Origin of the sequence: Acinetobacter sp. ABJ_C4_1 (genome assembly GCF_044538495.1) — a bacterium.
GTDB classification, from domain to species: domain Bacteria; phylum Pseudomonadota; class Gammaproteobacteria; order Pseudomonadales; family Moraxellaceae; genus Acinetobacter; species Acinetobacter nosocomialis_A.
In genome coordinates, this window is sequence record NZ_JBIUCQ010000015.1 from 1 (window position 1) to 98,294 (window position 98,294).

Consider the following 98,294-nt stretch of genomic DNA (forward strand, 5'->3'; position numbering starts at 1 on the left):
GGTTAGCATTATTTAATTTCATGAAAAAATAGGTTTTTTAACTGATTATTTCGCTTTATAAATATATTTTTTTAATGTTGGCATTTTTATTGCTTAATTATTCTTATCTTTAATACAACATTTGATTTAATAACTTATAGATGATGATTCAAACCGTCTTGCCCTTTTATGGTGTTTTTTTCACATGAAAAATGCACCAAATAGACACTTCTTTTTATTTTGCACTGTATTTGTGCATGAGGTGGTGTAATGAGGTTTTGGGCTTCGGTACTCACCTTACTCATTCTATGTGGATGTTCTTCATCTGAGCAAAATAGAAAAACTCAAGAAAACTTAGCAGCCCATTCGATATGTGTTTTTGATAGTACAAATACAAAAGTTTGTGTAGCCAAACCAGCCCAAAGAATAGTTTCTCTATTTGAGTCGGGTTTAGATGGCTTATATATGTTGGGGCAAGGTCATAAAGTGATTGGCATACCAGCCGAAGTATACATTCAACCTTTATTATTTAATACCTATTCAAAAATAGATCAACGCATTGCTAATAAACAGCTTGCAGCACCTTCGCAAGGAGCCAATGCAACCAATATTGAAAGTCTCGTGTTGCTAAAACCAAATCTAGTGATTTTAGGAAGCGGGCAGACTCAAACGATTGAACTGTTACGGCAGTTTGGCATCGCTGTATATGTCATGGAGTCAGGCACCTATAAACAGGTGAAAGAAGAACTTTCTGAAATTGCTATTCTGAGCGGCGCCCAAAAGCGAGCTCAGGAAATTTTAAATTTCTCTGATAAAATTGTGGCAGAAGTCGCAGCCAAAACGGCCCGTCAGCCAAATAAACAATCGATTTACTATGCTTGGTCTGGTGGACGAATTTTTTCTACCTCTGGACGAGAGTCGATTACCAATGATTTTATTGAACTCGCTGGTGCTTACAACATTGTTCAGACCGATGCTAACCAGCCTAATGTAAATCCCGAGACTCTCATTGAATGGAACCCTGACAATATTGTGCTTTGGAATACCAATCCTAAATTGATGTATGAACGAAAAGAATTACAGGGTTTAAGCGCTGTACAAAACCGAAAGGTATTTAATTTGAGTCCTGCATTTATATATAACCCGCACACCATCAAAATCATTATTACGGCGATTTATCTAAATCACAGTATTTATCCTGAACAGTCTGATTTACCAGTAAGTACTTTACAACAGCGTATTTTAACCAAGTTGTATGGTGAGCAGCTTGCTAAAGCGTTGGTGCAATGAATATGGAAAAGCTGAAATATTACTGGTTTTACCCGTTACCTTTCATCATGATTTTTATCTCATTGCTTATTGGGCCAACTCAAACATTGAGTGCATGGGATTATTTGCTTTGGGGTGTACAAGCAGTTTTTGGTACACCTTATTTTGATGCAGAACAATTTAGACTGATGCAAAACATTCTCGTAAATGTCAGATTACCCAGAATTTTACTGACTTTTATGGTGGGAGCTGCATTAGCAACCGCGGGTAATGGCTTGCAGGCATTGTTTCGTAATCCTTTAGTTGACTCATATGTACTCGGTATTTCATCTGGTGCGGCGTTTGGTGCAGCTTTGGCACTGTCTTTAAATTGGCTTTCACCAAACCTATCAGCCTTTATTTTTGGCGTGTGCGCCGTTGGCTTAACGTATTTATTTGCACATCAAAAACATGAAAGCCAGACATCTTTAGTCATGGTAATTTTATCGGGCATGATTGTTTCGGGGCTGTTTTTGGCAGGTCTTACGGTTATTCAATACTTAAGTGATCCATTTAAATTACAAGCGATTGTGCAATGGACGATGGGCAACTTACATCAGGCTTCTTGGCAAAAAGTTCAATACGCCGTGCTACCGATTTGTGTTGGACTTGCCGGGTTATTTGCGATGCGTTGGCGCTTAAACTTAATGGCACTCGGTGCCGAAGAAGCGCAGGCGGTTGGTGTTAACCCAAGGTGGGAACAGCTTCTTTTAATTGTACTGGTGACTGTATGTACGTCAACTTCTGTGGCAGCGGCGGGCATTATTAGTTTATATGGACTCTTTATGCCGCATATTGTGAGAATGTTGGTTGGGCCAGATCACCGCTACAGTATTCCTGCCAATATGATTTTGGGCGGCAGTTTTCTACTCATGATTGATAACTTTTCTCGGGTTTTACTGACGTTTGAAATACCGATTGGTATTTTTACCATGCTACTTGGTGCACCATTTTTCTTATTATTAATGAAAACACAGAGGACTCATTGGGCATGATTCAAATTGATCAGTTAAATTATGCCTATGGGCATAAACAGGTTCTCAAAAACATCCATCTGGAGTTTCCTGAAAATCAATTTTCCGTCATTTTAGGGCGTAATGGTTGTGGTAAATCTACACTTTTTAAATTGATGGCGGGCCTAGAACCTGTAAAAGATGGGTTGATTCGTTACTCTGGAAAACCACTATCGGACTTTAAAGGGAAAGATCGGGCAGCCTTACTCGGCTTTTTACCGCAGTTTCATAAAACCGTATTCCCATTTTTGGTTAAAGATGTGGTGATTACGGGACGTGCCGCTTTTAGCAGATATAGGCCTTCAAAATCAGACTGGGAGCGTGTAGATCAAGCTTTACTTGATTTAGACATCGAGCATTTGCGTGACCGTCCTTATACCGAACTATCGGGAGGTGAACGGCAATTGGTTATGATTGCGCGTATTTTAGTACAAGCACCGAAAGTCATTTTGCTTGATGAGCCAACCAATCATCTCGATGTTTATTATCAGTCTTATTTAATGAAAAAATTGCGTCAGTTGTCGCGGCAAAATTTTACGGTGATTGCGATTATGCATGATCCCAACTTGGCTTTTTTATTTGCAGATCATTTGTTTTTTATGCGCCAACACGAAGTCGTTAAGCCTGAGTCAAAAACACGAATAACCGATCCGAAGTTTTTAAAAAGTGTCTATGATGTTGAGTTCCATGAAGCCATGATTCAAGACAAAACCATTGTTATCCCTGATCATTCTTGGCTATAAATATGACTTTTCATTATCATCTAGCAGACAAATCAGACTATGCATCTGCGGTAGAGTTTGCACTTTATACAAGACATTTATTATTTCCAGAAATCTATCATGGGCAAGTTCCCAAAGATTTAAAAAATTTTGGGCAATATTATGTTAATGATCCATTAGGTTGCTTTATTACGGTAAAAGATAAAAACCGTATTATTGGCACTATTGCATATCGGGCGTATGACCATCGTTTTGATTTAAATTTACCATCTAATACAGTGGAAGTGGTTAAGTTGTTTGTATTGCCTGAATACCGCCGTAATGGTATCGCAACTCAGCTATGTGACATGTTGTTTAGCCATGCAAAAAACAATGAAATTACGACTTTGTATTTGCACACTCATCCATTTTTGCCAGCGGCTGAAAAGTTTTGGCGTCTACAAGGCTTTGATGTCATTAACCGTGAGTGGATCGAGACCTATGACACCATTCACATGAGTAAATCTTTATAGCGCTTTATTATGCGTATGAAATCTTTTTTGAAAATGGGTAGGTGGATAACCCATAATTTTACTGAACATTGCGCTAAAAGCTGCCGAGTGTTCATAGCCCAAACTAAAGGCAATTTCCGTAATTGAGATATTTTCTTTTAACGCATTTAAAGCATAAATAATGCAGACTCGATTACGCCAAGCTTGAAAGGACATGCCAGTTTCAGACTTAAACCAACGATGAAAAGTCCGCTCACTTTTATTGTGGTCATGTGCCCAATTTTTAGGGCTGCTATGAATATCAGGATGCTGCATAAACTCAGCACACTGTTTTGATAGTAACGTGTTGTGAGGCAATGGAATAAATAGAGGTAGGGCTGGTGCAGCTTCTAATTCATATAACAATAAATCGATAACAGCGCCGTCACGGCCTGAGCGCGAGTAATCAATGGATAACTTATTTGCCTGAATGAGCAATTGATGTAACAAAGGCGAGACTTGTATAACCTCGCAATAGTTTGCTTGTCTTGGGGCATTACTCACTTCTATATATAAACTATAGGTACTGACTTTAGATAGCCATACGCGATGTGGTTTGCCTGCGGGTATCCATACACCACTGTACGGTAAAACGAGCCATTGTCCATCTTCAGTTTCAACTTTCATAAGCCCTTCGGGTGCATATAAGAACTGAGCACGGCGATGGCTATGCGTATCTAACAAAGTATCAGCAGGATAGTCTGATCCTAATGCCAGAACCGCTTGAGGTAGATGGTCTACCTCGTTAATTAGAATATTACGCATATACTTTTGTCTGAAATAAATAAAAAGATGGCTTTTTTACGTTAGTTTGCCATAGAGATATTTTATATCATGCCTCTATAAACGTGAGGAAGATAATCATGCTATATGAGCTATTTTTATTTGGACTACTTTCAGGCATAACCACTTGGTTATTTGGCTTTGGTGGTGGTTTTGTTGCTGTACCTTTGCTTTATACAGTCATTATTCAAAAGTACAGTAACGAAAGTATGGTTGGGATACATGCGATGCAAATCGCCGTAGCTACATCAGCTTTTGTGATGCTGTGTTCGGCAAGTTTTGCAACCTTTCGACACTATCGATCTGGACATATAGATTGGCAAAAAATCCATTTTTTATGGGGTGGTATAGCATTTGGTGGAGTTGTTGGTGCAGTAATGGCCTCATTGTTTAATGGAAATTGGCTTCGCTGGATATTTATGGGTTATGTGTTCATAACCATTCTAGATTGTTATTACCGACCAGGCTTTATGGTGGCATCACTGCAAAAGCAAAACTATGGTCAAAACAGTGAACTCATTAAAGGCGGAATAATTGGTTGGGTTGCAGCACTTTTAGGTGTGGGTGGCAGTGTAATGACAGTTCCTTTGTTGCGGCGGCGGGGTAGTTCTATGGCAGAGGCCGCGGCTATTGCAAACATTCTCACGCTGCCTTTGTCTTTAACTGCAACGCTAACCTATTGTGTATTGTTACTTTGGCAATCTACATGGGCACCCAGTGGATTTATCGGACTAATCTGGTTTGAAGCTGCTTTATTTTTGGTTGCGGGAACATGGATCGGGCTATATTTTTCAGAAAAATTTATCTCAAAACTACCTGATTTATGGCGTGCAAAGTTGTATCCGCTACTTTTAATGTTGGTTTTGCTGGTGATGCTTGTTGGCAGTTAATTATTGATTTAACTTACTACCGTAGCTAGCACCTATAAATCAACATATTACGTATTTATAAATGCTAGCTATGAATAGATGGTTATAGTGCAATTTTACTATAGATTGTCGTTGCTTCTGAGGTAATTGCTGTCATGTGAATCGCGCCGTGAATCATTCCTTCTAACAAATGAAAGTTTACTTGAATACCAGCATCCCACAGTTTTTGAGCATGTCTTTCACCATCATCCCGAACAGGGTCATATTCACAAACAAAAATGGTTGCATTTGGCAGTCCAGCTAAATAGTGAGCGAGTAACGGACTTACAAGTTCATTCTGTTTTTCATTTTCCTCTTGCACATATTGATTCCAGCAATAAACCATTGTGGATGACTCCAAACCATAGCCTTCGGCGTATCGGCTATACGAATTGCTACTCATCGTGGCATCTAAAGCGGGATAGAAAAGAAGTTGATGGCTCACCATAATTTCTGGGTGTTGTTTTGCCTTTAAACATGCGGCGGCAGCTATATTTGCGCCCGCACTATCACCGCCTACAGCCACGCGGTTTTGATCAACTCCAAACCGTGAAGCGTTCTCGTAGATATAACGGAATGCCGTAAAAAAATCATTTAAAGGTGTAGGGAAATTAAATTCTGGCGCCAAACGATAGTCCACAGAAAATACAACCTGTTGAGTAGTTTCTGCTAGTAACCGACAAGTGCGGTCCCATGCATCTAAGCTTCCGAGACACCAACCGCCACCATGTGCAAAAACTAAAGCAGGCCGTTGCTCAACATTTTCGAGCGAATAGGGAACATAAACACGTACTTCAATTTCGGCATCATCTGACACAGCAACATACAAACTTTGTTGATAGCTTGCATCATGCTGAATACCTTGCTGATTAATAATGTCTTTGTTTACTTGCTCCCTTAGTTCTTGTAAAGAGTTTACAGCCTGTGTGGTTGGTCTGGACTTAAGCCAGCTTTCAATTTCAGCAAGTAGAGGCATTGCTTTTTTCCTGCTGTAAAAAATCTAAAATGAGAGAACTAAATGTTTCTGACTGTTCTTCCATAATGAAATGACCGCAGTCTTTTACAATCGCACTGGTTAAATGCGGTGAAACCTTTTTCATCGTTTCATAAGGCGCATTGTCTGTGGCATGTTCAGCGCCTATGGCTAAAACTGGCATGTCTAAACTTTTCGTTTCTCTGATTTTATTTTGACGAATGGTCTCTGGAATAGAGCGGTAATAATTAAAACCCGCCGTTAAACGACCCGGAATTTTATAGGCTTCAATATAAGTTTCAGTTGCCACTTTATCTTTGTGCCACGACCATTTATCAAACATATAATTTAAATAAGTATCTTCGCGGCCCGCGATTAAGGCTTCGGGTAAGTCAAGGGTTTGGTTAAACATGAAGTGCCAAAGAAAAATATTTTCACTCGGCTCAACAAAAATAGGAGGTGCGGGCGCTAAACCAGGAATCACTGCTTCTGTTACAGCAAGACGAGTCACTGACTCAGGAAAGTCAGATGCAAGTGCATAGGCAACCCACATTCCAATATCATGCCCCACAACCGAATAAGTTGGATATTCAAGTTCAGTCATGAGTATCGATAAAATTTTAGCGATACGCCCCGTATCGTAACTTCCATCCAGTGGAGCTGAATTTCCTGTTCCGGGTAAATCAACTGCGATCACTCGATAACCCTGTTTCGCCAGCTCAAGCATGACTTTGTGCCACGCGTACCATGTTTGTGGCCAACCTGGAATTAGTAATACCGCTGGGCCTTCACCTAAGGTGACGTAGTGTAATTTTTTACTCTCGATGTGAATGTAATGATGTTGGAATTCGTTATGTGAGTTTTCATTGAATAATTGAGTTTTCATGTTGATTTCTCTTACACTTCCTTAAATACCCAATAGCTGATTAATTTGAGTCTGATTCACAGGGGCAGCAGCAAAGTCATCAAACACTTTATCGGTGACATGAATAATATTTTGCTTAATGAATTCGGCACCTTCGCGTGCGCCATCATCTTTATTTTTGAGGCAACATTCCCACTCTAATGTGGCCCAGCCTTCGTAGTCGTAATGTGCTAACTTTGAAAAAATTGCTTTAAAGTCAACTTGACCATCACCCGTAGAACGGAATCGACCCGCTCGATTTCCCCAGCTTTGATAGCCGCTATACATTCCTTGGCGACCTGTTGGGTTAAATTCGGCGTCTTTAACATGAAACATGCGAATGAAATCTTTATAGATATCGAGATATTCCACATAGTTCAGTTGCTGTAAAACAAAATGGCTTGGGTCAAAAAGAATATGGCAACGTGGGTGGTTATGAGTCCGCTCTAAAAACATTTCAAATGTAATGCCATCATGCAAATCTTCACCGGGGTGAATTTCATAGCAAAGGTTGACGTCTTGTTCATCACAAGCATTCAAAATCGGAAGCCAACGACGTGCTAATTCATCAAACGCTGTTTCAATAAGCCCTGATGGTCTTTGAGGAAATGGAAATACATAAGGCCATGCTAAAGAGCCTGAAAATGTCCCCATATCTTTAAGACCTAAGCGGGCAGATGCCTGAATTGAAGCGAGTATTTGTTGTTTTGCCCACTCGGTTCTAGCTGCTGAATTACCATGCAAATGAGAGGGGGCAAAGTTATCGCACATTGAGTCATAAGCAGGGTGTACAGCCATTAATTGCCCAAAAATATGAGTCGTTAACTCACTAATTTTTAAGCCATGATTGCTTAAAGTACCTAATATTTCATCGCAATAATCTTGGCTTTCTGCTGCCAAATTGACATCAAATAAACGCTTATCCCAAGCAGGAAGTTGTACCGCTTCAAAGCCTTGGTTTGCTACCCAAGCAGCAATATCTTCTAGACGGTTAAAAGGGAAAACATCATCACTAAATTGAGCAAGATGAATACTTGGGCCTTTGATGGTTTTCATAATAAAACCTAATTAGTTGTCGATCGACAAACAATAGGCTTAATTTTGGATAAAAACAACTTTTTATTTGAAAATCAAAACAAAACGAGAGTATTTTGAATAAATCTCATTGATTTATTTGTGAAAATATTTTTTTCGAATAATAATAAAAAGAGGTACTCAATTTGATAAAGGGTCATTATGGCTGGCAGACCAAGAGAGTTTGATCGAGAAGAAGCCCTCGTAAAAGCGAGAGATTTTTTCTGGCTTCACGGCTATGAAGGCACATCAATGTCAGATTTAGTTGAAGTTTTGGGGATTGCCTCAGCTCGAATTTATAAAGCGTTTGGCTCAAAAGAGGCCTTGTTTAGAGAGGCCGTAAATCACTATGAAAACAACGAAGGTAATTTCGCGCTAAATGCTTTAAAGCAAAAAAATATTAAGGATGCAATAAATCAATTATTTCAAGATGCACTAGCGCTTTACACGCAAACCAACCATTCGTATGGGTGTATGGTTGTGTCGGCAGCGAGTGTGTTAGGTGAAGAAAACCAAGCTGTTTTGGAATGGATGAAAGCACAGCGTATTGCACGGGGCCAAAGTCTGGTCGATCGATTTGTTCAGGCAAAATCAGACGGACAATTGGTGGCAGAGGCGGACCCTAAAATCTTAGGGCAATATTACGCGCTTGTTCTCCATGGGCTATCTGTTCAAGCAAGAGATGGATATTCTAAAGAAGAGTTAGCGACAGTAATCAGCTTTGCTTTACAGAACCTTGATCGATATTTGGCAACCTAATTCAGAAGCATATTAACAAGTCTCTGATTCGGGTTAACCAATCTGTGTAGAGTATGAGGAGACCTAAATGGTTTCCTTTTTTTATTGAAAAATTTATTTCAAAACTACCTGATTTATGGCGGGCAAAGTTATATCCGCTACTTTTAATAATAGTTCTACTCGTCATGCTTTTCGTAAATTAATTTTTTATTTCAATATCTTAAAGAATATTATTCTTAAATAAAAAATCTCTAAATGCTCTAAAACTGCAAATTTTATGTCTTAAATGGCTTTGAAAAAAGTTTAAAAATTAGACTTGCAATATATAGTGGCTTTGTGCCACTATATATTCATCGAAGGTCATCAGACAAAAAGAGGATGATATGGCTATCCAGCTTTTAGATGCGGCAAGAAATGAAATTCCAGTGAAGTTCACGCAGTTTTCTGGTGGCGAGCGTCATGTTCAAATTGATGAGAAAACATTGAATTCACTATCTGGCAACGTATTGGTCCGCGCGCAAATGACCTCAAGTCATGATGTGATGGACTATTTGTTACTTGAAAATATATTGCTAAATCAAGGCTTAACCATTGACTTAGAAATTCCATATTTTCCATACGCCCGTCAGGACCGTATTTGTGCAGTAGGCCAAGCGTTCTCGCTTGATGTGATGACCAAGTTACTTAACATCAATGCAGACAAAAAAGCAGGCAAACAAGGCAAGGTAACTGTTTGGGACTGCCATAGTGAAGTCACTACAGCCTTGCTGGCTGCCAATACTTCTTTTAGTGAAGTTGTAAATGTCAGTTCAGTCGACATCATCGCAAAGAGTGAAGCGCTAAGCACACTGTTAAAAGATGAAAAAACAGTGCTGGTTTGCCCAGACAAAGGCGCAAAAGCACGCACACAAATGGTTGCAGACGCTTTTAATGTTGAGCGAAAACAACCCATCACTGTTGTTCAGTGTGATAAAAAACGTGACCCAGTGACTGGCAAAATTTTAGGTACACATGTACATGCGACTGATTTATCAGGCCTAACAGCGGTGATTACCGATGACATTTGCGACGGCGGTGCAACCTTTATTGGTATTGCCAAAGAACTGCGTCGCCTCAATTGCCATAAGGTCGTTCTATATGTGACCCACGGTATTTTTAGTAAAGGAATAGAGGTTTTTGAAGGACTGCTTGACCAACTATTTACCTCGGACAGCTTTCCACAGCAAGCAACAGACAAAATTTCAGTAATTGCTTTTGCAGCAAAATAAAGAGAATAAAGATGACTATTAAACTTAATCCATTAAACGCTATCGATTTTTATAAAGCGGATCACAGACGTCAGTATCCGGCAGGTACAGAGTACGTGTACGCAAACTTTACGCCGCGTTCATCTCGACTCGCAAAAATGTTGCCTGACTTCGACGATAAAGTTGTGTTCTTTGGACTTCAGGGTTTTATCAAACACTTTTTAATCGATACATGGAATGAAGGCTTTTTTAAGCAACCTAAAGAAAAAGTCGTGGCTGCTTATAAACGCCGTATGGATAGCTCATTAGGTGAAGGTGCTGTACCGGTTGACCACATTGAAGCGTTACATGACTTGGGCTATTTACCATTACGCATTAAAGCTTTGCCAGAAGGTAGCCGCGTCAATATGCGTGTACCCGTGCTTACGGTAATTAATACCGACAAGCGTTTTTTTTGGTTAACGAACTATATCGAAACGGTATTAAGTGCTGAACTTTGGAAAAGCTGCACTACTGCAACGATTGCCTACGAGTACAAACGCTTATTAACGCAATATGCCGTAAAAACTGGTGCACCACTCGATTTTGTACCTGTACAAGGACACGATTTTAGTAGCCGTGGCATGAGTGGAATTTATGATGCAGCTCAGTCTGGTGTAGGCCACTTAACCAGTTTTATTGGAACAGACTCTGTTGCTTCAATCGACTACGCAGAAGAATATTACAATGCCACAGGTGTGATTGGGGTATCTGTACCAGCCACCGAACACAGTGTGATGTGTATGGGCACAGAAAACAGTGAGCTAGAAACATTTAAGCGTTTAATCTGCGAACTTTATCCGTCGGGTGTTGTCAGTATTGTGTCTGATACTTGGGACTTTTGGCGAGTGATTACCGAGTTTACAGTGGCTTTAAAACCTGAAATTTTAGCAAGACAACCTAATGCTTTAGGCTTGGCTAAATTGGTTTTCCGTCCTGACTCTGGTGACCCTGTTAAAATTATTTGTGGTGACCCAGATGCCAAATTTGGCAGCCCAGCGTATAAAGGTGCGGTTGAATGTTTATGGGAAGTGTTTAGCGGTACAACAACTGAGCAAGGCTATAAAGTACTTAATGAGCGTGTCGGTTTAATTTACGGTGACTCGATTACACTAGAACGTGCGCAGCGCATTTTAGAAGGGCTAGAAGCCAAAGGTTTTGCATCAAACAACTTGGTGTTTGGGATCGGTAGCTTTACCTATAACTATTTAACTCGAGATACCTTTGGGTTTGCTGTGAAAGCAACTTGGGGCCAAGTGAATGGTGTAGGCCGAGAGCTGTTCAAAGACCCAATTACTGACTCAGGTGTGAAAAAATCTGCGAAAGGTCTTTTACGCATCGAAGAAAGTGAAAATGGTTTTACCTTGTTTGATAAGCAAACAGCCGAACAAGAACAAGGTGGAGCACTTAAAACAGTCTTTGAAAATGGTAAACTTCAATATGAGTGTACTTTGGATCAAATTCGCGAGCGTTTATCCATCGCATAACTAAGTTTAGATGAGCCGTTGCATGTGTATCGGCTCATCATTTTTATTGAGAGGCTGAACGTGACTATTCAAACTGAACAAGAATTCCTTGCCAGTTATGATCGCCGAGATTATGACGCACCTTTACTCACGGTCGATATGGCTATTTTCTCGGTATTTAATGGTCAATTGCAGGTATTACTGATTAAGCGCCCCAACTTTCCAGCCAAAGGCCAATGGGCTTTACCAGGTGGTTTTGCCGATTTAAAGCATGATCAAGACTTGATGGCCACGGCTTATCGTAAGCTAGTCGAAAAAACAGGGATTGCTTCACCTTACTTGGAACAAGTTGCTTCTGTCGGTAATGCTAAACGTGACCCACGTGGCTGGGCCGTGACGATTTTGTATTTTGCTTTAATTGATTTTAATGCTTATCAACATCAAACTTTGGCTGAGTACAGCGAATGGGTGCCTGTAGCAAAAGCACAAGATTTAGCGTTGGCGTTTGATCATAATGAATTGCTCAGCTTAGCTTTAGAGCGTTTAACCAATAAAACCCGCTATACCGCATTGCCAGCCAGTCTCATGCCCGAGTTATTTACGCTGACCGAGCTACAAACTATTTATGAAATTATTCTTGGGCAATCTTTAGATAAAAAAGCATTTAGACGCCGTATGATAGAAGCGGGTGCAGTTGAAGAAACCAACCACAGTAAAATTGTGGGCAAACGGCCAGCTCAACTCTACCGCTATGCACTCGATTCTTTCGATTTTATATTCCCACGCTCACTCGAATTACCCAGAAATAAAGAGGGTGAAGATGAGTAAAACAATGAGCTTTCTGACTAGCGCATCTTGATGCACTTTGATTTATAATGGCGCGCTTATGATTGATGTCATGTTTTGATCAGCACTTTGCCTATGTCACACGTTTCTCCCTGCTTCCAACAAAATCAGTTTTTTGTGTTGGTGGAATATCTCACTTCACTGCATGAAATTTATCCTGTGAAACATGAGTTTGCAGGATATCCGGCTGCAATGACATTGGCAGATCGTGTACATTCAGATCATGATATCGCGCCGCTTGAAGCCAGCAAAAGTTACCCTGACTCAATCGATAAAGTCTTACACTTTTCAGGTAAGGCTCGAGACATACAAGACTTCGAGCAATTTTTAGAACAAGCTCAAGCAGCTAATATTCAAAACTTGTTATTGCTGACAGGCGATAAACTTAAAGAACACCATAATGGTCGAGATGGACAGCCTCGTAGTCGTTACTTAGAGTCAGTAAACGCCGTAATGGCTGCCAAGCAGCATGGTGGTTTCCGTATTGGGGTTGCTTTTAATCCATTTAAATATGTTGAAGCTGAGCGTGATGCCCAGTACTTAAAACTGCATAAGAAAATTAAAGCAGGTGCTGACTTTATCATTACCCAATTGGGCTATGACATTGAAGCCTTAAAACAAGCCAAATCATTTTTAACAAAACATCATTATTCGCAGCAAATACTGGCTTGTGTCATGCCACTGACTTTAGGTCGTGCCAATTTTATGGTGAAGCATAAAGTCGCGGGTATTGTAATTACTCCCCACATGCTAAAAGTCTTGGCAGATGAAAAACAGGCAGGGCATACCGACCGCGTTTATTTACGCTGCGCTTTGCAAATTTTGATATGTAAACACTTAGGATTTGCAGGAATTCACTTATCTGCCTGCCATAAGCTAGAGGAGCAAATGCTGCTAGAAAGTTACATCGAGCAATACAGACATCTGGAGCTTAAAGCCTTAGAAGAGCTTTGGAATTCACTTTGGCAAGTCAAGACAGGCAAAGAGTTTTCACCTGAAATTGCTTGTTTTTCACGTCAGCCAACATCTAAACAATTAATTAAATATCGTCAGCTACATGTTATGCATGAAGCAATGTTTGGATCAAAAATCGCTAAAGGCGTCGGACGTTTTATTTTCAAAGCATCTTTTTGGGAAAACGCTTTGATCGTCAAACTCTTACTTAAAACAGAAGTGCTGAGTAAACATAGCCTAGTGGGCTGTGAAAGCTGTGGTCAGTGTCGTTTAAGTGATACCTTATATATTTGCCCTGAAACGTGTCCAAAAGGTTTAGCCAATGGGCCTTGTGGCGGTACAACTTTAGACCGCTGTGAATTTGGTGACCGTGAATGTATTCATTCGGTTAAAGCAAGACTTGCAAAAGCAGTTGAACAAACTGAAATATTAAAAGAGAAATTGATTCCAACTGTGCCTCTTGAAACCAGAGGAACCAGTTCTTGGAAAAATTGGTATTTAAGTGTGGAAGCTTAAGATTTAAAACCATACTTGATTCAGTTAATATGCTCAACGGAATTTTACTAACTTAAATTAATGCAAAATCAAAATGATCCAATAAATAATATAGAACAATTAGATGTCGAGGATGAGCAAAAGCAGGAAAACTCTGTGCTTAATTCTGTAAATCCTGATCCAGTTGAAGTAACAGATTTAATTGTAGAAATCGGAAAAGATATAGTTGATTTTGCATCATCTATTTTTGATAACATTGATATCAATTTTTGACTTTAGAGCTCGTCAATAGTCGATTTTTTTGTGTTATAAAAAGATTTCCCATAATAAGGAGATCGAAGTGGAACTTACGCAAATTAAGGCAATAATAGATCGAGAATATGATCTCTTTGTAAATTCACACGAATTTAAGCTGTGTCAGCATGATAAAGAAAAACAAGCTAGATTTTTGGGCCATGTATTAACAATACTGAAATATCCTCATACAAACATCATTATTTTAGGTGGTGGACGATATAAAGTTGTAGGTCATCATGATTTAAATGTTGATATAGATCTATTCCGAGCTCCATCTTTCGTGTCAAAGCAAGCATTTAATACTTGGCTGACTAATATCCTATTCCAACATTTATATTCTTAAAATATATTGTAAATACATATTTTAATTTGTATTATAAATATCAAATACTGCGCTGAAAGTTTTTTTATTTTTTATGACCCGTTTCTTTTTGAAGCGGGTTTTTTATAGCAATTTTTATTAAATGGAAAAATTAAAGTTAAAATATTTACAGGAAAAAATAAAGAAATTTTCACTTCTTTATAAAATAAATGTATATTAAATGTTCAAAAAATAAAAATGGGAATTACTATGAAAAGAATAGCTTTAGGTTTAACTTTGGGTATGACTAGTATGGGTGCTTGGAGTATTTGTCCATATAATTTTGATGTTACCCAAGACCAGATTCTAAAAATTTCAGCAGTCTCTTCTAATCAAGCTAATGTTTTTCCTGTTATTAGTGGACAGAAAGTTAGTTTTAAATTAGTTGAAACCACTAATCCTAGTAAAGGAAAAGGTTACCTTGCTACTAGTAAAGAGTTTGCTAATATTTGGATAGCTGCAATGGCGCCAGCTACTACAGCGAGTTTAACCAATACGTATTCAAAATTATTAACCAAAAATAATTTAAAATTATCAGTTAAGAATAATTTGACTTCACCTAACATACAAACTCCAAGTCAATCAAGCATAAATATCTATGGTGATAAGGCTATACCACAAACCGGTATTCTCGCATTTGAGTTCAGATTTAAACTTATTAATCAGCTTAGTACAGGTCAAGTCGCAACCTTCCCAGTTCCAGTATCAGCTTTTGGCCAAACTCAAAGTGGGGAAACAATTACTTTAGGTGCATTCTATGCTAACAATAATTCTAATAATGTTCTGAGCTCTACAGTCGCAACAAATCTGGATATTCTGAACCCAGCTAATCCCATTTATAAAGAATACATTACCCAGGAAGGCTATCAGCATATAGGTTTTTATATTAATCAGAATAGTCATCAGATTGGATTAATCATTAATGGTGTGAATAAAGGTTACGTTGCTACGCTTCCTTCGAAATTAAAAAATATTGGTTTTTTTATTCCTTTTGAATATGGTTATATAGAGCCTGAATTCCTGAACAAGGAAATTTCAGCCGAATTAATTACGGAACGAAGTAAGTTGCAGTTTTCATATCCATCAGGAGCTACAGATATTTGTGGTGTAGCAGTTTAAGGAAAAGTAAGATCCATATTATCCTGATATTACCTGTGAATATGTCTATGATGAGCTTTTAGATATGGTCAACATGCAAGAAGTTTTATCATTAGTCAATAAAACTTCCAGCCTAGAATATTTAGATAAATTCGAAGGTGAATTTTCGGGAGAATAAATTTGAAGAAGTTGTACATACATTATTTTAGAAGCTTTCATGCGAATTAAAGAAATACCGCAATGATCTATCATTTCAGATGAAAATGAAGAAGATATAATTGATGTATTAACGAATTTTCCAAAGGATAGTTAAGATTGCACTTATAAATATAAATGTGACTTTATGTAATCAGTTTGTTAAATTGTACCGACTTTATAATAATTGGTGAAATTATGACTCAAACAAAATTTTGTTTTGCGTGTGGCCAACAAATTGATATTCGTGCAGAAATTTGTCCTAAATGTGGTGTAAGACAGCATGATGTTAAAACTACAGGTCAAAAAAGTAAGGTAGCTGCTGGTGTTTTTGCTTTACTTCTAGGTGGGTTTGGAGCACATAAATTTTATTTGGGTAAAGTGGGACAAGGTATATTATATTTAATTTTCTGCTGGACATTTATTCCAGCCATTATTGCCTTTATTGAAGGAATACTTTATCTCTGCAGTTCAGATGAAGATTTTGCAAAAAAATATGGGTGATTAAATCGCCAAATTTTTAGATAAAAAACCTTGTAACAACAAGGTTTTTTTATTTTTCCATCGCCACCTTTAGAGGGACTTTTTACGTCTGTAAGGAAGTTATGGCAAATAATAATCGTGTTGAAGTACATGTCGGTGCGAAGACCTTTGAACTAAAAGATGGAATGAAAGATGCTGAAAAAGGCATCTAAAGAGTTTAAAGGGGGAGGTGGCTCACAAATCTTAGAAAATATTACCAGACTTTGCAAAAAACTTAAGAATTATTATTAACTAGCTCACACATATTTCTGTCATTTATCGGATTTAATTAAAATATTTAGATACTTGGTTATACTGAATGTTCAAAATAAAAACAGGATAATACCGTGAAAAAAATTATTTTAGCAACAATAATGGGCTTCAGTGGAGTAAGTAGTGCTTTTGCCGAATGTGCTTATAACTTTGATGCAACATTAACTCAGTTACAATCTTTGGGTAATACTCCTGTTCAGAAGTTCCCAACTATTACAGGAAATAAGTTTTCCTATAAGACTTCTCAGCAAAGTCCTATTTATATGGCTTTTAGTCAAGATTACCTTTCACGATTTTTAGCAGCGAATGATTCATCTGCAATGTTATATACCAGAGGCGATAAAGTAATTCCAACATCTGGCATTATAGCATTTGAATATAAAATTAAAGTTCCTACATTAGGTAATACTGGTTATGTAAATATTTTTCCAGCTCTAGCAGCCGGTATTATGCAGAATGGTAAGGCTGTGAATTTTATAGTTGCGTACCAACATGGACCTACAGCTAATAGCTTTTATATTAAAACTACATCAAATGATAATACGCTAGTTTCCGATACCTTTAGTTTAGCTCCAGAAGTTACTTCTGATGGTTACCAAAAGATTGGTATCTATATCAATCAGAACTCTAATCAAGTTGGTCTAGTTTTTAATGGGGTTAACAAAGGCTATTTTGCAACGTTCCCTTCTAAACTTGATAATCTATATTTTTCATTAACCTCTAATTTTTATGATTTAGCAGCGACTGATACGAATAAAGATGTTTCTGTCGAGTTTCTGTTAGATCAGTCAAAAATTACACAAACTTATCCAACAGGTACCAAAGATATTTGCGGGGTAGCTTTGTAAAAAACTTATATAACTGATAAATTTCTCTCAACACAGCCGCCTTCGGGTGGCTTTTTATTGTCTAAAGTAAAGTGAAATGAACATTGAAGCATATCTTGATGACTTTATTAAACGCGAAGTTGTTTATGTAAATAATCTTGCAGATCGGAGAGGTACAACAAAATATGGTATTGCGAAAGCTGTTGTACATGCAAACAATTATAAAGGAACTATAAGTGATTTGCCTCTAGATGTAGCTAAGTCTATTTATCGGAAGCAATAATCACTATTTTTAAAGGCTTGTTTCTCTATTAATAATAGGTTGAAACTTATTGGTAAGTCTGTTTTTATCTGGAAAATTATAAGCCATTTTACTTGTTATAATGGCTTATTTATTAAACAATCATTACTTTTTGATTTACTCATCCTGTCAGTTTTACTGTTGTTAATTTGAAAAAATATAATATTTATAACTTATATATATCTTATTTGTATAACGATAACATTTTTGATTATTAAATCATTTTAAAATTACATATTATTTTAATTAACAATACTTAAATATTACACAATAAAATTTATTCTTAATATTTTTGCAATAATTTTCTGTGTTGGAAGATTATCTAATTGGAAATTATTTAAAATTAATTTGTTTATTAACAATAATTTATGTTTGTTTTTTAAATAGATTTATTACGAGAAATCTACACCAATCCGAATTACATAATTTTTAAACATAGTTTATATAATATGCTTTATTGACATAAATAGAAAAAATATATGGCAAAGAGGTCAATGATATTTAATTAACTTAAGAATCATAATTTGCACCAAATTTTACGCTGTCACGATTCATTGAATAAAACCAAGTGAAAAGTTACGTAAAAAAGAAACCAATAATTTTATTGGCTTAAATAAAAAATCGAATATTACAAATAAGCGGAATGAATATGGATAACGTAGCTCAGCTAGAAACTGATACTAATTTCCAAAGTCGAAAGAAAATAACTTGGGGTGTTTTTAGTGTCCTGCTGTTATTTTTAGTTGCCGGTATCGTATATTATTTTTTGGTATATCGATTCTATCAATCTACTGATAATGCTTATGTGCAAGCCGATGTGACTTGGGTTATGCCAAAGATTTCTGGCGAAGTGATGGAGTTATTAATTAACGATAATCAGGTGGTAAAAAAAGGGGAAACTTTAGCAGTATTAGATCACCGCGATTATCAAGCTCGTTATGACCAAGCCCGTTCTGTGGTCAGCCTAAAAGAAGCCGCACTGGGCGTACAACAACAAAATGAAAAGTCTGCCAAGTCGTCAATTACGGAAGCAAATAGTGGTGTAGTGGCAGCACAAGCCGACCTATCACGTTTGAAAAAAGAATATGAGCGTTATCAAGACTTATTAAAAGATGGCGTAATTACCCGTCAAAACTTTGAAGGTGTTCAGTCTCAATATTTAACCGCTCAGGCACAACTTAGTAAAGCACAAGCCGCCGTCAATGCAGCAGAAGCTCAGTTAGGCAGTTTACAGGCCAGTCGAGCACAGCTTTTAGCAGATATTCAAAGTGCCAATGCAAACTTAAACCTGTATCAAGTCGATTTGGCTTCATCAAAAGTGGTGAGTCCTGTAAGCGGTAAGATCGGTAGCCTTGCAATTCAAAAAGGCTCACGCGTTTCTCCGCAAACCCGCTTAATGGCCATCATTCCTGAAAATAGTTTGTATGTACAAGCCAATTTCAAAGAAACCCAAATTGAAAAAATGCATGTTGGTCAGAAGGTGAAGTTAAAGCTCGATGCCTATCCGAGCCTGACCTATACCGGAAAAATTGAGAGTTTTTCACCAGCTTCAGGCGCGACTTTCTCACTGATGCCACCAGACAATGCAACAGGCAACTTTAACAAAGTCGTACAGCGTATTCCTGTACGTATTGCCATAGATTCAAGCCCACATATTGATTTGATAAAACCTGGAATGTCGGTGAGTGCCACCGTTGACCTAAGAACTTAATAAAAAATTTTAGGTAATAAGAAAATGAATAAGCATGTTGAAGCCGAGTGGAGGTTTCCCGCAAAAACTGCATGGGCAATTTTTGCTGCCATGATTTTTGGCAACTTCATGGCGATTCTTGATATTCAGATTGTGGCGAGTTCTCTAAACGAAGTTCAAGCTGGTATGAGCGCAAGTCGATATGAAGTCACTTGGGTACAAACGGTTTATTTAATTGCCGAAATTATTGCAATTCCAATGTCGAGTATTGTCTCGCGGGTGCTTTCAACACGGGTGTATTACACCATTTGTGCAATTGGTTTTACGGTGAGTTCTTTACTTTGTGCTTTGTCGTGGAACTTGGAAAGTTTACTGGTGTTCCGTGGCATTCAAGGCTTTATGGGCGGTGGCATGATTCCGACTTCCATGACGGCGTTGTACTTACTGTTCCCCGAACCAAAACGGTCATTGCCTTTGGTCATGTTTGGCATGATCAGTACTTTAGGGCCCGCGATTGGCCCCACCATTGGCGGTTGGCTCACCAATAATTTCTCATGGCACTGGATGTTCCTGATCAATATTATTCCGGGCATTATCATTGCCACGGTCATTTACTCAGGTCCAAATATCGACCGTGCCAATTATTCACTCATCAAAAGCATGGATTGGTTTAGTCTGGTCGGTATGGCGATGTTTTTAGGTGGGCTTGAATATTTCCTCGATGAAGGTGCACGACATGACTGGCTTGCAGACACAGGCGTTCGTATTGCTTTTATGGTCTGCCTGATAGGCGGCATGATTTTCTTCTCTCGAAGTTTTACCCAGCCTAAGCCTTTGCTCGATTTATCGGTATTTAAAAATAAAAACTTTACATTAAGTGCCATTACAACGTTTGTGATTGGTATGGCCCTGTATGGCTTGGGTTACATGATTCCCGTGTTTCTTGGGCAAGTCCGTGAAATGAACAGTAGCCAAATTGGTCACGTCATGATGGTGACAGGCATTGTCATGTTCTGTTTTGCGCCGTTCCTTGCATGGCTTATTCCTAACTTCGATACCCGCAAAACCGTATTTGTTGGAATGGTTCTGGCTGGCTTTGGTGTATGGCTCAATTCGCACCTCAGCATTCACAGCGATTACGACTTTATGTTTTGGCCGCAAATTTACCGCGGTATTGGTCTTATGATCTGCCTAATTGTGGTGTCGCATTTGGCTATGAGCACTTTGCCACTCAGTAAAGTGGCCGATGCCAGCGGTATTTATAACCTGATGCGTAACATTGGCGGTGCGGTTGGACTGGCGCTGATTAACTCATCCTTAGACTGGCTGACCGCCATGCATGTCACACAAATTAATCAGGCGATGACACCGCAAAACTGGATTTTTACAGAGCGACTTGATCAGCTCACGGCGCAATATCAAGAAGTCGGTGCAAATGCTCAGCAAATCGCATTGAGTGTGATTTACCGCGACATTCATTTTCAGGCACTGACATCGAGCTTTAATGACTTATTACGCATGCTCGCAATCATTATGTTTGTGACCGCATTTTTAACCATCTTTATGGACAGGGGGAAGAAAATGAATATGTAAAGTTTTAGCAGTAGAGGGCAGCTTTTAAAGAATGAAAAACAATAGGGCATATCAAAACGTATCCCTTCTTAGAAAAAGAACATTTATACGAGTTTCCAACATCGCCTTATGAGCGAGCGGAACTCACAGATCTGGATGTGGGAGATTAAAGTATTATGATTAATACAACATATAAACTGATTTCAAAATTGAACCTGAAAAACGCAACTTATGGGCAATATTTTGAAAAAGAGCAAATTGATACTGATCGACTAAAAGTGATGTATTCCATTTACGAACAGTATTATGAAAATACCAGATTTTCTATTTTTGTAGACGATTTTAAAAATAAAAGCGGTGCGATCTTAATTTTTGACTCTGAGACAGATGAGATTGTCGGTTTCTCGACTGTGGTGGTTCAGCACTTCTACTTAAACGGTAAAGACTACACCGTGTTGTTTAGCGGTGATACGGTTATTTTGAAGAAGTTTTGGGGCACGCGTAGTCTACAAAGTACCATGCTCAAACTCATGATCAAGTTAAGAGTGAAATATCCATTTAACGAACTCTATTGGCTCCTGATTTCTAAAGGTTATAAGACCTATCTCTTACTCGCCAATAATTACTATGTGTATTACCCAAACATAAAAGATGAAAACCAACATCTTTCGGAAGTGGTTGAGCACTACTGTGAGAAATTCTTTGGGGAATACTACGACCGTGAAGCAGGCTTACTTAACTTCGGTGATGACTATCAGCCACTAAAAGGTGAAGTCGCACCGATTACTGCCGAAATGCGAGAAAAGAACCCAAATATTCATTTCTTTGAACAAAAAAATCCAACTTGGAAAGCAGGCACAGAACTGCCGTGTATTGGTCGTCTAGGCTGGAAAGATATTGCTCGTTTCCCAGTCAAGCTCATGACGAAGCCGACCAGTAAAGGAAAGTTTGAAGCTTGTGTAACCCATAAAACAAAACGTAGAGAGGCTATCCAATGAAATCTAATGAATGGCTGACTCTCGGCTCGCATCTTATTTTAAAAAAATGGTGTGATGCATCTGACCGTAATTTCCAAAAACAGTTTAATGCTTTAGAAACCACACAACGTCAAATTTTGCATTCGATATTACAGACCTCTACCTTTGCCAAAGATAAAAAGGTTCAAAACTATGAGCAGTTTGTAAAAACCTTTCCTGCGACTCGCTATAGCGCATGGCGAGAAGACATTCAGCGTTACCGTGAACAAAAGCTTTCACTGTCGAGCAGTAAGTTGGTTCGTTTCCAGCCGACCAGTGGTTCGAGTGAACAAATCAAGTTTATTCCATACACCAAGCTGTTTTTAGATGAACTTGACCATGCAATTGCGCCGTGGATGGCAAGTTTATACCGTAAGTGTCCAGAGCTGAGTTCGGGTACACATTACTGGTCGGTGTCATGGTTGCCTGAAAGTCAGCGTGAAGTTTTAAAAGATAAAAATCTAAATGATGATAGTGCGCTACTTGGCGTAGGTAAACGTATATTGTCTAAATTTACTCAAGCCGTTCCAAGTAACGTCGCATTTGCAGCGAATGCCGATGATGCACTGTTTGCCACCATTTGCTATTTGGTCGCAAACCGTAACCTAGCCATGATTTCGGTGTGGAGTCCAACGTTTGCGCTGCAATTGCTCGAACGTTTAGAGTTGCTACAACAAGACGTGATTGAGGTTTTACAAAGTGGTTCATGGGGCAACCGTCAGGCTTCATTAAAAGAAGTCACTGCACCGCATAGCCCTGAAAGTGCTCAAGCCCTAATTGACAGTTCAAACGGCGCACAGATCGACTTTAAAAAACTTTGGCCAAAATTAAGCTTAGTGTCGAGTTGGGATACTGCAGGTTCAAAAGCTTGGGCAGAAAAATTAAAAGAGAAATTACCCAGTGTTCAGTTTGAAGGCAAAGGGTTATGGGCAACCGAAGGTGTAGTGACTATTCCCTATAATGACCAATACCCACTGGCATATCAAAGTCATTTTTACGAGTTTGAATACTTAGAGGGTGAGAAACAAGGTCAAATCGTTCCTTCATGGCAGCTTAAACAAGGTGATGTGGTCAGCCCACTGATTACTTCGGGGAATGGCTTGCTACGTTATTGTCTGGATGACTGCTTAAAAGTGACTGGCTTTAAAGAGCAAATTCCGTGTTTTGAGTTTCAAGGCCGCCGTTTTGGTGTGGATCTGGTTGGTGAGAAACTTGCACCTGAAACCGCTCAACAGTTGTTGTCTCAGTTAAATGAAACCGAGTCGAAAGCAATTTCTTTACTCGCGATTGATACCCAACAACAAGTTAAACCATTTTATTGTGTGCTTTTTGAAGGTGAAATTCATCACAGCATTAGCAATGAATATATCGACAGTATTTTACGTCAAAACTTCCATTATGAACTTGCACGAAACTTGGGACAGCTTGACGAGCCGCAAATTCGCCAAGCCAATAATGGCTGGAATGCCTATAAGCAACTGGTCATGTTTGATGGCATTATCGAAGGCAATATCAAGCCTGAGCCACTTAAAAAAGTCACCCTCAATAGTTTGGAACAACTATGAAAGGGATGAAGTCATTAAATACTCGTTTTTTAACACTTCGACACGCCTTATATTTAGGCGTGTTGGTTGTGTCGAATACACATGCCATGACTTTAGACGAGGCGTTGTCTGCCAGTTTAAGACATGAAAGTCAGCTTGAAATCAGCCGTTTAAGCGTAAACAAATCTACTGCTATGCTTGAGCAAGCTAAACAGCGTGATGGACTTAAAGTCAATTTAGTCGGGCAACTGGACTATGAGCGAATAGATACGCCGCCAAAAGTCATGTTTCCAACTGAAGGAAACCGTAAAGGCCGAAGTTTGCAGTTACAGGCTGATTATCCGATTTATACCTCTGGGCGGCATCGTTTGGGTGTAGATATTGCCGAAAGTCAGCTTTCAGCCCAAAACCAAGGCTTGTCAGATCAACGGTCGGAAACCATTTTAAATACCGTAATGGTCTATACCGACGTATTAAAAAAGAAAGCCATTTTAGAACTTAGACAAAAGACTATGGCGAACTTGCAACGGTCTTTATATGAGTCAAAGCGCCGTTTTGATGTAGGCATGATTACCCGTGCAGACTTGGCTCAAGTTTTGGCGCAAGTCGCGCAAGGCCAAGCCGATATTACACAGGCGCAGTCTAACTTGACTGTAAGTGAAGCGCAGTTTTATCAAGTAACTGGTACAACACCTGACAACCTTGTTGCGATTAAACAACTACCTGCTATACCGAATGGGTTAGATGAGATTTTGGCTCAAACCAAAAACCATCCGGCTTTAATGCGCGCTAAATATGAAATGCAAGCCGCAGAGAAACAATATGCTTTAACTAAACGGGAACTCTGGCCAACTGTTATGCTGACCAGCCGTGCCGGAAAGCAAGATGAAGCGAGCTATATTGGCTCTGAAAGTAACAACTATATGGTTGGGGTACAGCTCAATGTACCGCTCTATGACGATGGTTTAAATCGCGCCAATGTCAAAAAAGCGCAGGCCGATATCGATTTAGCTCATCAGAAAATACGAAGCCTTGAACTGGACTTAAATAAGCGTACCCGTACCACCTATGCGCAGCTTCAAACCATCCGACAAAATAAAGATGCATTGGCAAATGCCATAGAGGCAGCGTCTATTGCCTTTGTCTATACACGTAAAGAGTTTGATGTAGGCACCAAAACCACTTTTGATTTGCTTAATACCGAGCAGAAACTACTCGATGCACAAACCCAAAAAACCGTAAATGACCAAGACGAAGTGGTGTTTGTTTATCAACTACTCGACCAAATGGGACGTTTAAATAGCTTGGTTCCTATGCAGACCGCACAACAGGTGAATAATGAATAAAACAAATCCACCACTGGCAGAAAACCTCATTACCCGTGAAGCGACTTTGGCAGATGACCAGGCTTTACGAGACCTAATAGCTGTGCCGATGACCACCAAAGGCATACAAATTAGCTTTCAGCGTGAACCGAGTTATTTTGGAGCGTCTGACATTGTGTATCGGCATAAATTACATGTGGTGATTGAAGACACCGAAAGTCAAAAAAATGTCGCTTGTTATAGCAATGGTTACCGCCCATGTTATGTCGATCGGAACGTTCAAAACTTGCGATACGCTGGCGACTTACGGGTAGATCATAGCTATCGGGGTAAATCACTAGTGAAGGTATTAGCCAAGCATGTAAAACAGACCATGCATGCACCCAACTTTAGCCAAATGATTATTTTTGATGATAACCATGCCGCACGCGCCGCTATACAAACGGGTAAAACGGGAATGCCCGATTATTATGATGAAGGGCTTATAGAGACACTCAGCCTGACGAGTACAGGCATAAAACGAAAAATCACAGCTTTTCTAAAACAGACTTCTAAACAGAGTCATCTTCAAGAGATCCGTACATGTACAGCCGAAGCTGAGCACGTACCAGCCATGAACCAGTTTATTGCCGATATGGCAGAGTTTTACAACTTTATACCTGCCTATGACTTTGAAGAACTTGCCCAAGGACATCAATATTTTTCAGGTATGCAACTCTCAGACTTTTCACTTTACTTTAGGGGTGAAAAACTGGTGGGCATGTTTGGCTTGTGGGATCAGCATAGTATTAAGCAAACCAAGATTCTAAATTATAGTTCGGCTATAGGTGTGCTTAGACCCGTTTATAACTTGCTAACCCCAATGACTAAAGGCATGCGTTTGCCTAAACTGGGTGATTCTATTCAGTACCATGTATTGCATACGCTTATGTGCCATCCCGAAGATTTGGCTTTGCATCATAAAATGCTCGAAGATGCCTATAACCAGTCAAAACAACAGGGCGTTGGTGTCGTGAGTTTTACGCTTTCCCATAAAGACCCGCGTTATCAGTTAAATCAGTTCTATAAAGGTGAACGTTTAACGGGTATGCATGGTTTTATTAGTTATGAGGGCGACCCAAGACCAAATTTTGATAAAAACCTGATTCCATACTTAGAGGTTGGGCGTATTTAACCCTTAGATAGCTTCGCCGTAGGTCATTAATGCGCAAATATTTGCTCATTTTTAGGCAAATTAAATAGATTTGAGCAAATATATGCGCAAAATGGTGAATGTCAGCTAGAGCAAGAGACTTTTTGATGCTAATTTTGATTACGTTACAAAATCAAAATGAATGATTTGGGATTTACTAAAACTGGCTAACTTTTCAGCCCAACCTATCTTGCGCCGTTGAAACAATTAGAATGGTTTGAAGGTAATAATCGACACGTGAGTGATTATTGTCCTTATGTGAGTTATGAGCATTAAAGGCTGCATCATGAAGTTTCACCACTCGAGCAATTGGATTTGAACTACAACGAATTAAATACTCTTTGCGTGTTTCATCTTCTCGTTTAGTTAATGCATCTACAGCATCGCGGATTTCTTTTCCAAATAAACTTTCGATTTTGTCTAGCGTAAGAGGCGTGTCTTCAACACTATCGTGGAGAAGGGCAGTAATAATGTAGATTTCTGAAAATTGATGCTCGATTAATGAATTGACCACACCTTTAATATGGTACTCAAAGTAATCATGAGGGCCATACTTTTGACCTTGATGAGATTCTTTTGACAATTTCTCTGCGAGTTCAACTTGATTTTGAGTCATTTTTTGCTCTTATCACTTTAAGTATATGACGCGGCCTAATTTGTAAGATGGTCGCTTAGGTCATAATTTTATACTGAATAGTGACTCATACGAATACTTCTTAATTAACTATTTTATCTACTGATTCGGTATCGATAAACTTAGAGGTTATTCATTAAATATTGTTTAGCCAATTTCATATTTACATCTTCATTCACGCTATTCTAGTGCTAGGATAATTACCCTTAATGAACTCAATCTCCCATACCCAGTCATAAATGAGCTATTACTGGTTTTGCCTAAGGTTCAGGTTAAATAAAACTATCCCCACCTCATGTGTGGAAACAAGATATCAAGAGAAACAATGGATATTTATCGGTACACAGAAAATCTTTCTTTATTCGTTGAAATAGCAAGATGTGGTTCATTTTCTGCGGTTGCACGCCATCACGGCGTAAACCCGTCATCGATCATACGAAAAATTGATATGCTTGAAGAAGTAATGAAAGCCCCGTTATTTACACGCAGTACACGTGGTCTTCATTTAACTGAAGTGGGCGATGCATTGTTTAATCGTGCGGTGGGAGTGCTTGAAGAACTCAAGGATATGCGAGATGAAATCGTTTCTTTAAATGAAGAAGTGACAGGAACATTACGCATTAGTTGTTTGCCGACATTTGCAAAACTTCATATTTTCCCGTGGCTGCCAGAGTTTAAATCTCGTTATCCCGATGTGAATCTTGTTCTTGATCTGACTGAGCAACTTGAAAATCCATCAATAGAACGCCTTGATGCAGCAATTCGTATTGGTAAATTGAAAAATAGTTCGTTGTATTCGACAAAAATAGCGCACCAGACTTGGGTTGCCTGTGCAAGTCCGCTTTATATTGAGCAATATGGTATGCCTTCTGGCCCAGAGGAACTTTCTGGTCACCATATTTTGGACAAGTACCATGATCCATATGCCGTATCGTGGAGCCGTATCATTGATACCGAGCAGAGAGACCATCGTTTATATATGCGTTGTAATGATTTTGACGCGCTGCGAAAAGCCGCCGTTTCAGGATTAGGGATTGTATTTTTACCTAACTGGGTGGTTGGTGAAGAAATTAAAGCAGGTCGATTGGTCAAAGTATTCGATGACCCACAACAGAAAGTTGATGATATTCATTTTCTGCGTGCACTTCCTAAAATGACGCCTAAACTCGCTGCGTTTTTACAGTTCTTGCGAGATAACCTTATGGCTGCCATTTAATGCTTAAATCTGCTGGCTAATAACTCTCTAACCCATATATTTGGCAAAGAACACGGTATTTTCTTGTGTTCTTTGCCGTTGTTTAACGAAATGGTCAGTAAGATATTCAATTAAATCAGGCAGTATCATTAACCATTTTATTCACATTCTTTTCTCTTACATTGAGCATGAGAACAAAACAAGAAACAATAAAGCCCATTACAGCAATACCAGTCCATCCGTACTGGACACTGATTTCAGCACCTATACGAGTTCCCACAGCACCACCTATAAAATAAGCGCACATAAAAACCGTATTTAAACGACTTCTGCCTTCTGTAGATAAAGCTAAGGCTCTCAGTTGATTTCCAACAAGGCCTGCTCGACCTCCAATATCGAGAAAAACAAGAGCAACGATTAATGCCAGTAGGTAATGAGAAGAAAAGAATACAGAGATAAAGCCCAAAGCTGCGATAACACTTCCTGTTAAAACAATCACTCTAGGGCTATAACGGTCAGCCATTTTCCCAATGTAAGGTGTAGCAAGAATGCCTGCAATGCCAGCAAACCCGAAACTACCCACAACATCACTACTAAAATGATAAGGTGGCCGTGCAAGTAAAAATGCAAGTCCACCCCATAAAGCACTGAACCCGCCAAACATTAATGCACCACATAAACACGATAATCTGAGATCACCTTCTTTTATAAAATAGGTGACAAGCGATTTTAGCAACGCAGGATAGGAAACCTGTGACGCGGTCGGTTTACTGTAGGGTAAAAGCTTAGGAACCATCATGAGCAAAGCAAGGTCTAGTACGGTCGCAACAATGTACATTGACCGCCAACCCAAATAATCTCCGACAAATCCGGATAGAATTCTGCCAAATAAGACACCAGCCATTAATCCGCTCATCACGGTCCCGACTGCTCGTCCTCTTTGCTCGGCAGGTGCGATGAGAGATACCATGGGAATGACAATCTGTGCGCCAATAGCGGTCATTCCAATCACAATATTTAACGCAATTAACTGTTCAATCGTTTGCGTGAAAGAAGCTACCGCCGAGGCAGTAGCATTAACACCCAATAGAATCATAAGCAGCTTTCTGCGTTCAAATCGATCGCCTAATGGCACGAAGAAAACAAGGCCTGCTGCATACGCCAATTGTACAAACATCGCCACAGAACTTGCATACTTTTCATCGACCGCGAAGTCTTTTGCAAAAAGTGCAAGCAAGGGCTGGTTGTAGTAAATATTGGCAACAGCAAAAGCACACAGACAAGCCAGAGCAAAATAACTACTTTGTGTTCTTTTCATAATAAATATCTGCCAAAGATGAACGAATAAAGCCAGTTGTACCCATTAATGAATATACAAATGAGGACGCTTATAAAATGGGTAGGAAGTACATATTTACTTTATGTATTAGGTTCATCTGACGGAATACTCAAATTAGGCATAAGAGTTTTGCACTGAGCGCAAAACTAAAAGAATTTACTCATTTTTATTTATTCATGCTTTGTTGATGTGAACCAAATTAACCCTTAAGTTTTTGAAATTTTAAACTTTAACTTAATGATATAAAAGATGATTGTAAATATTACTTAAGAGTTTCCTTAATTATCTAATTAAATGAAAAATAATAACTATTTAAATAATTTCTAGCCAATTTCACATTGACACCTCAAATATTGGAGATTACCATTTGCGGGCTGGCCACATTGCCAGTCGGTTTTAGCAGACCGTTTGTTTTGGACTACATCAGAGCTATTTCTTCTGAGGAATAGTTTTGCATGTAAATCTCGTTCCCTCCCGTAGCGGTAGGACGGGAGAGGGACACCCTCGGGTGTGCTGGAGTCCAAACCAGTCTGCTAACCCTCTTTCGTTCTGCCACCATAAATCTTATGCTCTGGCAGAACTCCATATATAAGGAGTTGGCTTTGCGCATCCATAATTTCTTGGCAACCTTTGCCAAAAGCTATAACAACACAGCTTAAAACATTTAACGCAGCTTGATCGCCGTAAGGCTTTTCAGGCTTTAGCTCGTTATTACTTAAAACTTCATCAACAACTAAAACTTGAGATGTGCTAGGCACAGTCTTTACGGCTTTGCTACGCTTTTTTTTTCACCTTTAGAAAAGTGGAAGGCTTTTATATCTCATTTATATACAACAAAAATTTAATTTATAACGGTAAAAATATGCAAAATTTAACTCTCCCAACACGTGCATTAAAAGTCGTAAATAAATCAATTGAGCTATTTCACTACAACGGGTTTCATATCGTCGGCGTGGACAGACTTGTGAAAGAGTCGGGTATTCCAAAAATGACGTTTTATACCTACTTTCAATCTAAAGAACGCTTTATTGAAATTTGCCTGATCGTACAAAAAGAACGACTCCAAGAAAAAGTAGTCTCTATGGTCGAATACGACGAATACACCAGTGCAGCCGATAAACTCAAAAAGCTCTATGATTTACACGCAGATATAGACGGGTTGTATTACTTGTTATTTAAAGCCATTTTTGAAACGAAAAATAACTACCCAAACGCGTACACAACCGCCGTGAGATATAGAACATGGCTCACCAATGAAATATATAGCCAGCTTAGAGCACTTAACTCCGATGCTTCTTTTACCGATGCCAAACTCTTTTTATATATGATCGAAGGCGCCGTCATTCAGCGTTTAAGTTCAGATGAAGTTGATGAAAGGGTGTTGGAGGTGTTTTTGAGGTGGATGTCGGCAACTAAGATTTAAGTTGTAGAGCAGATCTTTGATTTTATGATATAACGCAGTTGGATTGCCAACCGCATTTCACTCTGAAGGTTCTGGTTTTACTGTGCATTCTGTTATTAAGATGCACAGTTCATAAAATTAAAACAAATGTTAATAGTAAGTAATTTAACAATAGATTAAACAGACGATTGGCACTAATTTACTCTTAATTTTACATGCTATGTCTATACAATTGAAAATAATAAATATATAAATCATAGTGTTACTATTAGAAACTTCAAATGAGTTTTATTTATTCTGTATAATTTCATTTCCTAAAGCAATTGCTTCATTAAGAATTGCAAAAGTTTCTTGAAAAGCTTCTAGGGTCGAATATTCAGCATTATTCAGTAATCCTTTTGAATTTGTATCAACTAATACAGATTCTAACAATGCATAAAACATAACGATTTTGGAAGCTAAGTTTGCATTGAGCACGCCAATTTTATCAATATTGGATTTATAAACAGGAAAAAGATTTTGTTGTTGTTCAATTGAAGCTAGAACTTTAAAGGTTTTACCAGTTGCTAACTCATGAATGCATTCTTGAAGAAATTCTGAATATCTACGTTTTTCTATTAATTTCAATGTTGCTGTAATCTCGCTAATTATTGCTTTTTTAATTGTTTTAGCATGAATTCTGCTGTCATATCGTTTAAAGAAATACTGAATAAGGAAACTAATTCCTGCTGATAATATTGCTACAGCTATAGCTGTATTTAAGGTTGAATTCACTTTGAAAATTCCAATTTGAGTAGATGAAATTTGGGACAAATTAGTATTTAATTTTAAATATTCATATTATTTTAGATCACTTAGTAGCTTTTGATCTCTTGGTAATATCTAAAATTATCTTATTATGTAAATTTACTACTAGGTCTTTAGCTAAATAAGCTGAGTAAATTTTATAGGCATTTAATATTTCACTTGGTGTTTTATCTGGTATTGCTTCAATTAGAGGAGTGAAATTTTGTAATATGTCTTTATCCAGATTTTCTATGATTTTCTCATATTCCTCACACAATTTTATCGTATTGCTAATTGTTGAAAACATTTGCAAGTGAATTTTAAGCTCTCTTAGAAAAAATGAAATTTCGGTTTGTATTTTACTCGATATAATGAGTAATTGTGTCCTATCTTTAAAATCTAAATCTTGCTGAGAGCAAAGCTTACTAATTTCAATAGATTGTTCTAATGTGGACTTTAAAGTGTTTTGCAAATTAAAGAATGAATTTACTGCATTATTGATGTGTGAATTTTGGGTTTTATGGTCCTCAGTTACTCTCCAACCATTATAAACATATAGTGCTATAAATGCTGCAAAAAAAGCTGCTAAAGCCCCAAGAATTGATCCAAAAGCTGATATCATTTCTGCTTTTTCGGATAGGAAGTTTTTTAATGAAATATAAATAAGCATTGCTATACAGTAGACAATAGTAGTTATAAAGAACCAAAAAGATATTTTCTTGAAAATTTCCATGTAACCAAAACTTGTTTAAATAATAATTATATTTTAATTTTTTGTAATTAGAAATTCATCCCACCTAAATGAATTTCTACTCAATTTATCTCTACTCATTGACTAGTTGCGATTAGGAACAAAACAAGATCCGATACTAATTTTCTTCTTGCCAAATTTACTATAGATACCATCCATAGCTTGCACCAAATATTATTTTCCAGCCTATTATCATATTTAAGTAAAATTTTCTTAAAAAACATATAGTTAAAATTATTTTAAAAGATATGACCATTTGTCAGATTATATATATGTAATGTGTTTAAAAGGATTAAAATTTTAATACATAATGAAAAAAGGAAAAAATTATGAATAACTTTAATCAATCCGCAATATACTTAATACTTAGTTTTAGTTTAATAGGATGTACATCGTTTCAAATCAATAAAGAGCAGCAAGAGACAAGAAAAATGATAAGCGTGGATGAAGCATTGCCTCAAATTGCTGATGGTATAGTTGCGATGAAGAATAGATTGGATGCAGATAATGTAAAAGCTGGTGTTTATGTTGATGATATTGAGTTAGAGATCGCCTTAAATGCTAATGCAACAAAGGATGGGAAATTAACTATAGCAGCAGACCCATTAAGTTTAAAATCTTTATCCAAGAGTGCTCTTTCATTTGATGCTTCTCAAGCAACTAAAGTCGAAGATTTAAGAGGCAGTAAACTAATTATAAAATTCAAGAGTGCTAATCAATATAGTTTAGAATATCTTGACAAATTAAAAGGACTTGTAGATGTAACTGAAAAATCATCTTCTGAAAGCTCAGATAAACCATCTACTAAAAATACTAAGAAAGTAAATAAGAGTAAACTAATTGATAAAAACTCAATAGTGCAGACTGTAAAGAATAAAGCGAATGCTCAGCATGTTCTGTCTCAGCAGATACCAATATCCCCATAATAACTAGATAGGACTAAAAACAATCATATAGATTCATAATCTATATGATTGTTTTTAGATTGAATGGATAATACTAATTAATACAATATATTGGCTTTATGGTTTGGACTTAAAAATTTATCCTATAGCCACCTTATTCGTCAGAAATTTTTAAAATAAATTGTACTTTTAGATACCATTACTCTAGCAGTTTCAACTTTTTAAGCCTTGCCCGAATGGCTCCAGAGCTTCTTTCTAATATCTTAGAGATTTCTTGAACACTTTTTCCTTCTTCCATAAAAGAGTCGATTAATCTCACTTCTTCATCTTCCGTCCAAGCTTGGTATGCATTTGTACCGATAGGAGTTTCCGCTTCTTTATTTTTTTTGATAATAATTTCAGTTGCAGGTTTAAGACCATTAATGATCTCTGCTATTTCACTAAAATAGCCTATATTTTTATGAGAAATCATATATAGATTTTCTTTAGCCCTAGTCATTGCCACATAAGTTAATTTACGTTCAGTATCTTCATCTCTAACAAGCTTTGCTGTAATTCTTGGCATATTTTCTAAACCAATCAAAAACACGTGATCAAATTCCAAGCCTTTTGAAGATTCAAAATTTAGAATTTTAATATTTAATTCTTTTAAATTAAGTGTCTTTTTATCATTGCTTGTAATAATAAACTTATAAGAAATATTGGAGGCATGCTCTTCAAAAGCCTTTTTAAGAAGTACATCTAATTTTTCTTGAGATTCATGTCTAGCGATCAAAATCGCTATAGAGTTTTCAGGATGTCCATTGTTAACAAGATATTTTATCTTTTTAACTATTAGATTAATCGTCTCTTGGAGATTCTGGCTTTGATAGGTGATAGGGAATAAACCTACTTTGCACTCACCTGTATCTGGATCTAATACCCGATCAAAGTCATCCTCAGCAACTAAACTGTCTAGTTTTTTACTGTTCAAGAAATTTCTTGCAGTCACCAGAATCTCTTTAGTATTGCGGTAACAACGCATCAATTCTGTTGGTTTTTTCCCTTGAACTTCAAGACCAAAAGATCTCCAACTAGGTCTTTTTCTATTAAAAATATTCTGTGCTGGATCGTAGCAGAATAAAATACTATTAGTTTCTGGGTTTAAAATTTTTACTAAACTTTGTATCCATTCCTGTGTGAAATCCTGTCCTTCATCAATAAGAATAGCATCGTATTTTTCTAAGAAATTTGTGCTTTCGACATATGAATTTAATATTTCTGCAACTCTTAAATTATATTGGTCTTGCGATTCGTCATCTAATTTTTTTAGATTGGCATTAGTAATTTTCTTAACTAAACCATGAAAAGTTGATATTTCCAAGTTCTCAACATCATTGTCACTCATCATATTTTGGATATGATTGCATAACGTATTGTTAAAACAGACAACTAGAACTTTCCAGTCCGGATAGACAGAGTTTAGATATTTAGCTCGGCACGCTATAACAAGAGATTTCCCACTTCCGGCCACACCTTTTAAAATACGATGCCCAGCACCAATATTCTTGGCAATCATCTCTTGTTGAATATCTAAAGTCATTAACTCCTGAGGTTGAGCATCAAAAAGATCATCATTCTCAAAAGTATTAATACGAATCTCAGGAAAAAGTAAATATCGTAATGTCTTTACTTGAGTATAAGTAAGCGGTTCAAAATAGAAAAACTCTTTAAAATGAAGGTGAATTTTTCGAATCAATTCTTTTCGGCTATCTTTATTTTCAAGATCATATTCAAGTTCATCCTTGAATAAAATCTTGTTTTGCTCGTTTATACCTTCTTCTAATAAGCCTAATGCAACTGCATCGCTACGATAAATATTAGTATAAAAAACACTATGTGTAATAGGAAAAAGGGGGTTGCCTTCATAGAAGCCACTTTTTGCTATTAAAGAATCATTCATTTTACATTTATTACGAAGATTCATAGCAACTGTACGAACCTGAGCTCTAGGGTTTGGAACGGCATGAGCTTTATCTTTACGATAAAACGTTCCTGTAAATTGCGTTGGGTTAACTTCTTTAAAATTACTTTTTGACCAATCTTTTACTTCTATTGCCAGTAAACCATGTGTAGGGAGCCAAAGTATAAAATCAGAATAACGACCCAAAGCCTCTGTTTCGTACCAAACGATAGCATCTTGATCAGCAAACAAGTCTTGTAGAAATTTATAAACTTTTCTTTCGCCTAGCGTGGTGTTGTCTACATTATTTAGCGTAGTAGGCACCATATCAACCATAGCTGTTTTCCTTTAAATTTATTAAATCAGAAATTATTTTTTGAAGTAGGTACGTTTTAATTTTTAGTAATGAATATAGTATTCAGCGAAGATACCTTAGAACTTCTAAACTGCATAAAACTTAAAACAGTAGACAGTTTAAGTTCTCTGATTATCAAGTCCTACTTAAGCGGCCAAATAATACAAGAAGATGTAATAGAAAAGATACCCCATATCTGCATAAAAATGGGGTATAGTTTGCGCGTGGAGTAATAGTTGGAAAGAAAATGAAGTTGAGGAGATCAAAATTTATTATAGGCATATTGATTACAACTTTAATGATCATATGTTTGATTAAATTCAATGCTACGATTAATTTTAATGATAAATATGTACCACTTTTTGTTGGTATTTTAGTGTCGACGACAAGTCTTATTAGTGTATGGATAACAAATTTCTTTAATAATAAACATAATTTAAATCGACAAAAATTTGAAAGTGACCAAAAAGAGCAAGAAAGAATACATAGTATGAGGAAAGAAATCTATCTAAATGCAAGTGATAGAATAATTGAATTAAGCTCTATGATTGGAAATCTTGTAGATCCTGTGGGGAAGGTAGATCAAGCTCAAAAAACTTTTACTGATTTTTTAATAACTATGAATAGATTGAGACTAATTGCGGATATAGACACATCAGAAAAAAGTAGTAGAGTTGTTCGTGCCTTTTTAAATTTTTATATGGATGTTTATTTAGATGCTCATGAAATAATTGATATAAATAATAATATTAACTTAAATCAGGATTTTTTTAATAAATTCACTAAAGATATAGACAGAACCTTAGATTTAATGAGAGTCAATTTTGAATCGGATGAAGTAAATCTAGAAAAATATAAAAAATTAGAAGCTTCTATGGAATACTTTTTTGAACAAAGAAATCAATATCATAAATCTATAAATGATTTACTTAAGAAAAAAAATAATTTAAGTGAAAACTTAGCTCTAAAAGTTGCTCATAGAATGCCTTCTATTCAACTTGAGTTAGTAGAGTTAACCGTTTTATTAAGAAAAGATATTTTTGGAGAAGATGGTTTAGTTCAATTTTCTCAAGATTTAAAAAGTGAAATAGGTGACAGTAGTCAATTTTTTGAAGATATGATTAATAAGATTAAATTGAATGAGTAATTAACTTATATTTACGTTAAAGCAGTTTAAAAAGCCCTGAGTCTTCAGGGCTTTTCATTTAAGTTTTACTTTAATGATTCTGGTACATAATTTGGCGAATCAGTACCATAAAAGGATTCAATTTCAGCATCATATAAAGATTTATATCTATCTTTTGATGCGACATCCTTAGTTTCATCAATAAATTTCTGTATTTTAGCTTTATAGTCAGTATGACCAGCTTTATACATTTCAGTTAAATATACAAATTCGGCATCTTGGTACTGGGGATCATTTTTGCTAGATGATTTACTCAGTTCGGTTTGTATGAGTTGGGCAGAAGCTTCGTGACACTGTTGAATCTTTACTTTGGCCTCATTTAATTTTTCAAGCAATGTACATCTAAACATTATCCGTTGAGGCAAGGGGTTCTCTTTGATCTGTTGTTCATTTAACTCATAAGCCTCTTTGTACATACCAGACAGCATATAAATATTCATCAATGCCGTTTCTCTTTGTTTCTTGGCAGTAACTTTCTTAATTTCAGGTATTAAAGGTGCTAAAGTTTGTTTTATCTTTTCATCTTCACCAGAAGTCACAACTTCATTTGTGATTGTTTCATATCTATCTAAAATCGCTTTATCACTTGCCGATAGCTCAGTTTTTACGTTTTGAGAACTGCTTTTCGTAGTAGTATCTACCTTTGTTTGTTCATTTGATGCCTTGCTACAAGCAGTAACTCCAAATACAGAAATAAGAACAATAGTACTGATTAATTTTCTATTCATGATTTACGTCTTGCTGCTGAATTTAAGGTAAAAGAAAATTTAGTGTGAGGTAGATTTGGTCGAACAGTACCGCTATAGGGTTGATATAAGGTATCTACGGAACAACCCATTTATCACTTAATTTTTAAACTCAAAGTATTTTCCAAAAACTTGTCGCTTTTAGATTTCCATATATTAGCAGGCACTGGATGTTTGGCATCTTGTATAAGTTCTAAGGCGTTTGGAATACCTTTACTATCGAGTAATTGATGTAGTTGTATACTTTGCTTTGGGTCAACAATAGGGTCTTTGCTGCCAACTAATATAAGAGTAGGAGGATAATGAGATGATATTGGTAGCGATGATCTAGCAGTGGATGCAGTTTCTATATTTTTCTCAGCAGTAATCGTTTCATTTATTTCATTCATTACATTTGAAGGTAGTGTTCTAGCGTTAGAACTCCACTCAGCATACATACCTTTGAAGTCATAAAAGCCCGCTACCAGAATCAAAGCGTTTATCTTTCCAGAGTTAGCTACAACATTCGCTATAGAGGCGCCACAACTAATCCCAATTACGGCAACTTTGTTTGAGTCAACATGTGGCTGTGATCGCGCAAAATTAATGGCTTGTACAAGATTATTTTGGGAAGCTTTACCACAAAAATCTGATTTTCCAGATGACTCACCATATCCACTCATAGATACAGCAAAACTAAAAAAGTTCTTTTTAGCATATTCATTTAACAAGCCTGAGCGTACAAAGGCTTTAGCACCTTGTTTGTCTTTCTGAATACCATGTAAGAAGATAATTGCTGGATACTTTTTATCAGCTAAGAGGTCTGGCTCTTTCCAATAAATTTCAGTTGTTTGATTATTTGCTGTTAAAAGTTGATGCTGTGCTTGCTGGGTATAAATATAAGGAAGAATAGATATACGAAAAAAGGCATAAAAGCCAATAACTAAAATTAAAGGAAGAATGTAGGACAGGGCTATATTCTTTTTCTGCTTAGGAAGCATAAGAACTCTTATAGTTATGTATGATTGCGAGTGATTTTCTATCTGTTGAAATTTAAAATCAATATATAAATTTCTTAATTAAATAAACACGGATATCTCCACAACATCCGTGTCTTAAAAGACCTAAAATTAATGATGCTTTTTCTCTGCCAGTTGCATGGTTTGTTTAAGCTGTTTACAGTTAAAACCTAAGAACTCAATCACATTTCTAAACAGTGCTGGTGCTTTGGCAATTGGAGTATTTACTTTAGGTATAACCGTCATATCTTTACGCCGTTCTATGCTCTCAACTACACCCGAAACAACTTCTTCAATAGATACATATTTCCAAATGCCCGAGTTACCTTTCCATACAGCTTTACCCGCTGGGTCATTTTGAATACTGTCCATTAATGGTGTTTTAAAGAAAGTTGGATGAAGGCTACCAACGCCAATATTTGAGTATTTTAATTCTAGTCGAAGACTATCACATAAAGCCCAAACGCCTGCTTTACTCGAAGTGTAGTGCGTGTTTAATGGGGAGTGGACGAAAGCCGCCATTGAAGACACTGCCAGTAAATATCCCTGAGTTTGTTTTACATACGGTATAGCTGCGCGGAAAGTACGAAATACTCCAGTCAGGTTAATATCGATAGTTCGTTCAAAGGTTTCAGGAGCCATATGTTCTAGTGCTTCCGTTGAGCCTATGCCTGCATTTGCAATCACCACATCAACTTTACCGAAGTGTTTCGCTGCATTTGCCATAGCAGTTTCTAGGCTTTCCAAAGAACGGACATCGGCAACCCAACCTGCGGCAATGCTTTTTCCACCTAGCTGTTTTGCCTGACTTTCAACTTTGCTCAGGTCTAAGTCTAATAATGCAAGTTTTGCACCTTTGGCCTGTAATGCCTGAGCAATCGCAAGACCAAGACCACCTGTTGAGCCTGTAATCACCACAACTTTATCTTTTAATTCATACTTCGCCATTTTAAAACTCCTTTAACTTAAGCTTGAGCTACTGGAACAGTACGTTTAAGAAAATCAATTTGATCTTTCACCACATGTTCAAAGGCTTGACCTGTGTAAATGTCAAAATGACCGTATGAATAGGTTTTTATTTCTTTGTGAGGTGTACGCTTGGCATGACGTAGCGTGACTTTTGCAGGAGCAACAGTATCCGTTTCACAAATACAAAATAGAACTGGGGCTTTAATTTTTGGCGTTTTACGTCCCGGGTAATAACGGATAATGTCCAATGCAAAACGTGCTGCCACGTAGTTTTTGTAGTTAGGTTCATCTTTAATGATGGACATAATTCCCGAATAGGCATCTGGAGCAGTCATTAACGCCGTTTCATGCGCTAGTCCTGCAAGTTTAACCATAAGTGGTTCTTTGCCCAGCGCAGCCCCTATACGGTCACGCACAGCCAAAGCCGTAAGTTTTGCTGAAGTTATAGGACTCATGGCTAAACTAGAAGAAAGGCCATCGGTAAATGGACATTGTGAAACTACTGCGCAAATGTTGGCATCCTGAGCGGCAGTAGCCAATACATGACCGCCAGAAAAAGAACTTCCCCATAAAATAATCTTGTTTTTATCAACATTGGGTAAGCTACGTGCATAGGCAATAGCGGCTTTCCAGTCTTCAAGCTGGCTTTGAATATCTAGTAATTGTCGGGGTTGACCTTCGCTATCCCCAAAATAGCGATAATCAAACACTAAGCAAGCATAACCCTCTGCCACAAAACGTTCTGCAAAAGCAGTTAAACGCATTCTGCGAGTTCCACCCAAACCATGCGCCATCACAATCATTGGAGTAACTGCCTCGGTCGTGGGACGGTATAAATAGGCACTGCATTTCAAGCCATTTGAATCAAATTGAATATCTAGTGGCATTTGTGGCACATTCTTTAGATTCTTATTCATTGTGTTTCGCTCAATATTTGCTATGACGCTATCATCTAAAAAATAATGAGATAAGGCTTGATGAAAGCCGCCATATTGCTTGATACTTTGCGCCAAAATTTGGATTGAGCAGGTGTTTTAGTCATTTGCTTTTACTTAAAAGCTTTATACACTACTTGATATTTGACGCCAAATTAGAACTATACGAAATGAATGGATTGAATAAGTCGTTGTATAGAAGAAGGATTCCTGAAACCTATGTTCAGTTATTGTTTGAATATCTCGAAAAGCTAGGACATGAGCCAGAAAAGGTTCTTGGTGAACCGTGGCCTAAAGCAGATTCAAATCATTTGGAAGGCGTAGATATTGATCATTGGGAAAGTCTTCTTGTTATCGCTAAAGATTATTTAAATGACCCTTTTATTGGTTTGCATGTAGGCCAAACCATTACAGCTCAGCATTTAGGTGTTTTAGGATCTGTATTTCTAGCGTGTGAAAATTTGGGAGCGGTTTTAGAAAGATTTGAGCGTTACCAAAGGCTCGTATATGACGTGGTGCCCGCATCTGTACATATTTACCCAGAGTATGTAGAGCTTTCATGGGATACCACGGACGATCAAACAGTCGGTGGCTTATCTGATGAAACTGGTCGTACCGTTATAGTTCAATTTTGCCGTAGCCTCATTAGAGGAAAAGAAAAACTCAAAGAAATACATTTTATTCATGAACAGCCTGAAAATGTTCAGCCTTATGAGGAGTATTTCGGTTGTCCTGTGCTTTTTGAACAGCCCGTGGCACTTATGCGTTTTGATAAGGAAATGTTAAGTCTACCGCTTAAAAATTCCGACGCGGCCTTAGTCGCTATATTAGAAAAGCATGCCGACAAGTTACTGGCAAGCTTGCCACATATTGATGAAATTACAGATCAAGTCCGTAAACAGATTGCTTACTTACTTCATCAAGGTGAACCAACTATTGAACAGCTTGCAGAACGATTAAATTATTCACGTAGAACTTTACAACGCCGTTTGACCGAAGCAGGCACCAACTTTCGAAAAGAATTAAATATTGTCCGTTACGAATTGGCAAAGTCGTATTTAAAAGATCCTAGGCTACAAATTGTAGAAATAGCCTTACTGTTAGGTTATGCCGAGCACAGCCCATTTACACGGGCTTATAAAGAGTGGTCGGGTAAAACGCCACAACAAGCCCGTGAGGAAATGAATAACTGAGGGTAGAACTTCTTAAAATAAGATGTGCATATGTTTTGAGTGTTTATTCATCGTTTAACGCACATTCAAAGTTACTTGGGTTTTCTTTACATCTTACCTTTTTAAGAAAATTCATCATTTTAGGGTCATAAATACCAGCCTTGGTGAGTTGTATACGTGCTTCGCGCATCATTTTCATATAGTTTAATTGTTCATTTTTAGGAATATCCATCCAATATTTTGAAGGAATATCACTTTCATATTTGGCAATAACGCCAAACGTTCTATTGAGTTGGCTGGCTACCCAAGTTCGAGACTTTTGCCCAAAACCCGCAGGGAATTGGTCTTTACGAATAATGAAGTTTGCTGAAATTTGAGTCAAAGGAAAACGAACAATTGCGCCTTTCTCGCCTAGACCTTTGTGTAGTTCAAATGGTTTAAATGCAACAATAGGAGCGGGCACAATATCAATTTCATGATTATTAAATTTTGCACCGGCATTGGTAACGTCTACCGATACAGCCTGACCTCCAACATGTTGAACAAGCTTTGGTTGGGCTTCATCATATTTGAATACCCCAATTTTTTTACCGGCAGCTTTAGCGAGTGTATTGATACTTCTATCATTTACAAATAAATATGCAGGGCCAATTGTGCCTAAACCTGCAATTTCGTAAGGGCCTACCACCATATTTTTTGCGGCCATGGGTGAGGACAACAGCTTATAGGCATTAATTGCCGTTTTCATATTTGTTAATGCGCCAACCGCATCTAAAGATCCTGTGTATTTATTAAACTGGCGGCCACGTAAACCACTAATAATAGCGCCATCACATTTGCCGACTTTTAAATCTTCAGCCGCAACGCGTTCATCAACATATGCTTTTAAAGATAGATCAGCTCCCCAATTTTTAGCTTCAAGTGCATAATCTTTGGCTAAAGCGAAAGCATCTCCCGATTTACCAATTGGGTCAAATACACACACGACTTGTTGTTTGGCATAAATAGTTGTTGTTAAACAGGTACTTGTAATAAATAAAATAACTTTCAAACGATCCATATTTAATTATCCATTATTTAAATTATAAAAATTATTTTATAAATCTTGGTTAGATTAGATATGACACTTCAATAAAAATTTAAAGAGAAAAGGTCAAAAGACAGCTTTGGTTTAGGAAGTCATTTAATGATTTATTAGAATGTTTATTGTCCGATTTGCGGACAAAAATCTCATAAATCGGTATTTTCTCTATTCTTTTTATATCCTTAAATAAACTTAAAAATTAGTTTATCCATTCCACAATGGAGATTAATTTATGGAAATCTTAAAAACAAAAATTGCAATTACTAGCTTAACGCTAACAGGCTTACCCAACAGTGAAATAGGGATTCTAGCGTATAGCGCAAAGCATCGTATTGAACTCTCTAAACGTATCAATAGTCAGCAAACGGTGGTTGATGAGCAATCCTAGGCACACAAGGGATGGATGCCAACATATCAATAAAAATATTGGAAAACGATGAATAAAAAATTAAATTATTTTGGAGTGAAAAATGAGATTTAAAAAAGGATTTTTAGCACTTAGCTTGAGTTTGCTGTTTATAAACGTAGGGTGTGCAAACAATGATAGTGCTGACAATAGTCATGCCGAAAGTATTTATATTAATGGAAAAATTTATACCGCTAAAGATAATGATACTTTACAACAAGCAGTCGCCGTTGCTCATGACGGAACCATTATTAAAGTAGGTAGTAACGAAGAAATTAAAAAACTTGCAGATAACAATACACAAGTTATTGATCTGGATCATAAGGTCTTAATGCCAGGTTTAATTGATAGCCATATTCATGCCTTAGCTTCTGGTGTAGAGGCGATATTAGCAACTATAGATAGCAGCGACCCAACAATAGATATTTCTAAGGTAGAAGCAAAACTTAAGCAATCAAGTCTGGATGGTACGGGTGTTGCCGGAGATGTTCTATTTTTAAATGGTTTGTCATCAGAATATTGGGAATTGGCCGACCAACTCTCAAATGTATTTAATAATAATGAATGGAAAGATCGTCCTATTGCTTTAGTGGGCAGTGACCATCATACGGCTTGGGCAAACCAAGCTCTCTTAAAAAAAGCAGGTATAGATGCAAACTTCATTCAGCAATTAAGCCCTGATGATCAGCAAAACATTGCCCATAATGACCAGTTTGAGCCGACCGGATTTGTTGTCGATTCTGGATGGGATATGGTGAGTGATAAAATTCCATCTGTATCACACGATCTTCTTTATAACGGCTCTAAAGAAGCGATCAAATACTATAACAGCTTAGGCCTCACGGCTTGGATGGATATTGCTGCAAATGCCAGCCCCAATAAGGGTATTACCAATATTCATAATACAGAGCAAACTCTAGGGATGATTCCAATTTATAAAGAGTTATCTCAAAAAGGAGAGTTAACAGCACGAGTTTCTGGTTTGCATGTCATTAATTCAAAAAGTACGCCCCAAGTATTTAACATTATTGAGTCAATCAATAGTAAATATAAAAACATAGATAACTTTAAATTAATTGGTGTAAAAGTCTTTGCCGATGGCGTATTAGAATACCCAGCTCAATCGGCTGCATTACTCGGTCGTTACTCTAATAGTAACAAGCAAGGGGCTTTATTATTTGACCCAAATGCCTTTAAAGTACTTGTTGATGAAGCAGATAAGCGAAATATGCTTGTTCATATCCATGCTGTTGGTGATCGAGCTGTACATGAATCTTTAAATGCTTTTGAATATGCTCGTTCAAAGCGTCAGAGCAATGTCCCTCATAGTATTACTCATCTTCAGCTCGTAGCCCCAAACGACTATAAACGCTTTAAACAAAATAATGTGATTGCTTCTATGCAATTGGCATGGGCCTATGAAGATGGTTTTAACAAAGAACTGGTAAAACCTTATATTAATGCAACTTCTTATAAGGGCATGTATCCAGCACATTCTTTATTCGTTAACGGCGCAACCATTGCAGGTGCAAGTGATGCTCCAGTTTCAACAGCCAATCCTTTTGTTGCTATGGCGACAGCAATTACACGAAAAGGAATTGAGGGAGAAGCTTTAAACCCAGCAGAAGCCATTGACCGAGATACAGCCTTTAAGGCTTATACAATTAATTCGGCGAAAGCACTTTCTTTAGATAAAAGTATTGGTACGCTAGAACCGGGTAAAAAGGCCGATATGATTGTTGTAGATAGAGATATTTTTAATGTTTCACCTGAACAGTTGGCGGAAACCAAAGTAGTTTGGACTATTTTTAATGGAAAGAAGGTCTATCAACAATAATTAAATTTAAGGTGGGCTGATGCAACTATCAGCTCACTTACAGATCATTTTATTAGGAGAGTGGTGGCAATCCACCACTAATTAAAATGCTGAGGCTAGAGTTTTGATAGCTATGATTTCTGTTTGGCTTTTTGGCGTAAGACATACAAATATAAGCTTTCTACTTTTTCACGTGCCCATGGTGTGGTACGTAAGAATCGTAATGATGATTTAACACTTGGATCTATGCAAAAACATCTAATTTCAATTTTACGACTTAAGCCTTCAAATCCACCGTAGTAATCCAATAATTCATCCAAAATGTCAGCAAGTTTTTTGCCGTGTAAAGGGTCATTGGAGGCGTTCATAATAGATCAACAAGATTTTGCGAGTCCATTATTATAACCTAAGCTAATTGGAAAATGAGAGGGTTCGAATTTAAACCTACAGAGTTTTTCTAAAGCTTATTTAACACGAAGCCACGTTTGATTTCGTCCAAGTGCAGAGATACCAATGTAGCCACGGCCACTAAACTTTTGCCCATCTGGTGATAATGTTGCACTAAAGCTATATGTCTTACCTGTCTTAGGATCTAATATCGATCCATTGGTATATTTGTTGTTTTGTCCCGAGTGTTTCAAATTTCTGACGATGGTTAAACCCACTAAAGACTTATTTTTATAAGCGCCTTCGCACTTTGTACATTTATTGGCTTCACTTAGAACAAGTATTTTTTCAATGTTGGCAGATAATGTACCATTCTTATCTTCACTAAATTTTACGATTGCTCTAGGCTGATTCGTTTCATCATCAATGGTTTTCCAGACGGTGCCATTAAGTCTGTCGGCAGCAAATGAATGAACGGAAAAAGAGCTTAGTAAAAATAAGAATAAATATTTTTTCATAACGATAGTTTCTCGAATGAACAATGGGGAATTTAATAGTCAGAATGGTTCTACTTCCAAGCTTTTTTCTTTAGAAGTAGTCGGTGAACGATCAAGTGAGATTTAGTTTCAGCCAATATTATTGGGAGCGTTTTTTTTCTGCGATGGCGATAATGGGTTGGACCATCCAGCGTTTAAACTTATTCCCTAACGATTCCTGTTGATAAATTGGTCGTGGGCTAACATCTTCATTTATTTTTTTATATTGTGGGAACAGTGACAGAGCGTTACCTCTTTGAATTTTATATTGGTCTGAATCATTAAAAATGCTGAGTTCATCTAGTGTATTTACTTGCATATGTGATACTGGAGCGGGTGCAAATGGGAAATCACTTCCAAATAAAATACGTTCTGATCCTACAAGCTCTTTTAATGCTGACATTGCATATGGCGAAGGTGATAACGCTGTATCAAAATAAAAACGCTTTATATAGGTCATGATTCCTTGAGGTGCATTTTTATTCATTTCTGTCATCATGTTGCCTAAAGACACTCGCCAAGCAACGTAAGGTAAAAACCCTCCAGCATGCGCTAAAATAAACTGAATATCTGGAAAACGTTCCATAACCCCAGAAGTAATAAGATTAACTGCTGCACGAGTTGTATCTGGTAAAAATTCTAAAATAAATCCAGGAGTAGTAAGACCTAAATTTTCACTTGTTTGATGTAAATTAGGATGTATAAAAACGATGGCTTTACGTTTGTTTAATTCAAACATTAATTCTTCAAATCGACTGTCACCTAGAAAAATACCATTAGTACTTCCTAGTAAAACAATTCCATCTGCTTTAAGAACTTCAAGTGCATAAATTGCTTCAGCACAAGCTTGTTCGGTTAGTGGCATTGGGAGAACAGCAAAGAACCCAAAACGGTTTGGGTAGTTCTGTCGCATTTCAGCAGTATATTCATTACATGCGCGGGCTAAGTTACAAGCTTCTTGAACATTTCCAAAATACACACCTGGTGCAGATAAAGAGACAATCGCAGTCTCAGTACCAATCTGATCCATAATCTCAATAGATTGAGACGGCGTCCAAACTGGTAATGGAGCACCAGCGACCTTATCAATGCCTTTCTTTAGCATGGCATCTTTAAAAACTGGAGGAACAATATGATGATGAACATCAACTCTCCCTTGCTTAAATATTGTATTGGTCATATCTCATCCTCAAAAGAGCCTTAAATTTTTTAGGCACTCATATTTCTAAAAAATCTTAATGAAATTATATTAGGACAATTTTGGTCAAAATTGAACAGTATTGTTTATTTTGTTTTGTGTATTTTTCATTATTAAGCGTTAAGATGCTTTCCATCAGGAACTCATCAAAAATAGATAAGTTCCATTATATTTTTGATATTACAGTTAAAAGTTCAAATTAGAGGAAATAGCCCGTATGTTTAATACGGGCTATTTGATTAAAATTTATAATTCAATTGAAGTGAAAAGATATCTGCTTTTGTGTCAAAAGTTCCTTTAAGTGTTTGCATAGTCGGCTTACCCGCCACAACGGTTTGGCTGTCAATAGTTGCTTCGTTTGCAAAAACATGTGAATAGCCAACATCCATACTTAGGTTTTTATTAACCTGAAAGCCTGCGCCTAATGAAAGCCAGATTCTATCTGCGTCAGGAAAACGAACAGTTCGGTCTGATGATGAGTCAACCACAGATTTGTCATAAGCCATACCAAATCGAAGTTGTGTAGCAGGAGTAACTTGATATAGAGCGCCTAAACTTGATCTTAAACCATCTTTAAAATGTAGTTGTTCTTCATAAACAACCGTATTATTTTCAGGATTGACTGCACTGAATTCTGGTAAAACGGACCAATCAGACCAAGTTATTTCTGCAAGAGCTGTCCATTGGGGAGCAAAGCGATATGCACCTGCTAAACTTGCACTTTGTGGCATTTTAATATCGACTTCTGCTGGGTAACTAAGGCTTGCTACAGGTGTTGTTACTGTGAGCGAACCGTCTAGTTTTAGTTTAGTTTCAGAGCGGTATGTCAAACCCAAGTCTAGTTTATCGGTTGGCCTCAAAAAAATACCAATATTTCCTGCCCAACCGTCTCCATCACCTTTTAGTTCACCTTGAGCATCACCTAAATAAACTGGTGCATTTGTATTGATAAGAGGGCCAGCTTTTCTCGTCAAAGTAGCATCAAAGTCGAGATAATTTAGTCCAAGTCCAATCATCACCTGAGGATTGATCTCATATGCTAGTGATGTGTTCATATTAATACCAGTAACTTCGGTTTTTAATCCTTTATATCGTCCAACAAAGTCATCATCCCATGAGCCTTTATTTCCATATAAGGGTGAAACACTCAGCCCGACGGCGAAGGGTCTTTCACTTCTATAGACATACTGAACACTAGGAATTGTAAATTCTCGATCAATACTCGCTTCTACGCTACCTATTGGAACGATAGGCGAAATTGATGAAGTATTTTCTGCTTTAAAGTCGGTTGTAGCCTCAACGTAAGATGCTGAACCTGATAGATAATTACCCGAACTTAAACCCATCATAGCAGCAGGGTTATAGGCAACTACGCTGGCATTTTGTGCGAGTGCTGATGAGCCTGCAAAGGCATAACCTACACCTGCAGCAGTCTGTGTATCTATAAAAACACCAGAAGCATAAGTTAAAGAAGTTGGGGCCATTAAACTCATAAATATTAATTTTGTTCTAAGTGATCCGATCACAGTTATATCCATTTAAATAAACATGAATATAAAATATTAAACAAAAGTGTTCAAAAATCAAATTTATTGTAAAATTAACTATATAGCTGTTTTTAATAATTATTTTAAAAATTAAGAAACTTATCTATCTGTAAATTATAAAATTTTTAAAATATGCACAAATATTGATTAATTTGAACACGTGTGTTCAAATTGTTTTTGTGGAGTATTTGAGAAATAAAATGATGAAAGCGAATACCTTGATATCCCAAACCGTCAAATTTGGTGATAGACAAATTTTTCTTAATGAACAAGGGGAAGGTTTTCCTATCCTTATGTTGCATGGTGGTGGTCCAGGCGCTTCTGGATTATCGAATTATTCAAAGAATATAGATGTGTTGGCGGAAAAATATCGTGTACTTGTACCTGATATGCAGGGGTATGGTCAGTCTTCAAAAGGTGTGAATCGTGATGATCCATTTGGTGACTTAGCTGATGCTATGTTTGGTCTGCTTGACCAGTTAAAAATTCAGAAAGTCCACATCATTGGAAATTCACTTGGAGGTGCTTGCGGATTACGCATGGCTTTAGAACAACCTGAACGAGTTTCGAGCTTAATTCTTATGGGCCCTGGGGGCATTAATACAACTAAAGCTTTACCAACCAAAGGTTTGAACTGTTTATTAAATTACTATGGTGGTAAAGGACCAACTATCGATAAATTAAGAACTTTTATCCGCGAATATCTTGTATTTGATGGTAGCCAAGTTCCAGAAAGCGTTATTCGAGAGCGTTTTCAAGCAAGTACTGATCCTGAAGTCGTTGCAGCCCCACCATTAAGAAGACCTACAGGTTTGAAAGGGGCAATCCGAATGGACTTCACTCGTGATTCGAGACTAAAAAAATGCAAAGTTCCTACATTAGTCGTATGGGGGGCAAATGATTTGGTTAATCGTCCAAGTGGTGCATTAACTTTGCAGAAAATAATGCCAAATTGTGATGTTTATTTATTTGCTAATACGGGGCATTGGGTACAGTGGGAAAGAGCAGACGAATTTAACAAGCTTAGCCTAGAATTTTTTGATAGACAGAACATTGTTTGAGGAGGAAGAAAGATGAACACCTCAACAATTGATCGAGATATTTTTGGTTCAGTACGCATGGGTTATGCAGTCATTGAATCAAACAAATTAAAAGATTGGAAAACTTTTCTGCAACAAGGCTTAGGTTTGCATTTTAATGCGGATGAAAAGTCTATCAATGAAATAAGTTTTCGAATGGATAAGCATTCTAAACGTCTGATCATTCAAAAAGGTAGTGCAGAAGACTTTGTTGCACTGGGGTGGCAAGTTGAAGATCAAGAAACCCTGAACATTATTTTAAAACGATTAACTGAACGTGAAATTACTGTTGAGAAAAGTAGTTTAGCTGAGGCTGAGCAAAGAGGTGTAAAGGAATTCTGGCGAATTTTAGGACCCAAGAAACAAAATATAGAGCTATATGTTGAAGCTAAGTTGACGGATGAACCTTTAAATATGCTGACATCTAGTTTTGTTACTGACAAAGCTGGTATGGGGCATGTAGCCATTACATCAAGAAAACCTTTAAAAATGCAAAGATTCTGGCAGGAAATATTTAATGCCAGAATAAGTGACTATATAGAGCAAGTCATTAGTGGCGTCACTCTTGATATTACTTTTCTTCGTCTTAATGAACGCCATCATTCTGTTGCAATCGCAACCACAAGAGAAATCCCTTTAGACCCAATTCGTACCAAAGTTCAGCATATGAATTTACAAGGTGCTTCTTTAGATGACTTATCTAGCGCTTTTCAGCGTTGTAAGCAACTTGGATATGAAATGGCTCATGAAATTGGGCAACACCCGAATGATAAAGAGCTGTCATTTTATGTGATCAGTCCATCGGGATTTGAAATTGAGTTAGGTTGGGCACCCTTGGTTGTGAACGAGACAACATGGAAGCCGACCACATATTTTGCGATCAGTTCTTGGGGACATAAGCCTGAAAACCCCACCAAACTTTATATGTTCTCTACAAATTTGAGTAATTTTAAGCAGGGAATATCAACGGCAATTCACCCTGAATATTCTCCCATCTAGCTTTAGAGGCTCTAAACATGAATGATCAAAAAACAAAAAAATCTACATCATTGAATGTTGATGTGATTATTGCAGGTCTAGGACCTACTGGTTTGGTATTGGCACACGTTTTAGGAAAATATGGACACCAAGTTTTGGTATTAGAACGTGAACCCGTATTTTATGGTAATGCTCGGGCTGTTTATACCGATGATGAGTGTATGCGAATCTTTCAGTCTATTGATATGGCTGAAGAATTACAAAAGGATATGCTCATTGATACACCTGTTCAGTTAGTTCGGCCAGATGGATCTGTAATTGCTCAATACAAACCATTAAAGCGTCCATTTGGTTGGCCAGTTGTTAATTTCTATTATCAGCCTTATTTGGAAACTTCTTTAACAAATGGTTTAGCACAATATCCAAACGTTAAGATTTTACGTGGGCGAGAACTGATTAATTTTAGTCAGGATGTAAATAGTGTCACTGTGACCCATCAAGCAACACAGGTCTATCGTTTTAGTGATGAATCAGATGTTAAAACCGAAGTACAGGACGATACTGATATTCAACAGATCACAGCCCGTTATTTAGTTGGTGCAGATGGTGGTCGAAGTACAGTGCGTGCCAAGCTGGGTATTGAAATGTCTGGTAAAAACTTTCCAGAACCATGGCTCGTTGTTGATTTAAAACAGAAAGACCGAAATAAAGGTTTGCGCCATTTACCTTATTTTAATTTTGTTGTTGATCCTGATTTGCCAGTTGTGAGTTGTGTCCAGCCTGATGGCTTTCATCGCTTTGAGTTTATGCTGAAAAAAGGTCAAACCAAAGAATATATGGAGCAACCAGAAACAGTACGCATGTTGTTATCCAAATTTGTTAATCCTGATGATTTCGAAGTAAAGCGTAAATTGGTTTATACCTTTAATGCTTTAGTAGCTAATCAATGGCGTGATAAACGTGTACTTTTGGCAGGTGATGCAGCCCATATGACTCCGCAATTTATGGGACAGGGTGCGAGCTCAGGTATACGAGATGCGGGGAATCTAGGTTGGAAACTCAGTGCTGTATTAAATGGTCAGGCTGGAGATAAGTTATTAGATAGCTATGAAAGTGAACGTCGTGACCATGCTAAGGCAATGATACAAGGATCTGTTTTATTAAAAGATCTTGTTTCAATGACCAATCCTGTGATTGGGAAAATTCGAGATGGTGTAATCAAAGGCGTACTTGCGACCCCAAAACTAAAAGAGTGGGGACAAGAAGGGGGCTTCAAACCAAAACCCATTTACACCAAAGGTCAATATTTTGGTTTGGCACGTAAACATCGTTTAAGCCCTGAAGGTGGTTTATCTCCACAACCTATAGTCCGTGGTTTCGATGGGCGACCTGAACTTTTAGATTCTCTATTAGGTGAGCACTATTCTTTGATTGGATTATCAGTAGATCCAACAATTGGTTTATCAAATACGTCAAAACAAGTATTGAAGCAAATAGGCTGTAAATTTATTACTTTGTATCCATATTCTGATCGTCCACAAGGTCATATCAGCCGGAATTTAAATCCTGACGTGATTGAAGTTGAAGATATTGCTGGTGATATGGTCTGCTGGTTTAGAAAAGCGTGTAAAGCATCTCAGCCTATTGCTTTGTTACGGCCAGATAAATTTACCTTTGCTGTTGTGAACCAAGACCAAATTAATTCAACCATACAGCAGCTTAAGCATCAGCTGGATTTAACTACGGCTCAGCGTAAGTTACATGTAGTTAGTGAGGCAAGCGTATGAGCATGAATAATCAAGTACGTTTAGAGTCTGCGGCAATTGCATTACGAAATGCTAGACAGTCCAGACAGACAATAGAGCAAATATCACAGTCATATAAAATTTCGGGTTTAGATGAAGCCTATGCGGTAGCCAAAATTAATACCGATTTCAAAGTAAACCAAGGCGCCAGAATCATCGGTAAGAAAGTTGGTTTAACCTCTAAAGCAGTACAGCAGCAGTTAGGGGTTGATCAGCCAGATTTCGGGATTTTATTTGATGACATGGAGTTTCTTCATGAAGATGAGGTTCCAGTAAGCCATTTATTACAACCTAAAATTGAAGCGGAAATTGCTTTTATTGTTAGTCGTGATTTAAAGAGGCCAATTCCATCATGGGGAGAGTTTTTATCAACATTAGATTACGCATTACCTGCTTTAGAAATTGTTGATAGTGCGATTCATAACTGGAAAATCACTTTAGAAGATACGGTTGCTGATAATGCTTCTTGTGGTTTATTCGTTTTAGGTAATCAACCCATTGAAATCGGGACGTTCAATCTTGCAGAAGTAAAGATGGAACTTCTTCACAATAATAAAATTGCATCCGAAGGTAGTGGTGCTGCTTGCTTAGGACATCCTCTAAAGGCTGCTTGGTGGTTAGCTCGTACGATGTGTGAAAAAGGGATTGGTTTAAAAGCGGGAGAAGTTATTTTATCGGGTGCATTAGGGCCCATGGTAAATGTACAAGCTGGCGATAATGTGACTGCCTATATTGACCGCTTAGGTTCGGTTAGCTGCACGTTAATATAGGGAGATAACTTAATGAGCGAACAATCAAAAAACAAAATTAAGGCTGCGATTATTGGTAGTGGCAATATTGGCAGTGACTTAATGATCAAGATGTTACGTTACGGCGAGCATCTGGAAATTACTGCAATGGTTGGAATTGACCCTGATTCTGATGGGTTAGCCCGAGCTAAACGATTAGGAATTTCAACAACATTTGAAGGCGTAGAAGGGCTTATTAACTTGCCTGAGTTTAAAGATATTGAAATCATTTTTGATGCGACTTCAGCAAATGCACATATTAAAAATGATGCTTTACTAAGAAGTTATAAACCTAATATTCGCATGATCGATTTAACGCCAGCAGCAATAGGCCCCTATTGTGTTCCTGTTGTGAACCTCGAACAACATGTTAAGCAGCCAAACGTAAATATGGTGACCTGTGGTGGACAGGCGACTATACCTATTGTTGCCGCCGTATCTAAAGTTGCAAAAGTTCATTACGCTGAAATTGTTGCTTCTATTTCAAGTAAATCAGCAGGTCCTGGTACTAGAGCAAATATTGATGAGTTTACTGAAACAACATCAAAAGCATTAGAGACAGTAGGAGGAGCAGCTAAAGGAAAAGCAATCATTGTGCTAAATCCAGCTGAACCGCCATTATTGATGCGTGACACGGTATATGTTCTTTCTGAAAATGCGAGTCAAGTTGAAGTTGAAGAGTCAATTGAGCAAATCGTTGAGCAAGTTCAAAAATATGTGGGCGGATATCGATTAAAACAAAAAGTTCAGTTTGATGTAATCCCCGAAGAGTCACCTTTAAATATTCCTGGGCTTGGAAAGTTTTCAGGACTTAAAACCAGTGTTTTTCTAGAGGTTGAAGGAGCCGCGCATTATTTACCTGCTTATGCTGGGAATCTAGACATTATGACTTCAGCTGCTTTGGCAACAGGAGAAAAGATTGCAGAGTTTATTCAAATGAACAATACAGCTGCCGGAGTCTAAAATGATTACATCTTTAAAAAAGTTATATATATCTGATGTGACATTACGTGATGGTAGTCATGCAATCCGTCATCAATATTCAATTCAGAATGTACAAGAAATTGCTAAAGCCTTAGATCAGGCAAAAGTAGATAGTATTGAGATTGCCCATGGTGATGGGTTGCAAGGGTCAAGCTTTAATTATGGGTTTGGTGCGCACACAGATTTAGAGTGGATTGAAGCAGCAGCAGATGTACTTACGCATTCACAAATTGCGACTTTGCTGCTTCCTGGTATAGGTACCATCCATGATCTTAAGGCTGCTTATAACGCTGGTGCCCGCGTTGTTCGTGTGGCAACACACTGTACCGAAGCCGATATCTCCAAACAGCATATTGAATATGCTAGAGAGTTGGGCATGGATACTGTTGGTTTTTTAATGATGAGCCATATGACTACACCTGAAGCATTGGCGCAACAAGGCAAACTCATGGAATCTTACGGTGCCCAATGTATATATGTCGTAGATTCTGGTGGGGCTATGTCTATGAATGATATCCGTGCACGTTTTAGAGCCATGAAAGATATATTAGATCCTTCAACTGAAACAGGGATACATGCTCATCATAACTTAAGCTTAGGTGTCGCAAACTCAATTGTTGCTGTAGAAGAAGGCTGTGACCGTATTGATGCAAGTCTTGCTGGTATGGGAGCAGGCGCTGGTAATGCACCATTGGAAGTATTCATCGCTGCTGCTGAACGCTTGGGTTGGCATCATGGAACTGATTTATTCACATTGATGAATGCTGCTGATGAGTTGGTAAGACCATTACAGGATCGTCCTGTACGAGTTGACCGAGAAACACTTGCGCTAGGCTATGCAGGCGTCTATTCAAGTTTCTTACGCCATGCAGAAATTGCCTCTAAGCGTTATGGTTTAAGTACAGTTGATATCTTGGTGGAGTTGGGGCGTCGTCGTATGGTAGGAGGTCAAGAAGATATGATTGTCGATGTTGCCTTAGATCTATTAAAACAAAAACAAGAAGGATAAGAGCATGTCTTATTTAAAATTAAATGGAAAAGTTGCTTTAGTAACTGGTGCAAACTCAGGTATTGGGGCAGTCACTGCCAGAGAATTGGCGCTCCAAGGTTATCATGTTTTTTTGGCATGCCGATCTATCAACAAGGCGCAAACGGTAATTCAAGAAATTCAAAGTTTGACCTATGGTCAGGCAAAAGTTGAATTCATAGCGTTGGATTTAGCTGATCTAGATTCTGTACGTCGCTGCGCCCAAAGTTTTCTTACTCGTGATCTTCCTTTGCATTTATTAATAGCAAATGCTGGATTGGCGGGTCAGAAAGGTCTAACGCAATCAGGATTCGAATTAACGTTTGGTGTTTGTCATGTTGGTCACTTTCTTTTAACTAAATTATTGACTGAAAAATTAATTGAATCTAAACCAGCACGTGTCGTTGTGGTTGCTAGTAAAGCTCATCGACACGTTCAGAGTATTAATTTCAATGCGGTATTAAAACCTACTAATAGTTTTGGTGGTTTAAAAGAATACGCTGTAGCCAAACTTGCAAATATTCTTTTTGCAAAAGAACTGGGACGCCGTTTATATGGTACAGGCGTTACGGTTTATGCAGTACATCCGGGTGTTGTTTCAACAAATGTATGGAGAGCAATGCCACAACCGCTTGTTAAGCTCATTAGCCACTTTATGATTAGTCCTGAAGAAGGCGCGAAAACTACGCTTTACTGTGCAACTCAACCGCAAGTTGCTGGTGATACAGGTTTCTATTATGAAGACTGTAAAGTCAAAGTTTCTTCACATGCTGCTCAAAATATAAACTTAGCAAACGAGCTGTGGGAACAAAGTCTAAATTGGGTAGAACAATAATCTAAGTTAAGAATACAAGGATGTCTTCTTAATATGAACAGGAGAATAAAATGGATAACTTTATGCCCCCAGAAGAAAATTATGGCAAATGGGGACGTAATTTAGAACGATGGTATTTTGATCCAGTTTTTTTTAATTCAGATCAACTTGATATGTCCAAACCTGCGTTGTTTGTTGGAAATCATACGTTGTATGGTCTATTAGATGTTCCTCTTATTCTAGAACATCTAAGATTAGAACATGGTGTTCACTTACGGTCATTAGGTGACCGTATGCATTTTCATATCCCAATTTGGAGAGATATTTTAAAGAAAGGTGGAATGGTATTAGGTACACCAGAAAATTGTCATGCACTTATGTCAAGTGGGCAGTCTATTCTAGTTTTTCCAGGTGGTGCACGTGAGGTAATGCGACGCAAAGGAGAAAGCTATCAATTAATTTGGAAAAAGCGTACCGGTTTTGCACGTCTAGCGATAGAACATGGCTATGACATTATCCCATTTGCTTCTTTAGGAGCTGATGATTGTTTTGATATTGTTCTTGATGCGAATGATATACAAAATAATACTACGGCACAGAAACTACTTTCAAAATTAAAGCTAAATGAAAAATTAAGAGGTGGGGATATTCTGCCACCTATACCTACAGGTGTAGGTTACTTACCCATTCCTAAGCCTCAAAGATTCTATTTTAGCTTTGGAGAAAGAATTTCTACAGCTGAGGTTGCCCCTAATGAAAAAGATATATGGAATATAAGGGAACAGGTTGCTCACTCAATCGAAAAACAGATTCTTGATTTAAAGAATTATAGAGAGTCTGATAAAAATCAAAATTGGGGATGGCTGAGAAAGAAGCTTACAAAAAGTTTTAATGGGTAATAAAAACTGTATAATAATAGCCAAATCTGTTCAAATATTATTATTTTGTTTAAAGGGTCTTATACAGTGAGTTTATCTTCATCTCAGCAAAGAATCCATAAAACAGCTTTGAAACTTTTTGCTGAAAGTGGATCAACTAACATTAGTGTTTCTGAATTAGCCGCAGCTTCAGGTGTGGCTCGTGGCACAATCTATAATAATAAGTTATCGCCTGAAACTTTATTTGAAGATATTGCCTCACAACTTTCAGTTGAAATGAATGCCAGAATTATTAAAAGTTTTGGTAACGAAGAAGACCCAGCTATTCGTCTAGCTCAAGGTGTTCGCATGTATATTCGTCGGGCACATGAAGAACCTGATTGGGGGCGATTCATATGTCGTTTTGCATTTAGTTCAACTTCTTTAATGGCATTATGGACTGGTAGTGATTCACCGTTACCAGATGTCATAGCTGGATTGGAAAGTAAGCGATATACATTCCGTGAAGATCAGCTAATTTCTATTATGTCTTTGATTGCTGGTTCAGTTCTAACATCAATCTTTCTAGTGTTGGAAGGACATAAAACTTGGAGAGACTCTGGTACAGAAATAGCTGAATTATTACTTTGCGCACTTGGAATTAGCCGTGAAGAAGCTTTTCAAATTGCCCGAATGGAATTGCCACCTTTATTAGAGCTATAAATAATAGCCATTAAATTTTAGGGTGGGCTGAAAAATTAGCTCACTCACTAGGCATATTATTTTTAATGATCTGGTTAAATCTAAAGAATAGCTGTACGCACGTACTATATCAGTTTTTCTAAGCCTGTAAAGGGTATTTATAAAATATATTTATAAATTTCAATAAGATATAAAATATTCTGTGTGTTGAAATTTAGCCTAAGCAAATTAATAACTTTAATGCTCAAAAGGCGATTTAGGGAAAGAAATCTGTATCGCAGTAGCCAGTAGCCAAAAATGAAGCCCGTAAAGGTGGTAAGTAGCTTACGCATTCTAGCTAGGGCAAATTAAAAATGTAATGACATTTTGTAGAAGGCTGCCTAGAGTGTTTTTCTGGCTAAGATTAGAAATAGGGTTAGTCAGTTTAAATCGTTAAGCGCGCTAAGGGCTAGTAAGTTGCTTGAGCAACAGATACTAAGCTGTGAATTTACTGTAGTAAAGAATAAACGGCGTAGCAGCAACGTAGAGTAGCCAGAGCTTTATATATGGTAGGTTTCCAAATCTTCTATTTAACTTATGTTTACCTAAAATTTGATTCATAAATAAGATTATGTATAATAAGCAATAAATTTAATTACTTAGATAACTAAAATTCTAAATTATAACTTATTTGGTTCATGAACCTAGCTATGAATACATATTTTCCTACTAAAAAGACCTTAACAATAGACTCAGTTTGTCTGGAAGAGTGGTGGCAGGCCACATTTACTTAAAAAGATAACACTCAATTTAATGAAATTTATGCACGTATAGGTAATATAAATACTCAATGAATTTATCAAATGAACCCGACCAATCACTAAAGATAAAGCTTGAATATTATAGGTTGTAAGAAAGCATTAAATTTTATACATTCGTTCGAAAAAAATGTATGCGATTGATAAATTTTTATATTTTTATTATATTATTGAGCTGTAGAATGTAAAAAGTTAAAACTTTTTCACATATTCAAATGTGATATCTTCTAATTTTATATAAAATCAGTCAGTTTATTAAGCATTAATTAGCAAGATTATTTTTAAAGGTTCAAACGATGAGTAGTATAAAATCTCCTGTTCTTAGAAAATACGAAAAAAAGCTTATAGAGGTAAATGACCAGTTATGTTATTTTTTATTTTCTGATGCTGAATTAGAATTGAATATTACAAAGCTAAAAAAAACTGAAAACTTATTTACAACAGATGTTTTTTTTGAGAATAAATTTTCATCGAGATTACATATAAAAATTGATGATATACCTCTACATAGAAAAAAGGCATTTAATACATTGGTAGGTATTATTCATATTGCTTCCGTAGAGTATTTGTTAAATTATATTGAAGAAATTGAGAGTTATCATTCATTAGTTTATCCTACTGCATTTGATTCTATATCAAACGAAAAACCTGAAGAACAATTGTTACAAAAAATACAAAGTTGGTCTAAGAATATTGAAATAGAAATAATAAAAACAATTAAATATTTAAGATTGAGAAGAAATCATGTTACTCATTTAAGTGAGGATTTAAACGATGCTTTAAAGTCTATAATTAAAAATGAATCTAATCAATTAAACAAGTTTTGGAGAAACATGCCGACACAGCTTTATGATTTTTGCTTTACAAATCAAGAATGTTCTATTTTTACTGTAAATGAAATATTTGCACTTGTAAACTTAGTTAGAGTTTGTATGAGAAAAGTTGATGAAGTTATTACCTTTGGACTTGAATACAATAAAATTGCAAAATATGAGTTTAATCTCTTAAAAAAAAGAAAACTAAATCTAAATAATAATTCAAAAAATTTAAGAAAATTCAATAAATTTCTTAAGAATAAATATGGTGTTTAATTTAATATAAAAGAAGATGAATATTTATCTTTTTTTAATAATTAGTTTTTAATTACTTGTAATAAGGTTGTATTAAATAAATGTTAAAAAAATTAAAAATTCTACTTGATTCCGATGATAATTCGGCTGAATCGGAATTTAATATTTTAAAGAAATTTCAAGAAATTTTCACATGGCTTAATTCTTTAAATGCTGATGAATTTAGAATCAACCATTTTGAGCTTTCTGAACTTATGCACCAAGAAGGAAGTTCAATATGTTTACCTTTTTTATGCAAAATTATCATAGATAAATTGGATTTAATATCAAATATTATTACTTATGATGATAATAAAAAAAAAGTTAAAAAATTAAGTGATGATGAGTTTTTTAAATTTATTAAACATTGTATGTCTATGCAATCAAGTAATGAATTCAGAATTTTAGATTATAGACTTCCTAGCCCACTTACTTATTCTGCAGAAGTTATTCTAAAAACTATTAATGACTTACTTGATCATTTTGCATTAACACCATTAGAAGAAGAAAATCTTGCCAGTGATCTAGCAATATTAGGAATTTTTTTAGGGGTATCTCGTGAACTTAGTAAAAAAGAGGGTGTATTATACGAGACATATATGCAATGGGAATCTGTTCTAGAGCGTTTAAGTCGTGATGGATTTCAGCAATTAGCTCGTGATCATGCTGAAGAGGCTATCTATTGTTCTATATTTGATGGCCATGCAGAGTATGGGCATTATTGCCGATTTTCTCTAGCTTGTTTGCAATATAATCCAATAGATGCTGCAATTCATGGATGCTTACTTGTTAATAGCATTAGTTCCATTAGCAGTGTATCCAAATCATTTCAATTTAGATTACTAAACACCATCTTCATTTTTTTTCGAAACTTCAATTTCTTTGAATTGGCAGAAATAATTTTTTATAAAATCTTATCTATATGTGACTTAGAAGCTTATGATGAACAAAAGATACATATGGCCTATTTGAATTTATTACTAATTCAAGATCCCTATAGAGCACTTTTAAATGCTAATGAGTACTCTAAAAAAAATCTTGACAAAATTAAGTTTTTTGGTGATGCATCTGCTGTACCTTGGCTAGCGTTGTTGTGCAATTTGAGAATATTATGTTCCAAAGATTTTCCTAGTTGTGATGGTTTGATTACTTTAGAAAAGCACATTGAAAAAACTTTAGGGGATGAGCAAATAAACTCTATCCGAGGTATGTCTTTGCCAGATAGAAAAAATACAAAAAATATTCTAATTAATGCATTTGACAAGTTACATTTGACCAGAAATAAAAGCGATCATATTCATGAGGTCAGACGTATTCAAGTAATAGCAACACGCTTACTGGAAACTTCATTAGAGTCTGGTGATATAGAAGGTATTATTTTAGCTCATCGAGCTATGTCAGATGGTAGCATGGCATTTGAGCTTAGTAAGGGACTTCCTTTTAAACAATTAATTCGCCATGATTCAGAAACCTTAAGTAAATTCAAAGGTAAAAATTCTCAATATTTTCATGAATTAAAAACAATTCTACAACAACGTCAAAACTATCGTTATCTTTGGTTAGGTTTTTTAAATCAAGAACTATACTTTATATTACATGATGAAGGAGAGTTTATCGCTCAAGGAATTATTCCTAACTTAAAAAAGATAGAAATTCTTAAATGGTTAAATGAATCCTTACCTGATTTTGGCTTTATAGATAGTCCTAAAATAAATAATCCATTTATAACTCGTGAGGATATTTGGTTGGATGAAAGTAAAAATATACGAGAACATTTACCGAAATTATATATTCCAAAAACTGATAAACACACAATTGTATTTTGTGATACTGATATGGCTTGTTTTCCTCACAATCTGTTATTAGAACCTACTGACTCTAAGTCTAATCAAGCTATATGCAATCCACTTTCTTTAGATAATTATCTGAATTACAATAAATTAAATATAAATATTTCTAAAATATCAGTTTGGGCTCCTTTAATAGAAAATGATACAGCAATTTTACTTGCTCATGGTCGTTTAATGCAGCATATTAAGAGTGAAGAAGTTATCCTATCAGAAGAGCTTATACCAGAGTTTAAACATCAAACAGATTTGAAAGTTTTTATTTGTCATGGTGGTCGTGCTCGAAATGGAGGATTCACTGGCTTATATCCTAGCGATGATAAAAAATATACTTCTTCTTCAATTCTTGGAAATGGTAAAGTAGCTATTCTATTTGTATGTCATGGTGGGCATATTCATTCGGATATTTATGCAAAAAGCTTTCAAACTTTAACGAAAAATCTTTTATTGGCAGGGTATGAAACTGTGATTGCACCAGCATGGAGTTTAAATGTAGTAATTCCAGGACCTTGGCTGGAAGAATTTCTAAATAGCTTGAAATTAGGATCAAATATTATTGATGCTAGTTTACAAGCAAACAATAAGATTAAAGAAATTTACCCAGTTGAAAGTGCCTGGGCTGCAATGCATGTATTTGGAAATCCTAATATCGCTATAGCTCTTTAATTTTGTTTTTCTTTGGGCATGGATAGGCTACTTCAAATTATGAAGCTAGCTTATATTAAGAAAATTTAGAAGATCCATAAAAGGGGTGTTTAATACCCCTGATCTTGGCAATATTGTCTAAAAGCCAAGCCATTGCATAGTTTTAATTTAAGGACATTTTCAAATTGATTGTAGCCAAAAGCTTCTTGGTTTAATCGGATAGTTGCTCTGGCGCTATTCAGGGCATTATCAAGACTTTGTGTTGTTAGCGATCCTCGAATTGTATTATAGAATTCTGAAATAATTTTAAATGATGCCTGTTTATATCTCTCCAAAAGATGAAGGTTTCGAAAATGACTTTCGATAACATTAAATAAATATGGTGGTATTAAAGAATTAGAATTATCTAAGCGAAAACTAACATAAAATGTACTATTTACATAGTTGACTATTGCAAATAAAAACTGAACTGATGGCAATTGATGTAAGTAAGTATTTAAACACTCAAATACACTATGTTGTGACATCCATATTTATTTTCAAAAGCCTCACTTTTGGCTATGAATGCAGGCTGATTTTGTAAACTATAATTAGCAAGAAAAATATTACCCTGTTTTACAGAGAGAACTTTTGATGTAAAACTAAATAACCCATAACATCCGGTAAAGTAATGACACTGTTCATTGTGCTTATCGAAGTCATTCATATCATAGTCAAAGGCGCACGATAGTTGAGCAACAATATTTTTTTGATGACTAATCCATTTGCATAATTCAAAAGGTTAAATTCACCATTATATTGGCTAATCACATCTTCAATACTTTTAATCACTTCTTTAAAATCCAAATTTAGCTTTAAAACTCTCAATCTTCGTATGTTCAGCTGTATTTAAGGAGAAGGAATGCAATAAGTTTAAGTAAGCTTGTTTAATATTATTTTCACTGATTAAAATTATCTCTCTATCATTTGTATTACTCTTAAGTCTAAGTAAAACACTTAAAAAAGTACTAATTAAAAAATCATCTGTAAAAGTGGTTTCAGAATTTAATTCCATCAATGCTTTATATTTCTTCCATAGGTTTTTATGGGCAAGGGATAGCTGAGTAGTAGGATGTAACCTTAACTCAAGTCTCAGTCCTGAAGTTAATAGATATGTCGAAATAATATAATAACTATCAAAATTATAAATTTGTTCTAATATATGATTTGTAATATTAGACAGTACATCAGTATCTAATTCATAAAGGTTAAGATATCTAAGAAAGACTAGAGAGTTTCGCAATTTTATAGCTTGTTCATCTTCAGATGATAAGTAATAATCAATTACTTTTGATAAAGGAGATGATCGATATTCATTGAGTAAAGTTCTATCTTCAAGCACATAGGCCATATAACGATGAACATCCTTTGCTGAAAAGGTGACTCCCTTAAAGTCTAAGATAAAAAATTCTGATATTTTCTCTACAAATATAGATTTAGTTATTGTATTATTTTCATACAAGTATGAGATAATATTAAATATATTGCCAGAATTTAAATCTTTAATTTTTTCTTTTAGCAAAATATAAAGTATTTTATCTTCAGTAAAAATAAATGAAGGTACATCTTTTAATGATTCTAGATACTCTAAAAATTCATCCTCTTCTATTAACGTTAATTTATCTATATTACTTTGAATTGAAAGCCAAATCTTATCGGCCTGCTCACTGAAAAGCTGCATCTTATCGTGAGCTATACTTTTAATTCTATTAAAAACAGATCTTAAAAGCGTAAACCTAGGTAGCTCTTTTAGAAAAATATCTAGTAAATCAAGTTGATTAAGTAACAATAAGTTTGTCTCATCCAAAACAATATATCCTGAGCTATTTTCAATGAAAGCTTTAATTTCTTTTTCATTATTATTAACTGGATTATGGATAATTTTGTAATCTAAATGTTTTTCAGATTTATCACAAGCATTATGCCATGCTTGAAAAATATTGGCTGTATTCTGTAAAATTTTTTGTCTAAAAGCAAAAGGAAAATGATATTCACCATTTCTAATTTTTTTAATAATTTCATTTATTTGATCAAAATGAGCCTGATCCCGTCCTGTCAATTTATTCAAAAATGCTATCAATTCTTCTCCAGTTGCATTCTTTGGAAAGATTGCTGATCTAAAAATTGTAGACTCGGGAAATTGCTTAAAGTATTTATGCTGTCGATCTTTAAAATCATTGATATAAATTTCATGTACAGGCTTATGAGAACCTCTAAGCATAATACAAGTCATAAATACAGCTAAATAATTACCTTCTTGATAATAATCATTTTGATCTACATAAGTACCTAAGCTGAAAATAGCATTTTGAAGTTCGATAGCATATTTAGAATTGCTTTTATATATATTAATGATTTGAAAAAGTAGTTTAACTTTTTCAAATTTACTTTTTATATTGGGTAAAAGCCCTACCATCTGTTTAATGATTTTCTGACCAAGTCCCATTCTCAAGCACAGTTCTATATAGAACTTTTTATCTTCATCATCTAAATTCTGATTGTTTAGCATTTGATGGATTTGGTTACTAGCCAATCCGATAAGTCCTAAATTGAATTGAGCACCAATCTTAATCAAATTCCACTTGCCGATACTTAAACCTTTTTTGATATTTTTCTCAGCGATCTGAATAGTTCTAGGCCAATTTTTCACTATAAATAAGGCTTGGCATAAACCTAAATATTTCTGATTTGACAGCTCTTGAGATTCTAAAATTTTCTCTGCAACATCAATATATTCTAAAGCAGTTTCTTGACTTTCTGGTTGAATGAATATTATTAATTGTTCTGCAAGTATCTTTGGTTTGTGTAAGGCTAGGTAAGTTTGATATAGCTCTTTAAGAGCTTCGTTAGAATAGTTTTGATTTAGATGTGATGATCTAATAAACTTTTGAAGGGCCAAGGCTGCTTCTGCATCCGGCATCTCCTCTACAATTTTTTGGTATTTTTCTGCAAGGTTAATGTTTAATAACTCAGATGCGATACCACTAGCCATAATAAATAATTGAATAGCTGAGTTCCCACATGTGCTTATGATTTCTTGTTCATGACGAGCTAGGAAGTCTAAAGCTTCTTGATGCCTACTTTCTTTAAATAAACATATTATAAGCATGGCTTTTTCTTCAGCATCTAGCTCTTTAAGTTGTTCAATTAAAACAAGAGCCTCTGAAAAATTATGGTAATCATATTGAATTCGACTAGCTTGTCTTAGGACAGATTTAGTGGGTCTCGAATGAAGAAGTGGTTCCAAATAAGAAAATAAATGATTGGACTTATTAAAATACCCGTAAATAAATGGACTTAACGATAAGATTGGCTCAATATCGAATTTATAATTTAAATTTTTATTGATTTCCCAAGCCTTTTCTATCGCATTAAAAGCACTAGTCATTAAACCTATATCAAAGTCTGGAAATCCCTCTAAAGGAAAAGGTGTGTTATAGATAGACTCTTTTCCAGTTGCCCGATGAAAGTATCTTTGGGCAGCTAAGGATTGATAGAGGAATTTATCTTCATCAGAATCTAAATCAGTTTGGACATAAGTAGCGATGATCTGATCTGCTTCGTCATAAAGCTCACCATTCATACATATAAGTAACTGTCTCATGACTTTTTCAGGTTGCTTTTCTTTAAAATAACTAAGGGCCTCTTGTTTTTTCCCCATTAAAGTCATTGCGATTGCACGTATTAGATGAGCATTGTGGTTATCATTTAGAGGTAAACTCAAAATTTCTTCTAATTGTTCGTTGCTAAGATCTAGATAACGAATCTTATTTAATAAGTAAGTATATAAATAGCGATTATTTACTTTAAAACTGTCAGCTTTCTCAAATTGTTCCAGAGCTTCTTCATATTTATCTTCAAAAATGGCAACATTTCCAAGTTGAAGGTGAAATTCTGCAAGTTCGTGTATTGAAAAATCAATACTTTTAGGTTGTAACTTAATTAGTAGATCTTTTGCTTCTTTGATTTTATTATTATCAAAATATCCAGCACAAATTTTAAGCTGACTTGCTACAGCACCTTCAGGATCATTAATCCAAGGCTCTAGGTTGTCTGTAGCCATACTTTCTAAATAAATGGGCTTAGTTTTTATTTTTTCAGAAATTAGTTCTAAGTTCTCTAATACAGGCTTTTTAAGATCCTTAAGTGTAGATTTTAACTTGTCAGTCGCTTTTTTTTCTTCATAACGACTTTTTAAAAAATCATAGATATCCAGTTTTCTGTCTATCTTGTTTGATATTGGAATTGAGACTGTAAAATACTTTTGTTGATCTAAGTCTACTTTCTGCTCTTTAAACCAGTTAGTGTCTAGCCATTGATAATAAATCGGGATTTTATTAGGTTCATCCTCATATTGAGCTTCATTTTGTAGATCAACAATAATCACCATCACTACAGGATCTTGTTTTAAATAAAAATTAAGTGTTTTAGTTTTAAATTGATGCTTGATATAGAGCTCATCTGAACTATACGAAGGTGATTCCGTTCCTTTTAATTGTAAATAGAAAGAATATTCCACTTCGCCTTGAGGATTTTTAACTTGAAATACATAATCAATGCCAAAATCAGTATCACCGTCTTGTTCTTTAGGTATCCAAGAGCGGGGTTTTTTATATCCAAAGATGTCCTTTGCTATGCGCCCAATTTCTTGACTTTTTCCTTCCGTTGGTAAGTTATCACTCATGATGGAACCATACTAGAAATTATATTTAATAATCTGATTATAAGCATTTTTTTTATTTTTACTAAGTGTTACATGCAGTTTAAAATTGTTGAAAACTTTAAAATTGATACGCTTGACCAATTTGTCAGCAATGAACTTTTCCCAAGCTGGAAAGATGAAGGTAGGCACCTTAATGCTTTTGTTCCTGAATATAAGACTTTAATAAGATTAACGGGTATTCAAAAAAAAAAATAACATACTAAAATATATGATTAAATTGATAACTAAACATGCTTTACTATTGTAAATAAGGTGCTTAATGACCATCCAATGGAATAAAATAAGAACTTTTAATGGTTCACAAAATAATGCTTTTGAAGAGTTGGTTTGTCAGTTAGCTAATTCGGAATCAATTGAAAGAAAAATAAATTTTATTCGAGTAGCAGCACCAGATGGTGGAATAGAATCTTTTGCCCAATTAGAAAATGGCGAATACTACGGATGGCAAGCAAAATTTTTTATAAACTCCTTTAGTACTTCACAATGGCAACAGATAGAGGAGTCTTTTAAAGAAGCATTAAAAAACTATCCTACTTTATGTAAATATTATATTTGTTGTCCAATAGATCGTAATAATGCTGGAGTGGAGGGAAGAAATTCATTCCTTAAAAAATGGGAGTCATATACAAAAAAATGGAGTGAACAAGCTAGTATACTCGGTCGTAATATTACTTTTGAATATTGGGGAAGTTATGAATTAGTAGAACGATTATCACAAGAAAAAAATATCGGGAAATTAAAATTTTGGTTTTCTGAGCATGAATTTACGGATGATTGGTTTAAAAATCATAATCAAACTGCTTTAGCAAATCTTGGACATCGCTATACCCCTGAAATAAATGTCGATCTCCCTATATCTATAAATCTTGAAGCACTTACAAGAACTAAAGCATTTAAAGAAAGATTTACAAATACATGTCATAAGTTGTTAGTCCAGCTAGACGAAACTTCTCTTAAAATTAAAAATGAAATTTCAATTTATGAAAGTCTTAACTCACTTATACCTGAGCTGAGAAGAGAATTAGATCTTAATCAATACGATCTACTAAGAACAATCCCGAGCAGTTATTTGAAAAAAAATATTGAATATTCTGTAAAAATTATAGCTGATAAAAGGGAATTGCTCTGGGATAAAAAAGAACGTGAGGATTCTGAGTCTTATCTATTAAACAACTTAAATAAAGCATTTGAAGTACTTCTAAACTTAAAATCAGAAATTTCTTCTTCAGCCATTGAGCTTTTTAATGGAAAAAAATTACTTTTATCTGGCGAGGCTGGGCAAGGCAAGTCGCATCTTTTAGGAGATTTTATTCATTCTAAAGAAAAACAAAATGGTCATTTATTTTTATTAGGGCAAGATTTTACTGAAAAATCCAATATTTGGTATCAGATTTTAAATAAAAATTTAAGAATAAATTTACTTGAAAAAGAGTTTTTATCCACTCTTGATTCTATTGCTGAATTAAATAATGAACGTTTTGTAATTGTTATCGATGCTTTAAATGAAGGGGAAGGCCGAATATTATGGGCTGACTCACTTAACGGATTCCTTAAGCTAATTTCTCAATACCAAAGAATTGGTTTAGTAATATCAATTAGAGACACCTATAAGGATCAGATTTGCTCTAAACTTACAGATGACTCTTCGGAATTGATTTATGAAATTCAGCATCAAGGATTTCATGAAATAGAGTTCGATGCATGTAGAATTTTCTTTGAATACTATAATATTCAAACTCCAAGTATACCTCTGCTTAATCCAGAGTTTTCTAATCCTTTATATCTTAAATTATTCTGTCAGAGTCTAAAAATTCAAAATCTGAATACTATTCCAAAAGGCTTTAATGGTATTTTTAATATAATAGATTGCTATATTAACGGAATTAATCAGGTCATAGCCGAAAAACTTGATGTTGAGGCTTCACTAAGGCTAGTCAATGCTGCCCTTGCTATCATAGTAGAAAACCAGCTTGATCAGGGGTCTAGCTCACTTTCTTTTATATCAATGAGAAGAAAAATTGCAAAAATTTTAAGTGACGATATTTCTGATCATCAAGCAAAACAATTTTTAGATCTTATGATTAGAGAAGGAATATTGTCTAAAAATCTTTATCATGGTCATAATGATGAAATTGTTTATTTCACTTATGAACGTATGGGTGACTATATCAGTGTTGAATATCTATTAAATAAATATGAGAACTTTTCTGAATTTCTCAATTGGATGCAATCAAGCAACAATGATTTATTAGATTTAGATAATTTTCATTATAACAAAGGCTTATGGCAAGCTTTAAGTGTCCTCTCTCCAGTAAAATATAATGTTGAATTGTTTGATTATATAAAAGTCACAGACTACCTATTAGAGGATTTTAAAAATTTAATTATCGAAAGTTTAGTCTGGCGGGATCCATTTCAAATTAAAACCCACGATATTTTTAATTTTCTGAAAAATGAACCTCTAAGTAATAAAAATTGGTATTGTTTTTTTAATATGTTATATCAAGTTATTGCAGAAGAAGAACATCCTTTGAATGGAATTTACCTCCATAAATTTCTTAAAGAATACTCATTGGCTGACCGGGATTCTTTTTGGACTGTTTTGATTAATAAAAGTCTCTATTTTATTCCTGCAATAGAAAGACTAGTTAAATGGTGCCTTACTAATCGAAATAATAGGTTAATTAGTCAAAATTCGTTGTTAAATGTTGCGATAGGGATCTCATGGTTGCTCACAACTACTGACATACATTTAAGAAATGAAGTGACCAACGCGTTATCTACTATTCTTATTAATAGAATTGATGTATCCATAAAGTTAATTAATCTTTTTTATGATACAAATGATCCATACATTTTAGAACGGGTTCTATTAGCAATTTATAGTTCTATACTAAGTTCAAATGAGTTAGATAGACTATCCGAACTTGCGCGAGAAATAGATAAGCTAATATTTCAAATAAAAGAAGAAAAAGAAATTTATCCAAATGTTTTAATCAGGGATTATGCAAAAAATATTATTCAATATCACATGTATAAAAATAAAGTTAACTATACCCAACGTGAAATAGATGCAATAAACGAGAGAATCACACCGCCTTACAATAGTAAACTTCCTAAAAAATTTCCTACTATTCAAGAAATTGATGAAATATATAAACGTAATGAGGAAGCTTCAGATTTTAAGGATTATTATTACTCAGCTAATCGTATTCTAAGATCAATGACAACAGAATACGGTAGAGGTATATGTGGTTATGGTGACTTCGGAAGATATACTTTCGAATCTAAATTTTATCGCTGGAAAAAAATCATTGATGTAGATTTGTTAAGTAATTATGCATGTCAATTAATTTTCGATAAATATGGATATGATGTTGAAAAACATGGGGAATTTGATAGAAATATAAGATATAACTCGAGATATGACAATGATATAGAACGAATTGGTAAAAAATATCAATGGTTAGCTTTATTTGAAGTTTTGGCACAGGTCATTGATTCTCATCAATGTTCTAGTAATTATTGGAATGATGATGGTAGTAGAATATGGCTTAAATATATTAATGATTTGCATGTTAGAGAGATTGATCCAACATTTTACATAAATAAAGGAAATAATAATTACCCTGAATACGCTAATGGAATCCCCGAAATTGAATTTCAAAATTGGGACGGTGATTTATCAACTTGGGCGACGAGCCACGATATTCCTTCTATAAATCCTATGATAGAATTTGAACTAGATGGAGAAGAATGGTTGGTTTTAGAGCGTAATTTAGATTTTATAGAACCTGGTAAGTTTGGAGCTTACGAAGATAAAAATAAGAAAAATTTGTGGATACAAATTAAAAGTTATTTTATTCCAAAATCAAATTATCCAAAAGCAATTAACTGGCTTAAAAAACAGCATTTCATGGGACAGTGGATGCCAGAATCGAATACATTCAATAATCTATTTTGCAAAGAATATTATTGGAACGAAGCTTATTTTGAACAGCTAAATGGAAATGAATGGGAATATTTAGAGAAATGGGGGGAAAAAGTACCTCATAATGTAAAGGTTATGTCTACAGCCGAAAGACATTCATGGGAATCACGTATAGAAAAAAATGGATATAGCTTTTTAGCGCCTTGTAATTTGTTAGTTGAAAAACTATCAATCAACTATTCAGATACTTTAGGATATTGGCAAGATAATGAAGGTAAAATCATAGCGTTTGATCCTTCAGCAACTATTTCTACTTACAGTAAAAATGTCTTGGCTATAAGGAAAGCTGATTTAATAAACTTTCTTGATGAAAATAATTTAAAAATCTTTTGGACCGTTTTAGGTTCGAAATGGTATATGGGATCGCTATATGGTAATGATGATGTACCACATCAGAGGGTAGAGTTTTCGAGTCTAATTGAGCTCTATCGCGGAAATTTAAAAGGTGAACCAAAAATTTTTTTTCAAGATTTTAAAAAAGAAGGGAACAGTAATTATGATGAAGCAAGCATTGAGACTGACACTTTATACACATTGTTATACCCGAAAGAGTTATAAGAATACTAATATTCTATTCATTATTAATAATAACTAAATGTCATGTATTTATAGTTTAAATAATTATATCCTTATGTAGATTTGATAATTTATTAAGGATTCTCTTATTGAAAGAGGATTCTTAATAATTTTTTATTATTTATAATGTAACACCAACTTTTAAGCCAGCTATTACAGCATCTTCAGTTTCTTTAATGCTCCTAGATTTTCTATATATTGAATATTGGGGCGTATAATAATTTCATTTTGCAAGTTTGTACCGTAAAAAAACATTAATTTTTTGTAGATTATAATCTTTCTTATACCGGCATCCTCTGAAGAATAGGTAATAAATTTCAAAATTTAAGAAATCTTTGAAACAAGAACCTATTTCTTCACCATATTCTGCTTGGAAAGTTTTGCTGCAAGTTTCCTTAGTATTATAAGATTTTTTTCATAATGTTTATTACGCCCCTTTAATAGATTTGTAAATCGTTGCTGAAACAAGCACTCCTCTAATAGATTTTTTTGCTTATTGGCAATTTTTCTCGCTTCTGAATATAGCCATAATGCATTATCAAGAGGATCTTTACGTTTAACTCTTTCATCTTGAACTATCCAATTCTTCACATACTTCATAGCAATAGATAAATCCTGTTCTATTAGACTTCTAAGTACATTTAAATCGTAACTCTCTAGTTTGGTTTGTTCGTACATCTTATGATCTAAACGTAATACTTGCTCATTTCGCTCTTTGGCGTATTGCCATCCTTTAGGCAATGGATCGGGTGGAACAAAATCCTCTTGTTCTGTTAATTTTACTGTCCCTTTATCAATAACTTTATTAATTATTGCAACCTTTGCGAATTCTTTTTCATGTGGATAGTCCTTCAAATACTGGTCAAAAATTATTTGCGCTTGTTCTTTTCTGTTAGCAGCAATTAAAGCCCTTACTGTTTTTTCGAGTAATTGGACATTCCCCAGAGGATGTAGGGCAAGTAACTCAGCCAATAGCCCATTTTCAATAATAGTATTTGCAAATAATTTATGGTATTTCAATGCTTCTAGAAATAAATTAGCTTTTTCATTTATATCATTGGCTAGTTCAGCATCCAACTCAACTTTCCTTAGTTTCGCCTCAATTTCATTTCGAATATTTAAAGCCTTTATATTTAGGCTTCGATTCATGTTTTGTCGATTTACTAGCTGATCTCCATATTTTGAAAGTAATTTTTCTTCCTCATTCAATGCCTGAGTTTCTGATAAGTTATCGAGTACAATTCGAATGTTGTATTGATTATTTAAGTATTTATCAACATACAGACCCCAATTCAAATCTCTTCCTTTTCGCCAAGCTCTATCGCCAGATCCCTTACCAACATAAAATACATTACCTGATAATGTTTCATGTACATAAACATAATATTTATTGGTCATTATTTTTCCCTCGAATTGATGTCTATTTTTTATTAATTTAACCTTACTATTATTTATCGTCTGCTTGCATAACCGCTACTTTGTATGACTGTAGAAGCTCTTAAAGTAAGTGGATCATTCATTAACGATATAATTAGAAAAAAGTATTAGATATACGAAAAAATATATAGAAAATAATAACTAAAATCAAAAGGAATATATAGAACACTCTTTATTATTTTGCCTTAAAAAACAGATTTAACTCTATCTAAAGTTATTGTGCGTTGAGCTGTATCTTTTGCCTGAAATACTTTTCCACCAAAGCCTTTAGCACGAACATTTTCTCCTTTACGATATTTACCTGTAAGCATTTCTCACGAATGCTTAATAACAAGATTCTCAAAATGTAAAGATAGTTGAAGTTGCTAGCAACATAAGTCAAAAAGTATACCTTTTAGGATTAGAGGGTGAGGTGAATTTTGCAATTGAGATATTTTGGCTCATGTTTGCATATCCCTAGGACTTTTTAATTGATCTGTTGAGATAAGTTTTCCGATGACTTAAAGGATTTCTAAAGCGAGGGGAATACTCTCTTGCTGACCGAATTGACGGTAGGCGTAACCAATCCCGTTTGCCTCTATAAATTGAGTAGGTACTGTTACATGTGCATAAATACTCATTATAAAATAATTATTTAAAATAAAGGCCTATCAAATAAATCGGCCTTTATTTAACTAACGACTTTTAATCCTGATAGTTGGGATAATCGATATAACCTTCAGCTCCGCCACCATATAAAGTCGCAGGGTTTAATGAGGTAAGAGGATGTTCTTGTTTTAGACGCTCAACGAGATCAGGATTACTGATAAATGCTTTACCAAAGGCAAAAAGATCAGCTTGATTAGCATTTAAATGTTCAGTTGCTAATTTAGCATCATAGCCATTGTTTGCTAAATAGGTGTGTTTAAATCGATCACGAATTGACTGATAATTAAATTCGGCATTATCACGAGGACCACCAGTTGCACCTTCAACAACATGCAGATATACAATTCCTAACTGATCCAATTGATCCACAATATAATCATATTGAGGTTGAGGATTGCTAATACTAATGCCATTGGCTGGGGATACTGGTGAGATACGTACACCGGTACGATCTGCCCCAATCTCTTTAACGATTGCTTCAGTAACTTCAAGTAATAAACGTGCCCGATTTTCGATTGAACCACCATACATATCAGTACGCTGGTTTGCACCATCTTTTATAAATTGTTCAAGTAAGTATCCATTGGCTCCATGAATTTCGACACCATCAAAACCTGCCTTGATTGCATTTGCTGCGGATTGACGGAAATCCTCAATAATTTGAGGAATTTCTTCAAGTTCCAGAGCTCTTGGTTCGGAAACATCAGCGAAACTGTTATTTACGAAAGTTTTTACTTCAGCGCGAATTGCAGATGGAGCAACTGGTGCAGCACCGTTAGGTTGTAAATCTACATGTGATATACGTCCTACATGCCATAATTGAACAAAAATTTTGCCGCCTTTTGCATGTACGGCATCAGTAACTTTACGCCATGCTTCGATTTGTTCAGGTGTATAAATTCCAGGTGTGTCCTGATAACCTTGTGCTTGTGCTGAAACTTGAGTTGCTTCTGTAATAATCAGCCCAGACGTAGCACGTTGTGCGTAATAAGTTGTAGCAAACTCACTGGGCACTAGTCCAATTCCAGCACGATTACGTGTTAATGGCGCCATCACAATACGATTTGAAAGTGTTAATGAACCCAGTGTATAAGGTTCAAAAAGTGATTTAACTGTCATGTCTTACCTCTATGCTATGTAATAAATTTAAGAAACTGTTGATGTCCAGATTCGAAACCATTAGGTTATGAATTAGATGTATTTTCGTGTTACCGTTTCGCATCAAAAATGAGGCAGGTTGTCGATGCATGTGCATATAACTTTCCATCGGGTCCTACAATGCGCCCCTCTGCTGTCGCTGTCTGTCTTCCGACATGAATAACTTTACCTTCAGCACGAACTAGAGGTGTTGTATCATTCAATGCACGCACCATATTTACTTTGATTTCTAAGGTTGTATATGCTTTACCAGCAGGCAATTGGGTATGAATGGCACAGGCAACCGCAGAGTCCAGTAATGTACAGAACCAACCACCGTGCACAGTCCCTAAAGGATTGTAATGTTTTCTTTGAGGTCGTCCCTGAAAAATGGCAATACCTGATTCCATATGAATAGGGATATAGTCCAGTGTTTCGCCAATTGGTGGCTGTGGGAGTTCTCCTGAAAAAATGGCATTAAAAATCTCCATACCCGAACGGTTTGCTAACTCTGATGGAGAAATGGCATCAGGATGTGATAAATGAGTACGGATTCTACGTTCATCCTCTTCCCACTTTGAAATAATCTCTTCAATACTCATCTTTAAAAATCCTTATAAAATTATATTTGGGTTATTGATTAAATATTGAGGGGTAAATCATGCAGGCGTTAACGGCGTAATTAGTTCACCTTGATATATGGGGATTCTCTCTGCAAGTGAAGGAATGTTACTTACAGCATCCAATTGAGCGATATGTTGATTTGATAACAGCACATTGACTGCATTTAAATTACTTTGAAGTTGAGTTAATGACTTAGGTCCAATTATTGGTACGGTACCATGTGTACTTGCCCAAGCAATCGCAACTTGATCAGCGGAAATACCTATTTCATTTGAAATTTTAAGTACGGTATCTAAAATATTCGTGCGTTGAGCTGTATTTTCTGATTGAAAGACTTTTCCACCAAAGCCTTCAGCACGACCAGTTTCTCCTTTGCGATATTTCCCTGTAAGCATTCCTCCGCCTAAAGGTGACCAAGTTACCATCCCTAGTTCTAAGGCTTTAGATGCAGGAATTAAATCTGTTTCGGGTTCTCTATAAACTAAGCTATGTTGAAACTGAACAGCTGCAATTGGTACTGTATTTTTGAGTTCAGCTAGTGTTACTGCACGGGATACTCTCCAAGCTGGAAAGTTAGATAGCCCTGCATAAAGTATTTTGCCAGCACGAGATAAATCTTCCAGACCTCTTAGAATTTCTTCACTTGGGGTCATATTGTCAGGGTGGTGTACCCAATAAATATCAATGTAATCGGTTTTTAATCTACGTAAACTTTGTTCAACTGAATAGAACATTGCTTTGCGACTATTTCCTTTGTGAAATTGGTTTGCATCAGGTGAGGCCCCACTAGAAAATTTTGTTGCTAAAACAACTTCATTACGAATGCCTTGTAGCAAGTCTCCCAAAATCTGTTCAGATTGACCAAATTGGTAAACATCAGCAGTATCAATAAAGTTTCCACCAGCATTCAAATATTGATCTAATATTGATTTTGATTCTTCAATAGAGGCGCCATAACCCCAGCCAGTACCAAAATTTCCTGTTCCCAATGCAATCTGAGAAACATTTAATCCTGTTTTTCCAAATACTAGATTTTTCATTTTAAAGTTCTCTACTATCATGCAATGTTTACAACGACTTTACCTTTAGTGCGTCCAGTATTTACGTATTGAAGTGCTTCATTAATTTGTGAGAAAGCATATTCAGTATCTACAACTGGTTTAATTTTTCCTGCTTCAACTAGTTCAGATATTTGAGAGAGCTGATGACCATTTGGCTTCATAAATAAAAATGAATATGTAACTCCGCGTTTTTTCGCTTTATTACGAATTGACCAGCTTAAAAGTGGAATAATAAATTTTAAGAACCAATTTGCATTAATTGCTTCAGCAAAAGCATGATCTGGCGGACCTGAAATACTAATTACACGACCACCACGTTTAAGAACATTTAATGATTTTTCTAAAATCTTTCCGCCTTGAGTATCTAAAACAAGGTCGAAATTTTTTATTTCATTTTCAAAATCAGTTGTTTTATAGTCAATAACAATATCTGCGCCAAGTTCTCTAACCCAACGAAAATTTTTACCACTTGTTGTTGTTGCGACCGTAGCTCCTAAATGCTTTGCAAGTTGAATCGCTATTGTTCCGACACCGCCTGAACCTGCATGAATAAGTACTTTTTGTCCTGGTTGAATTTTGGCAATTTCAACTAGTGCTTGCCATGCAGTTAAAGATACAAGGGGTAGGGATGCTGAAGATCCCATAGACAAATTTTTAGGTTTTAGAGAAAGAGAGGATTCTTCGACAAGAGTGTATTCAGCAAAAGCTCCACTAAGATCAGTTCTCGCATAAACTTCATCTCCTACTTTAAAACTAGTAACATTTTCACCTATTTGAACGACTGTACCTGCAAAGTCATTACCTAAAATAAAGGGAAATTTAAGTGGAAGAATTGCTTTAAATTCACCTTCAACTACTCTTAAATCCAGTGGGTTGATACTCGTTGCATGAATCTTAACGAGTACAGTATTTTCTTTAATTGATGGTTTGGGTTGTTCACCTATTTGTACATCATTAATAGTGCCATAGCGACTAATGTAGGCTGCTTTCATTTGAAACCTCTATTTCTCGAAATTATTTTTAAAGTTTTATAGGCTTGAATGTGTTCTAAACTTTCAAGCTACGATGCGTTAATTTGTCAAATATCTTTGCAGGTGCAAATCGTCTTAAAGCTTTTAAGTTTTTTGCAGTTTTTCCTGCTGTGTAGCGTGGTACGACCTGTTGGCTTTGAATCACAGCTAAAATTGTATTGGCAACTACACTTGGGTCATCTGACTTATTAATTGAATTAATCATTTGTTTATGTAGCTTTTCACGAGTTTGATCGTAAAAAGAAATTTTATTGTCTGCTTCGAGTAAGTTTACTCCCAAAGAAGTATTCGTATAAGCAGGTTCAATAAGTGACACACGTATGCCTTGAGATCTTAACTCGTGATCTAAGGATTCAGAATAACCTTCAAGCGCATGTTTTGATGCAGCATATAGTGCACCGAAAGGCATGGGCACAAGTCCAAGAATTGAACTGATATTTAAAATAAGTCCTGATTTTTTTTGACGCATGTGTGGAATAACTGCGCGAGTCATTCGAACTGCTCCAAAAAAGTTGGTATCAAAAATAGCTTGTGCTTGTTGCATTGAGCTTTCTTCGGCACCAGCAGGTGCTATTGCAAACCCAGCATTATTAACTAAGACATCTATTCGGCCTTCATTTTCAATTACTGTTTGGACAGCTTGGGCAACCGAATCATCTTGATTTACATCTAACTCAATGAGGTGAAATTTATGATTTGATGAATCTTTTGCTCTTCGGCTTGTGCCATAAACAATAAATCCAGACTCGTGTAAAAGGTTTGCTGTTGCTAACCCAATACCAGAAGATGCACCTGTAATTAGAACTACTTTACTAGCCATACCATTTTTCCAATTTGAAGGTGTTCGCTATTCAGTCTCACCTTGATATTTTCATCATAATCTAAAATTAAAATAGTTACTACTAAAAAGATAGTGACTTTTATAGAATTTGTAAGTACTGTTTATTGGCTGAAACGATTCTCAACCTAATTTTGGAATTAATGGAGAAAGAAATTGCAAATAAAAAATAGAAGTTGTGCAAATAATTCGCCAACATTGCAAGTTAATGTAAATGGAACAATATTTACTTATCGTGAATTTGGGAAAAAAGAAGGAATACCAATAATTCTTTTACATCATTTTACGGCCGTTATAGATGATTGGGATCCCAAAATGATCGATGGACTTGCAAAGGAGAAATGGGTAATTACTTTTGATAATAGAGGGGTTGGTGGTTCAGGAGGAAAGACTCCAACAACCGTTCAAGACATGGCTAATGATGCGCTTTTATTTATCGAGTCACTTGGTTTAAAAAAGGTTGATCTACTAGGGTTCTCTTTAGGAGGCTTTATCTCTCAAGTGATTGTTGAGAAGAAACCTGAATTGGTTCGTAGAGTTATTCTCGCTGGTACTGGGGTAGCGGGAAGAAATGGCAACGATAAAGTATTGACCATGACAAGTGATTTTTTACGAGGTGGTTTAACCTTAAGACATCCTAAATACTATTTATTTTTTACGCATACCAAAATTGGAAAAAAAGCCGCTGGTGAGTTTTTAAATCGAATAAGAGAACGTAAAGTAGATCGTGTTAAGTCTTCGAGCATAAGAACAGCGCTTGCTCAATCCCAAGCCATTTATCGTTGGACAACGCAAAAACCTATGGATTTATCAAAGATTATTCATCCTGTATTGGTTGTGAATGGTGAGGATGATCGAATGATTTCTACGGAAAGTTCATATGAGCTGGCACGAAGACTTCCTAATTCATCTTTAATTATTTATCCAGACGCGGGTCATGGAAGTATTTTTCAATATCATTCTGACTTTGTGAAAAAGGCAATCCAGTTTTTAAGCTAACTCAAATTTTATATAGACAGATCACATTATTGTGATCTGTCTATATAAGTTACTTTTATTTAGTTTTTAGATTCCAAATATTTAGAGCTTTAGAGGCAGCATTCTCTGCAATTTGTGGCTTGGCACCTAATCCAACTATAAGATTTATGCACATCGGAATTAGAATTTCAGTTGTTGGGTTAGAACAATTCGTGAAATGTTGCCCAAGTTCTAACATGATAAATCCATGTAATGCACTCCATAATTGTGCAGCCATGACATCTGGATCAATGTCTCGAATATATTTTGTTTCTATTAGATTGACACATTCTTGACGTAAGTATGAATAAGAGTTTTTAAATGCTTCTGTACTTTCATTAGTCAAAGATTCACTTCTGCGAAAAGGTGTATATCTCCCCTGAATAGACAGGCCAAACATCAAATCATAAAGATGGGGATTGGACATAGCAAAATTTCGACATTCTAAAGCCATCAAACACATGTTTGTCATTGGCTCATTTGTATTTTCTATACTCCGAAATAGCTTAGCTTGTTGAGTGAATCCCTCATCTGCTATGGCTTGCAGCAGCTCAGGTACCCCGCCAAAGTGAGTATATACGCCCATAGTGGACTGACCTGCTTCTAAAGCAACAGTTCTCGCTTTAATTTGAGAAGGACCTTGGTTCTCGATTATTCGCATTGCTGCTTCTAATAAACGTGTACGAGGATCTTTTTTTTCCATAACAAAGTTATTGCGCAATAAAAATAACATTGTTATATTAGCTCATAACAATGTTATTGTTAATGCCCAAAGCACACTAATTTCAAGTTTATTTAATAAGGGCTGAACAGTAACAAAGATGTTTTTCCTGAGAGAAATGGAGATTAGACCACACTAAATGTGGTTAAGAGGATTGCATCATGAAGATATTCAAAAGCGCTGTTTTATCAGCATTAACAGTAAGTTTAGCGGCCTGTACTAGTTACTCTCAGACGTTAAATACAAGTAAAAGTAAGACTAATGTTAGTCAAATGAAGAAGGGTTCTGAAATGATTAATGCAGAAACACAGACAAAGCATATTAGGGTGGAAAGCCATGGCAATGTACTAATTGCTCATTTAAATGGTGGTCCATATCAGTTAATGGGACTGGATATGGCTGAAGAGCTCTCTAATTTATTAGATGATTTAGAAAAGAAACATAAATCAGTTGACGCTGTAATTTTTACTGGCGACCACCCAGATTATTTTATTGCTCATGCAGATGTACGTTGGCTACAAGAAGGCGGAGCTACCATTCCAAAGCTTGGTCTTAAAGCATCATCGATGGTTGCACGTACTTCCAAAAGTGTTCGAGGGGTTCCCGTATTAGAGCAGCTAGCTGAATTTACACCTCTAGATGGTGGCATGCAATTAGATAAATTGCATGAAACTTTTTTACGTATGAATAGAAGTGGTGTGATTTTTATTGCTGCTTTAAATGGATCTGCTATGGGCTTGGGTAGCGAGTTTGCACAAGCTTCTGATATCCGAATTATGGCTGATGGTAATTATGTAATCGGGCAACCAGAAGTTCTATTAGGAATTAATCCGGGTGGTGGAGGGACTCAACGATTAACAAGATTGGTAGGAACTCATCGTGCACTAATGATGATGCTTGAAGGAAAGCCAGTATCTCCTCAAGTAGCTTTGGAAATTGGATATGTAGATGAGGTTGTACCTAAAGAAGATCTGATGAATAGAGCTTTAGAACGAGCTATTTATTTGAGTAAACGTCCTAAAACAGCACGAGCTGCAATTAAACGAGCAGCATACTTTGGTAGTTCAGAAACCTTAGAAGAGGGTCTGCATAGAGAGCGAACTGAATTTATTCACATTGCTCCCACAGAGACAGCTCAAACACTTATGAAAGGTTATCTAGAGCAAACGGATCAAAGTAAAAAACTGCCTTTTTATGATCCTGAAGTATTTAACGAAACTTTAAAGAAAGGCTCCCTTCCACTAAATACAGAGAGTAAATAAAAATGGATAAGAATCAATTAAATAGTTCTACGTATCAAGTTGCTAAAGAAGATATACGCTTTGAGTCTGGTGAAACATATTGTTCAGCATGGTTATTTTTACCTAAAGGTGTCACTAATCCACCGGTCGTTGTTCTTGGACATGGTATCGGTGCAATTCGAGAAATGAGATTAGATGCTTTTGCCGAGCGCTTTGCTCAAGCAGGTATTGCCGCTTTAGCATTTACTTATAGATATCTTGGTGATAGTGGTGGCGAACCTCGTCAACTCATGTCAGTAAATCGCCAATTAGATGATTGGGAAGCAGCTTTAAAATTTGTAAAAAATCATCCTAAGCTTGATGGTGAAAAAGTAGCAATTTGGGGAAGTTCATTTGGTGGAGGTCATGCAATTACTATTGCTAGCAGACATCCAGAACTTAAAGCTGCAATTGCACAATGTCCTTTCACTGATGGTTTGGCTTCTGCATCGGCATTAGGCTTAAGAGATACATTGAAAGTTGTTCCAGTAGTAGCCAAAGACTTGTTTGCAAAATTATTTGGATTAAAACCAGTGATGGTTCCTATTGCTGCTCCACCGGGACAACCAGCGCTTATGAATGCTCATGATGCTTTGCAGGGGTATTTAGCATTAATGCCTGAAGGCGTTGAATTTGTAAATTACTTAACAGCTCGTATCATCCCTGAAATTTTGAGATATAGACCAGGTTTAGCTGCCTCTAGAATTCAAAGCCCAATACTATTTTGTGTTAGTGATACCGATACGGTTACGCCAGCAGGTCAGACTTTAAAACTGGTTAAAGATGCTCCACGTGGTGTTATTAAGCGTTATGAGGCTGGGCATTTTGATTTTTATACAGGTCAGGCATTTGAGCAATTGGTCAAAGATCAAACTCAATTCCTTAAGCAAAATTTCAACTAATTTGCTCTGAATTTATCAAAATTTGTAAAGGAACTACTATGCAATTTACTATGCTTTCAAAATTAAGGGCAGAGGAAGCCCCAAATGCTCATTGCATTTCGGACTCAAATATTTCTTTAACGAATGATGAGTTTCATAAAGCGATTCTTCGAGCAGCTGGAACAATGGATCGCCAAGGTATTCGTGAAGGTGATGTGGTCGCTCTTATGCTACCAAATCAAGTTGAATTTGTTGTGGCGATGTTTGCAGCTTGGTATTTAGGTGCGGTTATAACTCCTATTAACCCTATGCTTAAACACAAAGAGACAAGTCATCAGTTACAGGATTCAAAAGCAAAATTACTCATCAATCTAACAGGTGAAAAAATAATTGATGAAATTATTTCAATACCTGTAGCTACGCTTAATCAAGGAACTGAGTTTAAACAAGCTCCTGTTGTTAACTCTAATGCTCTCGCTTTACTAATATATACAAGTGGTACAACGGGTTTGCCCAAAGGCGTCATGTTAGACCATTCAAATATTATGGCTATGACTGAAATGGGGCGTGAGGGATTACAAATATCTGAAAAAGATCACTGCCTTTTAATTTTACCTTTATTCCACGTCAATGGAATTGTAGTAAGTATTCTAGTTCCTCTTGCTTCTGGTGGGCGTGTAACCATCCGTCAAAGATTTGATTTAGAAAATTTCTTTACTGATATAGAGCAATTGCGTCCAACATATTTTTCAGCTGTACCTACCATTTATGCAATGTTATATGCCTTGCCTAAAGAGATTGTGCCAGATGTATCTAGTTTACGTTATGGCGTTTGTGGAGCAGCACCAGCTTCAGCTGATTTACTTATTAATTTTGAAAAACGATATGGTTTTCCAATAATTGAAGCCTATGGTCTCTCTGAAGGTACTTGTGGCTCAACATTAAATCCAGTGAATGGTGTGAGAAAAGCTGGAACTGTAGGCATACCTTTACCAGGTCAAAAAATAGCAATAGCTGATTTTAATGGCAGACATTTACCTGTGGGTGAAATAGGCGAAGTGCTGATTCAAGGTGAAAATGTCATGCGAGGTTATCTAAATAAACCAGAAGAAACGGCTAAAACAATTGTAAATAATTGGCTACACACAGGCGATATAGGACGAATTGATGATGAGGGATATCTTTCAATCGTTGGTCGATTAAAAGAAATGATCATTCGTGGAGGCGAAAATATTTATCCAAAAGAAATTGAAGATACGTTGCTTGAGCTACCAGAAGTTCTTGAGGCTGCTGTTATTGGAGCAGCAGATGAAAAATGGGGAGAAGTGGTCTTAGCATTTGTATCATTTAAGCCTGATAGTGAATGCTCAATTGATCTAATTAATCAGTATTGTAAGCAACATTTAACTCGTTACAAGCAACCTGAAAAAGTAATTATTCTTTCGACACTTCCAAAAAATGCCGTTGGTAAAATTGATAAACCTAAGCTTCGTGAGTTATATCAACTTCAAGGAGCATAAAATGTCAAAATTACAAGGAGGAAGTCGACCTGCAATTTTTATTACAGGTGCAGCTTCTGGTATTGGATTTGCGTGTGCTGAATTATTTGCACTACATGGATGGTATGTTGGGCTGTATGACATTAATAAAGATGAAGTAGATAAAGCAGCAAGTTCAATCAGAAGTGAGAATCTGATTACTGGGTGGCTTGATGTTACTAGTCCAATTAGTTGGGACTCTGCGCTTGCAGAGTTCTGGGAGAAAAGCCATCAACGCTTAGATATTTTACTGAATAACGCTGGAATTTTATTTGCTGGAGACTTTCGGACAGTTGATTTGAGCAATCACCACTCTATGTTAACGGTTAATATTCACGGTGTTGTGAATGGATGTCACGCAGCTTTTGATTATTTAAAACTTACTCCTCATTCTCAAGTTATTAACATGTCATCAGCTACGGCCATTTATGGTCAACCTGAACTCGTGACTTATTCTGCTTCTAAATTTGCAGTACGTGGACTAACTGAGGGATTAGATATTGAATGGCGTAAGCATGGTATTCGTGTAAAGGATATCTGGCCAAGTTTTGTTAAAACTCAAATGTTCAATAAGTTTAAAAATATTCAAAGTACAAAATCATTGGGTGTTCATTTAACTGCAAATGATGTTGCAAAAGTTGTTTGGAAATGTGCGACTTCAAATTCATTTTTGTCAAAAACTCATTGGGAAGTAGGCTTTCAAACGAAGCTTCTTCATCTTGCGACCTCAATTTCACCAAATGTACTTACAAAATGGGTTGTCCAAAAGATAACAAGCTAGAATGAGGAATTATTATGCGAAATACATCTTCTGACAGTCAATTATTAGATTACGACTGGCTTGTTATTGGATCTGGTTTTGGCGGTAGTGTATCTGCTTTACGATTAGTAGAAAAAGGTTATCGAGTTGCTATAGTAGAGCGTGGTAAACGCTATAAAGATGAGGAACTGCCAAAATCTACATGGCAACTTAACAAGTTCTTATGGATGCCTTCAATTGGATGGAAAGGCATCATGCGGATGAAAATTTTTCGGCACGTCTTTTTTCCAAGTCAATCAGCCGTTGGTGGCGGAAGTACGGTTTATGGTGGCGTATTATATCGTGCCAGACCAGAGTTCTTCAAAAACCCTCAGTGGAATAATCTTAATGATTGGCAACAAGTTTTAACGCCCTTTTATGATAAAGCTGAATATATGTTAGGTGTACAAACTGTTGAATTTGATTCTACAAATCAAAAAATTGCTAGAGAAATGGCAGCTCATTTTGACTGTAGTGATGGATTCAAGCGGTCTCCTACAGGTGTTTTTTTCGGTGAGCCGGGCAAAAAGGTTAAAGATCCATATTTTGGTGGAGATGGTCCAGATCGCACTGGATGTATTCGATGTGGCGCATGTATGGTTGGTTGTCGAATTGGAGCTGTAAATTCATTAAATAAAAATTATCTATGGTTCGCAGAAAAAAAGGGTGTTCAAATTTATTCTGAATCTCAGGTTATCGATGTTAAGCCTTTGAACTCTAACGATGGAAATGATGGCTATCAAATAACAGTTCAGAAAACAGGACAATTGTTTGCTAAAAAAATTACTTTTACTGCCAAAGGCGTTGTTTTTGCTGGAGGTGCTTTAGGAACAAATGAGTTATTAGCTAATTGTAAACTAAATGGATCACTTCCAAATATAAGCAGTCAATTAGGATATTTGGTACGAACAAATAGCGAGTCAGTATTGAATGTAAGATTGCCTAAGGATTTGAAGACATGGAATGATGTGACGGCAAGCAGTAGTGTACATATTGATCAAAACACGCATATTGAGTTTTTAACATATGGACGACATGCTGACTTTATGAGTTTGATGTATACAGTTTTAGTGGGTAACGGAAACCGATTAACACGCCCACTCAAATGGCTGTGGAAAATTTTGAGGCATCCTCTCCAGTGGCTGAAAACAGTGTCACCTATTGGGTGGAGTCAGCATATGATTACATTGTTGGTGATGCAATCTTTAGATAACTCAATCCAATTTTTACCTAAAAAGCGCTGGTTTGGATCAGGCTATAAATTGATCACAAAGCAAAATAATGACAAGCCTAATCCTACCTACATTGATGTTGCTAATCAGGCAGCTCAATGGGTTGCAGATTATACAGGTGGTGTTGCGCAAAGCAATATATTAGAAGCAGTAGCAGATATTCCTACCACAGCACATGTATTAGGTGGAGTGGTTATTGGTGATAGTGCAGAGAGTGGCGTTATTGATAAAAATTTACAAATATTTGGGTATAAAAATCTAATGGTTTGTGATGGGTCTGCAATGCCTGCGAATCCAGGGGTAAATCCAGCTTTAACAATTACAGCTTTGGCTGAATATGCGATGTCTAAAGTAAAATAACATCTGAGGATTTTATTTTAACTTTTATTAAGAAAACTTAAGGATTGGTTTGTGTTTTTACATGAATCAATCTTTTTTTTGCTCTGGTCTTTAATAAAAAAAGTAACTACTAAAAAAGTAGTGACAAAAGGATATTGCAGGGGTATAGTTAGTATTAAATCGGTACTAACTATGAGCATGCTCCTTTAATTTCATCAGCTTGCTCATCAAAACAGTTGAATGAAATCTGAGGATCAAAACAAATGAAATTTTTATTAAATACAATTGCTATGGGTTTAACGGTGGTATCTATCTTTATTCCACCTTTAACTCAGGCTGAAATGGTGGAGTCTATCTCTTTTGGTGGCTCTGCGGAGCAGACAAAGAAAGTGTCAACAAATATTGTTGTTAATCAAAAAGTAAGTCAGAGCTATCAATTAGATACAAATTGGAAGAATGTACCAACTCAATTTATTCGTGCGGGTGACGTTAACTTCGCTTACCGAGAATATGGTCAACAAAACGGTGGAACGCCTGTCATTTTCTTAAATCACTTGGCGGCTGTTCTAGATAATTGGGACCCACGAATTATTGATGGAATTGCAGCTAAACATCATGTTGTGGTGTTTGATAATCGTGGTGTTGGTGCTTCTACAGGTAAACCAGCTCAGTCAATTGAGCAAATGGCAGACGATGCGATTGCTTTCATTCAAGCAAAAGGCTTTAAGCAAGTTGATTTATTTGGCTTCTCGATGGGCGGTATGATTTCACAAGAGATTGTTTTGAAGCAGCCAAATTTAGTTCGAAAAATGATTTTGTCGGGAACTGGTCCTGCGGGAGGTACGGGCATTAGTACCGTAGGGCGAATTTCTAATTGGGATTTAGTCCGTGGAATGGTGACTGGCCAAGACCCTAAAGTTTATCTTTTCTTCACACGTACAGAAAATGGTAAATCTGCCGCTAAACAGTTTATTCAACGTATTAATGAACGTACCGAAAATCGCGATAAAGAAATCACCATTTCTGCCTACCGTGCTCAGCTTAAAGCACTCAAAAAATGGGGAAGTAAGAAACCTTCCGACCTTTCTGTGATTCAACAACCTGTGTTAGTTGCTAATGGCGATCATGACAGAATGGTCCCAACCGTGAATACCTATGATTTGTCAAAACGTTTGCCAAATAGCGCTCTCGTTATCTATCCAGATGCTGGACATGGTGGAATTTTTCAGTTTCATGATGATTTTGTAAAACAGTCACTTACATTCTTAGCGAAATAAGAACTCAAATTTAGGACAATTAAGATGACAACAATTACACACCAAACAGCCGAGACCCAATTCGTTGAAGTAGATGGAGCAAATTTTGCCTATCGTCGATGGGGTAACTCAAACACAGGGCAACCACCGCTATTTTTTCTTCAACATTTTCGAGGTGGTTTAGACAATTGGGACCCAATCATTACCAATGGTTTAGCAGAAGGGCGTGAAGTCATTTTGTTTAATGGTCGAGGTATAGCTTCATCTACAGGTCAGCCTCGTACTCGTATTGAAGATATGGCAGATGACGCAGCAGCAGCAATTCGTGCATTGAGCCTAAAACAAGTTGATTTATTAGGTTTTTCACTTGGCGGGTTTCAGGCACAAGATTTAGTACGTCGTCATCCTGAACTCGTCAGAAAACTTATGCTTTTAGGTACAGGTCCAAGAGGGGGTAAGCCACGCGGTGATGACCCAGAAGTGGCTGCATTGGTATTGAAACATGCAACAACTGCTGTGCCATCTGAAGAAGACTTTCTCTTTTTATTTTTTGGCCGATCTGAAGCTGCTATTCAAGCGGGACGTGACTTTTGGCAACGTCGACATGAACGCAAAGATCAAGATACCCCAAGCTCAGTTGAAGTCATGCAGGCACAGATAGAAGCCAATATGCATTTTTTACCTAAACTTGATGAACAAGACCCATTTGCACATTTACGTGAGATTAAACAACCTACTTTCATTTTAAATGGTGTAGATGATGTGATGATTCCCACCATCAATGCTTATCACATGGCACTTAACATTCCAAATGCTCAGCTATTTATCTATCCAGATGCAGGACATGGCGCTCAATTTCAATATCCTGAACGCTTTGTAAAGCATGCAATCCAGTTTTTAGATGAATAAATGCATGAGTTCAAGTTAGTCAATTTGATGAATCAAGAAGGCAAAAATGATGAAATTTAAATTGTTGCTGTGGATGCTTACCAAGCTCATGCAGCGTGCGGTAAAAAAGAATCCGAAATGTGCGGCTTATGTGAACGATAAAAATGTCACTTTTCAAATTCAGACGGCAAGTGGTGAAGGGCGCTATTTTGAAGTCAAGAATGGCAAGATTAACTCTTACTCAGGACTAACCAAGTCACCAAGTTTTACCTTTACGTTTAAAACGGGTAGCAAAGGATTTGCAGTATTGTCAGCGAAAGACAGTGTAAACACTTTTTTAACTGCACTTAAAACACAAGACCTTGTCATTACCGGAAATTTTGTAGATGTGATGTGGTTTCAAAGTTTAGTGGACTTTATTCAACCTCATTCACAACCTTCTTCAACCGTGTGAGATAAGGCCATGACTCTGCAATTAAAAACGAATCTTTTGAATCAGCCTTTAACTTTTCCGAATGGTGTTATCGTTCCAAACCGTTTAGCAAAGGCTGCAACCAGTGAAACCTTAGCTAGTTATTCAAATAACCCAAGTGAAAAGCATGTTCGACTATATAAACGTTGGGCTGCCTCAGGGATTGGAATGATCATAACTGGCAACATTATGATTGACCGCAAAGCCTTAGGTGAGGCTGGTAATGTAGTGGTTGAGGATGAACGTGATTTTGCAATTTTACAGAAATGGGCAAAATCTGTGACTGAACAAGGTTCTCAATTGTGGGCACAGTTAAATCATCCGGGAAAACAATCACCGAAAGGATTAAATATACGGAATATTTCTGCATCGGCAGTGCCATTTGGTGCAGAAATGCAGTCTTTATTTGCAACACCTGATGAAGCAACACACGAAGAAATTTTAGAAATTATTCAGCGTTTTGGTCGTAGCGCAGCAATTTGTAAAAAGGCTGGATTTAGTGGAGTCGAGATTCATGCTGCACATGGTTATCTGATTAATCAGTTCTTGTCGCCTTTACATAATTTAAGAAATGATGAATGGGGCGGGACACCTGAAAAACGTCGTCGTTTTTTAATGGAAGTTTATGCAGAAATTCGTAAACAAGTCGGTAAAGAGTTTCCGATTGCGATTAAGCTTAACTCGGCAGACTTTCAAAAAGGTGGTTTTACCGAGCAAGACTCATTAGAAACAATTCAGGCATTAGCAGATGCAGGCATTGACCTAATTGAAATATCAGGTGGTACTTACGAATCTGGTGTAGCCAAAGCACCACAAAAAGCATCGACAATTGCACGCGAAGCTTTCTTTATTGATTTCGCAGAAAAAGTAAGAAAACTCGTAAAAACACCGTTAATGGTTACAGGTGGTTTTCGAACCGTAGAAGGCATGAATCAAGCTTTGCAGTCTCAAGCATGTGATGTTATTGGAATTGCAAGAATTATGGCCATTGAACCTGATGTACCTGAATATTTGCTGGCAGGTAAAAATGGTCTTCAGTCGGTGCATCCTATTAAAACAGGTATTAAGAAGATCGATAGCCTAGGTATTATGGAAGTACTTTGGTACACCCAACAACTAAAACGCATTGGAAAAGGTAAAGAACCGAAACCTAAAGAAAGTGGCTTATGGTCATTTATTAAATCAGTTTTACGCAGTGGTTGGGGAACGTATGCCACTCAACGCGCACGAGCAAAATAACCGATTTATTTTACCTTAGACCAATAAAAAGCACTCGAATTGAGTGCTTTTATACATTTAAATTATTTACTATTTTTGACTAATCGGACGGGTACCAATTTCAGCGCCAGTCATTTGGTCAATCACAATAGGCTTAATTTCAGTGCCTTGTTCTGCATCAATGAAAGTTACCATCTTTTCAGGTTGTTCAAAGGGTTTATATTTCCGGCCCCATGCACCAATAACAAATAAAGCTGGTAAAAAATCTTTACCTGCTTGAGTTAACACATACTCTTCACGTGGTGGATGTTCAGAATATTGTCTTTTTTCGAGTAAGCCTTCCTCTACTAAAACAGATAATCGCTTTGTTAGCATGGTTGGTGCAATACCTAAGCTTTTACGGAACTGATCAAAACGAGTGAAACCCGCATGAGCATCTCGTAATATCAACATGCTCCACGCATCACCTAAAACTGAAAGTGTTCTAGCGATTGGGCAGACTTCAAGATTGCTATTTTTACTCATATCGAATTAATAAACTTAATAGTAACTACTAAAAAAATACTAACATAAAATGATCAATAAAGCGAGATTCAATAATTAACAAACTATATATAAAAGTCTATACAGAAGATCTCTTTAGTGTATATCGCTTAAATATTTCAGATGAATTTGCCTCAGGCTACATGTATGAACATGTTGAAGGAAGTTTAATATCTATTAAGACTCATAGTTCAACTATTCCATTTCAAGAAAAAATGGTGAAAGATCTTGTTGAATCCATTATGTTGATGGTTCGATGAGTTATAACTGTTATTTGATCCAAATAAATTTGATAGACAATACTTTTGATGTAGATGGTTTGAATAAAATCAATTGGACTGTAGATATTACTAAAGAATCAAATAGAGATACTATTCAATATCAAACATTTAGTATGATTCAGGATCAATTTGAAATAATAATTAATGATGATGGCAGCGGAGAAATTGCTGATCTGGTTGCCTTGAAACAAGAGAATAACGAAATAGTTCTAAGTTTATATCATTGTAAATATTCAAGTTCATCTCAAGCTGGCCGGAGATTGGCCGATATGTATGAAGTATGTGGACAAGCTCAGCCTTAGAAAATATAGAAATATGGCAAATACAATGCCAATTAGATTAGAGGTAACAATTGTACAACCAGGCTTAAGACAATCAGTCGTTACGGAAGAAATATTAAAGTTGTTGGCATGTACTGAATCGTATATAAAGAAAACAACAAAAGCTGACTTAAAAGTTTGGTGTTCATAAGTCTCGTTGTAATTTGGTACTTGAAGTGAAATAAATACTTTATTAATTATCAATAAACCTTTAAAAATAAAGGTTTATTGATATATTTCGCTCAGGTTAATTATCAAATAAAAATATTTATGAATATATATTTTCCTATTAGAGAAAAAAGTTAAAACAGCTTATAGTATTTAAAATTTGACATAGATACATTTTTATGATTTTTTAACAACATAAATCTTATGCTATATAGTGTTTGTCAGCGCTGTTCATCATGAAATCTTAAAGAAAAGCGTGTAGGTTGTGAAAGTTATAACAATGATAATTGTGAAGGTGTACTAAAATGACTGATGATGAGCTAGAGAAATTTGAAGCAGATAGAGATATTGGAGCTGAAATTTTACAAGGTATAAAAGATATGCTTAATAACAATGCAGCTAGAAGAACAACTGTGATTGAAACAGATATTAGCCCAGCATCTAAAAATAGATCTAATGAATAGCAGGGAAGCCTTATTGATGGTTAAACGTCTTAAAGACTGTAGCATTGAAAATAAAGAAACCCATCTAGATAGATCATGCCAAGTTTTGAGCTTTAAAGTCCTTCACTCAAGTAGAATTTAAATTTTTGATATTTTAAGTGGTTAATTCCTTTAATAAATCATTGAGAACATTAATCTTTGATTGAATTTCGACTTCCAATTGTTGCCTCTTAAAAATTAAGTGATCCAATTTGTCATAGATTAATGGAAAATCCTCTAAGTATGTATTCAGTACAGAAAGTTCAACTTTATTTCTTTTAAAATCATCTGTGAGTGTTTCTATTGCTTTGTAGATCTTTCTATAGATCTCATTAAGATTGCAGGATGTAGAAGGTTCTTTAAATTGGAAAATAGATGTATATCTAAAAGGAACTTTAGATCGATCAACAAAAAAGTATTCATCTTCAAGAGTATTTCTAAAATAAAAATAAGCGAGACTAAAATTAATTTCGTTATCTGAACGTTTCCTTTTTTCTACAAAAGCATTCCAAATAGATTTAAAGTCTTGATCTATAAACCTATTCTCCTTTATAAAGCTTAAAAAAACTATCTCAAGTACTTGTTTTCTATCCATAACAATTAGCCTTAAAACCAATTATCCCATTTTGGGATAATTTTGGCTGTAGTACAACATTTGTATCTATGAGCTCTATCCATGACCCTAGATACATCAATTTAATTAAATACCTTATTTCTATCCGAGAGGAGAAGAAAATTACTCAGGTAGAGTTAGCGTTTTCTTTAAAAAAACATCAGTCTTATGTTGCTAAAGTTGAAAACCGTGATCGTAGAATTGATCTCATAGAGCTACATGATTGGTTAAAAGCTATAAATGTTGATATTGTTGAATTTATTAAAATCATAGACCTAACTTAGACTATTCCCAAAAAATTTTCTTCCTTAATAAATGAGGAGCTAGAAAATGGTCAATTTGTAAATTTGTTTCATTCTTAACTTCATTGATAATTCTTATAAGTATTTCAGTATTTTGATGTAGTTGAGCTTCTGAAAATTCAACTTGTTTACGAAGATTTTTATTACTTTTAGTTAAAGCCTCTCTAGTTTTTTTATTTATGTATAATTGTTTTTCTTTATTTTTTAATTTTAAAGGCGCAATTTGCTCAGAAATATACCAATTAATTAAAGTCTTTCTTTTGAATGTACTTAAAGTACTTAACCCCCCTGATATAAAGTTCTTTTGTTTCAGTCTATCATGTAATAATTTATGAGAAATTGGTGACTTTTCAAAACCCTCAAGTAGCATTAGCTGCAATTCTTGCTCGATTAATTCATCTAGTTTATTACCACGTAACATGTCAATTTTCCTCTGTCTCTAATTTTTTTTGCTCAATCGCAAATAGCTCACTTAAGGTAGTAGGTAGTTTAATGTTGTTTCCGCTATAGGGAAAAATTTGTATAGGAATAAGGTCTTTTTGTCTTAATAAAGCTTTTTCTTCCAATTCTTTTAAAAATCCTAAGTTTTGGGCCAATTCATTCAACATATCACTATAGGATTCATCAGATGCTAAGCTTAGTTTTAGTTCATTATATTGATTCAATAAACTTTGATGTTTTGTATGTAATGCTTCCAGCTCACCCTTGCGGCCCGTTAAAGCAAAATTTCCACACTGACTTCCAGATTGACAAGAAAGCCGTTTAGGGCAGTTGTGGACAGCGATCTCTCTCATACATCCGCCAAATGGTAAGGGATGTAAATAAGCATGTCGCTCTATAAGTTTATCTTTTTCATGTGTTCCATCTTCTATTAGCTCATTAAATGATTGAAAAATATCATCAAAATATTCAGACATTGGATTCTGTTTAATATAATTAGCTACTTCTTTTTTCGAATCAAAGCTTTGCAAATTCATTTTAAGATTATTCTCTAGATCTAAGTCTTGAGAAAAATGCATTAGTCCATCATGCTTTACAGATTCAACTGGAGTAATTGCTGGACTAGATTCCCATGAATGTGAAGAAGCTAATTCATATTTATCAAGAATACTAGAAGCCACCCTACGGTCTTTTAAAGCTAAATGCTGGTAATATTGATTTTGTTTAATATCAACACGTCCCATTAACACTGCTTGTAAATGTTCAGAAATACCACTTAGAGCAAGAAAAGTATTAATATTATGTCTCGGTATATGGCTCGTCAACTTAGAATGTTCATCTTCATTTTCTAATAAATGATATTTTTGGAACACTGAGATATTTTCATTAGCTCCAAAAAAACTATTTATAATACGGTTACTTAATGGAAGAATAATAGCTTTGTTAATTAGTGATCGTGATAGCGTAGTAGAACCATACTCATGTAGAAATAATAAATTTTCATATGGAATATTTACTGTCTCGCCTTCATAACTAAATATATGATTAATAGGGGAGTCTATATTAAATTTTGCACGATCAATTAAATATTTATTGATTTCATTCTTAAGATAATATTTTTTCTTACGGTAGTCTTTCCATTCTTCTTTAAAAATTTTATAGCCTTTTAAAGTTTTATTTAATAAATCTCGTCTACCAGATTGACCTCTATTTGTGTCTCTAATACTAATACAATAATCAATTAAGTTATCTACCTCAATATATTCAGTTGGAATATCATCAATAGTTTTTGGTAAAAAATCTCTACACTGCTTTGATCTTAAATAGGAAACATGCTGTCTACATTCTTTAGTCAACTCTAAGACTGCGTTAACTATTGTTTCCACTAAATTGGCTGCTAATGGTTCAACCCAATGTATTCTATGGCCAGCGCCTTTCGCTCCGTAATATTTTATACCAAGCGTATATTGCTTTATACCATCAAGAGAAAGATGCTCTTTAGTAACTGGATCAAGTATAGGCTTTTTTATAATGCAGTCAGTTTGCAGAAGAATTGCTTCAGTAGAGCGTAAACCAGTTACTATTAATAATAGTAATAGGTTTAAAACAATCTTTTCTCCAACACTCTCACATAAACTTATTAACGATACTATATTGATAAATGTACGAATTGAAATTAGTTTTTCTTTATCAAGATCATCTTCGTCAAGCTCAACACTCTCAATCAACTCTTTTGTTTTGCGGGAATTAGGTGTTCTATTTTGTCGATTTATATACTTAAAACTTTTAGAAAACTCTAAAGATTGTTCTGTAAATCCATAGTAATTTATTAGTTCTTGTAATCGTTTATAAGTGCCGGCATGATCAGGTAGATTTATTTTACTAGAGTTTTCTTCTAGAATTTCAAAAGACTTATTTAAAATTGAAGTAGACAACAAGCATGGATGTAAATTACTCAAATCTTCTGCATAAAGAGCACTATACCAACGTTTTAAAATTAAGAACTCTGCATTTAGTTTTTGGGGTGATGCTCTAGAATTTGATTTCCTATAGCTAAGAATTATTAATGCCTTAATAAACTCTTGGAAAGTGCTATTAATTGGAATGTTATTCAGGCCTTTTAACTTTTTTATCGTGCTAAAAGTAAAGTGCGTTCTACCACTTCTCGAAAGCAACCATCCAGATCCGATAGTACCTCCATACCAAACTGGATCTTCCCAACTCCCATTAAAGTTAGCTTGTAAATTTTGTATAAAGTAATCTTTTTGCTCGTTGATAAATGCATTATATTCTTTGATCTTCACAAGAACTCTCCTTATACATTTTACAACGTGCAATTACAGATTCAATTTCAAACTTTGTTGACTCGTGAATTCTGATTAATGGATTTCTAGAAACGCCTATACCATCAGATAGTTTAATTAATTCTTTGATTTCATTTTGGACACTATTTAAGACTTGAATATGTTCACCATCAATGAATGGATGAAAATATATACACCCGTAACAATTCCTCACAGGTTGAAAGAGACATTTATCTTGATAAGAACAACCCCCAATACTGTGATGTATCTTGTCTCCAATATTTCCTACAATTTTTTTCTGTGACCAATCTTTTTTATGAGTTAAACGCCCAGTAAGCATCATTGCTATCATTTGTTGATATAAGGAATTCCTACCTAATGCTTGTGCTCTAATCTGTGCAAGTTCTGGGGTAGAAAAAATATAGTATCTAGCTGTTACAACAGAGGAATGACCTAAAATATATGCTATTTCCTCAGCAGAGGAACCAGCCATAGCCAAACTATAACCAACATGATGCCTAAAGTCTGAAAATGAATATTTTTCTTGAATCATTTCGCCAGCAAGAACTGCTTGTTGGTAATCTGGTGAGGCGAAATCGAATAGCTGAGTATTTATTGCATTTGAACAGAAACGCGCAGAATTTTCTCCCATTTCAAATAACTTACTTTCTGTAGTTAATTGAAATCGTTTTATGTAAGTTAAAATAACCTCTGCAATTTCTTCAGGAAGTTTTACAGCAATCTTTTCATGCCTAAAACGTCCTTGCTTAGCGTATGGGATAAGAATGCTGTAACGATTAAATTGATCTATTTCTCTGGTGGTATCTAGCCTAATATCTTCAGCTGCTAACTTTGCCAATTGGACTGGTCTTAATCCAGATGCATATATTAGTCCCAAAATTGAAGCATTTAATAAGGTTTTATTGTCTATCTGTTCCGAATGATTTTTCAACTGTGCATTAAGTTTTGCAAATCCTTGTTGAATCATTGTGGTAGTAGGATAATCAATAACATCTTCATATTCTTGATAAAAGAAGTGAGAATTGAATGCCTTAGGTCTTGGAATTATTCCAAGTTCAAAATCATCTTCTATCTCAAAACCAGGAAAATTTTCAATTATCAATAAACGGAGTAAAAACTTTATATGTGAGTAGCAACCTTCATATTCTGTTTGATCAGCTATTTCTATTAAGAAAGCTTTCAGACTTTCATAGTTAAATAAATATTTTCTTTCTTGTAAGAACTTGATTAAAAAGACAAATGAATAAAACTTATTAGCTAAGCCAGAAGGTGTATTTTTTTGAATAAAAGATATGAGAAAAAACTTCAATAAAGTAGTGATATCCTCCTCAAAGGTTGAAAATTTCAACCTTTCTGTTTTACCAGAATAGTAAATAGTCCAGACCTGATCACTTACTACTAAAAATTTATCATCAAACTTGTCAGCTAATAGGAATTTAACTACTTTAGGCAGCTTTATTTGTTTTAACGCCTGTTTTTGATTATTGGATAAAATATTAGTCTCTTGGGACGGAATATCTAAGAAAAGATCTATTTGTGACATTTATATTCAAAATTCCAAATTTTGTGCAGATATACGCTCTAAATTTATTAAGTTAGCATTATCAACAATAAAGCGTTTAGCATAGTGACTGGGCATTACACTATTCACACTCCAACCACCTAAAACCCTTAAATCTTCTTGAGCGATTGTCATAGCATCCGAGATTTTAGAAAACCTTTTCAAATTTGCTTCACTTTGATATTTTTTTATAGCATAAGAAAGTGAAATATAAGCCCATGTATGACGACAAACATGAGGCGTGATTTTTTCTATTGTTCCAAATAATTTAGGATCAAAATATTTAGGATGTAATTCCTTAAACTTAATATCAATTTTTGAAAAAATCAAGTTTATAGCCGAATAGCTTAAAGCAGAGTAGGGAGGCTTGAGAGAGGTAAATAGAATTTCCGTACCAGTATCCTCCCTAATTTCATCTATATACATGTTTATTAACTTGAAATCTTGATCTCTTAATTGGATAACTCTATAAGATTGTTCATTTTTGATATTTGGTTTTCTGGATCGATGGTCGTACTCATCATCCGTATTTGTAACTATAATGTTGTATATATTGGAATTTATGGATTTTTTAAAGGATTGAGTTGTTAAAAGCATCAGCTCACCAACTCTTAAACCATAATTAATCATCAAGTGAACGATTAAGAAATTTCGAAGCTGGGTGTTTTTATCAGTAAATGGATTATTTATATTTTTATAATCTTTATTGTTAGGCTTAATTATTTCATAAAGACATTTATACATATCATTATTTAAACTTTTGAAATCATGTTTGATTTCATTTTTTACTGTGGTACTGCGAGCTGAAAATTTATTAAAAATTCTCTTCTTAGAATTTAAATAAATATCAATTCTTTTACGCTGAGATTCTAAGTCTTTTTTTGGGATTTCTTGATATCGGATATCCCAGTATACATCCAATAAATATTTAAAATACTTCAGTAAGGACCTCATACGTTTCGTAATGGTTCTATAATCAACATTTGAATTTAGCCGTAGTCGTACTAAATTATTTTCTAATTTTTTCTCATTTTCCAAAAAAAACATAAAATTATCTATTTCTTTAATGTAAATCTTGGGATCATATTTTGTTGATAAGAATGACTCACAGAAAGTAGTAGAGTATTTTTGATACCAGAATTCATACCAATATTTAAGTGCAAGCATATCTGACTGTTGAGTTGCCAAACTTTTTTCACTAAGAGCAGCTAAAGAGAACAACAAAGGATAAAGACATGGGGAGGAAGTTGCCTCATCAAACAATAAGGCAATTTTATTTTTTTTCGAATTTTCTTTAGAAAGATGAATTGTTTTTGTGAAGAACATAGAGCTTATAGCAAACTTTGTGAAGTAATTAAGATATAAACATAAGTAAAAAAAGTCTAGATCTAATTTTAAATTAAGTAATTGAATTATGGTGGATATAGGTAGTTTATGAACTTATTGTATGCTGTAGAGAATTTAACATAATATACATTATACGAAGTATCGTATAAGTAAGCTTTTGATAACATTAAGCTTTTAGCTCTGGCGCTTTCTTTTCTTCTAGCTGTAACACCTTGCCATCACCAGCCGTACGGTAATAAACGTTGCCATCAAC

The 98,294-nt window shown here is 35.7% G+C and carries 89 protein-coding genes and 3 pseudogenes; 56 read left to right on the forward strand and 36 right to left on the reverse strand.

All coding sequences use genetic code 11. The features are described 5' to 3' along the window. Positions 1-249: 249 nt before the first annotated feature. Genes ACIF8R_RS15480 through ACIF8R_RS15495 form a run of 4 tightly spaced genes read left to right on the forward strand, consistent with a single transcriptional unit; the run spans position 250 to position 3,534 of the window. On the forward strand, positions 250-1,269 hold the full coding sequence (locus ACIF8R_RS15480; RefSeq protein WP_396481707.1) for an ABC transporter substrate-binding protein: 1,020 nt from the start codon (positions 250-252) through the stop codon (positions 1,267-1,269). Between the two features lie 2 nt (positions 1,270-1,271). Further along, the gene (locus tag ACIF8R_RS15485; RefSeq protein WP_396481709.1) at positions 1,272-2,282 is read left to right on the forward strand and encodes a FecCD family ABC transporter permease; all 1,011 of its coding nucleotides are present in this window, start codon (positions 1,272-1,274) and stop codon (positions 2,280-2,282) included. Continuing rightward, entirely contained in the window at positions 2,279-3,043 is a 765-nt protein-coding gene (locus ACIF8R_RS15490) for an ABC transporter ATP-binding protein (protein ID WP_000614440.1), read from the forward strand. The genes ACIF8R_RS15485 and ACIF8R_RS15490 overlap by 4 nt, the downstream gene beginning before the upstream one ends. Positions 3,044-3,045: 2 nt before the next feature. Then, complete coding sequence (locus ACIF8R_RS15495) at positions 3,046-3,534, forward strand: GNAT family N-acetyltransferase (protein ID WP_004701494.1); 489 nt, start codon at positions 3,046-3,048, stop codon at positions 3,532-3,534. On the opposite strand, the gene ACIF8R_RS15500 is transcribed toward ACIF8R_RS15495, so the two are convergent. Next, on the reverse strand, positions 3,529-4,317 hold the full coding sequence (locus ACIF8R_RS15500) for an AraC family transcriptional regulator (RefSeq protein ID WP_396481712.1): 789 nt from the start codon (positions 4,315-4,317) through the stop codon (positions 3,529-3,531). The two genes, ACIF8R_RS15495 and ACIF8R_RS15500, sit on opposite strands and share 6 nt — an antisense overlap. 98 nt (positions 4,318-4,415) lie before the next feature. On the opposite strand from ACIF8R_RS15500, the gene ACIF8R_RS15505 reads away from it, so the two are divergent. After that, positions 4,416-5,225 (forward strand): sulfite exporter TauE/SafE family protein, encoded by an 810-nt coding sequence (locus ACIF8R_RS15505; RefSeq protein ID WP_396481714.1) that lies wholly within the window; start codon positions 4,416-4,418, stop codon positions 5,223-5,225. An 82-nt stretch (positions 5,226-5,307) separates the two neighbouring features. On the opposite strand, the gene ACIF8R_RS15510 is transcribed toward ACIF8R_RS15505, so the two are convergent. Genes ACIF8R_RS15510 through ACIF8R_RS15520 form a run of 3 tightly spaced genes read right to left on the reverse strand, consistent with a single transcriptional unit; the run spans position 5,308 to position 8,176 of the window. Continuing rightward, the gene (locus tag ACIF8R_RS15510) at positions 5,308-6,219 is read right to left on the reverse strand and encodes an alpha/beta hydrolase (RefSeq protein ID WP_396481716.1); all 912 of its coding nucleotides are present in this window, start codon (positions 6,217-6,219) and stop codon (positions 5,308-5,310) included. After that, positions 6,203-7,102: an alpha/beta fold hydrolase gene (locus tag ACIF8R_RS15515; protein ID WP_396481718.1), complete on the reverse strand. Its 900-nt coding sequence runs from the start codon at positions 7,100-7,102 to the stop codon at positions 6,203-6,205. Before ACIF8R_RS15515 ends, ACIF8R_RS15510 begins: the two co-directional genes overlap by 17 nt. A 21-nt stretch (positions 7,103-7,123) precedes the next feature. Further along, positions 7,124-8,176 carry a sugar phosphate isomerase/epimerase family protein gene (locus ACIF8R_RS15520; protein ID WP_396481720.1) on the reverse strand — a complete coding sequence of 351 codons (1,053 nt, stop codon included), beginning with the start codon at positions 8,174-8,176 and terminating at the stop codon, positions 7,124-7,126. Between the two features lie 180 nt (positions 8,177-8,356). On the opposite strand from ACIF8R_RS15520, the gene ACIF8R_RS15525 reads away from it, so the two are divergent. From ACIF8R_RS15525 to ACIF8R_RS15610, 18 genes and pseudogenes are all read left to right on the forward strand, one after another. Continuing rightward, positions 8,357-8,953: a TetR/AcrR family transcriptional regulator gene (locus tag ACIF8R_RS15525; RefSeq protein WP_396464138.1), complete on the forward strand. Its 597-nt coding sequence runs from the start codon at positions 8,357-8,359 to the stop codon at positions 8,951-8,953. Positions 8,954-9,030: 77 nt separating this feature from the next. After that, positions 9,031-9,135: pseudogene (locus tag ACIF8R_RS15530) on the forward strand (sulfite exporter TauE/SafE family protein); the annotation flags it as partial. Positions 9,136-9,315: 180 nt separating this feature from the next. Beyond that, positions 9,316-10,200, forward strand: coding sequence for a phosphoribosyltransferase family protein (locus tag ACIF8R_RS15535; RefSeq protein ID WP_396481722.1), 885 nt, complete (start codon positions 9,316-9,318; stop codon positions 10,198-10,200). An 11-nt stretch (positions 10,201-10,211) separates the two neighbouring features. After that, positions 10,212-11,705, forward strand: a complete 1,494-nt coding sequence (locus ACIF8R_RS15540; RefSeq protein WP_396481723.1) for a nicotinate phosphoribosyltransferase — start codon at positions 10,212-10,214, stop codon at positions 11,703-11,705. Positions 11,706-11,765: 60 nt separating this feature from the next. After that, positions 11,766-12,512: an NrtR DNA-binding winged helix domain-containing protein gene (locus ACIF8R_RS15545; RefSeq protein WP_396481725.1), complete on the forward strand. Its 747-nt coding sequence runs from the start codon at positions 11,766-11,768 to the stop codon at positions 12,510-12,512. Positions 12,513-12,605: 93 nt separating this feature from the next. Further along, a complete protein-coding gene (locus ACIF8R_RS15550; protein WP_396481727.1) occupies positions 12,606-14,000 on the forward strand; it encodes a methylenetetrahydrofolate reductase C-terminal domain-containing protein in 1,395 nt (464 codons plus the stop codon). 60 nt (positions 14,001-14,060) lie between these two features. Continuing rightward, entirely contained in the window at positions 14,061-14,252 is a 192-nt protein-coding gene (locus ACIF8R_RS15555) for a hypothetical protein (RefSeq protein WP_032048329.1), read from the forward strand. Positions 14,253-14,319: 67 nt separating this feature from the next. Beyond that, positions 14,320-14,619: a hypothetical protein gene (locus tag ACIF8R_RS15560; protein ID WP_396481729.1), complete on the forward strand. Its 300-nt coding sequence runs from the start codon at positions 14,320-14,322 to the stop codon at positions 14,617-14,619. A gap of 228 nt (positions 14,620-14,847) precedes the next feature. After that, positions 14,848-15,756 (forward strand): DUF4882 family protein, encoded by a 909-nt coding sequence (locus tag ACIF8R_RS15565; RefSeq protein ID WP_396481731.1) that lies wholly within the window; start codon positions 14,848-14,850, stop codon positions 15,754-15,756. A gap of 372 nt (positions 15,757-16,128) precedes the next feature. Then, positions 16,129-16,434: a TM2 domain-containing protein gene (locus tag ACIF8R_RS15570; RefSeq protein WP_288420508.1), complete on the forward strand. Its 306-nt coding sequence runs from the start codon at positions 16,129-16,131 to the stop codon at positions 16,432-16,434. A 365-nt stretch (positions 16,435-16,799) separates the two neighbouring features. Next, a complete protein-coding gene (locus ACIF8R_RS15575; protein ID WP_396481734.1) occupies positions 16,800-17,573 on the forward strand; it encodes a DUF4882 family protein in 774 nt (257 codons plus the stop codon). 76 nt (positions 17,574-17,649) lie between these two features. Then, positions 17,650-17,832, forward strand: a pseudogene (locus ACIF8R_RS15580) (glycosyl hydrolase 108 family protein); the annotation flags it as partial. Positions 17,833-18,502: 670 nt separating this feature from the next. Next, positions 18,503-19,564 (forward strand): HlyD family secretion protein, encoded by a 1,062-nt coding sequence (locus tag ACIF8R_RS15585; RefSeq protein WP_396481735.1) that lies wholly within the window; start codon positions 18,503-18,505, stop codon positions 19,562-19,564. Between the two features lie 24 nt (positions 19,565-19,588). Then, the gene (locus ACIF8R_RS15590) at positions 19,589-21,136 is read left to right on the forward strand and encodes a DHA2 family efflux MFS transporter permease subunit (RefSeq protein WP_004701515.1); all 1,548 of its coding nucleotides are present in this window, start codon (positions 19,589-19,591) and stop codon (positions 21,134-21,136) included. Positions 21,137-21,324: 188 nt separating this feature from the next. Next, positions 21,325-22,113 carry a hypothetical protein gene (locus tag ACIF8R_RS15595; protein ID WP_396481856.1) on the forward strand — a complete coding sequence of 263 codons (789 nt, stop codon included), beginning with the start codon at positions 21,325-21,327 and terminating at the stop codon, positions 22,111-22,113. Further along, a complete protein-coding gene (locus tag ACIF8R_RS15600) occupies positions 22,110-23,696 on the forward strand; it encodes a GH3 auxin-responsive promoter family protein (RefSeq protein WP_396481738.1) in 1,587 nt (528 codons plus the stop codon). The genes ACIF8R_RS15595 and ACIF8R_RS15600 overlap by 4 nt, the downstream gene beginning before the upstream one ends. Further along, complete coding sequence (locus ACIF8R_RS15605; RefSeq protein ID WP_396481740.1) at positions 23,693-25,021, forward strand: TolC family protein; 1,329 nt, start codon at positions 23,693-23,695, stop codon at positions 25,019-25,021. Before ACIF8R_RS15600 ends, ACIF8R_RS15605 begins: the two co-directional genes overlap by 4 nt. Next, positions 25,014-26,174: a hypothetical protein gene (locus ACIF8R_RS15610; protein WP_396481742.1), complete on the forward strand. Its 1,161-nt coding sequence runs from the start codon at positions 25,014-25,016 to the stop codon at positions 26,172-26,174. The genes ACIF8R_RS15605 and ACIF8R_RS15610 overlap by 8 nt, the downstream gene beginning before the upstream one ends. A 193-nt stretch (positions 26,175-26,367) precedes the next feature. Here ACIF8R_RS15610 and ACIF8R_RS15615 read toward each other — a convergent pair whose 3' ends face one another. Beyond that, on the reverse strand, positions 26,368-26,808 hold the full coding sequence (locus ACIF8R_RS15615; protein ID WP_396481744.1) for an HD domain-containing protein: 441 nt from the start codon (positions 26,806-26,808) through the stop codon (positions 26,368-26,370). Between the two features lie 343 nt (positions 26,809-27,151). On the opposite strand from ACIF8R_RS15615, the gene ACIF8R_RS15620 reads away from it, so the two are divergent. Next, positions 27,152-28,042, forward strand: a complete 891-nt coding sequence (locus ACIF8R_RS15620; RefSeq protein ID WP_396481746.1) for a LysR family transcriptional regulator — start codon at positions 27,152-27,154, stop codon at positions 28,040-28,042. A gap of 115 nt (positions 28,043-28,157) precedes the next feature. Here the strand turns inward: ACIF8R_RS15620 and ACIF8R_RS15625 are convergent, their stop codons facing one another. Together ACIF8R_RS15625 and ACIF8R_RS15630 are read right to left on the reverse strand one after the other, a co-directional pair. Next, positions 28,158-29,339 (reverse strand): MFS transporter, encoded by a 1,182-nt coding sequence (locus tag ACIF8R_RS15625; protein WP_396481748.1) that lies wholly within the window; start codon positions 29,337-29,339, stop codon positions 28,158-28,160. A 554-nt stretch (positions 29,340-29,893) separates the two neighbouring features. Then, positions 29,894-30,118 (reverse strand): hypothetical protein, encoded by a 225-nt coding sequence (locus ACIF8R_RS15630; RefSeq protein ID WP_396481750.1) that lies wholly within the window; start codon positions 30,116-30,118, stop codon positions 29,894-29,896. Between the two features lie 104 nt (positions 30,119-30,222). Between ACIF8R_RS15630 and ACIF8R_RS15635 the strand changes: the two genes are divergently transcribed. Next, complete coding sequence (locus ACIF8R_RS15635) at positions 30,223-30,783, forward strand: TetR/AcrR family transcriptional regulator (protein ID WP_396481752.1); 561 nt, start codon at positions 30,223-30,225, stop codon at positions 30,781-30,783. Between the two features lie 267 nt (positions 30,784-31,050). On the opposite strand, the gene ACIF8R_RS15640 is transcribed toward ACIF8R_RS15635, so the two are convergent. The 3 genes and pseudogenes from ACIF8R_RS15640 to ACIF8R_RS15650 form a co-directional block, all read right to left on the reverse strand. Further along, positions 31,051-31,536 carry a hypothetical protein gene (locus ACIF8R_RS15640; RefSeq protein WP_396481754.1) on the reverse strand — a complete coding sequence of 162 codons (486 nt, stop codon included), beginning with the start codon at positions 31,534-31,536 and terminating at the stop codon, positions 31,051-31,053. A 76-nt stretch (positions 31,537-31,612) separates the two neighbouring features. After that, entirely contained in the window at positions 31,613-32,281 is a 669-nt protein-coding gene (locus ACIF8R_RS15645) for a hypothetical protein (RefSeq protein ID WP_396481756.1), read from the reverse strand. 33 nt (positions 32,282-32,314) lie between these two features. Beyond that, positions 32,315-32,470, reverse strand: a pseudogene (locus ACIF8R_RS15650) (DUF4113 domain-containing protein); the annotation flags it as partial. 158 nt (positions 32,471-32,628) lie between these two features. On the opposite strand from ACIF8R_RS15650, the gene ACIF8R_RS15655 reads away from it, so the two are divergent. Beyond that, positions 32,629-33,225 carry a hypothetical protein gene (locus tag ACIF8R_RS15655; protein ID WP_396481758.1) on the forward strand — a complete coding sequence of 199 codons (597 nt, stop codon included), beginning with the start codon at positions 32,629-32,631 and terminating at the stop codon, positions 33,223-33,225. A gap of 178 nt (positions 33,226-33,403) precedes the next feature. On the opposite strand, the gene ACIF8R_RS15660 is transcribed toward ACIF8R_RS15655, so the two are convergent. Continuing rightward, entirely contained in the window at positions 33,404-35,482 is a 2,079-nt protein-coding gene (locus tag ACIF8R_RS15660; protein ID WP_396481760.1) for a 3'-5' exonuclease, read from the reverse strand. A gap of 329 nt (positions 35,483-35,811) precedes the next feature. Between ACIF8R_RS15660 and ACIF8R_RS15665 the strand changes: the two genes are divergently transcribed. Then, positions 35,812-36,648, forward strand: coding sequence for a hypothetical protein (locus tag ACIF8R_RS15665; RefSeq protein WP_396481762.1), 837 nt, complete (start codon positions 35,812-35,814; stop codon positions 36,646-36,648). 65 nt (positions 36,649-36,713) lie between these two features. Here ACIF8R_RS15665 and ACIF8R_RS15670 read toward each other — a convergent pair whose 3' ends face one another. The 4 genes from ACIF8R_RS15670 to ACIF8R_RS15685 form a co-directional block, all read right to left on the reverse strand. Further along, positions 36,714-37,415: a hypothetical protein gene (locus ACIF8R_RS15670; RefSeq protein ID WP_396481764.1), complete on the reverse strand. Its 702-nt coding sequence runs from the start codon at positions 37,413-37,415 to the stop codon at positions 36,714-36,716. A 113-nt stretch (positions 37,416-37,528) separates the two neighbouring features. After that, positions 37,529-38,413 (reverse strand): alpha/beta hydrolase family protein, encoded by an 885-nt coding sequence (locus ACIF8R_RS15675; RefSeq protein WP_396481766.1) that lies wholly within the window; start codon positions 38,411-38,413, stop codon positions 37,529-37,531. Positions 38,414-38,542: 129 nt separating this feature from the next. Next, positions 38,543-39,379 (reverse strand): SDR family NAD(P)-dependent oxidoreductase, encoded by an 837-nt coding sequence (locus ACIF8R_RS15680; protein ID WP_396481768.1) that lies wholly within the window; start codon positions 39,377-39,379, stop codon positions 38,543-38,545. A 17-nt stretch (positions 39,380-39,396) separates the two neighbouring features. Continuing rightward, a complete protein-coding gene (locus ACIF8R_RS15685; RefSeq protein ID WP_396481770.1) occupies positions 39,397-40,317 on the reverse strand; it encodes an alpha/beta hydrolase in 921 nt (306 codons plus the stop codon). A gap of 188 nt (positions 40,318-40,505) precedes the next feature. Here ACIF8R_RS15685 and ACIF8R_RS15690 point away from each other — a divergent pair, with 188 nt between their 5' ends. Further along, entirely contained in the window at positions 40,506-41,528 is a 1,023-nt protein-coding gene (locus ACIF8R_RS15690) for an AraC family transcriptional regulator (RefSeq protein WP_061874060.1), read from the forward strand. 43 nt (positions 41,529-41,571) lie between these two features. Here the strand turns inward: ACIF8R_RS15690 and adeT1 are convergent, their stop codons facing one another. Beyond that, positions 41,572-42,567 carry a putative multidrug efflux protein AdeT1 gene (gene adeT1, locus ACIF8R_RS15695; protein ID WP_396481772.1) on the reverse strand — a complete coding sequence of 332 codons (996 nt, stop codon included), beginning with the start codon at positions 42,565-42,567 and terminating at the stop codon, positions 41,572-41,574. Between the two features lie 256 nt (positions 42,568-42,823). Here adeT1 and ACIF8R_RS15700 point away from each other — a divergent pair, with 256 nt between their 5' ends. Together ACIF8R_RS15700 and ACIF8R_RS15705 are read left to right on the forward strand one after the other, a co-directional pair. Next, the gene (locus ACIF8R_RS15700) at positions 42,824-42,979 is read left to right on the forward strand and encodes a hypothetical protein (RefSeq protein WP_396481774.1); all 156 of its coding nucleotides are present in this window, start codon (positions 42,824-42,826) and stop codon (positions 42,977-42,979) included. A gap of 82 nt (positions 42,980-43,061) precedes the next feature. Continuing rightward, complete coding sequence (locus ACIF8R_RS15705; RefSeq protein WP_396481776.1) at positions 43,062-44,834, forward strand: amidohydrolase; 1,773 nt, start codon at positions 43,062-43,064, stop codon at positions 44,832-44,834. 110 nt (positions 44,835-44,944) lie between these two features. Here ACIF8R_RS15705 and ACIF8R_RS15710 read toward each other — a convergent pair whose 3' ends face one another. The 4 genes from ACIF8R_RS15710 to ACIF8R_RS15725 form a co-directional block, all read right to left on the reverse strand. Next, the gene (locus tag ACIF8R_RS15710) at positions 44,945-45,181 is read right to left on the reverse strand and encodes a VF530 family DNA-binding protein (protein WP_003651786.1); all 237 of its coding nucleotides are present in this window, start codon (positions 45,179-45,181) and stop codon (positions 44,945-44,947) included. Between the two features lie 96 nt (positions 45,182-45,277). After that, positions 45,278-45,718, reverse strand: coding sequence for a DUF2147 domain-containing protein (locus ACIF8R_RS15715; RefSeq protein ID WP_396481778.1), 441 nt, complete (start codon positions 45,716-45,718; stop codon positions 45,278-45,280). Between the two features lie 118 nt (positions 45,719-45,836). Beyond that, a complete protein-coding gene (locus tag ACIF8R_RS15720; RefSeq protein ID WP_396481780.1) occupies positions 45,837-46,916 on the reverse strand; it encodes an amidohydrolase family protein in 1,080 nt (359 codons plus the stop codon). Between the two features lie 257 nt (positions 46,917-47,173). After that, positions 47,174-48,427, reverse strand: coding sequence for an OmpP1/FadL family transporter (locus tag ACIF8R_RS15725; protein ID WP_396481782.1), 1,254 nt, complete (start codon positions 48,425-48,427; stop codon positions 47,174-47,176). Between the two features lie 254 nt (positions 48,428-48,681). Here ACIF8R_RS15725 and ACIF8R_RS15730 point away from each other — a divergent pair, with 254 nt between their 5' ends. From ACIF8R_RS15730 to ACIF8R_RS15780, 11 genes are all read left to right on the forward strand, one after another. Continuing rightward, entirely contained in the window at positions 48,682-49,542 is an 861-nt protein-coding gene (locus tag ACIF8R_RS15730; protein ID WP_396481784.1) for an alpha/beta fold hydrolase, read from the forward strand. Between the two features lie 12 nt (positions 49,543-49,554). Then, positions 49,555-50,559 carry a VOC family protein gene (locus ACIF8R_RS15735; RefSeq protein WP_396481786.1) on the forward strand — a complete coding sequence of 335 codons (1,005 nt, stop codon included), beginning with the start codon at positions 49,555-49,557 and terminating at the stop codon, positions 50,557-50,559. 17 nt (positions 50,560-50,576) lie between these two features. Then, entirely contained in the window at positions 50,577-52,325 is a 1,749-nt protein-coding gene (locus tag ACIF8R_RS15740) for a bifunctional 3-(3-hydroxy-phenyl)propionate/3-hydroxycinnamic acid hydroxylase (RefSeq protein WP_396481788.1), read from the forward strand. Continuing rightward, complete coding sequence (locus ACIF8R_RS15745) at positions 52,322-53,113, forward strand: 2-keto-4-pentenoate hydratase (RefSeq protein ID WP_396481790.1); 792 nt, start codon at positions 52,322-52,324, stop codon at positions 53,111-53,113. The genes ACIF8R_RS15740 and ACIF8R_RS15745 overlap by 4 nt, the downstream gene beginning before the upstream one ends. Positions 53,114-53,125: 12 nt before the next feature. Continuing rightward, positions 53,126-54,094: an acetaldehyde dehydrogenase (acetylating) gene (locus ACIF8R_RS15750; RefSeq protein ID WP_396481792.1), complete on the forward strand. Its 969-nt coding sequence runs from the start codon at positions 53,126-53,128 to the stop codon at positions 54,092-54,094. Between the two features lies 1 nt (position 54,095). Next, positions 54,096-55,124 carry a 4-hydroxy-2-oxovalerate aldolase gene (gene dmpG, locus ACIF8R_RS15755; protein WP_396481794.1) on the forward strand — a complete coding sequence of 343 codons (1,029 nt, stop codon included), beginning with the start codon at positions 54,096-54,098 and terminating at the stop codon, positions 55,122-55,124. Positions 55,125-55,128: 4 nt separating this feature from the next. After that, positions 55,129-55,977 (forward strand): SDR family oxidoreductase, encoded by an 849-nt coding sequence (locus ACIF8R_RS15760; RefSeq protein WP_396481796.1) that lies wholly within the window; start codon positions 55,129-55,131, stop codon positions 55,975-55,977. 50 nt (positions 55,978-56,027) lie between these two features. Then, positions 56,028-56,855, forward strand: coding sequence for a lysophospholipid acyltransferase family protein (locus ACIF8R_RS15765; protein WP_396481798.1), 828 nt, complete (start codon positions 56,028-56,030; stop codon positions 56,853-56,855). Positions 56,856-56,921: 66 nt separating this feature from the next. Continuing rightward, on the forward strand, positions 56,922-57,536 hold the full coding sequence (locus tag ACIF8R_RS15770) for a TetR/AcrR family transcriptional regulator (protein ID WP_396481800.1): 615 nt from the start codon (positions 56,922-56,924) through the stop codon (positions 57,534-57,536). A gap of 1,072 nt (positions 57,537-58,608) precedes the next feature. Further along, on the forward strand, positions 58,609-59,403 hold the full coding sequence (locus tag ACIF8R_RS15775) for a hypothetical protein (protein WP_396481802.1): 795 nt from the start codon (positions 58,609-58,611) through the stop codon (positions 59,401-59,403). Positions 59,404-59,483: 80 nt separating this feature from the next. After that, positions 59,484-61,934 carry a hypothetical protein gene (locus tag ACIF8R_RS15780; RefSeq protein WP_396481804.1) on the forward strand — a complete coding sequence of 817 codons (2,451 nt, stop codon included), beginning with the start codon at positions 59,484-59,486 and terminating at the stop codon, positions 61,932-61,934. A gap of 89 nt (positions 61,935-62,023) precedes the next feature. Here ACIF8R_RS15780 and ACIF8R_RS15785 read toward each other — a convergent pair whose 3' ends face one another. Further along, positions 62,024-62,440 (reverse strand): hypothetical protein, encoded by a 417-nt coding sequence (locus ACIF8R_RS15785; protein WP_396481806.1) that lies wholly within the window; start codon positions 62,438-62,440, stop codon positions 62,024-62,026. Positions 62,441-62,748: 308 nt separating this feature from the next. Further along, on the reverse strand, positions 62,749-66,636 hold the full coding sequence (locus ACIF8R_RS15790; RefSeq protein WP_396481808.1) for a DUF4365 domain-containing protein: 3,888 nt from the start codon (positions 66,634-66,636) through the stop codon (positions 62,749-62,751). Between the two features lie 72 nt (positions 66,637-66,708). On the opposite strand from ACIF8R_RS15790, the gene ACIF8R_RS15795 reads away from it, so the two are divergent. Both ACIF8R_RS15795 and ACIF8R_RS15800 read left to right on the forward strand, forming a co-directional pair. Further along, positions 66,709-66,870, forward strand: coding sequence for a hypothetical protein (locus ACIF8R_RS15795; protein WP_396481810.1), 162 nt, complete (start codon positions 66,709-66,711; stop codon positions 66,868-66,870). A 64-nt stretch (positions 66,871-66,934) separates the two neighbouring features. Next, positions 66,935-71,224: a hypothetical protein gene (locus tag ACIF8R_RS15800; RefSeq protein ID WP_396481812.1), complete on the forward strand. Its 4,290-nt coding sequence runs from the start codon at positions 66,935-66,937 to the stop codon at positions 71,222-71,224. A 366-nt stretch (positions 71,225-71,590) separates the two neighbouring features. Here ACIF8R_RS15800 and ACIF8R_RS15805 read toward each other — a convergent pair whose 3' ends face one another. The 7 genes from ACIF8R_RS15805 to ACIF8R_RS15835 all read right to left on the reverse strand — a co-directional run bounded on the left by ACIF8R_RS15805 (position 71,591) and on the right by ACIF8R_RS15835 (position 78,000). Next, positions 71,591-72,640 carry a cytoplasmic protein gene (locus tag ACIF8R_RS15805; RefSeq protein ID WP_396481814.1) on the reverse strand — a complete coding sequence of 350 codons (1,050 nt, stop codon included), beginning with the start codon at positions 72,638-72,640 and terminating at the stop codon, positions 71,591-71,593. 224 nt (positions 72,641-72,864) lie between these two features. Beyond that, positions 72,865-72,990: a hypothetical protein gene (locus ACIF8R_RS15810; RefSeq protein ID WP_262408998.1), complete on the reverse strand. Its 126-nt coding sequence runs from the start codon at positions 72,988-72,990 to the stop codon at positions 72,865-72,867. A gap of 373 nt (positions 72,991-73,363) precedes the next feature. Next, positions 73,364-74,446, reverse strand: a complete 1,083-nt coding sequence (locus ACIF8R_RS15815) for an alkene reductase (RefSeq protein WP_396481816.1) — start codon at positions 74,444-74,446, stop codon at positions 73,364-73,366. 89 nt (positions 74,447-74,535) lie between these two features. After that, positions 74,536-75,066 carry a PaaI family thioesterase gene (locus ACIF8R_RS15820; RefSeq protein ID WP_191899046.1) on the reverse strand — a complete coding sequence of 177 codons (531 nt, stop codon included), beginning with the start codon at positions 75,064-75,066 and terminating at the stop codon, positions 74,536-74,538. Between the two features lie 57 nt (positions 75,067-75,123). Next, positions 75,124-76,128 (reverse strand): aldo/keto reductase, encoded by a 1,005-nt coding sequence (locus ACIF8R_RS15825; RefSeq protein WP_396481818.1) that lies wholly within the window; start codon positions 76,126-76,128, stop codon positions 75,124-75,126. 17 nt (positions 76,129-76,145) lie between these two features. Next, positions 76,146-77,141, reverse strand: a complete 996-nt coding sequence (locus ACIF8R_RS15830; protein ID WP_396481819.1) for an NADP-dependent oxidoreductase — start codon at positions 77,139-77,141, stop codon at positions 76,146-76,148. 55 nt (positions 77,142-77,196) lie between these two features. Next, entirely contained in the window at positions 77,197-78,000 is an 804-nt protein-coding gene (locus ACIF8R_RS15835) for an oxidoreductase (RefSeq protein ID WP_396481821.1), read from the reverse strand. Positions 78,001-78,174: 174 nt separating this feature from the next. On the opposite strand from ACIF8R_RS15835, the gene ACIF8R_RS15840 reads away from it, so the two are divergent. After that, positions 78,175-79,017: an alpha/beta fold hydrolase gene (locus ACIF8R_RS15840; protein ID WP_396481823.1), complete on the forward strand. Its 843-nt coding sequence runs from the start codon at positions 78,175-78,177 to the stop codon at positions 79,015-79,017. A gap of 55 nt (positions 79,018-79,072) precedes the next feature. Here ACIF8R_RS15840 and ACIF8R_RS15845 read toward each other — a convergent pair whose 3' ends face one another. Then, positions 79,073-79,768, reverse strand: coding sequence for a TetR/AcrR family transcriptional regulator (locus ACIF8R_RS15845; protein ID WP_396481825.1), 696 nt, complete (start codon positions 79,766-79,768; stop codon positions 79,073-79,075). A gap of 149 nt (positions 79,769-79,917) precedes the next feature. Here ACIF8R_RS15845 and ACIF8R_RS15850 point away from each other — a divergent pair, with 149 nt between their 5' ends. The 9 genes from ACIF8R_RS15850 to ACIF8R_RS15890 all read left to right on the forward strand — a co-directional run bounded on the left by ACIF8R_RS15850 (position 79,918) and on the right by ACIF8R_RS15890 (position 89,680). Then, positions 79,918-81,018, forward strand: coding sequence for an enoyl-CoA hydratase/isomerase family protein (locus ACIF8R_RS15850; RefSeq protein ID WP_396481827.1), 1,101 nt, complete (start codon positions 79,918-79,920; stop codon positions 81,016-81,018). A gap of 2 nt (positions 81,019-81,020) precedes the next feature. Beyond that, on the forward strand, positions 81,021-81,938 hold the full coding sequence (locus ACIF8R_RS15855; RefSeq protein WP_396481829.1) for an alpha/beta hydrolase: 918 nt from the start codon (positions 81,021-81,023) through the stop codon (positions 81,936-81,938). A 38-nt stretch (positions 81,939-81,976) separates the two neighbouring features. Next, the gene (locus ACIF8R_RS15860; protein ID WP_396481831.1) at positions 81,977-83,437 is read left to right on the forward strand and encodes a class I adenylate-forming enzyme family protein; all 1,461 of its coding nucleotides are present in this window, start codon (positions 81,977-81,979) and stop codon (positions 83,435-83,437) included. Position 83,438: 1 nt separating this feature from the next. After that, the gene (locus ACIF8R_RS15865) at positions 83,439-84,236 is read left to right on the forward strand and encodes an SDR family oxidoreductase (RefSeq protein ID WP_396481833.1); all 798 of its coding nucleotides are present in this window, start codon (positions 83,439-83,441) and stop codon (positions 84,234-84,236) included. 14 nt (positions 84,237-84,250) lie between these two features. Continuing rightward, positions 84,251-85,846, forward strand: a complete 1,596-nt coding sequence (locus ACIF8R_RS15870; protein ID WP_396481835.1) for a GMC oxidoreductase — start codon at positions 84,251-84,253, stop codon at positions 85,844-85,846. Between the two features lie 242 nt (positions 85,847-86,088). After that, positions 86,089-87,102 (forward strand): alpha/beta fold hydrolase, encoded by a 1,014-nt coding sequence (locus ACIF8R_RS15875; RefSeq protein ID WP_396481837.1) that lies wholly within the window; start codon positions 86,089-86,091, stop codon positions 87,100-87,102. 24 nt (positions 87,103-87,126) lie between these two features. Then, complete coding sequence (locus ACIF8R_RS15880) at positions 87,127-87,990, forward strand: alpha/beta fold hydrolase (protein ID WP_396481839.1); 864 nt, start codon at positions 87,127-87,129, stop codon at positions 87,988-87,990. A 46-nt stretch (positions 87,991-88,036) separates the two neighbouring features. Next, positions 88,037-88,423: a helicase gene (locus ACIF8R_RS15885; RefSeq protein ID WP_396481841.1), complete on the forward strand. Its 387-nt coding sequence runs from the start codon at positions 88,037-88,039 to the stop codon at positions 88,421-88,423. Between the two features lie 9 nt (positions 88,424-88,432). After that, positions 88,433-89,680, forward strand: a complete 1,248-nt coding sequence (locus tag ACIF8R_RS15890; protein ID WP_396481843.1) for an NADH:flavin oxidoreductase/NADH oxidase family protein — start codon at positions 88,433-88,435, stop codon at positions 89,678-89,680. Between the two features lie 69 nt (positions 89,681-89,749). Here ACIF8R_RS15890 and ACIF8R_RS15895 read toward each other — a convergent pair whose 3' ends face one another. Further along, a complete protein-coding gene (locus ACIF8R_RS15895; RefSeq protein WP_347912824.1) occupies positions 89,750-90,184 on the reverse strand; it encodes a helix-turn-helix domain-containing protein in 435 nt (144 codons plus the stop codon). Positions 90,185-90,458: 274 nt separating this feature from the next. Here ACIF8R_RS15895 and ACIF8R_RS15900 point away from each other — a divergent pair, with 274 nt between their 5' ends. Both ACIF8R_RS15900 and ACIF8R_RS15905 read left to right on the forward strand, forming a co-directional pair. Then, positions 90,459-90,785, forward strand: a complete 327-nt coding sequence (locus ACIF8R_RS15900) for a hypothetical protein (protein WP_396481845.1) — start codon at positions 90,459-90,461, stop codon at positions 90,783-90,785. 491 nt (positions 90,786-91,276) lie between these two features. Beyond that, the gene (locus ACIF8R_RS15905; protein ID WP_174746765.1) at positions 91,277-91,435 is read left to right on the forward strand and encodes a hypothetical protein; all 159 of its coding nucleotides are present in this window, start codon (positions 91,277-91,279) and stop codon (positions 91,433-91,435) included. A 133-nt stretch (positions 91,436-91,568) separates the two neighbouring features. On the opposite strand, the gene ACIF8R_RS15910 is transcribed toward ACIF8R_RS15905, so the two are convergent. Beyond that, positions 91,569-92,048, reverse strand: a complete 480-nt coding sequence (locus ACIF8R_RS15910; protein WP_396481847.1) for a hypothetical protein — start codon at positions 92,046-92,048, stop codon at positions 91,569-91,571. 68 nt (positions 92,049-92,116) lie between these two features. Here ACIF8R_RS15910 and ACIF8R_RS15915 point away from each other — a divergent pair, with 68 nt between their 5' ends. Continuing rightward, positions 92,117-92,350, forward strand: coding sequence for a helix-turn-helix transcriptional regulator (locus ACIF8R_RS15915; protein WP_000094890.1), 234 nt, complete (start codon positions 92,117-92,119; stop codon positions 92,348-92,350). A gap of 1 nt (position 92,351) precedes the next feature. Here the strand turns inward: ACIF8R_RS15915 and ACIF8R_RS15920 are convergent, their stop codons facing one another. The 4 genes from ACIF8R_RS15920 to ACIF8R_RS15935 are packed head-to-tail and all read right to left on the reverse strand — an operon-like array spanning position 92,352 to position 98,020. Next, positions 92,352-92,789, reverse strand: coding sequence for a hypothetical protein (locus ACIF8R_RS15920; protein WP_396481849.1), 438 nt, complete (start codon positions 92,787-92,789; stop codon positions 92,352-92,354). A 1-nt stretch (position 92,790) separates the two neighbouring features. Continuing rightward, positions 92,791-95,112, reverse strand: coding sequence for a hypothetical protein (locus ACIF8R_RS15925; RefSeq protein ID WP_396481851.1), 2,322 nt, complete (start codon positions 95,110-95,112; stop codon positions 92,791-92,793). Then, positions 95,093-96,676, reverse strand: coding sequence for a site-specific integrase (locus ACIF8R_RS15930; protein WP_125698754.1), 1,584 nt, complete (start codon positions 96,674-96,676; stop codon positions 95,093-95,095). The genes ACIF8R_RS15925 and ACIF8R_RS15930 overlap by 20 nt, the downstream gene beginning before the upstream one ends. Before the next feature lie 6 nt (positions 96,677-96,682). Further along, entirely contained in the window at positions 96,683-98,020 is a 1,338-nt protein-coding gene (locus ACIF8R_RS15935) for a site-specific integrase (protein ID WP_396481854.1), read from the reverse strand. Between the last annotated feature and the right edge of the window lie 274 nt (positions 98,021-98,294).

Bases quoted from the DNA above. Each gene is read 5' to 3' on its own strand.
- ACIF8R_RS15790 (WP_396481808.1), bottom strand. From the start codon at position 66,636: ATGAGTGATAACTTACCAACGGAAGGAAAAAGTCAAGAAATTGGGCGC.
- ACIF8R_RS15905 (WP_174746765.1), top strand. From the start codon at position 91,277: ATGACTGATGATGAGCTAGAGAAATTTGAAGCAGATAGAGATATTGGA.
- ACIF8R_RS15685 (WP_396481770.1), bottom strand. From the start codon at position 40,317: ATGAATAAGAATCTAAAGAATGTGCCACAAATGCCACTAGATATTCAA.
- ACIF8R_RS15565 (WP_396481731.1), top strand. From the start codon at position 14,848: ATGAAAAGAATAGCTTTAGGTTTAACTTTGGGTATGACTAGTATGGGT.
- ACIF8R_RS15515 (WP_396481718.1), bottom strand. From the start codon at position 7,102: ATGAAAACTCAATTATTCAATGAAAACTCACATAACGAATTCCAACAT.
- ACIF8R_RS15700 (WP_396481774.1), top strand. From the start codon at position 42,824: ATGGAAATCTTAAAAACAAAAATTGCAATTACTAGCTTAACGCTAACA.
- ACIF8R_RS15660 (WP_396481760.1), bottom strand. From the start codon at position 35,482: ATGGTTGATATGGTGCCTACTACGCTAAATAATGTAGACAACACCACG.
- ACIF8R_RS15885 (WP_396481841.1), top strand. From the start codon at position 88,037: ATGATGAAATTTAAATTGTTGCTGTGGATGCTTACCAAGCTCATGCAG.
- ACIF8R_RS15535 (WP_396481722.1), top strand. From the start codon at position 9,316: ATGGCTATCCAGCTTTTAGATGCGGCAAGAAATGAAATTCCAGTGAAG.
- ACIF8R_RS15610 (WP_396481742.1), top strand. From the start codon at position 25,014: ATGAATAAAACAAATCCACCACTGGCAGAAAACCTCATTACCCGTGAA.
- ACIF8R_RS15890 (WP_396481843.1), top strand. From the start codon at position 88,433: ATGACTCTGCAATTAAAAACGAATCTTTTGAATCAGCCTTTAACTTTT.
- ACIF8R_RS15850 (WP_396481827.1), top strand. From the start codon at position 79,918: ATGAAGATATTCAAAAGCGCTGTTTTATCAGCATTAACAGTAAGTTTA.
- ACIF8R_RS15845 (WP_396481825.1), bottom strand. From the start codon at position 79,768: ATGTTATTTTTATTGCGCAATAACTTTGTTATGGAAAAAAAAGATCCT.
- ACIF8R_RS15740 (WP_396481788.1), top strand. From the start codon at position 50,577: ATGAATGATCAAAAAACAAAAAAATCTACATCATTGAATGTTGATGTG.
- ACIF8R_RS15805 (WP_396481814.1), bottom strand. From the start codon at position 72,640: ATGACCAATAAATATTATGTTTATGTACATGAAACATTATCAGGTAAT.
- ACIF8R_RS15520 (WP_396481720.1), bottom strand. From the start codon at position 8,176: ATGAAAACCATCAAAGGCCCAAGTATTCATCTTGCTCAATTTAGTGAT.
- ACIF8R_RS15730 (WP_396481784.1), top strand. From the start codon at position 48,682: ATGATGAAAGCGAATACCTTGATATCCCAAACCGTCAAATTTGGTGAT.
- ACIF8R_RS15600 (WP_396481738.1), top strand. From the start codon at position 22,110: ATGAAATCTAATGAATGGCTGACTCTCGGCTCGCATCTTATTTTAAAA.
- ACIF8R_RS15635 (WP_396481752.1), top strand. From the start codon at position 30,223: ATGCAAAATTTAACTCTCCCAACACGTGCATTAAAAGTCGTAAATAAA.
- ACIF8R_RS15775 (WP_396481802.1), top strand. From the start codon at position 58,609: ATGAGTAGTATAAAATCTCCTGTTCTTAGAAAATACGAAAAAAAGCTT.
- ACIF8R_RS15480 (WP_396481707.1), top strand. From the start codon at position 250: ATGAGGTTTTGGGCTTCGGTACTCACCTTACTCATTCTATGTGGATGT.
- ACIF8R_RS15570 (WP_288420508.1), top strand. From the start codon at position 16,129: ATGACTCAAACAAAATTTTGTTTTGCGTGTGGCCAACAAATTGATATT.
- ACIF8R_RS15875 (WP_396481837.1), top strand. From the start codon at position 86,089: ATGAAATTTTTATTAAATACAATTGCTATGGGTTTAACGGTGGTATCT.
- ACIF8R_RS15835 (WP_396481821.1), bottom strand. From the start codon at position 78,000: ATGGCTAGTAAAGTAGTTCTAATTACAGGTGCATCTTCTGGTATTGGG.
- ACIF8R_RS15895 (WP_347912824.1), bottom strand. From the start codon at position 90,184: ATGAGTAAAAATAGCAATCTTGAAGTCTGCCCAATCGCTAGAACACTT.
- ACIF8R_RS15870 (WP_396481835.1), top strand. From the start codon at position 84,251: ATGCGAAATACATCTTCTGACAGTCAATTATTAGATTACGACTGGCTT.
- ACIF8R_RS15485 (WP_396481709.1), top strand. From the start codon at position 1,272: ATGGAAAAGCTGAAATATTACTGGTTTTACCCGTTACCTTTCATCATG.
- ACIF8R_RS15645 (WP_396481756.1), bottom strand. From the start codon at position 32,281: ATGGAAATTTTCAAGAAAATATCTTTTTGGTTCTTTATAACTACTATT.
- ACIF8R_RS15855 (WP_396481829.1), top strand. From the start codon at position 81,021: ATGGATAAGAATCAATTAAATAGTTCTACGTATCAAGTTGCTAAAGAA.
- ACIF8R_RS15510 (WP_396481716.1), bottom strand. From the start codon at position 6,219: ATGCCTCTACTTGCTGAAATTGAAAGCTGGCTTAAGTCCAGACCAACC.
- ACIF8R_RS15590 (WP_004701515.1), top strand. From the start codon at position 19,589: ATGAATAAGCATGTTGAAGCCGAGTGGAGGTTTCCCGCAAAAACTGCA.
- ACIF8R_RS15495 (WP_004701494.1), top strand. From the start codon at position 3,046: ATGACTTTTCATTATCATCTAGCAGACAAATCAGACTATGCATCTGCG.
- ACIF8R_RS15915 (WP_000094890.1), top strand. From the start codon at position 92,117: ATGAGCTCTATCCATGACCCTAGATACATCAATTTAATTAAATACCTT.
- ACIF8R_RS15655 (WP_396481758.1), top strand. From the start codon at position 32,629: ATGAATAACTTTAATCAATCCGCAATATACTTAATACTTAGTTTTAGT.
- ACIF8R_RS15860 (WP_396481831.1), top strand. From the start codon at position 81,977: ATGCAATTTACTATGCTTTCAAAATTAAGGGCAGAGGAAGCCCCAAAT.
- ACIF8R_RS15830 (WP_396481819.1), bottom strand. From the start codon at position 77,141: ATGAAAGCAGCCTACATTAGTCGCTATGGCACTATTAATGATGTACAA.
- ACIF8R_RS15675 (WP_396481766.1), bottom strand. From the start codon at position 38,413: ATGCTTCCTAAGCAGAAAAAGAATATAGCCCTGTCCTACATTCTTCCT.
- ACIF8R_RS15930 (WP_125698754.1), bottom strand. From the start codon at position 96,676: ATGTCACAAATAGATCTTTTCTTAGATATTCCGTCCCAAGAGACTAAT.
- ACIF8R_RS15865 (WP_396481833.1), top strand. From the start codon at position 83,439: ATGTCAAAATTACAAGGAGGAAGTCGACCTGCAATTTTTATTACAGGT.
- ACIF8R_RS15765 (WP_396481798.1), top strand. From the start codon at position 56,028: ATGGATAACTTTATGCCCCCAGAAGAAAATTATGGCAAATGGGGACGT.
- ACIF8R_RS15900 (WP_396481845.1), top strand. From the start codon at position 90,459: ATGAGTTATAACTGTTATTTGATCCAAATAAATTTGATAGACAATACT.
- ACIF8R_RS15880 (WP_396481839.1), top strand. From the start codon at position 87,127: ATGACAACAATTACACACCAAACAGCCGAGACCCAATTCGTTGAAGTA.
- ACIF8R_RS15715 (WP_396481778.1), bottom strand. From the start codon at position 45,718: ATGAAAAAATATTTATTCTTATTTTTACTAAGCTCTTTTTCCGTTCAT.
- ACIF8R_RS15760 (WP_396481796.1), top strand. From the start codon at position 55,129: ATGTCTTATTTAAAATTAAATGGAAAAGTTGCTTTAGTAACTGGTGCA.
- ACIF8R_RS15705 (WP_396481776.1), top strand. From the start codon at position 43,062: ATGAGATTTAAAAAAGGATTTTTAGCACTTAGCTTGAGTTTGCTGTTT.
- ACIF8R_RS15745 (WP_396481790.1), top strand. From the start codon at position 52,322: ATGAGCATGAATAATCAAGTACGTTTAGAGTCTGCGGCAATTGCATTA.
- adeT1 (WP_396481772.1), bottom strand. From the start codon at position 42,567: ATGGATCGTTTGAAAGTTATTTTATTTATTACAAGTACCTGTTTAACA.
- ACIF8R_RS15725 (WP_396481782.1), bottom strand. From the start codon at position 48,427: ATGAGTTTAATGGCCCCAACTTCTTTAACTTATGCTTCTGGTGTTTTT.
- ACIF8R_RS15555 (WP_032048329.1), top strand. From the start codon at position 14,061: ATGCAAAATCAAAATGATCCAATAAATAATATAGAACAATTAGATGTC.
- ACIF8R_RS15605 (WP_396481740.1), top strand. From the start codon at position 23,693: ATGAAAGGGATGAAGTCATTAAATACTCGTTTTTTAACACTTCGACAC.
- ACIF8R_RS15670 (WP_396481764.1), bottom strand. From the start codon at position 37,415: ATGAATAGAAAATTAATCAGTACTATTGTTCTTATTTCTGTATTTGGA.
- ACIF8R_RS15815 (WP_396481816.1), bottom strand. From the start codon at position 74,446: ATGACAGTTAAATCACTTTTTGAACCTTATACACTGGGTTCATTAACA.
- ACIF8R_RS15505 (WP_396481714.1), top strand. From the start codon at position 4,416: ATGCTATATGAGCTATTTTTATTTGGACTACTTTCAGGCATAACCACT.
- ACIF8R_RS15720 (WP_396481780.1), bottom strand. From the start codon at position 46,916: ATGACCAATACAATATTTAAGCAAGGGAGAGTTGATGTTCATCATCAT.
- ACIF8R_RS15680 (WP_396481768.1), bottom strand. From the start codon at position 39,379: ATGGCGAAGTATGAATTAAAAGATAAAGTTGTGGTGATTACAGGCTCA.
- ACIF8R_RS15585 (WP_396481735.1), top strand. From the start codon at position 18,503: ATGGATAACGTAGCTCAGCTAGAAACTGATACTAATTTCCAAAGTCGA.
- ACIF8R_RS15780 (WP_396481804.1), top strand. From the start codon at position 59,484: ATGTTAAAAAAATTAAAAATTCTACTTGATTCCGATGATAATTCGGCT.
- ACIF8R_RS15935 (WP_396481854.1), bottom strand. From the start codon at position 98,020: ATGTTCTTCACAAAAACAATTCATCTTTCTAAAGAAAATTCGAAAAAA.
- ACIF8R_RS15625 (WP_396481748.1), bottom strand. From the start codon at position 29,339: ATGAAAAGAACACAAAGTAGTTATTTTGCTCTGGCTTGTCTGTGTGCT.
- ACIF8R_RS15825 (WP_396481818.1), bottom strand. From the start codon at position 76,128: ATGAAAAATCTAGTATTTGGAAAAACAGGATTAAATGTTTCTCAGATT.
- ACIF8R_RS15785 (WP_396481806.1), bottom strand. From the start codon at position 62,440: ATGTCACAACATAGTGTATTTGAGTGTTTAAATACTTACTTACATCAA.
- ACIF8R_RS15500 (WP_396481712.1), bottom strand. From the start codon at position 4,317: ATGCGTAATATTCTAATTAACGAGGTAGACCATCTACCTCAAGCGGTT.
- ACIF8R_RS15540 (WP_396481723.1), top strand. From the start codon at position 10,212: ATGACTATTAAACTTAATCCATTAAACGCTATCGATTTTTATAAAGCG.
- ACIF8R_RS15620 (WP_396481746.1), top strand. From the start codon at position 27,152: ATGGATATTTATCGGTACACAGAAAATCTTTCTTTATTCGTTGAAATA.
- ACIF8R_RS15550 (WP_396481727.1), top strand. From the start codon at position 12,606: ATGTCACACGTTTCTCCCTGCTTCCAACAAAATCAGTTTTTTGTGTTG.
- ACIF8R_RS15800 (WP_396481812.1), top strand. From the start codon at position 66,935: ATGACCATCCAATGGAATAAAATAAGAACTTTTAATGGTTCACAAAAT.
- ACIF8R_RS15795 (WP_396481810.1), top strand. From the start codon at position 66,709: ATGCAGTTTAAAATTGTTGAAAACTTTAAAATTGATACGCTTGACCAA.
- ACIF8R_RS15615 (WP_396481744.1), bottom strand. From the start codon at position 26,808: ATGACTCAAAATCAAGTTGAACTCGCAGAGAAATTGTCAAAAGAATCT.
- ACIF8R_RS15820 (WP_191899046.1), bottom strand. From the start codon at position 75,066: ATGAGTATTGAAGAGATTATTTCAAAGTGGGAAGAGGATGAACGTAGA.
- ACIF8R_RS15690 (WP_061874060.1), top strand. From the start codon at position 40,506: ATGAATGGATTGAATAAGTCGTTGTATAGAAGAAGGATTCCTGAAACC.
- ACIF8R_RS15735 (WP_396481786.1), top strand. From the start codon at position 49,555: ATGAACACCTCAACAATTGATCGAGATATTTTTGGTTCAGTACGCATG.
- ACIF8R_RS15810 (WP_262408998.1), bottom strand. From the start codon at position 72,990: ATGCTTACAGGTAAATATCGTAAAGGAGAAAATGTTCGTGCTAAAGGC.
- dmpG (WP_396481794.1), top strand. From the start codon at position 54,096: ATGATTACATCTTTAAAAAAGTTATATATATCTGATGTGACATTACGT.
- ACIF8R_RS15750 (WP_396481792.1), top strand. From the start codon at position 53,126: ATGAGCGAACAATCAAAAAACAAAATTAAGGCTGCGATTATTGGTAGT.
- ACIF8R_RS15490 (WP_000614440.1), top strand. From the start codon at position 2,279: ATGATTCAAATTGATCAGTTAAATTATGCCTATGGGCATAAACAGGTT.
- ACIF8R_RS15920 (WP_396481849.1), bottom strand. From the start codon at position 92,789: ATGTTACGTGGTAATAAACTAGATGAATTAATCGAGCAAGAATTGCAG.
- ACIF8R_RS15710 (WP_003651786.1), bottom strand. From the start codon at position 45,181: ATGAACGCCTCCAATGACCCTTTACACGGCAAAAAACTTGCTGACATT.
- ACIF8R_RS15525 (WP_396464138.1), top strand. From the start codon at position 8,357: ATGGCTGGCAGACCAAGAGAGTTTGATCGAGAAGAAGCCCTCGTAAAA.
- ACIF8R_RS15910 (WP_396481847.1), bottom strand. From the start codon at position 92,048: ATGGATAGAAAACAAGTACTTGAGATAGTTTTTTTAAGCTTTATAAAG.